General features: G+C 70.9%; 87 protein-coding genes and 13 pseudogenes (1 of these 100 running past the window's edge). 56 read left to right on the top strand and 44 right to left on the bottom strand.

Annotation, left to right across the window (positions count from 1 at the left end):
- The 15 genes and pseudogenes from ACZ7DL_RS30615 to ACZ7DL_RS30545 all read left to right on the top strand — a co-directional run.
- On the top strand, positions 1-129 hold the end of the coding sequence (locus ACZ7DL_RS30615) for a winged helix-turn-helix domain-containing protein (protein ID WP_470779043.1). 441 nt of this gene lie to the left of the window's left edge; 129 of the gene's 570 nt are visible here — the last part of the coding sequence; its start codon lies beyond the left edge, outside the window; the stop codon is at positions 127-129.
- A 13-nt stretch (positions 130-142) separates the two neighbouring features.
- Positions 143-1,372, top strand: a complete 1,230-nt coding sequence (locus tag ACZ7DL_RS30610; protein WP_470779042.1) for an acyl-CoA dehydrogenase family protein — start codon at positions 143-145, stop codon at positions 1,370-1,372.
- 182 nt (positions 1,373-1,554) lie between these two features.
- A complete protein-coding gene (locus ACZ7DL_RS30605; protein WP_470779040.1) occupies positions 1,555-2,337 on the top strand; it encodes a TSUP family transporter in 783 nt (260 codons plus the stop codon).
- Between the two features lie 153 nt (positions 2,338-2,490).
- Positions 2,491-2,583 carry a putative leader peptide gene (locus ACZ7DL_RS30600; RefSeq protein ID WP_165396452.1) on the top strand — a complete coding sequence of 31 codons (93 nt, stop codon included), beginning with the start codon at positions 2,491-2,493 and terminating at the stop codon, positions 2,581-2,583.
- 161 nt (positions 2,584-2,744) lie between these two features.
- The gene (locus tag ACZ7DL_RS30595; protein WP_470779037.1) at positions 2,745-3,788 is read left to right on the top strand and encodes an ABC transporter substrate-binding protein; all 1,044 of its coding nucleotides are present in this window, start codon (positions 2,745-2,747) and stop codon (positions 3,786-3,788) included.
- Between the two features lie 4 nt (positions 3,789-3,792).
- A complete protein-coding gene (locus ACZ7DL_RS30590; RefSeq protein WP_470779036.1) occupies positions 3,793-4,641 on the top strand; it encodes an ABC transporter ATP-binding protein in 849 nt (282 codons plus the stop codon).
- Complete coding sequence (locus ACZ7DL_RS30585; RefSeq protein WP_470779034.1) at positions 4,638-5,654, top strand: ABC transporter permease; 1,017 nt, start codon at positions 4,638-4,640, stop codon at positions 5,652-5,654. The genes ACZ7DL_RS30590 and ACZ7DL_RS30585 overlap by 4 nt, the downstream gene beginning before the upstream one ends.
- An 88-nt stretch (positions 5,655-5,742) precedes the next feature.
- On the top strand, positions 5,743-7,098 hold the full coding sequence (locus ACZ7DL_RS30580; protein ID WP_470779033.1) for an LLM class flavin-dependent oxidoreductase: 1,356 nt from the start codon (positions 5,743-5,745) through the stop codon (positions 7,096-7,098).
- Positions 7,095-8,708, top strand: coding sequence for an FAD-dependent oxidoreductase (locus ACZ7DL_RS30575; RefSeq protein WP_470779031.1), 1,614 nt, complete (start codon positions 7,095-7,097; stop codon positions 8,706-8,708). The genes ACZ7DL_RS30580 and ACZ7DL_RS30575 overlap by 4 nt, the downstream gene beginning before the upstream one ends.
- On the top strand, positions 8,705-9,073 hold the full coding sequence (locus ACZ7DL_RS30570) for a 4Fe-4S dicluster domain-containing protein (RefSeq protein WP_470779029.1): 369 nt from the start codon (positions 8,705-8,707) through the stop codon (positions 9,071-9,073). Before ACZ7DL_RS30575 ends, ACZ7DL_RS30570 begins: the two co-directional genes overlap by 4 nt.
- Before the next feature lie 41 nt (positions 9,074-9,114).
- Positions 9,115-10,023: a TauD/TfdA dioxygenase family protein gene (locus ACZ7DL_RS30565; protein WP_470779027.1), complete on the top strand. Its 909-nt coding sequence runs from the start codon at positions 9,115-9,117 to the stop codon at positions 10,021-10,023.
- Between the two features lie 102 nt (positions 10,024-10,125).
- A complete protein-coding gene (locus ACZ7DL_RS30560; protein ID WP_470779025.1) occupies positions 10,126-10,584 on the top strand; it encodes an RrF2 family transcriptional regulator in 459 nt (152 codons plus the stop codon).
- 139 nt (positions 10,585-10,723) lie between these two features.
- Positions 10,724-10,825, top strand: a complete 102-nt coding sequence (locus tag ACZ7DL_RS30555) for a putative leader peptide (protein ID WP_470779024.1) — start codon at positions 10,724-10,726, stop codon at positions 10,823-10,825.
- A gap of 192 nt (positions 10,826-11,017) precedes the next feature.
- Entirely contained in the window at positions 11,018-12,121 is a 1,104-nt protein-coding gene (locus ACZ7DL_RS30550; protein ID WP_470779022.1) for an aliphatic sulfonate ABC transporter substrate-binding protein, read from the top strand.
- Positions 12,122-12,151: 30 nt separating this feature from the next.
- A pseudogene (locus ACZ7DL_RS30545) lies at positions 12,152-12,460 on the top strand (ATP-binding cassette domain-containing protein); the annotation flags it as partial.
- A gap of 526 nt (positions 12,461-12,986) precedes the next feature.
- Here the strand turns inward: ACZ7DL_RS30545 and ACZ7DL_RS30540 are convergent.
- Positions 12,987-13,448 carry a DUF4262 domain-containing protein gene (locus tag ACZ7DL_RS30540; RefSeq protein WP_470779020.1) on the bottom strand — a complete coding sequence of 154 codons (462 nt, stop codon included), beginning with the start codon at positions 13,446-13,448 and terminating at the stop codon, positions 12,987-12,989.
- Between the two features lie 741 nt (positions 13,449-14,189).
- Here ACZ7DL_RS30540 and ACZ7DL_RS30535 point away from each other — a divergent pair.
- Positions 14,190-15,503 (top strand): penicillin-binding transpeptidase domain-containing protein, encoded by a 1,314-nt coding sequence (locus ACZ7DL_RS30535; protein WP_470779018.1) that lies wholly within the window; start codon positions 14,190-14,192, stop codon positions 15,501-15,503.
- A gap of 80 nt (positions 15,504-15,583) precedes the next feature.
- Positions 15,584-15,707 (top strand): annotated as a pseudogene (locus ACZ7DL_RS30530) (IS5/IS1182 family transposase); the annotation flags it as partial.
- Positions 15,708-15,816: 109 nt separating this feature from the next.
- Here the strand turns inward: ACZ7DL_RS30530 and ACZ7DL_RS30525 are convergent.
- The 8 genes and pseudogenes from ACZ7DL_RS30525 to ACZ7DL_RS30490 form a co-directional block, all read right to left on the bottom strand.
- Positions 15,817-16,601, bottom strand: a protein-coding gene (locus ACZ7DL_RS30525; RefSeq protein ID WP_470779073.1) for an IS5 family transposase whose coding sequence is annotated in 2 segments (ribosomal slippage) — positions 15,817-16,283 and positions 16,283-16,601 — 786 coding nt in all. Because the reading frame shifts where the segments join, the coding sequence is not laid out codon by codon here.
- A 126-nt stretch (positions 16,602-16,727) separates the two neighbouring features.
- Positions 16,728-17,501, bottom strand: a pseudogene (locus ACZ7DL_RS30520) (transposase).
- 97 nt (positions 17,502-17,598) lie between these two features.
- Complete coding sequence (locus tag ACZ7DL_RS30515; protein ID WP_470779016.1) at positions 17,599-18,276, bottom strand: transposase; 678 nt, start codon at positions 18,274-18,276, stop codon at positions 17,599-17,601.
- A 476-nt stretch (positions 18,277-18,752) separates the two neighbouring features.
- On the bottom strand, positions 18,753-18,917 hold the full coding sequence (locus ACZ7DL_RS30510) for a hypothetical protein (protein ID WP_470779015.1): 165 nt from the start codon (positions 18,915-18,917) through the stop codon (positions 18,753-18,755).
- A gap of 575 nt (positions 18,918-19,492) precedes the next feature.
- Positions 19,493-20,212, bottom strand: coding sequence for an SGNH/GDSL hydrolase family protein (locus ACZ7DL_RS30505; protein ID WP_470779013.1), 720 nt, complete (start codon positions 20,210-20,212; stop codon positions 19,493-19,495).
- Entirely contained in the window at positions 20,209-20,679 is a 471-nt protein-coding gene (locus tag ACZ7DL_RS30500) for a cupin domain-containing protein (RefSeq protein WP_351267672.1), read from the bottom strand. Before ACZ7DL_RS30500 ends, ACZ7DL_RS30505 begins: the two co-directional genes overlap by 4 nt.
- An 82-nt stretch (positions 20,680-20,761) precedes the next feature.
- On the bottom strand, positions 20,762-21,589 hold the full coding sequence (locus ACZ7DL_RS30495) for an AraC family transcriptional regulator (RefSeq protein WP_470779010.1): 828 nt from the start codon (positions 21,587-21,589) through the stop codon (positions 20,762-20,764).
- 97 nt (positions 21,590-21,686) lie between these two features.
- Entirely contained in the window at positions 21,687-22,238 is a 552-nt protein-coding gene (locus ACZ7DL_RS30490; protein ID WP_470779072.1) for a transposase, read from the bottom strand.
- Between ACZ7DL_RS30490 and ACZ7DL_RS30485 the strand changes: the two are divergent.
- A pseudogene (locus tag ACZ7DL_RS30485) lies at positions 22,170-22,616 on the top strand (GNAT family N-acetyltransferase); the annotation flags it as partial. The gene ACZ7DL_RS30490 and the pseudogene ACZ7DL_RS30485 overlap by 69 nt on opposite strands.
- Before the next feature lie 57 nt (positions 22,617-22,673).
- On the opposite strand, the pseudogene ACZ7DL_RS30480 reads toward ACZ7DL_RS30485, so the two are convergent.
- The 3 genes and pseudogenes from ACZ7DL_RS30480 to ACZ7DL_RS30470 all read right to left on the bottom strand — a co-directional run.
- Positions 22,674-23,000 (bottom strand): annotated as a pseudogene (locus ACZ7DL_RS30480) (transposase family protein); the annotation flags it as partial.
- 199 nt (positions 23,001-23,199) lie between these two features.
- Complete coding sequence (locus tag ACZ7DL_RS30475; protein ID WP_470779008.1) at positions 23,200-24,477, bottom strand: MFS transporter; 1,278 nt, start codon at positions 24,475-24,477, stop codon at positions 23,200-23,202.
- 299 nt (positions 24,478-24,776) lie between these two features.
- Positions 24,777-25,337, bottom strand: coding sequence for a hypothetical protein (locus ACZ7DL_RS30470; protein ID WP_470779006.1), 561 nt, complete (start codon positions 25,335-25,337; stop codon positions 24,777-24,779).
- Positions 25,338-25,447: 110 nt separating this feature from the next.
- Here ACZ7DL_RS30470 and ACZ7DL_RS30465 point away from each other — a divergent pair, with 110 nt between their 5' ends.
- On the top strand, positions 25,448-26,050 hold the full coding sequence (locus ACZ7DL_RS30465; protein WP_470779004.1) for a hypothetical protein: 603 nt from the start codon (positions 25,448-25,450) through the stop codon (positions 26,048-26,050).
- Positions 26,051-26,169: 119 nt separating this feature from the next.
- Here the strand turns inward: ACZ7DL_RS30465 and ACZ7DL_RS30460 are convergent, their stop codons facing one another.
- The 8 genes from ACZ7DL_RS30460 to ACZ7DL_RS30425 form a co-directional block, all read right to left on the bottom strand.
- A complete protein-coding gene (locus tag ACZ7DL_RS30460) occupies positions 26,170-27,207 on the bottom strand; it encodes a phosphotransferase family protein (protein WP_470779002.1) in 1,038 nt (345 codons plus the stop codon).
- A complete protein-coding gene (locus ACZ7DL_RS30455) occupies positions 27,200-27,982 on the bottom strand; it encodes an SDR family oxidoreductase (protein WP_470779000.1) in 783 nt (260 codons plus the stop codon). The genes ACZ7DL_RS30460 and ACZ7DL_RS30455 overlap by 8 nt, the downstream gene beginning before the upstream one ends.
- A 1-nt stretch (position 27,983) precedes the next feature.
- Positions 27,984-29,213, bottom strand: coding sequence for an acyl-CoA dehydrogenase family protein (locus ACZ7DL_RS30450; protein WP_470778998.1), 1,230 nt, complete (start codon positions 29,211-29,213; stop codon positions 27,984-27,986).
- A gap of 44 nt (positions 29,214-29,257) precedes the next feature.
- Positions 29,258-30,076, bottom strand: a complete 819-nt coding sequence (locus tag ACZ7DL_RS30445; protein ID WP_470778996.1) for an SDR family oxidoreductase — start codon at positions 30,074-30,076, stop codon at positions 29,258-29,260.
- A gap of 142 nt (positions 30,077-30,218) precedes the next feature.
- Positions 30,219-30,911 carry a TetR/AcrR family transcriptional regulator gene (locus ACZ7DL_RS30440; RefSeq protein WP_470778994.1) on the bottom strand — a complete coding sequence of 231 codons (693 nt, stop codon included), beginning with the start codon at positions 30,909-30,911 and terminating at the stop codon, positions 30,219-30,221.
- Positions 30,912-30,996: 85 nt separating this feature from the next.
- Positions 30,997-32,520 carry a class I adenylate-forming enzyme family protein gene (locus tag ACZ7DL_RS30435; RefSeq protein WP_470778992.1) on the bottom strand — a complete coding sequence of 508 codons (1,524 nt, stop codon included), beginning with the start codon at positions 32,518-32,520 and terminating at the stop codon, positions 30,997-30,999.
- Positions 32,521-32,660: 140 nt separating this feature from the next.
- Positions 32,661-33,287: an HAD family hydrolase gene (locus ACZ7DL_RS30430; protein WP_470778990.1), complete on the bottom strand. Its 627-nt coding sequence runs from the start codon at positions 33,285-33,287 to the stop codon at positions 32,661-32,663.
- The gene (locus ACZ7DL_RS30425) at positions 33,287-34,486 is read right to left on the bottom strand and encodes an acetyl-CoA C-acyltransferase (protein ID WP_470778988.1); all 1,200 of its coding nucleotides are present in this window, start codon (positions 34,484-34,486) and stop codon (positions 33,287-33,289) included. Before ACZ7DL_RS30425 ends, ACZ7DL_RS30430 begins: the two co-directional genes overlap by 1 nt.
- Before the next feature lie 318 nt (positions 34,487-34,804).
- On the opposite strand from ACZ7DL_RS30425, the gene ACZ7DL_RS30420 reads away from it, so the two are divergent.
- The 6 genes and pseudogenes from ACZ7DL_RS30420 to ACZ7DL_RS30395 all read left to right on the top strand — a co-directional run bounded on the left by ACZ7DL_RS30420 (position 34,805) and on the right by ACZ7DL_RS30395 (position 42,157).
- Positions 34,805-35,635, top strand: coding sequence for an alpha/beta fold hydrolase (locus ACZ7DL_RS30420; protein ID WP_470779070.1), 831 nt, complete (start codon positions 34,805-34,807; stop codon positions 35,633-35,635).
- Positions 35,636-35,680: 45 nt separating this feature from the next.
- Entirely contained in the window at positions 35,681-36,502 is an 822-nt protein-coding gene (locus ACZ7DL_RS30415) for an SCO6745 family protein (RefSeq protein WP_470778986.1), read from the top strand.
- 151 nt (positions 36,503-36,653) lie between these two features.
- Positions 36,654-36,830: pseudogene (locus ACZ7DL_RS30410) on the top strand (TetR/AcrR family transcriptional regulator); the annotation flags it as partial.
- Positions 36,831-36,879: 49 nt separating this feature from the next.
- Positions 36,880-37,551 (top strand): annotated as a pseudogene (locus ACZ7DL_RS30405) (IS5 family transposase); the annotation flags it as partial.
- A gap of 401 nt (positions 37,552-37,952) precedes the next feature.
- Positions 37,953-41,630 (top strand): nSTAND1 domain-containing NTPase, encoded by a 3,678-nt coding sequence (locus tag ACZ7DL_RS30400; RefSeq protein WP_470778985.1) that lies wholly within the window; start codon positions 37,953-37,955, stop codon positions 41,628-41,630.
- A 143-nt stretch (positions 41,631-41,773) separates the two neighbouring features.
- Positions 41,774-42,157: a hypothetical protein gene (locus ACZ7DL_RS30395; RefSeq protein WP_470778983.1), complete on the top strand. Its 384-nt coding sequence runs from the start codon at positions 41,774-41,776 to the stop codon at positions 42,155-42,157.
- Between the two features lie 255 nt (positions 42,158-42,412).
- On the opposite strand, the gene ACZ7DL_RS30390 is transcribed toward ACZ7DL_RS30395, so the two are convergent.
- A complete protein-coding gene (locus tag ACZ7DL_RS30390) occupies positions 42,413-42,796 on the bottom strand; it encodes a hypothetical protein (protein WP_470778982.1) in 384 nt (127 codons plus the stop codon).
- Between the two features lie 266 nt (positions 42,797-43,062).
- Between ACZ7DL_RS30390 and ACZ7DL_RS30385 the strand changes: the two genes are divergently transcribed.
- The gene (locus ACZ7DL_RS30385; protein WP_470778980.1) at positions 43,063-43,380 is read left to right on the top strand and encodes a hypothetical protein; all 318 of its coding nucleotides are present in this window, start codon (positions 43,063-43,065) and stop codon (positions 43,378-43,380) included.
- A 546-nt stretch (positions 43,381-43,926) separates the two neighbouring features.
- On the opposite strand, the gene ACZ7DL_RS30380 is transcribed toward ACZ7DL_RS30385, so the two are convergent.
- Entirely contained in the window at positions 43,927-44,328 is a 402-nt protein-coding gene (locus tag ACZ7DL_RS30380) for a hypothetical protein (RefSeq protein ID WP_470778978.1), read from the bottom strand.
- A gap of 264 nt (positions 44,329-44,592) precedes the next feature.
- Between ACZ7DL_RS30380 and ACZ7DL_RS30375 the strand changes: the two genes are divergently transcribed.
- Positions 44,593-46,008, top strand: a complete 1,416-nt coding sequence (locus tag ACZ7DL_RS30375; protein WP_470778976.1) for a hypothetical protein — start codon at positions 44,593-44,595, stop codon at positions 46,006-46,008.
- Positions 46,009-46,018: 10 nt separating this feature from the next.
- Here the strand turns inward: ACZ7DL_RS30375 and ACZ7DL_RS30370 are convergent, their stop codons facing one another.
- Positions 46,019-46,450: a hypothetical protein gene (locus ACZ7DL_RS30370; RefSeq protein ID WP_470778975.1), complete on the bottom strand. Its 432-nt coding sequence runs from the start codon at positions 46,448-46,450 to the stop codon at positions 46,019-46,021.
- Positions 46,451-46,524: 74 nt separating this feature from the next.
- Between ACZ7DL_RS30370 and ACZ7DL_RS30365 the strand changes: the two genes are divergently transcribed.
- Both ACZ7DL_RS30365 and ACZ7DL_RS30360 read left to right on the top strand, forming a co-directional pair.
- Entirely contained in the window at positions 46,525-47,163 is a 639-nt protein-coding gene (locus ACZ7DL_RS30365; RefSeq protein WP_470779068.1) for a TetR/AcrR family transcriptional regulator, read from the top strand.
- A 403-nt stretch (positions 47,164-47,566) separates the two neighbouring features.
- Positions 47,567-48,091: pseudogene (locus tag ACZ7DL_RS30360) on the top strand (fibronectin type III domain-containing protein); the annotation flags it as partial.
- A 741-nt stretch (positions 48,092-48,832) separates the two neighbouring features.
- On the opposite strand, the gene ACZ7DL_RS30355 reads toward ACZ7DL_RS30360, so the two are convergent.
- Positions 48,833-49,168 carry a hypothetical protein gene (locus ACZ7DL_RS30355; RefSeq protein WP_470778973.1) on the bottom strand — a complete coding sequence of 112 codons (336 nt, stop codon included), beginning with the start codon at positions 49,166-49,168 and terminating at the stop codon, positions 48,833-48,835.
- A gap of 474 nt (positions 49,169-49,642) precedes the next feature.
- Here ACZ7DL_RS30355 and ACZ7DL_RS30350 point away from each other — a divergent pair, with 474 nt between their 5' ends.
- Entirely contained in the window at positions 49,643-50,131 is a 489-nt protein-coding gene (locus ACZ7DL_RS30350) for an nSTAND1 domain-containing NTPase (protein WP_470778971.1), read from the top strand.
- Positions 50,132-50,208: 77 nt separating this feature from the next.
- On the opposite strand, the gene ACZ7DL_RS30345 is transcribed toward ACZ7DL_RS30350, so the two are convergent.
- The 4 genes from ACZ7DL_RS30345 to ACZ7DL_RS30330 all read right to left on the bottom strand — a co-directional run bounded on the left by ACZ7DL_RS30345 (position 50,209) and on the right by ACZ7DL_RS30330 (position 53,369).
- Positions 50,209-50,598, bottom strand: a complete 390-nt coding sequence (locus tag ACZ7DL_RS30345) for a VOC family protein (RefSeq protein WP_470778969.1) — start codon at positions 50,596-50,598, stop codon at positions 50,209-50,211.
- 209 nt (positions 50,599-50,807) lie between these two features.
- Positions 50,808-50,993 (bottom strand): hypothetical protein, encoded by a 186-nt coding sequence (locus ACZ7DL_RS30340; RefSeq protein WP_470778967.1) that lies wholly within the window; start codon positions 50,991-50,993, stop codon positions 50,808-50,810.
- A gap of 159 nt (positions 50,994-51,152) precedes the next feature.
- Positions 51,153-51,536 carry an FtsK/SpoIIIE domain-containing protein gene (locus ACZ7DL_RS30335; protein ID WP_470778966.1) on the bottom strand — a complete coding sequence of 128 codons (384 nt, stop codon included), beginning with the start codon at positions 51,534-51,536 and terminating at the stop codon, positions 51,153-51,155.
- A 573-nt stretch (positions 51,537-52,109) separates the two neighbouring features.
- Entirely contained in the window at positions 52,110-53,369 is a 1,260-nt protein-coding gene (locus ACZ7DL_RS30330) for a SpoIIE family protein phosphatase (RefSeq protein WP_470778964.1), read from the bottom strand.
- Between the two features lie 240 nt (positions 53,370-53,609).
- On the opposite strand from ACZ7DL_RS30330, the pseudogene ACZ7DL_RS30325 reads away from it, so the two are divergent.
- Positions 53,610-53,873, top strand: a pseudogene (locus ACZ7DL_RS30325) (carbonic anhydrase); the annotation flags it as partial.
- Between the two features lie 377 nt (positions 53,874-54,250).
- Here the strand turns inward: ACZ7DL_RS30325 and ACZ7DL_RS30320 are convergent.
- Positions 54,251-54,550, bottom strand: coding sequence for a hypothetical protein (locus tag ACZ7DL_RS30320; RefSeq protein ID WP_470778962.1), 300 nt, complete (start codon positions 54,548-54,550; stop codon positions 54,251-54,253).
- Between the two features lie 1,036 nt (positions 54,551-55,586).
- On the opposite strand from ACZ7DL_RS30320, the gene ACZ7DL_RS30315 reads away from it, so the two are divergent.
- Positions 55,587-56,225, top strand: a complete 639-nt coding sequence (locus tag ACZ7DL_RS30315; RefSeq protein ID WP_470778961.1) for a hypothetical protein — start codon at positions 55,587-55,589, stop codon at positions 56,223-56,225.
- A 612-nt stretch (positions 56,226-56,837) separates the two neighbouring features.
- Positions 56,838-57,530, top strand: coding sequence for a hypothetical protein (locus ACZ7DL_RS30310; protein ID WP_470778959.1), 693 nt, complete (start codon positions 56,838-56,840; stop codon positions 57,528-57,530).
- An 81-nt stretch (positions 57,531-57,611) separates the two neighbouring features.
- Here ACZ7DL_RS30310 and ACZ7DL_RS30305 read toward each other — a convergent pair whose 3' ends face one another.
- The gene (locus tag ACZ7DL_RS30305) at positions 57,612-58,289 is read right to left on the bottom strand and encodes a hypothetical protein (protein WP_470778958.1); all 678 of its coding nucleotides are present in this window, start codon (positions 58,287-58,289) and stop codon (positions 57,612-57,614) included.
- 67 nt (positions 58,290-58,356) lie between these two features.
- The gene (locus tag ACZ7DL_RS30300; RefSeq protein ID WP_470778956.1) at positions 58,357-58,953 is read right to left on the bottom strand and encodes a WD40 repeat domain-containing protein; all 597 of its coding nucleotides are present in this window, start codon (positions 58,951-58,953) and stop codon (positions 58,357-58,359) included.
- A gap of 142 nt (positions 58,954-59,095) precedes the next feature.
- Between ACZ7DL_RS30300 and ACZ7DL_RS30295 the strand changes: the two are divergent.
- Positions 59,096-59,296, top strand: a pseudogene (locus ACZ7DL_RS30295) (transposase); the annotation flags it as partial.
- A gap of 47 nt (positions 59,297-59,343) precedes the next feature.
- On the opposite strand, the gene ACZ7DL_RS30290 reads toward ACZ7DL_RS30295, so the two are convergent.
- Positions 59,344-60,276, bottom strand: coding sequence for a hypothetical protein (locus ACZ7DL_RS30290; protein WP_470778954.1), 933 nt, complete (start codon positions 60,274-60,276; stop codon positions 59,344-59,346).
- Between the two features lie 1,529 nt (positions 60,277-61,805).
- Between ACZ7DL_RS30290 and ACZ7DL_RS30285 the strand changes: the two genes are divergently transcribed.
- The 9 genes from ACZ7DL_RS30285 (at position 61,806) to ACZ7DL_RS30245 (ending at position 73,202) form a co-directional block, all read left to right on the top strand.
- On the top strand, positions 61,806-62,438 hold the full coding sequence (locus ACZ7DL_RS30285) for a helix-turn-helix transcriptional regulator (RefSeq protein WP_470778952.1): 633 nt from the start codon (positions 61,806-61,808) through the stop codon (positions 62,436-62,438).
- 5 nt (positions 62,439-62,443) lie between these two features.
- On the top strand, positions 62,444-63,109 hold the full coding sequence (locus ACZ7DL_RS30280; protein ID WP_470778950.1) for a helix-turn-helix transcriptional regulator: 666 nt from the start codon (positions 62,444-62,446) through the stop codon (positions 63,107-63,109).
- A gap of 253 nt (positions 63,110-63,362) precedes the next feature.
- A complete protein-coding gene (gene ectB, locus ACZ7DL_RS30275) occupies positions 63,363-64,664 on the top strand; it encodes a diaminobutyrate--2-oxoglutarate transaminase (RefSeq protein WP_470778948.1) in 1,302 nt (433 codons plus the stop codon).
- 89 nt (positions 64,665-64,753) lie between these two features.
- Positions 64,754-65,707 carry an ornithine carbamoyltransferase gene (locus ACZ7DL_RS30270; RefSeq protein ID WP_470778946.1) on the top strand — a complete coding sequence of 318 codons (954 nt, stop codon included), beginning with the start codon at positions 64,754-64,756 and terminating at the stop codon, positions 65,705-65,707.
- On the top strand, positions 65,700-68,021 hold the full coding sequence (locus ACZ7DL_RS30265) for a lantibiotic dehydratase (protein ID WP_470778944.1): 2,322 nt from the start codon (positions 65,700-65,702) through the stop codon (positions 68,019-68,021). The genes ACZ7DL_RS30270 and ACZ7DL_RS30265 overlap by 8 nt, the downstream gene beginning before the upstream one ends.
- A complete protein-coding gene (locus ACZ7DL_RS30260) occupies positions 68,018-69,571 on the top strand; it encodes an amino acid adenylation domain-containing protein (protein ID WP_470778943.1) in 1,554 nt (517 codons plus the stop codon). Before ACZ7DL_RS30265 ends, ACZ7DL_RS30260 begins: the two co-directional genes overlap by 4 nt.
- A complete protein-coding gene (locus tag ACZ7DL_RS30255; RefSeq protein WP_470778941.1) occupies positions 69,568-70,530 on the top strand; it encodes a threonine ammonia-lyase in 963 nt (320 codons plus the stop codon). The genes ACZ7DL_RS30260 and ACZ7DL_RS30255 overlap by 4 nt, the downstream gene beginning before the upstream one ends.
- 102 nt (positions 70,531-70,632) lie before the next feature.
- Positions 70,633-70,896 carry an acyl carrier protein gene (locus ACZ7DL_RS30250; RefSeq protein WP_470778939.1) on the top strand — a complete coding sequence of 88 codons (264 nt, stop codon included), beginning with the start codon at positions 70,633-70,635 and terminating at the stop codon, positions 70,894-70,896.
- Positions 70,897-70,907: 11 nt separating this feature from the next.
- Positions 70,908-73,202 (top strand): lantibiotic dehydratase, encoded by a 2,295-nt coding sequence (locus tag ACZ7DL_RS30245; protein ID WP_470778937.1) that lies wholly within the window; start codon positions 70,908-70,910, stop codon positions 73,200-73,202.
- Between the two features lie 206 nt (positions 73,203-73,408).
- Here the strand turns inward: ACZ7DL_RS30245 and ACZ7DL_RS30240 are convergent, their stop codons facing one another.
- The 3 genes from ACZ7DL_RS30240 to ACZ7DL_RS30230 form a co-directional block, all read right to left on the bottom strand.
- A complete protein-coding gene (locus ACZ7DL_RS30240) occupies positions 73,409-73,543 on the bottom strand; it encodes a hypothetical protein (RefSeq protein WP_470778935.1) in 135 nt (44 codons plus the stop codon).
- Positions 73,544-73,808: 265 nt separating this feature from the next.
- Positions 73,809-74,795, bottom strand: a complete 987-nt coding sequence (locus ACZ7DL_RS30235; protein ID WP_470778933.1) for a TauD/TfdA family dioxygenase — start codon at positions 74,793-74,795, stop codon at positions 73,809-73,811.
- 130 nt (positions 74,796-74,925) lie between these two features.
- On the bottom strand, positions 74,926-82,263 hold the full coding sequence (locus ACZ7DL_RS30230) for an amino acid adenylation domain-containing protein (RefSeq protein ID WP_470778931.1): 7,338 nt from the start codon (positions 82,261-82,263) through the stop codon (positions 74,926-74,928).
- Positions 82,264-82,446: 183 nt separating this feature from the next.
- On the opposite strand from ACZ7DL_RS30230, the gene ACZ7DL_RS30225 reads away from it, so the two are divergent.
- The gene (locus ACZ7DL_RS30225; protein ID WP_470778929.1) at positions 82,447-83,730 is read left to right on the top strand and encodes an MFS transporter; all 1,284 of its coding nucleotides are present in this window, start codon (positions 82,447-82,449) and stop codon (positions 83,728-83,730) included.
- Positions 83,731-83,926: 196 nt separating this feature from the next.
- Here ACZ7DL_RS30225 and ACZ7DL_RS30220 read toward each other — a convergent pair whose 3' ends face one another.
- Positions 83,927-93,478, bottom strand: coding sequence for a non-ribosomal peptide synthetase (locus tag ACZ7DL_RS30220; protein ID WP_470778927.1), 9,552 nt, complete (start codon positions 93,476-93,478; stop codon positions 83,927-83,929).
- A 195-nt stretch (positions 93,479-93,673) separates the two neighbouring features.
- Here ACZ7DL_RS30220 and ACZ7DL_RS30215 point away from each other — a divergent pair, with 195 nt between their 5' ends.
- From ACZ7DL_RS30215 to ACZ7DL_RS30205, 3 genes are all read left to right on the top strand, one after another.
- A complete protein-coding gene (locus ACZ7DL_RS30215; RefSeq protein ID WP_470778926.1) occupies positions 93,674-93,910 on the top strand; it encodes an MbtH family protein in 237 nt (78 codons plus the stop codon).
- 16 nt (positions 93,911-93,926) lie between these two features.
- Positions 93,927-94,922, top strand: coding sequence for a 2,3-diaminopropionate biosynthesis protein SbnA (gene sbnA / locus ACZ7DL_RS30210; protein WP_470778924.1), 996 nt, complete (start codon positions 93,927-93,929; stop codon positions 94,920-94,922).
- Positions 94,923-95,445: 523 nt separating this feature from the next.
- Positions 95,446-95,703 carry a hypothetical protein gene (locus ACZ7DL_RS30205; RefSeq protein WP_470778922.1) on the top strand — a complete coding sequence of 86 codons (258 nt, stop codon included), beginning with the start codon at positions 95,446-95,448 and terminating at the stop codon, positions 95,701-95,703.
- A gap of 55 nt (positions 95,704-95,758) precedes the next feature.
- Here the strand turns inward: ACZ7DL_RS30205 and ACZ7DL_RS30200 are convergent, their stop codons facing one another.
- The 3 genes from ACZ7DL_RS30200 to ACZ7DL_RS30190 form a co-directional block, all read right to left on the bottom strand.
- Entirely contained in the window at positions 95,759-98,665 is a 2,907-nt protein-coding gene (locus ACZ7DL_RS30200) for a helix-turn-helix transcriptional regulator (RefSeq protein WP_470778920.1), read from the bottom strand.
- Between the two features lie 100 nt (positions 98,666-98,765).
- On the bottom strand, positions 98,766-98,975 hold the full coding sequence (locus ACZ7DL_RS30195; RefSeq protein ID WP_470778918.1) for a hypothetical protein: 210 nt from the start codon (positions 98,973-98,975) through the stop codon (positions 98,766-98,768).
- A gap of 38 nt (positions 98,976-99,013) precedes the next feature.
- Positions 99,014-102,007, bottom strand: coding sequence for a type 2 lanthipeptide synthetase LanM family protein (locus ACZ7DL_RS30190; RefSeq protein WP_470778916.1), 2,994 nt, complete (start codon positions 102,005-102,007; stop codon positions 99,014-99,016).
- 376 nt (positions 102,008-102,383) lie between these two features.
- Between ACZ7DL_RS30190 and ACZ7DL_RS30185 the strand changes: the two genes are divergently transcribed.
- The 3 genes and pseudogenes from ACZ7DL_RS30185 to ACZ7DL_RS30175 all read left to right on the top strand — a co-directional run.
- Entirely contained in the window at positions 102,384-102,596 is a 213-nt protein-coding gene (locus tag ACZ7DL_RS30185; RefSeq protein ID WP_470778914.1) for a hypothetical protein, read from the top strand.
- Between the two features lie 488 nt (positions 102,597-103,084).
- On the top strand, positions 103,085-103,435 hold the full coding sequence (locus tag ACZ7DL_RS30180; RefSeq protein WP_470778912.1) for a hypothetical protein: 351 nt from the start codon (positions 103,085-103,087) through the stop codon (positions 103,433-103,435).
- 132 nt (positions 103,436-103,567) lie between these two features.
- Positions 103,568-103,777 (top strand): annotated as a pseudogene (locus tag ACZ7DL_RS30175) (ATP-binding protein); the annotation flags it as partial.
- Between the two features lie 89 nt (positions 103,778-103,866).
- Here ACZ7DL_RS30175 and ACZ7DL_RS30170 read toward each other — a convergent pair.
- On the bottom strand, positions 103,867-104,850 hold the full coding sequence (locus tag ACZ7DL_RS30170; protein ID WP_470778910.1) for an aldo/keto reductase: 984 nt from the start codon (positions 104,848-104,850) through the stop codon (positions 103,867-103,869).
- Between the two features lie 218 nt (positions 104,851-105,068).
- Positions 105,069-105,914 (bottom strand): SDR family oxidoreductase, encoded by an 846-nt coding sequence (locus tag ACZ7DL_RS30165; RefSeq protein ID WP_470778909.1) that lies wholly within the window; start codon positions 105,912-105,914, stop codon positions 105,069-105,071.
- Positions 105,915-106,048: 134 nt separating this feature from the next.
- Here ACZ7DL_RS30165 and ACZ7DL_RS30160 point away from each other — a divergent pair, with 134 nt between their 5' ends.
- The 4 genes from ACZ7DL_RS30160 to ACZ7DL_RS30145 all read left to right on the top strand — a co-directional run bounded on the left by ACZ7DL_RS30160 (position 106,049) and on the right by ACZ7DL_RS30145 (position 111,155).
- Entirely contained in the window at positions 106,049-106,639 is a 591-nt protein-coding gene (locus ACZ7DL_RS30160; RefSeq protein ID WP_470778907.1) for a TetR/AcrR family transcriptional regulator, read from the top strand.
- 241 nt (positions 106,640-106,880) lie between these two features.
- Positions 106,881-107,036 carry a hypothetical protein gene (locus tag ACZ7DL_RS30155; protein ID WP_470778905.1) on the top strand — a complete coding sequence of 52 codons (156 nt, stop codon included), beginning with the start codon at positions 106,881-106,883 and terminating at the stop codon, positions 107,034-107,036.
- 559 nt (positions 107,037-107,595) lie between these two features.
- The gene (locus ACZ7DL_RS30150) at positions 107,596-108,411 is read left to right on the top strand and encodes an intradiol ring-cleavage dioxygenase (RefSeq protein WP_470778904.1); all 816 of its coding nucleotides are present in this window, start codon (positions 107,596-107,598) and stop codon (positions 108,409-108,411) included.
- Positions 108,412-108,671: 260 nt separating this feature from the next.
- Positions 108,672-111,155: an ATP-binding protein gene (locus tag ACZ7DL_RS30145; RefSeq protein WP_470778903.1), complete on the top strand. Its 2,484-nt coding sequence runs from the start codon at positions 108,672-108,674 to the stop codon at positions 111,153-111,155.
- Positions 111,156-111,506: 351 nt separating this feature from the next.
- On the opposite strand, the pseudogene ACZ7DL_RS30140 reads toward ACZ7DL_RS30145, so the two are convergent.
- Positions 111,507-111,635 (bottom strand): annotated as a pseudogene (locus ACZ7DL_RS30140) (IS5/IS1182 family transposase); the annotation flags it as partial.
- Here ACZ7DL_RS30140 and ACZ7DL_RS30135 point away from each other — a divergent pair.
- Positions 111,594-112,340, top strand: a pseudogene (locus ACZ7DL_RS30135) (IS5 family transposase); the annotation flags it as partial. The pseudogenes ACZ7DL_RS30140 and ACZ7DL_RS30135 overlap by 42 nt on opposite strands.
- 6 nt (positions 112,341-112,346) lie before the next feature.
- Here ACZ7DL_RS30135 and ACZ7DL_RS30130 read toward each other — a convergent pair.
- Both ACZ7DL_RS30130 and ACZ7DL_RS30125 read right to left on the bottom strand, forming a co-directional pair.
- Complete coding sequence (locus ACZ7DL_RS30130; RefSeq protein WP_470778902.1) at positions 112,347-112,832, bottom strand: hypothetical protein; 486 nt, start codon at positions 112,830-112,832, stop codon at positions 112,347-112,349.
- Positions 112,833-113,752: 920 nt separating this feature from the next.
- On the bottom strand, positions 113,753-114,028 hold the full coding sequence (locus ACZ7DL_RS30125) for an Atu4866 domain-containing protein (RefSeq protein ID WP_470778900.1): 276 nt from the start codon (positions 114,026-114,028) through the stop codon (positions 113,753-113,755).
- 348 nt (positions 114,029-114,376) lie between these two features.
- Between ACZ7DL_RS30125 and ACZ7DL_RS30120 the strand changes: the two genes are divergently transcribed.
- Positions 114,377-115,138: an Atu4866 domain-containing protein gene (locus ACZ7DL_RS30120; RefSeq protein WP_470778898.1), complete on the top strand. Its 762-nt coding sequence runs from the start codon at positions 114,377-114,379 to the stop codon at positions 115,136-115,138.
- The last annotated feature ends 205 nt before the right edge of the window (positions 115,139-115,343 follow it).

Below are 115,343 nucleotides of genomic sequence, written 5' to 3'. Positions count from 1 at the left end.
ATCGCCCGCCTGCGCCGCAAGCTGGGCGAGGCTCACCGGCACCGGATCGTCACCGTCCGGCGCGTGGGCTACAAGTACGTGCCCGACCAGCTGGATAGCCCCAACGCCGCACGCTGCGGCCGACCTTGAGGAGACGACCTCCATGGGCCTTACCTCCGCGCCGTCCCACCCGGTCTCGCCGTCCGACCAGACCGGGCCCGGTCATGCGCACTGGCTGCGCGTGGCCCGCGAGGCGGCGGACGACCTGGCCACGGACACCGTGGCCAGGGAGCAGGCGGGCAAGGCCCCGATCGACGAGGTGTCCCGGCTGCGCGAGGCGGGACTGCTGACGCTCCTGACGCCGGCCGAGTCCCAGGGAGGCGGCGCGGACTGGCCCACGGCCTACGCCGTCGTCCGGGAGATCGCCGCGGCCGACGGCGCGATCGGTCAGCTGCTCGGCTGTCACTACTTCCTGTCGGCAAGCGCCCGGTTCTTCGCCGGGCCCGCCCTCGCCGCGCGGATAGACGAGCGGTCCGCAGCCGAACAGTGGTGCTGGGGCGGCGGTTTCGCGCGTCAGGAGCCGGCTCTGAAGCTGGCCAGGACCTCCAAGGGACTGGTGCTCGACGGTCGGCAGAGCTACACCACCGGGGTCCTGGTCGCCGATCGTCTCGCCGTGCGCGCCGTGCGGGAGGACACGGGTGAACCACTCGCCGTCGTGGTGGATCCCGCCCGTCGCGGTGTGGCGATCGACGGTGACGCCGACACTTTCGGCCAGCGGCTCGCGGCCGGCGGCAGCGTGGAGTTCGACGGCGTACCGGTTGGTACCGAGGACGTGCTCGGCTCCCTGTCCGCGGACGAGGACTTGCTGTCGCCCCGAGCCGCCCTGGCGTCTCCGGTCGGCCGTCTGTTCTCCGCCCAGCTCCTTCTCGGCATGGCCGAGGGAGTGCTTGCCGAAGCCCGTGAGTACAGCAGGACGGGCCACGCAGCCCGGCACCCCGCCTGGCCGGCCGGTACCCCGGACGACCCGCAGGTGCAGACCGCCTACGGAGAACTCACCGTCCTCACACGCTCCGCGTCGGCACTCACCGATCAGGCACTGGAAGCCGTGCGGGGAGGCCTTGAGCGCGGCGACGACCTCACCTATGACGAGTCCGCGGACATCTCCGCCCTCGTGGCCATGGCCGAAACCGCCGCGGCCATGGCAGCGCAGGAGTCCACCACCCGCGCCCTCGACATCGTCGGCGCTCGCTCCATCTCCGCGCGGCTGGGCTTCGACCGGTTCTGGCGCAATGCCCGAACCCACACCCTGTACGAGCCCGTGACCCACCGGCTCCGCGATGTCGGGGAGTACTTCCTCAACGGCGCCCACCCTCCGTTCGTCCTGCCCGCCTGATGGGGAGGCGGGGACGTTCGGGGAGACCGATTCCGAAAGATCGATTCCGCGGTCCCGCCCGTGCCTGAGCCGACCGATCTGCTGCCAGGATCCGTCGCTACCGGGGTGCTCAGCAGCCCTGTGGGTCGGCAGCGGGGAGCACGGCGGCGATACTGGCCGGACATGCGAATCGGAGTCCTGCCGTGACATGGTCGACGGGGCCGGCCGGACTGGCCGTCGGCCTGCTCATAGCGGTGGTGACCGCGCCGGTGGGCGTTTCGGGTGCGGTGTTCCTGCTGCCCGTGCAGTTGAGCGTACTCGGGGTGCCCAGCCCGGCGGTCACGCCCACCAATCTGCTGTTCAACGTGGTGGCCGGGCCCGGCGCCCTGCTGCGCCACCACCGCGAGGGCCTACTGTACGGTCCGCTGACGCGCCGCATGGTGACCGGCACTCTGCCCGGGGTGGTCGTCGGCGCCGTGATACGGGTCTTCGCCGTACCGGGGGCCACCGTCTTCCGCCTTCTGGTCGCCGCTCTGCTGATGCCACTGGGCCTGTGGCTCATCGGGCGCACCCTCCGGCACGCCCGGCCTGCCCCGACTGCGGAACCCTCGCCCCGGGGCATCACCGGACTGGCCCTGGTCGTCGGGGTCGTCGGTGGGATCTACGGGATCGGCGGAGGATCCGTCCTCGGCCCCATACTCGTCGGCCGAGGCATGCCCGTCGCCCGCGTGGCACCCGCCGCCCTCGCCTCCACGTTCGCCACCTCCATGACCGGGGCCGCGGCCTTCGCGCTGCTGTCCCTGACGGGCTCCGGTGACATCGCCCCTGACTGGTACCTCGGTCTGGCCTGCGGCCTCGGCGGACTGATCGGCAGCTACCTCGGGGCACACCTGCAACCTCGTCTGCCCGAAACGGCGCTGCGTCTCCTGCTCGGCGCCCTGGCCACCGTCCTCGGTGCCCTCTACGCCGCGCAGTCACTGCGCTGACGGCGGTGGCGGCGCACACGGCAGTCACCACGCCACCGCCCTTCCGGAGAATTGTGAACGCCGCACTTCATTCGCATGTCGGACTGTTGAGAATGTAAGACGCATACGCAAGCGACATTGACCTGGCTGGATTTCGCTGCAACTCTCTTGGCTGTGAGCAAGTCCGAGACCCTCGCCGCGCGACTGCACGTCGATCTGCGACGTCAGGCCAGCGCCATCTGTGCCGTCGGTCGCCGCACCCGCTGACAGCCACAGCTCCCCCTTCGCTCCATTTCACAGTCGGCTTCTGCGCGAGCCGCTGTTCTCAACAGACGTCGGCCCTCCTCATAGCCATTTCTGCTGAGGTCTCTTCTCGGCCGTTCGACGTCTGCCTTTTCCTTGCCCCGTTTCCTGAACAGGACCTTTCCATGGCCACGACGGCATCGACCCGACGTCACTTCCTCACCCTGCTCGGTCTTTCGGCGGTGTCGGTGAGCTGCGGCACGTCCGCCTCCGGAGTACCGGCCGCCAAGGACCAGACCAGAACGCTGAGATACCAGGGCTGGGCCGGTCAGGTCACGTTGCCCGAGCTGGCCGAGGATCTCGGCTATCTGGAGGACGTGAAGCTGAAGTGGGTCGGCAACACGATCAGCGGACCGCAGGACATCCAGTCCGCGGCCACGGGTCAGGTCGACTTCGGCGGCGCGTTCAACGGCGCGGTCGTCAAGCTGGCCGCCAACAACGCTCCCATCAAGGCCGTCATCAGTTACTACGGCGCCGACAAGTACGCCTACAACGGCTTCTACGTCCTCCAGGACAGCCCGATCCGCTCGGCCCGGGACCTGATCGGCAAGAAGGTCGGGATGAACACCCTCGGAGCCCACTCCGAGGCCATGCTCGACATCTACCTTCAGCGGGGCGGTCTGTCCCGGGCGGACATCGACAAGGTCGAGCCGCTCGTGGTGCCTCCGGTCAATACCGAGCAGTCCCTGCGCCAGAAGCAGATCGAAGTGGCCGTACTCGGCGGCATCCTGCGCGACAAGGCCCTGGAGACCGGCGGCGTCCGCCCACTGTTCACGGACTACGAGCTGCTCGGCGCGTTCAGCGCCGGCACGTATGTGATGACGGACCGCTTCCTGAAGCAGAACCCCGACACGGCCCGGACCTTCGTCACCGCCGTGGGGCGCGCCATCGAGTGGTCGCGATCCACTCCGCACGAGGAAGTCGTCGACCGGATGACTGAGATCGTGAAGAAGCGCGGCCGCAACGAGGACACCGCACCGCTGAAGTTCTGGCGGTCCTACGGCGTCGCCGAGACGGCGGGCCGGATCACCGGCAAGGAACTGCAGTTGTGGATCGACTGGCTGGCCGAGCGGGGCGACATCAAGAAGGGCCAGGTCACGCTGTCGGACCTCTACACCAATGAGTTCAACGACTACAAGAAGTCCTCCGCCGCGAAGAGCGGGAGCTGATCCCATGCCGGATTCCACCACGCATTCCACGACGCCCAGGATCGTGTTCGAGAACGTACGGAAGGAATTCACCGTCAAGGACCGGACGGGGACCGGGCAGGCCACCGCGTTCACCGCCCTCGACGGTATCGACCTGGAGATAGCGGACGGCGAGTTCGTCGTCCTGGTCGGTCCCAGCGGCTGCGGAAAATCGACGCTGCTGGATCTGCTCGGCGGCCTCACCCACCCCACTGGCGGGCGGATCCTGCTGGACGGCGAACCCGTCACCGGCCCCGGCCTGGACCGGGGCATCGTGTTCCAGCAGTACGCGCTGCTGCCGTGGCGCACGGCGCAGGGCAACGTCGAGTTCGGCCTGGAGGCCACCGGCGTCCCGCGGCGCCAACGAGCCGCACGAGCCCGGGAGTTCCTGGACCTGGTCGGTCTGACCGGGTTCGAGGACCGCCATCCGCACGAGCTGTCGGGCGGAATGCGGCAGCGGGTGGCGATCGCCCGCAGCCTCGCCTACGACCCCGACGTGCTCCTGATGGACGAGCCGTTCGCCGCGCTGGACGCCCAGACCCGCGAGTCGCTCCAGGACGAACTGCTGCGCATCTGGCAGCGCACCGGCAAGACCGTCGCCTTCATCACCCACGGCATCGACGAGGCCGTCTACCTGGGACAGCGCGTCGCCGTCATGACGTCCAGGCCCGGCCGGATCAAGCAGATCGTGCCGGTCGCCCTCGGCTCCCGTACGGCGACGGACGACCTCCGCTCCAGTCCTGAGTTCGCACGGCACCGCCACGAGATCTGGTCGCTGCTGCACGACGAGGTGGCCAGGGCCCAGCAGTTGGAGAAGGAGGAGGCCTCCGTATGAGCTCCACGACCGGCACGACCGCAGAGAAGACCGATGCGACCCACGCGACCACCACGACCGACACGGCGAACACGACAGAAACCGTCCAGGCACCTTCCCTCACCAAGTCCGCCGAGTCCGCCGCGTCCCCTGAGGCCGGCGCATCCACCGCGCCCACGCCCGGCGCCTCATCACCCCCGGACGCGCGCCGGGCTCCCTCCCTCACGGCCCGTGTCCGCCGGACGGCGCTGCGGACGGTCCGCCGGCTGCCGTACCTGCTGCTGAAGGGGGCGACCAAGTCCGTGGCCATCATGGCCCTGCTCCTGCTGTGGGAGATCGCGCCACGAGCCGGTCTGGTGGACCGGATCTTCCTGCCGCCGTTCAGCGAGGTTGCCGACGCCTGGTGGGGGCTCGCCACAGACGGCCAGCTCGCCGACAACGCCCGCGCCAGCTTGGCGCGTTCGTTCAGCGGATTCGGTATCGCCGTAGCCGTCGCCGTACCGCTCGGGCTGCTGATCGGCTGGTACCGGCCGGTCGCCGACCTCCTCGGACCGCTGCTGGAGCTGTTCCGCAACACCGCCGCCCTGGCCCTGCTGCCGGTGTTCGTCCTGCTGCTGGGCATCGGCGAGACCTCGAAGATCTCCATCGTGGTGTACGCGTGCACCTGGCCGATCCTGCTCAACACCATCAGCGCGGTCCGCCACGTCGATCCGACCCTGCTGAAGCTGGCGAAGTCGATGGACCTGTCCGCGCCCCGGCTGTTCCAGAGGGTCATCCTGCCGGCCTCGGTGCCGGTGATGTTCACCGGTATCCGGCTGGCCGGAGCGGTGTCGATCCTGGTGCTGGTCGCCGCCGAGATGATCGGTGCCAAGGCGGGCCTCGGCTATCTGATCAATGCCTCGCAGTACAACTTCGCGATCCCGCAGATGTACGCGGGCATCATCACGATCTCCGCCATCGGCGTGGTCTTCAACCAGTTCCTGGTGACCGTCGAGCGACGGCTCAGCTCCTGGCGCGTACCCGCGGGCGGCTGACCTGCCCGCCGTCGCCCCTCCCCTCTCCGCCCCCTCCCCTCTCCCTCTGTCACCCGCTCCTCTCGCTGCTCCCGATCCGAGGAACCCCATGGCCGCGCCCAGACCCCGTCAACTGCATCTCAACGCCTTCCTGATGAACGCGGGCCACCACGACGCCGCCTGGCGGCACCCGCGCACCCAGCCCGAACGCGTCACCGACCTGCGCTACTTCCAGCACCTCGCGCGCACCGCCGAGCGCGGTCTGCTCGACTCCGTCTTCCTCGCCGACGGACTCGCCCTGTGGGGGAAGGTCCGCCACAACGCCCTCGGCGGCTTCGAACCGCTCACCCTGCTGTCGGCCCTGGCGGCGGTCACCGAGCACGTGGGCCTGATCGCCACCGTCTCGACCACCTTCAACGAGCCCTTCCACACGGCCCGCAAGTTCGCCTCCCTGGACCACATCAGCGGCGGCCGGGCCGGCTGGAACATCGTCACCTCCGGCACCGTGAACGAGGCCCGCAACTTCGGGCAGGACGAGCACCTGGAGCACGCGCTGCGCTACGAGCGGGCGCGGGAGTTCGTCGAGGTCGCCACCAAGCTGTGGGACAGCTGGGAGGACGACGCGATCCTGCTCGACCGTGAGCGCGGCATCTACGCCGACACCGACAAGGTGCGGGAGATCAACCACCGCGGGGAGTACTTCGGGGTGCAGGGCCCGCTGAACGTACCGCGCACCCCGCAGGGCTACCCGCTGCTGGTGCAGGCCGGTTCGTCGGAGGACGGCAAGGAGTTCGCCGCCCAGTACGCCGAGGCCGTCTTCACCGCCCAGCAGACCCTCGCCGACGGCCAGGCCTTCTACAAGGACCTCAAGTCCCGGCTCGCCCGATACGGCCGTACCAGTGACCAGTTGCTGGTGCTTCCCGGCATCGCACCCGTCATCGGCTCGACGGAGGCGGAAGCTCGTTCCCTGGAGCAGGAGTTGACGGAGCTACAGGTCCCGGAGTACGGGCTGGCCCAGCTGTCCGGCATGCTCGGTACCGATCTGACCGGGCTGCCGCTGGACGGGCCGCTGCCCGAGCTGCCGGAGGAGCGGGACATCAACGGCAACAAGAGCCGCTTCACGCTCGTCGCCGAACTCGCCCGCCGTGACGGCCTCACCCTGCGTGAGCTCATCGCCCGCCTCGGCGCCGGACGCGGCCATCGCGTCTTCGCCGGCACTCCCGAGCAGACAGCCGACGAGATCGAGGAGTGGTTCACCGAGGGCGCCGCCGACGGCTTCAACATCATGCCGCCCCATCTGCCGGGCGGCCTGGAGGACTTCGTCGACCACGTGGTGCCGATCCTGCAGCGGCGCGGACTGTTCCGGACCGAGTACACCGGCCGCACCCTGCGAGAGAACTACGGCCTGGCCCGCCCCGCCAACCGGCTGACCACGACAGCCACAGGAGAGGAAGTGGCCGCATGACCGGTCTCGACCTCACCACGGACGTCCTGGTGGTCGGCGGCGGCCCCGCCGCCACCTGGGCCGCGCTCAAGGCGGCCCAGGACGGGGCGGACGTGGTCCTCGCCGACAAGGGCTACTGCGGCACCAGCGGCGCCACCGCCTCCGCCGGCACCGGCGTCTGGTACGTCCCCCCGGAGCCCGCCGCGCGCGAGGCGGCCATGGCGAGCAGGGAGGCCCTGGGCGGCTACCTGGCCGACCCGCGCTGGATGGCCCGGGTGCTGGACCAGACGTACGCCGGGGTCAACGAACTGGCCGCGGCAGGGCGCTATCCCTTCCCGACCGGAGCGGACGGAAAGCAGCTCAGAAACGGCCTCCAGGGGCCGGAGTACATGCGCAGGATGCGGATCCGCGTACAGCGGGCCGGGGCGCGCGTCCTCGACCACAGTCCGGTCACCGAACTGCTCATCGATCCCTCCGGGGCGGTCGCCGGGGCCCGGGGGCACCGGCGGCAGGCCGGTCAGCCGTACCGGGTGCGCGCCGGGGCGGTCGTGCTGGCCACGGGCGGCTGCGCGTTCCTCAGCGGCGCTCTGGGCTGCAACGTCAACACCGGCGACGGTGCGCTGTTCGCGGCGGAGGCGGGCGCGGAGCTGTCCGGGATGGAGTTCTCCAACGCGTACGGCATCGCGCCCGAGGGAACCTCCGTCACCAAGACCGCGTTCTACTCCTTCGCGACCTTCTACCACGAGGACGGCACGGTCCTGGAGGGCGCGGCCAGCCAGGGCGGCCGGTCCGTGATCGCGCGTGCGCTGCTCAGCGAGAAGGTGTATTGCCGCCTGGACCGGGCGGACGAGGCGGCCCGGCAGGCGATGCGGCTGGCCCAGCCGAACTTCTTCCTCACCTTCGACCGGCTCGGCATCGACCCCTTCACCCAGCGCTTCGCCGTCACCCTGCTCGCCGAGGGCACCGTGCGCGGCACCGGCGGCATCCGCATCACCGGCGACGACTGCTCCACCACCGTCCCCGGGCTGTACGCGGCCGGGGACGCGGCGACCCGTGAGCTGATCTGCGGCGGCTTCACCGGCGGCGGCAGCCACAACGCCGCCTGGGCCATCTCCTCCGGCACCTGGGCGGGCCGGGGCGCGGCCCGCCACGCCCGCTCGCTCGGCGTACGCGCCGCCACGAGGCGCCTGGTGGCCGCGGGCGGGGCCGGGCTCCGACCCACCGGGACCCCGGGACCCGCCGACGGCTTCCGCGAGGTCGTCACCGCGGTCCAGGGCGAAGTGCTGCCGTACGAAAAGAACTACCTGCGCCACGGCGACCGGCTCACCGCCTCACTGAAGGTCCTCGACACCGTGTGGGCGGAGTCCCGCGCCTCCCTGCACGCCGAGGGCGGGGAGACGATACGGGCGAGGCAAGCGGCGGCGATGGCGGCACACGCCCGCTGGATGTACGCGGCCGCGCTGGCCCGTACCGAGACCCGCGGCATGGCCAAACGGCTCGACTTCCCCGCGCAGGACCCCGGCCAGCACCACCGCATCACGACGGGCGGTCTGGACCGGGTGTGGACCCGTGTCGAGCCCCTGACGAACGCGCCGGCCACGTCAGCCGCACCCCTGGAGGTGGCTTCGTGATCGAACTGGTCTCGGCGGAGCGCTGCATCACCTGCGACAAGTGCATCAAGGTCTGCCCGACCGACGTCTTCGACCGAGGCGAGGACGGCATCCCCGTGCTCGCCCGCCGCGACGACTGCCAAACCTGCTTCCAGTGCGAGGCGAACTGCCCGGCCGACGCCCTGTTCGTCGCGCCCCTGACCCACCCGCTGCCCGACGACTCCACCGCCCGGGACGAGGACCACCTGGACCGTACGGGGCTGCTCGGCAGCTACCGCCGGCACATCGGCTGGGGACGGGGCCGCACACCCGGCGCGCTGCGGGCCGTCGGCCCTCCCCTCAGCCCGCCGGGGTCCCGGGGAAGCTCCCTGCCCATCACCTCCTGACGGCCTCCCGACTGATCACTCCTCGAAAGGACACCCCGCGCATGACCACCAGCACCGACTTCGACATCCGCAAGATCGGCGGCCGTATCGGCGCCGAAATCCTCGGCGTGGATCTTTCCACCGACCTCGACCCCGCCGTCGTCACTGAGATCAACTCCGCACTCCTGGAACACAAGGCGCTCGTCTTCCGCGACCAGGACCTGGACGACGCGGGCCAGCTCCGCTTCGCCTCCCTCTTCGGCGAGCTCACCACGGCGCACCCGACAGTCCCCTCGCTCGATGGCCAGCCGAACATCCTGCCGGTCGACGGTGACGAGGGAATCCGCGCCAACCAGTGGCACACGGACGTCACCTTCGTCCGGACACCCCCGAAGGCGTCCACGCTGCGCAGCATCGTGGTCCCGCCCTACGGCGGCAACACCCTCATCGCCAACTCGGCTGCCGCCTACCGAGACCTGCCCGAACCGCTGCGCGAGCTGGCGGACAAACTGTGGGCGGTGCACACGAATGCCTTCGACTATGCCGCCTACGCCGCCCCGAAGAGCGAGAAGGCGGCCGAACACCGCAGGCGATTCGCCTCCAGGAAGTACCGCACCGCCCACCCAGTCGTCCGCGTCCATCCCGAGACCGGGGAGCGCGGGCTGTTCATCGGCGGCTTCGCCCAGAGCATCCTGGGCCTCGGCCCGTCCGACTCCCGTGACCTGCTGCGTATCTTCCAGTCGTACATCACGCGTCCCGAGAACATCGTGCGCGTGGCCTGGACGCCCGGCGACCTCGTCCTGTTCGACAACCGCATCACCCAGCACTACGCCCCCGACGACTACGGCGACCTGCCGCGCCTGCTGCACCGGGTGACTGTCGCGGGCGACGTCCCGGCCGGTGTCGACGGCACTCTCAGCCACGTCATCGAGGGCGACGACGCCGCCCACTACACCCCGGCCGCAGCCTGAGCACCGCACCCGCCACGCGCGGCCGCCGGGCAGGGGCTCCACTCCCGCCCGGCGGCCCGCCGGTAGCGGACACCGGCCGAAGCCATACGGAATAATGGAGGCATGCGGATCTCAGCCAGAGCGGACTACGCGGTACGTGCCGCGCTGCAGCTCGCCGCGTCACGGGATGACGGGCCACTGAAAGCCGAGGCCATCGCCGACGCCCAGGACATCCCACACAAGTTCCTCGAAAGCATCCTGAACGACATGCGCCGGGGCGGTCTCGTGCTCAGCCAGCGCGGCGGCAACGGCGGCTACCGGCTGGCCAAACCCGCCGAGTCGATCAGCATCGCCGACGTCATCCGCGTCGTGGAGGGCCCCCTGGTCTCGGTACGCGGGGTCCGCCCGCCCGAGCTGTCCTACACCGGCCCCGCCGAGTCACTGCTCCCCCTGTGGATCGCCCTGCGGTCCAACGTGCGCGAGATCCTTGAGGGCGTCTCGCTCGCCGACGTCGCATCGGCCCAACTGCCCGCCGACGTAGCCGCGCTGACCGACGCCCCGAAAGCCTGGGTAAACCCCTGACACGCTGGGCCATCGACCAAGGCTTCCAAATAGCGAGATAGTTGCGTCCATCATATGAGCACCCCCTTGGGGTGGACGCTGTCTTCTGCCACGATCCCTATCAGCCAGGTAGGAAAACTAGGGATCTGTGGGGGCGGCCATGAGAACGCGCGACCGCGCAGACCTGTCGCTCCCCCTGCTGACCTCGCGCCGCCACATCGACCTCGGCCGCATGTCCAGCGCCATCTGTCGGCCCGCCTGAGGCCGTCGGCAGAACATCCTTCGGTCGGCAGCGCCACGCGCCTTCCCATCCCGCACACCTCCGCTCCCGGACTCGCGACGGCATTCCTGCCGCCGAGGGCCGGCGAATGGAGCGCAGGCGCATGCCCATGAGCTTTGCGCCTCGCGCTATCGACATCTCCCTGATCAACCCATTCCCCGAGAGGACACCTCCGTGTCTGCCGCAAGACCGCTCACCGCCCTGCGCACCATCGCCGTCGTAGCAGCGCTCCCCCTCCTGCTCACCGCCTGCGGCTACGGATCCGACGCCACCGACGACAAGCAGACCGAGGTCGCGGCGGACGCCAAAAAGCTCTCCGCCGACGAGGTGAAGATCGGCTACTTCCCGAACCTGACGCACGCCACCGCTCTGGTGGGCGTCCAGGAGGGCCTGTTCCAGAAGGAGCTGGGCGGTACCACGATCAAGACCTCGACGTTCAACGCCGGTCCCTCCGAGATCGAGGCGCTGAACGCCGGGTCCATCGACATCGGCTGGATCGGCCCCTCCCCCGCCATCAACGGCTACACCAAGTCGGGCGGCAAGAACCTGCGCATCATCAGCGGTTCCGCCTCCGGTGGCGTGAAGCTCGTCGTCAACCCTGACAAGATCAAGTCCCTGGACGACATCAAGGGCAAGAAGATCGCCACGCCGCAGCTCGGCAACACCCAGGACGTCGCGTTCCTCAACTGGATCGCGGAGAAGGGCTGGAAGGTCGACGCGGAGAGCGGCAGGGGCGATGTCTCCGTCGTCCGCACGGACAACAAGATCACCCCGGATGCCTACAAGTCCGGTTCCATCGACGGCGCCTGGGTGCCGGAGCCGACCGCGTCCAAGCTGGTCGCCGAGGGCGCGAAGGTGCTCCTCGACGAGGCCGACCTGTGGCCCGGCAAGAAGTTCGTGATCACGAACATCATCGTCCGGCAGGCGTTCCTGAAGGAGCACCCGGATGTCGTGGAGGCCGTGCTGCGCGGCTCGGTGAAGACCAACGAGTGGATCGACGCCAACCCGGAGAAGGCGAAGGCTTCCGCCAACGAGGCGCTGAAGGCTGAGTCGGGCAAGGCCCTGCCCTCCGAGGTCATCGACCCGGCCTGGAAGTCGATCACCTTCCTCGACGACCCGCTGGCCGCCACCCTCGACACCGAGGCGGAGCACGCGGTGAAGGCCGGTCTGCTGGAGCAGCCCGACCTGAAGGGCATCTACGACCTCGCGCCGCTGAACAAGGTCCTCAAGGCCGAGGGCAAGGACGAGGTCGACGACGCGGGTCTCGGCGCCGAGTAGCCGAACAGCTGACAAGCGACAACCGCCCCGATGAGTACCCAGGAAGTGACGACCAAGGCCACCACGGTCGCCAAGGTTGCCGAGGACGCCACGGCGGTGACGCACGCCGCCCGTATCGAGCACGTCTCGAAGTCCTTCCCCGCGCCGGGCACGCCCGACAGGCAGCAGCTCGTGCTGGACGACATCACGCTCGATGTCGCACCGGGCGAGTTCGTCACTCTCCTGGGTGCCTCCGGCTGCGGCAGGTCCACCCTGCTCAACCTGGTCGCGGGACTGGACCTGCCGTCCCCCGGCTCCATCGGCACGGACGGCCGGCCCGCCCACATGGGCATAGCGCACCGGCGGCGCACCCCCTGTCGCGGCGGTTCCTGCGCACCGCGGAGCAGCGCGTTCTGCTCCACCGCACAGACAGCCGCTTCCTCTTCCCGCGCCACCCCAGCTCCAACTCCATCTGAATACCCCCGCCGGGGAGCTCCTGCCGAGGGGTGACGGGCGGAGACGCTCGGGCCTGTCCGGCAAAGGAGCACGAGGGGGCAGACGGAGCCAGAGAATGAGCGAGGCGAGGTGAAGCCCTGCGAAGTATCGGACGGCCAGTGCGGCGAAGCGGTGACGACGGACCGGAAGTGCTTGAGCCTTTTGGGCGTCGCCCGATCACTGTCGACGGTCACGCGTTTCCGCTCTGCGGGGGATCTGTGGCTGCCCAGCGGGCCGGTGGACGGTGGTGCGGGCCCGCTGGATCCGCGCGGCGGCCGGGCGCAACCGAGGCAGGTCAGCCCAGCAGCTCAGCGCTTCCGGCCGGTTCGCGTACACCTCCTGCCGCACTCGCTGCCCGGGTGTTGAATCGGCGCTTCGCGCTGCTCCAAGATCAGAGTTCAGTCGTCCATATCCCGACAGGGTGGTCACTCGGAGGCAGCCACAGCTGAGGCTGTGACTCGCGATGCCTTACGCCAGCCTGCTCATCCCAGTGGAAACGGCCCTCGGCATCGGGCCACGCGACTTGCAGCACGGGGAGAGGTGGCCGCCGGTAGAACCCGATCGCCTGCCCGAAGTAGGTCCGATACCAGCCGCGATCAACCTGCCTGAGCGCGACCCGATGCCCGACGACAACATCAGGATGGACCTCGAACGACGTTGTCACCCTCCGCAACGACCCCCAAGATCTGTGCCAGAACCGACTTTTGATGTCACTCCAGTGCTGTGTGACGTCTGGCGGGCCGCGGTGTGGGAGTCCTGTGGCACTGCCAGATCGTGGGCGAAGGACTGTTTTCCGCGGTTCCCGCCCGCGCTGACTCGGGTGCGGATACCGGCCTTCGCTCGGAACCGGCATCGTGAAATCATCAGGCGATGACCGAACCGAGCAGCGGCGACGGCCGCGCCTTCCGCATAACCGGGGACGAGTGGGGCCGCAATACCCGCTAGTCCTACGAATCCTGCTCCAACACCGAGGGTTGGGCTGATTGAACGGCATGGCCTACGGGCGGTGACGAACTCCAGCGCCGGTGATCGTCCTCACAGAATGTGTGCCAGAACCCGTAACTCACCAACAAAGCCAAGCAGCTCGAGCACCTGACCACAGTCCCGTTCAAGCAGACGGCTCGTCCAAGCGCCGCCGCATACGAACGACCACGAATCTGAACCTTGCGCAGCGCAGATGACACGACCTGATCACCCAACCAGCTAACTGACAAAGCCGCAGTCCAGACCCCTGCTCCAGCAAGCGCCCACGAGCACTGCAACCACTGGCACTCCCACACCCACCGCCGCACCACAAACTGATCAGTGCAGGCCAGACCACCAACTACTGATCAGAAAAACCGCTCCTGGACACCGCGCTACGAGGGCTCGGCATGCAATGGGCCTGACCCCAGCAGCGGCGGGTCGGAGGTCTGCTGAGCTTGACCGGCGCGCGGTGCTCGGCCTGGCCACCTGCCACCGCAGCACCAACCCTGAGTCACACCGCCCGCCGCTACCCATTCCAGCCACTGCCCGGACCGGGGGGGCGGCGGCTTTCCGCCGTCGTACGGCAGCCACCCGTCGTGCCGACCGCACTCTCCTAGGGGTGTCCGTCATGCACTCGATGATCAAGAAGGCGGTCCTCGTCCCTGCGCTCCTCGCCACTCTCGCGACGACCGCGGCGGCCTGCGACAGCGCGGGGGACACGGCCGGCAAGCCCGGTGCCACGGCCACCTCGCCTCCATCGGCGAGCCGGGGCCTCGGGAACATCGTCGTCGGCGGACGAGCGGTCACCGGATCCCGCCCGTCGGGCAACGCCAAGGTCCCCTACCGCCGCACCTACGCAGACGGCGCCCTCTACGCCCCGGTCACCGGCTACCGGTCCATGGCTTACGGCTCGGCGGGCCTCGAAGCCGTCTACGACGACGTCCTGACCGCCGGGGTGAGATCCGGCGGCGCGTCCGGCGACATCGTGACGACCATCGACCCCGGCGCGCAGAAAGCTGCCTTCGACGCGCTCGGCAAGCGGCGGGGAGCGGCCGTCGCCCTCGACGCGTGGACCGGGAAGCTGCTCGCCCTGGTGAGCACACCGTCGTACGACCCGGGGACGTTCAGCGGCAACACGTTCGAGGACGAGAAGGCGTGGAAGGCCCTGAACGGGGACGCCGGCCGCCCGATGCTCAACCGGGCCCTGCGGCTGTCTCCCGCCGCCGGCACGGCATTCCACCTCGTGGTCGCCGCGGCCGCGCTGGAGCACGGGCTGTACCCGAGCCTGGACGTCGCCACCCGCACACCCCTGGCCTTCGTCCTGCCCGGCACCACCGAAGCCGTGGCCGGCGGCTCAGCGCAGTGCGCGAACGCGTCCCTGCGCACCGCCCTGCGCTTGTCCTGCGCCAACGTCTTCGCCAAGCTCGCCGCCGACCTCGGCCAGTCCGCGCTGCGCTCCACGGCGGAGAAACTCGGCTTCAACGAGGCGGTCACCACCCCCGTCCGTGCCGCCGAGAGCGTCTATCCCGGCGACGCGCTCACGGGCGCGAACCTCGCCCGGCCGGGCAACGGAGGCGGGGACGTCACCGTCACCCCGCTGGAACTGGCGAGGATCGCGGCGGCGACGGCCGACGGTGGCCGGCTGGTCACCCCGCGCCTGGTGGAGGGGGTCCGGTGGCCGGACGGCGGCACCGAGGACCCAGCACCCTCCACCCAGGGGACCCGCCAGGCCCTCTCTGGCCGCACAGCAGACCAGCTGCGCTCCACCCTCACCGACGGCCTGAGCGGAAACAACGGCTCCGGGGCCTGGTTCACCACCTGCACACAGCGAAAAGGCCGGCCCGTCAGCGTGACGGTCTACGTCGAGGACGAGCCCTCCGCCGGGGACAGCGGCCGGGAAGCGGCACGCATCGCCGAGCAGACCCTCGCCGCCCTGTCCTGAACCCGGCAGCCGGGTTCTCCTTGCTCCTCAACGCCGACCAGGCCCGCGCCCTCCGGGAACTACGCCGTGGGTAACCCGCACGCAAGCGAGGGGTCACGCCGAAGCTCGCCCGACGTGGGCAAGACCCGCTGGGTCGTAGCGCGCGCCTTCGCCTGGCTCCACCAGGTCAAGCGCCTGCGCATCGCTCGCGGGACACGCGCCGACCCCGGCGTCCGCGATCCCGTGTCTCATGGTCCGTACGCTCGTGGCTGGCTGTTGCATATGCCCGGATCGGAATCCCGCGCACTCGACTGGTGTCTCTTTACAGCTCATTTCATTTGGGGAGTCTGCGGTAGCAGATCAGAGCGGCTGCGAGCGCGGTGAAGGCGAGGAAGTGGTCGGGTTTGCGCTCGTAGCGACGGTGCAGGCGTCGGCAGCCGGTGAGCCAGGCGATGGTGCGTTCGACGACCCAGCGGTGTCGGCCCAGGTGTGTGGAGTTCTCGATGCCGCGTCGGGCGATGCGAGGGATGATGCCGCGCGTGCGTAACCATCGTCGCAGGTGGGGGTAGTCGTAGCCCTTGTCCGCGTGCAGCTTGGCCGGGCGTCGGCGTCGTGGCCCGCGGCGTGAGCGGATCGGCGGGATGCCCTGCACGAGGGCCTGCAGGGCTTGGCTGTCGTGGGTGTTGGCTGCGGATATTCCAAGCGAGATGGGCAGGCCGCGGCGATCGACGATGAGGTGGATTTTCGATCCGCTCTTGCCACGGTCGGTCGGATTCGGTCCGGTCAGAGGCCCCCTTTGACCGCCCGGACGCTCACGGAGTCGATGGCGCACCGCGACCAGTCCAGCTCACCCCGGCTGCCGAGTTCGTCGAGGATCAAGCGGTGCAGCTTGGCCCACGCACGAGCCTGCGACCACTCGGTGAAGCGGCGGAAAGCGGTGACGCCCGATAGGCCGAAGCCGGGCGGAAGCTGGTTCCACGTGCAGCCTGACGTGGCAACGAACACGATCGCCGCCAGTACCTCTCGGTCCCCGTGCCGTCTGCGACCGCCGCCCTGCGGCCGCACCGGAGCCGGCGGCACCACCCGCTGAAACAGCTCCCACAACCCGTCCGGCACCATCCGCTCGACCAACTCGCTCGCCACGCGAACAGCATGCCGCAAGATCACACCAAACGAAATGAGCTGTTAAAGGGTGTTGCAGAAGGCTCGGTGCCGGCGTCGCAGGGTGATGGCTGCCCTGCGGTTTCACCCTGCCATGGCGAGGTTGTGCATGGTGGCGACGGCCTGGACGGCGTGATGGAGGCCGTCGCCCCTTTGGCGGCAGTCGCGGAGGATCTTCCAGTTCTTCATCCGGGCAAAGGTGCGCTCGACGCGGGGCACGCACGCGCCGGTGTTCAGCGATGTCCTCCTCCTGACCCGGCAGGAGGGGGCGTCCGGCTCTTCTGCGGTGCGGGACGATGAGCCCGGTGCCCAGGTAGGCGCCGTCCGCGATCACCGTCGTGCCTGCCGTGAGGGCGGGCAGGTTGGACTCCCGCCAGACATGCGCATCCGCCTTGTTACCGGGTGCCGGTCGGGCGGATGCCACTACCAGGCGGGTGTCGGCATCGATGATGACCTGCACGTTCGCGGAGAACCGGTAGTTGCGCGAGGAGGCGCCAACCGTTCGGTCACAGACCGGGACCAGGGTGCCGTCCACGATCCATAACCGTTCCACGCCCGCCACCGGCCTGGACGCCGGCTCCAGCGGCAAGCAACGGTCGCAGACGCTGGATGACGCGGCAGACGGTGGCCGGTGAACAGCCGAAGAGCGGTGCGAGCTGCCGCATGGTGAGGTTCGTGCGGTAATACACGGCCACCAGCAGCACCCGCTCGGCCAGCGGAAGGCACCACGGGACGACCACCACCGGGGCCATTGCCGCCCCGCTCCCGCACCACCCGAAGCAGCTTCTCGAACCGCCCCATCCGCAACCCGGTGAACGTCTCCACCCACACCGGCTCAGCCCTCAACACCCCACCCATACAGGCAAAATGCCCGCCGTCAAGCCTTCTGCAACACCCTTTACGAGCTGGTGCACGGTAGGGGTGAGACGTCGAGGACCTCAGCAGGACTTGGTGATCACACCTGCTGTGCCGGGATCAGGTCCGCGGTCTGCTGATGGGACAGCAGACCAGCGACGGCTTGCACGGTGTCGCTGATGTGCTCGCGGCGGCCGAGAAGGCGGGCCAGCGCCCGCCAGTTCTTCAGGTGCGCAATGCCGTGCTCCACGCGGATGCGCCGCGAGGAGTGCGCTTTGCGCTGGCGCTCGTGCACCTCCTCGTACCAGTGCGGAGCGTTCTTCTTGAACTTGCGGTGCGGCGGTGTCACCACGCGCCCGCCGGTCTGGGCTCCCAGGCCCTGGTAGCCGGCATCCGCGAGGATCTCGGCTGCCGGGCCGCCCTCCAAGAGCCTGACCAGCCCTAACTGGCAGGCATGGGTGATGTACTTGTCCCGGTCCTTGCGTCCGGCAGCCGGCCGGCGGACTCGGATCTCGGTGCCGTCGATGATGCCGGTCTTCCCGCTGGCGCCGATATGGTCGATGACCTCGGCTAGGGTCCGCAGCCGCACTCCGGTGCTGATGGTGCAGCCTCGCTCGGCGAGCAGGGGTCGCACCTCGCCGATGGCCCGGGTGATGGTGGAGCGGTCGACGCCGAACCAGCAGGCCAGCACGTCATGCGTGGCGGCGTGACGGAGATGCACGAGCGTGGCCAGGAGACGGTCGACGAACACCAGCTGGTGCTTCGCGCCAGCGCCCACCGCCCGCTTCCGTGGCCGGGACGAGAGCTTGGCCTGGTGCCGCTCGTGCCACAACGGACCTACCTCAGCAACAAGTTCAGCAATCACAGCAGCCGACAAGCCCGTGATCCTCCGGTTGCTGATAATCGATGCACGAGACGCGTTCCCCACCACATGACCATGATCGACGATCAGGAGCTCGACGTCTCACCGCTTACCGTGCACCAGCTCGTAAAGCGTGTTGCAGAACGGTCTGAGAGATCTCGTAGCTCCTCGCACACGAGATCAACTAGCTTCGCCAGTCACCAGGAAACCGGACAAAGGGAATCTTGTGGCAGGCATGATCATGGCGGGAAACCAACGTTGATCCCGTTCTGCAACACGCTTTAGCTAAGCCAGGGCGGCCTCTCTGCCGGACTTGTGGCAACTGAGCAAACGTACGGGCCCGAGCTACGACAACCCGCAGCTCGGGCCCCTCTCAGCTCGGATACGGCACGTTATCCGAGCCGAGACGTGTCAGCGTCCATCTCGTCCGCCCGCGCGGCGGCCAGCTCGGCCAGGACCTCCGGCAGTGCCGGGTCGTCGATCGCGGCGACGGGGAAGACGGGCGGCTTCGCGCCTCGGCGGGCAGGTCCGGTCGGCGCGGGTTCGCCGGTGAGCATCCATCCCCACGTCGTCAGCGAGATCCGGTAGATCCGCGCGGAGGACTACGCGATGCCCGCGCCAGTGAGGTAGCGCTCGACCGCCGCGGTGTACGACGCGGGCGGGGCGGACAGAGGTACGACCCGAGCGCGCGGCAAGCGAAGTGCGCCCCCGCTCCCGAGCTCGGTCACTGGTTCGATCGTCACGCCGCCCCGCCCTTCCGGTACTGCCGCAGTAAATGCGTACACCTCGTCCCGGCGGCCGGATTGGCCCGCCGCAGGTCGCGATGATCAGTAGGTTCCGTCGCAGCAAATCCGGCATTTACTGCGACATCTCTCACCGCAGCCCTGAGCATGACGCAGTGCTATACGCCACCTGGCCGTAGCTATACGAGAACAGGACCAGAACGGAAGGCGCCTGCCGGTACTCGGCAACGGCGGGACGGGGCCGCAACCTGCGCCCGTAGCCAGCGCTATTGTCCCGCGCCTCGGACGAGCAGCACACGGCGTCTTACCTATCGGCACCGAGCCGCTGCCCGAAGCCATGCCACCTCCGCGCGGTAGATGGCATCCGACTGGCCGGGCGCCGGAACCAGCTACGCGCTCTGGGTCAGTAGACCGGCGTCGATGACCTCAGCGATAAGGGTGGCGCCGCGGCTGTTCTGGTGGATGTGGTCGGTCGTGAGCACGAGACCTCGCCGCCGCGAGATCGTGTCGAGGCTGCGGCGCAGCACTGCGTGCTGGACGAGGACGCCGACGACCCCTGCGGGCGTCACCTCCCGGTATGAAATCGGCGGCGGGTCCGCTTGGCGCAGTTCCTCGATCTGGCGTTCGTGGAGCGGAAGGTAGGCCACCTCGTTGGTGGCGGCGACCTCGGCGATCATCCGGCTGTACGCCTGCGATGCCTGTGCCGCTGCTCCGTCGAGTTGTTGGCCGAGTACCGGTAGCGACAGCAGACCGATCGTCGCGTCGGTCTCCGCTCGCAGTCGTGCGACGACGGCTCCCAGGCACTGTTGGAACCAGCCGGCCGACGGGCGATCGGGGAGCTGTTTGCGCTTCATGGCCTGCTCGACGGGGTAGCCGGCAAGGCTCGCTCGGGCGTCGTTGGTCCCGATCAACACGGTGATCACATCGGGTGGGTTCGTGACCACAGCATCGAGGCGCTGCAAGAGGTTGTAGGCGAAGTCGCCGTTGGCGCCGAAACGGGCAAGCTGCATGTCACCGGGAGGGTGGCGTCGTCCGAGAAGATCCAGGTAGTCGACGCTGAACTGCGCGCGGGTGAGGCTGTCGCCGAGGCACGCGATGCGTGTCGTCACGGCGCTTCCTCCGGGCTGGGCGTGCCGACGCGTTCGGTCGGGCGGGTGTCGGTCCGAGGACGGTGGTCGGTGCCGAGGGTCGCAGTGATGGCCAGGATGGACGTCGGCCCCTCCATGTCGACCACGTGCCATACCCCGGCCGGGTTGATGGTGGCCTCGCCCGGCCCGAGCAGAACGCGGTCGGGCACCCCGTCCACGTCGCGGGTGACCGTCACGGACCCGCTGAGGCAAACGACCAGTTCGTCGCCTGCAGGGTGGCTCTCCCAATGGTCGCCGAGCCCGTCGCCGTCGAAGATCATCACCATCCGGCCCTCGGCGCCGTCTGCCGCGACCGCGGCGCTGTAGGCCTGGAGCACCTCCGGGTCCCAGGTGAAGCCCTCGACGGGTTTCGCTCTCGATCCCAGTCCGAGGTGCACGGGGGTGGTCCGCAGGTCCATGGCATTGCGTTCGTGGTTCACGAGTCTCATGCCGACGATCGTCCACGACAGCGATCGGGCGGTCTTGAAGAAAAGGGAAGAGAAGCCGACGCGACGGGCAGACGGTTGGCGGCTACCCGGCTCCGAGGAGGACTTCGCTGCGACGCCAGGCCGTTGGCGATCGGCCCGTGAACTCGCGCCAGTCCCGGACGAGATGGGCCTGGTCGGCGTAGCCAGAGACGGTTGCCACATCGCCCCACGGGAGCGGGTCCTGCGCCGCCGCCAGTTCGTGCGCGTGCTCGAAGCGCAAGACTCGGGCGAAGGTCTTCGGTGACAGGCCCACCTCACCGCGAAACCGCTCGGTGAGGTACCGACGGCTCCAGCCGAGTTCCGCGGCGACCGCACCAACCTGGACGCAACCCCGCGCGGCGACGAGGCGGCGCCACGCCTCGGCTACCTCGGGGCGCACATGGTCGCCGCAGGCGCCACGGCCGACAGCTCGGAGGAGCAATTCGTCCAGCGCGGTGAACCGCGCCGCCCATGTTGTCGCCGATCGGAGCCGGTCGACCAGCTCGACGGCAAGCGCTCCGAGAAGCTCGTCAAGTGGGACCAGGCGGTGGGCGAGCTCGGCGGACGGCATGCCGTAGATGGCCCGGGCCCCGAGCGGTGTCAGCAATACCTTTACACCTTGCTGGCGTCCGTCGTGGTGAATCGCGACGGACCTGCACATCAGACCGCCGGCCACGCTGCCGAATCGGGTGACCGGTGACCCGTCGTCAACGCCCGCCGCCACCTCCAAAGGATCTGACAGGCTGATCACCGCAGTGAGCGCGCGGCTCGGCGGGCCGCAGTGCACCCCCGTCGGGAGCCCGCGGAGGTCGAAGCCGACATACGAGTCGACGTACTCCCGCAAGACGGGCGCCGGACGTGCACCGATCCCGGTGGCCGTGTGGTCCTCCATTTTCGTCAGTGTACGAGCCGCCCAGCCCAGGAAGATCACCATCCAAGGACTGATCACCACCGTTTGCGGCTGGTGACGATCCTGCTGGCTTATTCGGTCACGCGGCGAGGGAGAGGTCGAGGCGGGCAAGATGACTCACGCGAGTGCGGTCTAGCGGGTGGCCGCTCCACCAGGCATCAAACCGAATCAGGTTGAGCGCAACGGCGGAGAAGACGTGCTCCAGTTGGGTCTTCTGGAGGCCGAGGTATCGGGCACGTCTTATCCCGGTGACCGCGACGGCCTGGTGGATGGTTCCCTCGACGCCCGCGCGGGTTCCGTACTTGGCTCGCCACTGCTCGTCGTCCTGCTGGAGGCGGGCATGGTCGAGGACTTCTTGCATCTCGCGGGGTTGCAGGGAGAGGGTCCGGCCGCCGGTTTTCGAGCGAGTGCACTGGTCGCGTACTGGGCAGGGCCGACAGGTCTCCTTGTCGAACTTGATGACGATGGCTTTGGTGCCACGCAGGGTGGCGGGGCTCCACCAGGTGCTGGTGTCCCCGCGTGGGCAGGTAGCCTGCCGCTTGTCCCAGTCAATGGTGAAAGCGGTGGCGCCTTCTCCGAGTCCTGGCAGAAGCACACGGGCGCGGCGCCGGCACCTTTCTGGAAGACACATCTCTACCGTCTCGGCACGCTCACCCCGCCGCAGCCGTGCCCGGAGGGCCAGGGCCGCCCCACGGGCCGTAAGAACCGTGACCAAATCGTGCGCAGGCGCCGTGAGTTCTGCGTCGACGTCGGGGAGCAGCGTTCCATCGACTTGATCGACGCCGGCTCCTGGGAAGACTCGCGTTTCGGCGACAGGCACTTCATGTTCTGGGAGACCCCGGAGGGCGTCCCCGTCTCGATGGCGGCATCGACCTCGGTCGTCGACGGCATGGTCCGGGTGGATCCCGTCTGTACCCCGGCCCACCTCCGCGGCCGCGGCTACGCCGGAGCTGTGACGGTCGAGGCGAGCAGGGCTGCACAGGCCGCAGGGGCGACGGACGTCGTGGTTCGTCAGAACGAGCAGGGCGAGCAGGAGGTGGGTGGCGCGGGCGGGGTCGGCGCGGAGCCCGGTGAGGATCCGCCAGTTCTTGAGGTGGGCGAAGCCGTGTTCGACTGGTGCGCGTCCCACGGCGAGGACGCGGTTGGCTTCCTTCTGGCCGGGTGTGAGCTTGTGGGTGCGGGTGGCATGGAAGCCGGTGACGACCACGGGGTCGAGTACGTCGTTGTCCAGGCCGCGAAAGCCGAGGTCCGCCAAAGCCCCGAGGCCGGCAGCGCGCAGGTGTGCCAGGGCATGGCCGTGGCGCGCGGCGGTGTTGTCGTGGGTGCGGCCGGGCCGGGCGGCGGATAGCCAGATCAGCCGGCCCCGCTCGTCAGTCAGGGCGAGGAAGTGCAGGCCGTGACGGTGGTGCTTGCCGGAGTAGTTGCGCCGGTCGGCCTTCCCGGTGCGGCGCTGGGTCGGGTGTACACCCCAACACAGCTCAGAAATGGGCGAACTATGTCAAAGGCGAATGGAGTGCCTACCTCTCAGCCCGCATGGCCTCCGACGAGTAGCTACCCTCGGAATACTGCCTCTGCACCAGTCGGAACGTCCGCTACGCCTGCTCTACCTCGCGATCGTCATGCGATGCCCTCGACTGATGGCTCGGGGTGAGCCGGTTGACACGGTATACGTCCGGGACGCAGAGGTTGAGGACGGTCGCGACCGTGATCATTGCGGCGCAGGCCAGGAGGACTGCCTGGCTGTTCCACGAGTGGGCGGCGAGGGCGGTGATGAGGTAGCCGAGGGGAATGGCGAGGCGTTCCCCGACGCCGTTGAATGCACTCATGCGGCCCTGTTCGACCTGGGGCACATGCTGTTGGAATGCGGTGTTCCAGGCAACGATCGCGACATCGAGTCCGATACCCGCCAGCAAGGCGGCCACCAGAACGAGTGGCAGAGACAGACCGCAGGCCATGGCCGCCAGTGGGAGCGCGGGGGCGCCGGCCGTGATCACCGCGACGGTGAGCAGCCGGTACGGCTTCCAGCGAAGGCATACGAGGGTTCCCGCCAGCAGGCCGGAGGCGAAGGCGGCCTGGATCAGACCCCAGTCACGTGCTCCGGCGTACTGCCGCGCGGCAACAAGGGGGCCAAGAAGCTGGAAGCCCGCCAGCCAGGCGGCGACGAGCACTGTGCCGGCGGCGGTATAAGTCCACAGCCAGGTACGGGACCAGAAGCCTGTCCAGCCTGCCCGCAGATCGGCCAGGACGCCGGCGGGCGTAGTGGGCGGGGCTTCCAGGCGCAGACCGAGGAGCAGGACAGCCGCGACGGCGAACGTGAACGCGTCCCAGACCAGTGCCCACGCTGCGCCGCTCGCGGCGACGACGAACCCGCCAGCGACCGGCCCCAGCACCCTCACCGCGTTGCTCGGGAGCCTAAGCAACGCGTTGGCCTGCTGCAGGTGCTCTCCGGGGACGATCTGCGCGACGGCGCCTTGCGTGGCTGGAACGATGAACGAGGCCGCCGTTCCCGAGACGAAGCCGCACGCCGCAATCGAGGCAGTCGTCGCATGTCCCGTGGCCACGGTGACGGCCAGGGCACCCTGTGCACCTGCGGCCAGCAAGTTCCCAACGAAGAGAAGCCGGCTTCGGGACAAGCGGTCGGCGAAGAGGCCGCCCATGAGCAGGAACATGATCGTGGGGACGGTGTTCGTGGCAAGGACCAGGCCGAGAGACCCGGCTCCTCCACCCTGCTGAATGACGGAGTAGGCCAGCGCGAGAGGGGCCATCGCAGACCCGGTCGCCGAGATGAGACTGGCCGACGCGAACCGGCGGAAGGCCCCGATCCTCAACGGTGTGCTGACGATCTCCGGTGACGCGGCGGCGGTCTTCATGCTCTCCCTTGGGCTCGGCGCAGCGAGCACCCTGGTGCAGCAGCGCGCCGTGCGAGACGTCAGCGCCAGAGTTGGCCGAACAGCCGTCCACCTCAGGCGCCGGAGCAGTGAAACCTCAGGAGTACGCCGACATGCAGCGCCTTCGGAGATAGCCCAGGCATGGCAGCGGCCGACTCAATAGCAACCACCGAGCCACGAATACAGCAGCTCTCGAATACTGCTGCTTCATCAGTATGACGGCCGGGTGGAGACCGCCTGGTACACGGCGTGGGTGAAGGCCCCGAGAGCTGAGCTGCGGGTCAGCGGTGGGTGACGGTGAAGCCGACGTCGTTGACGGCGGCAGTCCACACGTCGCGGTCGAACCACTTGGCGATGTCCGGCTGCATCTCGGTGATGGTGCGCATCCGGGCTTCCCAGTCGTGTCCGCCCGGGCCGCGGCTGCCGTCGCAGCCGGTGCAGCCGTCCTCGCCGTGGATGTGGCCAGCCATCCAGGCGTTGACGGCCACGTTGACGATGACGCCGTACAGGTCGCCGCCGGTCTGGGCCAGAGAGTCGGGAACGCCGGCGAGGATCAGCGCCAGCTCGGGGTTGCCGACCGGCGGCATCGGCGCGTGGCCGGCGCCTTCCGCTGCGCTGCTCTCCTCGAAGGCGCGCGCGTTGTGGGCGAGACGGTCGGCAAGAGCAGAGGCGTCGAAGTACCTCCAGGCGGAGCGCTCCTGGATACGCAGCTGCTCAGCCACGGCGTTGATGTTCTTCTCGATGGTGTCCTCAACGGTCGACGGCGCCAGTGTCACCCCCCGGCGGGCCAGCTCCGCGAGCGTCTGGGCAACGGCTTCCTTGAACGCCTTCGTGTTCCGCACCACGGCATCGTAAGCGCGCTGGAGTCGCCACCGGACGGCTTCGCCTGCATTGACCTGCAAGGGCGCCCAGCCCACCGGCCGTCGTCAGTCCCTGCTGCCACCATCCGGTCATGCCTCTCGTCACCCGGGAGCGGGCCCGCTCCCTCTTCGCGGACCTGACGCACAACGCCACGGTCCCCTGGACCCCAACGAACTTCTGCCTGTGGCAGCACGGCCACGTCTTCTTCGGCGACATAGCGGTGCGCTGCTACATACACAAGGCGCGCTGGATGTACGGCGAACGGGACATCCGCGCCGCCGGCCGGACTTTCGCGGAGTTCGACGCGGACCTGGGACGACGTCGTCGAAGTGCAGCTGCCCGCGTACCGCGAGATCCCGGAACGGGCTCCGGAGGAGTGCACCATCCCGACTGGCGACGTCGGCTGATGTCATGGATGGTCGAGCGGGCCCGCAACAAGCTGCTCCGGGAGGAGCACCCGTACGAGGAGTGGGGCGCCTGGAGGGACATCGGGCCGAACGGCCTACCCGGCAACCTGACCTGGGAGGAGTTCGTCGCATCGAGCGGCCAGGCCAGGCACCTGAAGAACATCGCCGGCACCCGGCCGCTGCGCAGCAGCTTGCCTGGTCCGGTGAGACCTGGCTCCTGCCTCGCGCCTACACAGAGCTGCTGGACCGCTGGTGGCCCCCCGCACGCCCCACCTGCAACCGGCTGACTCGTTCGGGGCATGTACACCAGCATGAAGAATTCATTGGAGGGGCGACGCCAGCGGGCTCTGCGCGTGCGCGCGGCACGACGCTATGCGGCGACCGCCGGAACGCGCCGCAGGCCCCTTCAGATCCCCGCTTCGTCGGCGACGCGGCATGCCTTGTCCACGAGCGCATCGATGCGTTCCACGGTGGGCGTGCCTGTGGCACTCCTGTTCCTCGGTTCGTCGATCGCTCGCCTCATCACACCCTCGGCGATCACGGCCACCTTCCACAGCCCCAGCACGTGCCAGAACGTCAGTGCCGCCGGGTCGCGGCCTGTTTCGGCCAGATACGCCTGAGCAATCTCGGCACGGACCGGGAAGCCTTCGAGGACGGAGGCGGCAAAATCGCCTCCGGTTTCCTCCTCGCCCGGTTCCGGCCAGTACGCCAGCAGGCTGCCCATGTCCGCCAACGGATCCCCCAGCGTCGACAGCTCCCAGTCGAGCACCGCGGTCACCTCCCCGCTGACGTAGGAGGTGATGACATTACGCAGATGGAAGTCACCGTGTACGAGCGTCAGTTCGCGCTGCTCCGGGACGGCCGCCGCAAGGCGCCGGGTGAGGTCCTCGAGGGCGGGCAACTCGCGGGTCCTTGACTTCTCCCACTGGACCGACCACCGCTTGAGCTGGCGCTGCGCATACGGCTTGTGGCTGGCGAGACCGGTCAGCCCGGTCGCTTCGAGCTCGACCGCGTGGATCTTCGCGAGCGTGCGCGGCAGCGACATCCCGACCGCCCGGCGGCGCTCGGGCGTCAGTGACCGCGCGACCGACATCCTGTCGACGACCTGGCCGTCCACGAACTCCATGAACAGCAGCGGCACATCGGTCACAAGGGGATCATCGGTCAGCCCGAGCACCCGCGGGGTCGGGACGACGGTGCCCTCCAGAGCGGTCAGGATCCGCGCCTCACGGGCCACGTCGTGCGCCGACTCCAGCCGGTGACCCAGCGGGGGGCGCCGCAGCACCCACCTGCGGCCTTCCCGATCCCGCACCAGGTAGGTCAGGTTGGACTGGCCGACCCCGATCCGGTCGTAGGTCAGCGGTCCGGCGAAGTCGACGCCGAGGGTCCTGAACCAGCGGTTCACCGCCCCGGCGTCGATTCCGACGATGTCCGCACTAGACACCGATGCCGACTCCTTGCCTGAACGGGAGCGCGTCACCGAGCAGTTGCCCGCCGTCGATCACCATGGTCTCGCCGGTGATCCAACTCGCGGCGTCCGAGACGAGGAAGGCGACCGCCGAGGCGATGTCGGCCGGCTCCCCTATGCGCCCGAGCGCCATGGAGGCGGAGACAGCCTCCTCGTGCTCCTTCCACAGAGCCTCGGCCAGCTTGGTGCGCACCACACCCGGTGCCACCGCGTTGACGCGGATCTTCGGCGAGAGTTCCAGGGCGAGTTGCTTGGTGAGATGGATCAGTGCGGCCTTCGACGCGTTGTACAACCCGATGTTGGCCTCGCTGGCCAGGCCGCCGACCGACGCGGTATTGACGACCGCACCGCCGTGCTCGCCCATCCAGGCCCGGGTGGCCAGACCCGTCCACAGGACGGGAGCCCACAGGTTGACGTCGAAGGTCTTGGCGAACCGACCGTGGTCCTGGTCGATGACCGGGCCGAAGGCCGGGTTGGTTCCCGCGTTGTTGACGAGGATGTCCAGGCTTCCGAAGCGCTCGAGCGTCAGATCCACACAGCGCCGGGCCGCCTCTTCGTCGACCGCGTGCGCACCCACGCCGACCGCTGTGCCTCCGACCTGGGCCGCGGCTGCGTCCGCCGCCTCCTGGGAGCGGGAGGTGAGGACGACGTTCGCGCCGGCGGCGGCGAGGGCCTGGGCGATCGCCAGCCCGATACCGCGCGAGGCGCCGGTGACGACGGCGGTGCGACCGGTGAGATCGAGTCCCGCCATCTCAGCTCACCGCCGTCGTGGCCGTGTCGCGGTACTGCCGCAGCTCCTGCTTGGCGATGGCTCGCTTGTGGACCTCGTCGGGACCGTCCGCGATCCGCAGCGTCCGCAGGTACGCGTACATCATGGCCAGCGGGAAGTCGTCGGTAACGCCCGCTGCTCCATGCACCTGGATCGCACGGTCGATGATCTTCAGCGCGATGTTCGGGGCCGCCACCTTGATGGCGGCGATCTCGGTGCGCGCTTCCTTGCTCCCGACGGTGTCCATCAGGTACGCGGCCTTGAGCGTGAACAGGCGGATCATCTCGATGTCGATCCGCGCTTCCGCGATCCAGTCCTGGATGTTGGAGCGTTCCGCGATCGGAGTGCCGAAGGTCACCCGTGACTGCGCGCGGCGGCACATCAGCTCCAGCGCCCGCTCGGCCGCGCCGATCGCCCGCATGCAGTGGTGGATACGACCGGGGCCGAGCCGGGCCTGGCTGATCGCGAAGCCCTCGCCCTCGCCCTTGAGGACGTCCTTGGCCGGCACCCGTACGTCGTGGAAGTCGATCTCGGCGTGCCCCTCCCGGTCCTGGTAGCCGAACACCGGCAGGCCGCGCATCACCGTGATCCCGGGGGCGTCGATGGGGACGACCATCATGGACTGCTGCCGGTGCGGTGCGGCGGTGGGGTCCGTCTTCCCCATGACGATGAGCACCTTGCAGTTGCGGTGCAGGGCGTTGGACGCGAACCACTTGCGGCCGTTGAGCACGTACTCGTCACCGTCGCGCTCCATCCGCAGCTCGATGTTGGTGGCGTCGGAGCTGGCGACACGCGGCTCGGTCATCGCGAAGGCCGAGGCCATCGTTCCGTCGAGGAGGGGCTTGAGGTACTTCTCCTTGTGCTCGTCGCTGCCGAAGAGGGTGAGCACCTCCATGTTGCCGGTGTCGGGAGCGTTGCAGTTGCACGCTTCGGAGGCGATGTGGCTGCGCCCCATGATCTCCGCCAGCGGCGCGTACTCGAGGTTGGTCAGCCCCGGCCCCCACTCGGGGTGCGGGTGAAAGAGGTTCCACAGTCCGCGCCGGCGCGCCTCCGCCTTGAGTTCCTCGATGATCGGCGGGTGGAAGTGCGGGTCGCCCGACGCGAGCATCTGCTCGTGGTAGACCGCCTCGGCGGGGTAGATGTGCGCATCCATGAACTCCAGCAGATCCGCCTGGTACTTCTTGGCGCGGTCCGACATCTCGAACAAGGGCATCCGAACTCCTGAGGGGTAGAGGGAATTGGACTTGGCCGGCGGGTTCACGGCTGTGCCAGCAGGGAGCTCTGGTAGCGGCGCATCCCGCGCAGCCACCGGTCGTAGTCCGAGCCCTTCTGCCGGTACATCTGAAGAACGTCTTCGTGCGGCAGGATCAGGAAGCGCTCGTCCTCGATCGCGGCCAGGACGGCGTCGGCGACTTCGGCCGGCTCCAGGACGTCACCCGCGGACGTGACGGCCCGCGTCGCCGCTCTTCCCAGCGCGTCCCCGGAGTCCTCTCCGGAGGACAGCATCCGGGTGTTCACGCCCATCGGGCACAGGCAGCCGACCCGGACCCCGCGGTCGCCGTAGGTGACACTCAGCCATTCGGCGAAGGCGACGGCCGCGTGCTTGGTGACGGCGTACGTGGCGGAGCCGATCTGGGTGAGCAGCCCGGCCGCCGAGGCGGTGCTGACGAAGTAGCCCTCGCCGCGTTCGAGCCACCCCGGCACCAGCAGCCTCGCCGCACGGATGTGGGCGCGAAGGTTGACGTCGATCGAGAGGTCCCAGTCCTGCTCGCTCGCCTCGAGGCCGGGGGCCCCGGCGATGCCCGCGTTCGCGAAGTAGAGGTCGACCGGACCGAAAGTGTTCTCGGCCAGGGCGATCAGCTGCTGGATCTGGGCGGTGTCCGACGCATCGGCGCCGGCGCTGACGGTGCTTCCCGGATGGTCGGCGTCGACTCTCTCCGACACCGCCCGCGCGGTCTCGGCATCGAGGTCCGAGACGACGACTCGGGCACCCGCGCGAGCGAGCCGCGCGACCAGCGCGCCGCCGATGCCGCCACCACCACCGGTGACGATGGCGACTCTTTCTGCAACGTTCACGGCGGACCCTCTCCGTTGACGGCGTGCGAACTCCCCACCTGTATAATTGAATCCGACGTCAAGTTCAACATCTGCCCGCATGGTGCCGCAAGAAAAAAGCCGCCCATCCCCCGCGGGGATGAGCGGCTTTCAGGCAGGCGGATCAGTGGTGGCCGGGGAACCGCAGGGCGTTCGCCCAGAGCCGGGTCACCGTGGACACGAGTTCCTCGAAGTCCACCGGCGTACCTTCTTCCTGCCCCTCGCCGATCACGAAGGCGTGGTAGGCCATGACGCTGACCATCCCCGACAGGGCACGGGACGCCATCATCGGATCGACCTCACGGTCCGCGACACCCCGTGCCTGCAGTTCGGCGATGCCCCGGGCATTGCGGCGGATGAACGCCTCCCCGCGACGCCTTCGGAACTCACGGAACTCCGGCTCCACTTGGGCGACCTGCTCCAGCAGCGCCATCAGCTTCGCGTTCCGCTTGTACGCCGCGAGATACGCCCGGTTGCTCGCCTCGAGCACCGCATAGGGATCGTCGGTACCCTGCACCCGGCCCATGCCGGGGTGCATCATGTCCTCCTGCGCCTCCAGCAGGACGGCGGCAAGCACCTCTTCCTTGTTGGCGAAGTAGGTGTAGAAGGATCCGGCCGCGCAGCGAGCCTCCTTGGTGATGTCGGTCAGGCGCGTGTCGAGGTAGCCGTCCCGTTCGAACACCTTCCGCGCGGCCTTCACCAGAGCGGCCCGCGTCCGCGCCCCGCGCTGTGTCGTGGGCGGCTCGCGCAGCTGTGAGAAGGGCGCCACCGGCGGTGCCTGCTCGCTGTCGATCTCCTCTGGCGCAGTGGTGTCCATCCGCGGGACTTTACTTGAATCCGACGCCATAGTCACAAATCCCCAAGGGGCAGGCGGGCCCGGTCGATGTCCCGGTCTCCGAGGTTCAGCGGCGGGCGGCAGCGTCGCCGAGCGCGCTGTCGCGGTTGAAAGCGCTGCGGTCGATGGACCGCTTGAGGATCTTCCCCGTCGGGCCCTTGGGCAGCGCGTCCACGAACCGGACGATGCGTGGGATCTTGTAGGCGGACAGCCGCTCCCGTGCCCAGCCCGACACCTCGGCGGCACCGAGTTCCGAACCGGGCCGGGTCGCGATGAGCGCGGCGACCTCCTCGCCGTAGTAGTCGTCGGGAACGCCGATCACGGCTGCCTCGACGATGTCGGGGTGCTCGTAGAGAACCTCCTCGACCTCACCGGGGTAGACGTTGTAGCCGCCGCGGATGATCAGGTCCTTGATACGGTCGACGATGCGCAGGTCCCCGTCCGTGTCCTTCTCGCCGAGGTCGCCGGTCCTGAACCAGCCGTCGGGTGAGATCGCCGCGGCGGTGTCCGCGGGGCGGTTCCAGTAGCCGCGCATCACCGTGGGCCCCTTGATGTGGACCTCGCCGACACTACCCGGCGGGCACTCCTTGCCGTCGGCGTCGCGCACCCGGACCTGCAGCCCCGGGACCGCCCTGCCGGTACAGCCGGTCTTGCCGCCGCGGTCGATGTCGTTGAAGGTGCCGAACGAGGTGGTCTCGGTGAGCCCGTACCCTTCGAGAATCGTGCAGCCGAATCGGGCCTCGAAGGCCCGCGCGATCTCCCCGGGCAGCGAGGCGCCGCCGGAGACGGCGACACGGAGCTGGGCGAAGTCCGCCGGGTTCGCGTCGCCCGCCGTGTGCAGCATCGCGTTCCACATGGTCGGCACGCCCGCCATGATGGTGAGCCGGTCGCGGCGCAGCATCTCCAGCATCGACGCGGGGTCGAACCGGGCCAGCAACGAGATCGAGCCGCCCGCGGTCAGGGCCGCCATCAGGACCGACGCCTGGCCGAAGACGTGGAACAGCGGGAGTCCGGTGCCAATACGGTCGGTGCTCGAGGCGCGGCTGCACTGGGCGCCGATCTCCCCGGCGGACAACAGGTTGCCGACCGTGAGCTGGGCCCCCTTCGGCCGTCCGGTGGTGCCGGAGGTGTACAGGATGGCCGCGGTCTCGTCACGGTCCCGGTCGACGACGTCGGCAGGGGTTGCTCCGGTGACCGGCACGCCCGGGGACAGCGTCCGGAAGGGCACCTTGAGTGCCGCGGCCGCCTCGGCGACGGCGGGGCCGAGGGCGTGCCATGCGATCGCCGACGAGCACCCGGCGTCGCCGAGAACGTACTCGACCTCGGCCCGGGTGGCCATCGTGTTGACCGGCACCACGACACAGCCCGCGGCCTGGATCCCGAGGTAGGCCACCACGAACTCGGGCACCGACGGCGCCGCGAGCAGCACCCGGTCCCCGGGGGACAGGCCGGCGGCGGCCAGGGCCCCGGCGTACCGGAGGCTCGCGTCACGCAGCTGAAGGTAGGTCCACTGATCGCTGGCGCCGCGCAGGGCGATGTTGTCGGGAGTGGCGGCCGCGTGGCGGCACACAGGATCGAAAACGCTGGTCATGGGTGGTGCCTTCCGGGGGTGTGAGCAGATGTCGGTGCGGCTCTCGCCCTCGCCGATCGGTTGGGTTGGCCCGGCCTCCCCGGCAGGCCTTCAGCCGGGGGGCCGGATGACGCACCCGGCTGCGCCGATCCGCCGAGCGGTCAGGTGGTGATACCGAAACGTTCGGCGAGTTGGCGGCGGGTGTCGGCCGCACCGGTGTGCAGCACGCCCCCGATTCCGATCCGCGCCGCCCCGTCGAGGTTCTGTTGCAGGTCGTCGATCATGACCGCCTCCCCGGGATCGACGCCGAGGCGTTCGCATGCGATCGCGTAGATCCGCCGGGAGGGCTTGCGGATCCCGACCTCGGAGGAGATGACGACCACATCGGCGACAGCGGCGAGGTCGACCCCGTCGTAGGTGCCGGTGCCGAATGAATTGGACACCAGCGCGACGGGACGACCGGCGGCTCGAAGATCACCGAGCAGCGCCAACATGTCCTGGTCGATCGACATCCCCGCCTGCATCCGGGCGGTGAGGCCCTCGGCCGGCACGTCGGCGCCGTGGACGCGGAGACGCTCGGCGAATCCTCGCTCGAAGGCCTCGGCGTCGATACGGCCGCACTCGTGGTCGGCCAGGAGGGTACGTGACTGCTGGTCGCGGGCGAGGAGGTCCAGCGGCAGGCGGGGATCACCGCCGAGCGAGGCGCCGAAGTCGGTGAAAGCCTGCAACACGCTGGAGGTGATGACCCCGCCGAAGTCCACCAGGACCGCGGTTCGGTCCTTCCCCATCACGCGACCTCGAACAGTCCGGCAGCGCCCATTCCGCCGCCGACACACATCGAGATCACTACATACCGGACGCCTCGGCGCTTGCCCTCGATGAGGGCGTGCCCCACCAGGCGGGCACCGGTCATTCCGTACGGATGGCCGACCGAGATCGCGCCGCCGTTGACGTTGAAGCGCTCAGGGTCGATGTGCAGCTCGTCCCGGCAGTACAGCGCCTGGGAGGCGAACGCCTCGTTGAGTTCCCACAGGCCGATGTCGTCGATGGTGAGGTTGTGCTGCTTCAGCAGTTTCGGAATGGCGAACACCGGACCGATGCCCATCTCCTCCGGCCCGCAGCCGGCCACGGTCACACCCCGGTAGACGCCCAGCGGTTCCAGTCCGCGGCGCTCCGCCTCCCCCGCCTCCATCAGCACCGACGCCGAAGCCCCGTCCGACAGCTGCGAGGAGTTGCCCGCCGTCACGCTGGAGTGCGCGCTCACCTGACCGTCGGGCAGCACCGGCGCCAGCCCGGCCAGGCCTTCGAGCGTCGTCGACGCGCGATTGCCCTCGTCCCGGGTCAGGGTGACCTCCTCGTCCCGCACCTCCCCGGACTGCTTGTCGAGCACCTTCTTGACGCTGCTGAGCGCGACGATCTCCTGGTCGAACCGGCCGGCCTCCTGCGCCGCCGCGGTGCGCTGCTGCGACACCAGCGCGAACTCGTCCTGGCGCTCCCGGCTCACGCCGTAGCGTTCGGCGACGATCTCCGCCGTCTGCAGCATCGGCAGGTAGATGCTCGGCTTGTGCTCGACCAGCCAGGGATCCGTCATGCGGTGGGTGTTCATGTGGTCGTTCTGCACCAGGGAGATCGACTCGACACCGCCGCCGACCGCGACCTGCATGCCGTCCGTGACGATCTGCTTGGCGGCCGTGGCAATGGCCATCAGGCCCGACGAGCACTGGCGGTCGATCGTCATCCCCGACACTGCGTCCGGAAGTTGGGCGCGGAGAGCTGCCTGGCGCGCGATGTTGAAGCCGGAGGAACCCTGCTGCACGGAGCAGCCGAACACGACGTCCTCGACTTCGCCACCCTCCAGCCCCGCACGCTGCACCGCGTGCCGAAGGGCATGAGCGGCGAGTTCCTGCGCCTGGGTGTCGTTGAACGCGCCGCGGTAGGCCTTTCCGATCGGCGTCCGTGCCGTCGAAACGATGACTGCTTCCCTCATGTCGCCTCACTGCTTCCTGTTGGTCCGGTTCGTCCGGGAGCTCCGGGGCCGAAATGCCGAGCTCCGTGAGCCGGGCTCGATGCGAGGAGGCGGCACCGAACGCCAACTGCGGCGCTGCGAACGCGCATTGACCGTCTCCTCCGTTGACCGATGACAGCACCATGGCCGCGGAAGGGACGGAGAACCGGCCTCCGGGTCGGTTATAGTTGAACTCGGCGTCATGTTCAACCATGACCGCGAGCCGCTCGGTCTTGACAGCCCGCCTCCCTGCCTGAAGGGTACCGACCAGTCGGTATGAAGAGGTGGGTCGTGACCGAGCTGAGCATCTCCACCGGTGCGGGCGTGTTCGACGCGATCGTGGCGGGTCCGCGCGAGGGCCGCCCGGTGCTGCTGCTGCACGGGTTCCCGCAGACGGGACTGGTGTGGCAACGGCAGATCGCGGCGCTGGCCGCCCGCGGCTACCGAGTGGTGGCACCCGACCAGCGTGGGTACTCCCCCGGCGCCCGCCCCCAGCGGCCCGAGGACTATCGCATCGGCCTTCTCGTCGACGACGTGGTCGCGATCACGGAGGAACTTGGCTGGGCGGCCTTCGACCTGGTCGGCCACGACTGGGGAGGCGCGGTGGCCTGGTGGACCGCTGACGCCCACCCGGGGCGCGTACGTACCCTGACGGTCGTCTCCACCCCGCACCCCGGCGCCCTGGCCACCACTCTGCGCACCGACGAGGACCAGCGCGGTCGCTCGCACTACATGATCGACTGGCGCGAAACGCCCGCGACCGAGGAACGCATGCTCGCCAACGACGCCGAAGCGCTTCGCGCCGCATACGCCGGAAAGGTCCCGCAGGACAAGGTCGACGCCTATGTGCGACACCTGTCCCAGCCGGGCGCTCTCACCGCCGCGCTGAACTGGTACCGGGCGGGCCGCCCCGACGGCGCGATCGGCGTCATCGACGTGCCCACGCTGTACGTCTGGAGCACGGAGGACCGCGCATTCGGCCCGGTGGCCGCGTGGGAGACCGGTAAGTGGGTCAACGGGCCGTACCGGTTCGAGACCCTCCACGGCGTCAGCCACTGGGTCCCCGAGGAGGCGCCCGAAGCGCTGAGCCGCCTGCTGCTCGACCACCTACGAACACACGGCGCGAACTGAACCGCAGCTGACAACCCGTTCGTCGACTCCCGAAGAGGTGACCCCATGAAAGCAGCGCGCGCGGCCTGGCGCCGTCTCGAGCCCGTACACGCCATGATCTACTTCGCCCCCGAAGCGAGGCGACGGTACGCGGATCTCGGCCTCAGCGGCCGGGCCGGGTACTTCACGTCCCGGAGCGCCGCCTTCGGCCGAGCGCCGGCCGAGCTGATCATCTCGACCTTCTACAACTTCAACCCCGGCTTCGTACGGAAGGCGGTCGACGGGGCCTGGGACGCAGCGACCCCGCAGCAGGTCCTGGACGCGCGGCACACCGCTGCCGACGAGGCCCTGCGCCGGGCGGGAATCCACGAACTGCCCACCTTGGACGAAGTCCTGGCACTGACCCGCAGGGCCGCCGAGGCCGCCTGCGAACTCACACAGGGCCGCCCGCTGTTCGCCGCGCATGCCGCGCTGCCCTGGCCGGACGAACCGGTGCTGCAACTGTGGCACGCCCAGACGCTGCTCCGGGAGTTCCGTGGAGACGGCCATGTCGCGTGCTTGCTGAGCGAGGGCGTCGGAGGCTTGGAGTCCCTGATTCTGCATGCTGCCACCGGTGAGGTTCCCGTCGACTTCCTCAAGGCGAGCCGCGCATGGCCCGAGGAGGAGTGGGCCGACACCGAGGAGCGCCTGCGCGAGCGAGGTCTCCTCGACGGCGACTCCCTCAGCCCGGAAGGCGTACGCCTGCGCCAGCGCATCGAGGACCGCACCGATCACCTCGCCCTCCCCGCTTACGCCGCCCTGGGTGACCCCGACTGTGAGCGGCTCGCCGAACTCGCAAGCGCCTTCGGCCGAGCCGTCGTCGACGCCGGTCTCCTCAGAGTCGGCTGACCGGGTACGGCAGCGGCGGGGTAACGAGCCACGCTGTCCCAACGACGCAACGACGCAACGAGGACTGCATCGTTGATGTCGTCGCGTACCAGCCCCCGTCCCTCGACGGCGGCCAGGCCCTTCGGCCCGTGTTTCCTCGCGAGTCGACCGTATGACGCAGGCATCGGCGCAGGACCGCGACGCGCGGTCCCTTGACGCGATGCTCGACACCGCCGGCGAGCTGATGTCGCGCCACGGCTACGCCGCCACGTCCATCTCGATGATCTCCGCCGCGTGCGGTCTGCCCGTCAGCTCCATCTACTGGCACTTCGGCAGCACGGACGGGATCTACGTCGCGGTGCTGGAGCGAGCCAGGACCACGCTGCTGGCGGCCCTGTGTCAGTGGCTGTGCCTGGCGGACTCTGCCGCCGTGCTTCGGGGCGTCGAAGTCCACGGTGCACCGCCGGTTCCTGATCTGGTCGCGGGCGGGTGTCTGGGTACGGCTACACCGGAAGGTCCTCGAAATGCTCGCCGGCCAGGGCCTGGCCGACCTGTCCCGGGCGGTACTCGACTCCGCCCACGTCCGCGCCAAAAGGGGGGGGGGGGGTGAACTTGCAGGTCCGTCGCCCGTGGACCGGGGCAAGCCGGGTTCCAAGATGCACATCCTGCCGGACGCGAACGGACTGCCCCTACGCGTCGGCCTCTCCGCGGCCAACACTCACGACAGCCTCGGACTGAAGCCGATGGTCGCCCATTTCCACATAGGACACGAATCCCACAGCGACCATTCCAGGCCCCAACGGCTGCACGCCGACAAAGCCTATGACCTGCCTGGCCTGCGGCAATGGCTCCACAGCCAGCACATCGGCGTCCGTATCGCCCGCAAGGGAATCGACTCAAGCGAAAGACTGGGCCGCCGGCGGTGGGTCATCGAGCGCACGATCTCCTGGCTGACTGGCTACCGCCGCCTGTCACCCCGCTACGAGCGCCACCCGCGCAACTACCTGGCCTTCCTCGGACTCGCAGCCGCCATCTGCTGCTACAAGCGCTTCCTCAAACCGACCATGTAGGACACGGCCTTAGCCGCAATGTCCATTTGCAGCGTTTATCAACCATCTCGATGTCGTTTTGGGTGCATGTTCCGTTGGGAAAGCTGCCTTGCGGTAACGAGTCGCCGGCCCACGCCACCCCACTACGACGACCGGGCTCACCCGAAAGTGAGTAACAGGTGTGACACCCGGTTTCGATGCGCGGCCGATCCTTGCGACGTGGCCACGGCCGGTCTCGTGCTGCCGCAAGAAGGTGGCGCTGTGCCCTCTCCTCGGGCCCGCACCCCTCATGTCAGTCGCACCGCGTTGCTCGTCAGCTCTCGTCGGCCGCCGAACGTTGACTTGATGGGGCCTGCCGGCCCGGGGTGACCTTGCGTAGGTTGGCCGATCGTCTGCGTCTTGATATTGAGGGGGATGGGGCGATGGCAGGTCGGCACGAGGTGCCGGTGGATCCGGCCGCGGGGCCGGTGCAGCGGTTTGCGCAGGAGCTTCGCAAGCTGAGGCAGGAGGCCGGCGGCCTCACCTACCGGGTCATGGCTCAGCGTGTGGAGTACTCGGTCACCACGCTGTCCCAGGCCGCGGCGGGCCAGAAGCTGCCCTCTTTGGACGTGCTGCTGGCCTACGTGCGCGCCTGCGGCGGGGATGAGGCCGAGTGGCGGGAGCGCTGGCGCGGGGCGGCCGCACAGGCTGCGGCCGTACCCGGCGAGGGCGGTGCCACGGACCCGCCTCCCTATCGCGGTCTGGCCCGCTTCGAGCCGGTGCACGCCAACCTGTTCTTCGGCCGTGAGGGGCTGACCGGCCGACTACTGGACACGGCCCGGGACCGCCGCTTCACCGCCGTGTTCGGCCCGTCGGGCATCGGCAAGTCCTCGCTGCTGCGCGCCGGGCTGATTCCCCGGCTCCGCGCAGGTGATGACCCTGCCCTGCGTCCGGCGGCAATCCGCGTCCTGACTCCCGGTGAGCACCCGGTGCGCACCCACGCGCCCCGACTGATCCCGGTGCCGGACGCGGACGCGGAGACCTGGCTGATCGTGGATCAGTTCGAGGAGCTGTTCACCCTGTGCCGGGATGCCACCGAACGCGCCGACTTCATCGAGCGCCTGCTGGCCGCCGCCACCCCTGGCAGCCGACTGCGCGTGGTCGCCGCGGTCCGGGCGGACTTCTACGCACACTGTCTGGAACACTCCAACCTCACCGCGGCGCTGCGCGATGCCACCGTTCCGGTCGGCCAGATGGACCGTGAAGAACTACGGCAGGCGATCGTCAGACCGGCCGCCGCGGCCGGGCTCGTCGTGCAGCGCTCGCTGACCGCGCGGCTGCTGGACGAAGTCGAGGGGGAGCCGGGCGCGCTGCCGATGTTGTCGCACGCGCTGCTGGAGACCTGGCGTCACCGCACCGGCCGCACTCTGACCGAGGCCGCCTACGAAGCCGCCGGCACCCTGCACGGTGCCATCGCCAAGACCGCCGAAGAGGTCTACAGCCGCTTCACCGAAAGCGAGGCGGGAACCGCCCGCCGTCTGCTGCTGCGCTTGGTCACCCCTGGCGACGGCACCCCCGACACCCGTCGGCCGGCCAAACGTGCCGAGTTGCAGGCCACCAGCGGCCAAGGGACCGCTCAGGTTCTGCAGGCACTGTCCGCCGCGCGCCTGCTCACCTTCGACAACGATGCCGTTGACCTGGCCCACGAGGCCCTGCTGACCGCCTGGCCCCGGCTGCGCGGCTGGATGGAGACCGACCGCGAACGGCTCCGCGCGCACCGGAAGCTGACCGAAGCCGCCCGGGCATGGGAGGAGATTGGTCGTGACCCGGGGGCCCTGTACCGGGGCACCCTTCTCGACACCGCGCAAGAGCACTTCAAAGGTGAGTCCGCGAAGGACCTGACGGATCTGGAACAGGACTTCCTCACCGCCTGCATCACCGGCCGCGAGCAGGAGCAACACCTCGCGGCCCGCACCGTGCGGCGACTGCGCGCCCTCACGGCGACACTGTCCATCCTGTTGATCCTGGCGGTCACGGCGAGCCTGCTCGCCTGGCAGCAGCGTCACGACAGCGACCGGCAGCGGCAGAAGGCCGACACTGCGCGGCGGACTGCACTGTCCCGGCAGTTGGCCGCCCAGTCCGCCGCCCTCATCAACACAAACTCCGATCTCGCCGCGCTCCTCGCCATCCACGCCTACCGCAGCAGCCCCACAACACAGGCCGTGGAGAGCCTCTACGCCGCGACGACCATCCCTTTGCGCCACCGTCTCACCGGCACCCATGGCGCCGTGGTGTCGGTGACGTTTCGTTCTGACGGCCGCCTTCTGACCGCAGCCGACGACGGCACAGTACGTACGTGGGAACCCCGTACCGGCCGACTTCGCAAGAGCTTCTCAGGCAGCGTTTTCGTCCCCGCGGTGTTCAGCCCGGACGGCCGCACCATCGCCACCACCGACGAATCCGGCGGCCTGACACTGTGGGACACCCGCACCGGCCGCGCCCACAGACGACTGCCGGATATCGACGCCTCCCCGGCGGCGTTCAGCCCGGACGGCCGCACCCTGGCCACCAGCGACAGAAACGACGGTATGAAGCTGTGGGACACCCGCACCGGCCGTCACCGTTACAGCCTTGCCGCCGGCTCGAGCATCTCATGGACCTTCAGCACGGACAGCCGCACTCTCGCCACCGGCGACAACGCCGGCGGAGTGACACTGTGGGACACCAGTTCCGGCCGCAGCCGTCGAACCCTGCCCTCCCATGCCTCCCCGGTCAGCGCGTTGGCGTTCAGCCCGGACGGCCACACCCTGGCCACCAGCAGTTCCGGCGCCGGACTGGAACTGTGGGACACGGACACCGGCCATCGCCGTAAGACCCTGGACGCATACATAGCCCCCGTCGCCTCCATGGCGTTCAGCCCGGACGGACGAATCCTCGCCACCGGCAGCAACGATCACGTCGTCAGACTCTGGGACGCGAACACCGGCCGCCTGCGCAGCAGCCTGACCGGACACACCGGCGCGGTACTCACGATGGCGTTCAGTCCCGACGGCCGTACCCTCGCCACCGGCAGCGCCGACCGCTCCATCAGGCTGTGGGACACACCAGCCGAGCAGTCCAGGATCCTCTTTTCCGAACACATCAGGAAAGCGGCCTCAATGGTGTTCAGTCCAGACGGACGGACAGTGGCCACCAGTAGCGACGGCCGTCAGGCAGTGCAGCTGTGGGACGCCGGCACCGGCCGTCTCCGCACCGCTCTGCCCTGGCCCGGGAAGACCGGCGCCCTTCCCGTGCTGGCCTTGAGCCCTGATGGCCACATCCTTGCCAGCAGCAGCCTCGCCCGCGGGGTCGAGTTGTGGGACGCGGACACCGGCCGTTTCCTCAAGAGCCTCGTCAGCTACATCGGTAAGCCGTTCACCTTGAAGTTCAGCCCTGACGGCCGCGTTCTTGCCACCAGCAGCCTTGCCCGCGGCGTCGATCTCTGGGACGTAGCCACCGGCCGTCTCCGCCACAGCCTGACCGGACCGGCTGCGGTACCCGCGTTGGCGTTCAGCCCGGACGGTGACACACTCGCCACCGGCAACGCGGAAGGAAACGTGCGGCTCTGGGGCACAAGAAGCGGTGAACCGGGGCGCGCGCTCACCGGACACACCGGAGCAGTACTTGCAATGGCGTTCAGCCCTGACGGCCGCACGCTCGCCACCGGCGGCGAGGACCGCACCATACGACTGTGGGACCCCACCGACGGCAGCAACCGCGACAGCATCCCCGGACACACCGCCCCTGTACTCGTGGTGGCGTTCAGCCCTGACGGCCGCACGCTCGCCACCGGCGGCGAGGACCGCACGATACGACTGTGGGATCCCACCACGGGCAGCAAGCGCATCACGCTTGCCCAACTCACCTCTGCTGTCAGCGCCTTCGTCTTCAGTCCGGACGGTCATACTCTGACCTCCACCAGCGACGACAGCACGATACGGGTGAGCAACGTCGCCCTTACCACACCCAGCACAGCGATCGACAAAATCTGCCGAGCCCTGGACCGCAACCTCACCCGGCAGGAAAGCCGGATGTACCTGCCGGACCAACCTCCGCATGCCGCCTGCCCCCACCAAGCGTGACGCTCGACCACAGCACCGCCATCGCCCCCAACGAGTCGTTCGGAGAAGCGCACCTGTTCCGGCGAACCCGTGCCAGGGGTGCATGAACAGCACAGGTTCCGGCAGCAACTCGGATGCTGCATGATCGGAGGATGTTGGTCGAAGTGGAGAAGGTTGCAAAGTTCCCCGGGAGTCCCTGGCTGGCCCAGATCCGGACGTCCTTCGGAAGGACGGCTGTCCGCTGGTGCGGTGAGCCGAAAGCGCAGCCGGGCGAGTACCACGTCGAGTGGACAGTCGATGAGGACATCGTCTGGGGGCGGAATGCGAAACCGGCCGCCGATTCCGGACCGGGAGGCCGGCCCGGCGGACACTGCGTTGTCCTGCGAGGACGGCTGAACCCCGCAGAGGGTGGTTCCGCCGTACTGGACCTGGACGGCACTCTGATCCCGCTGGATCTCACTGATCCGCTGCCCGAGGACGTCGCCCATACCTGGGTCGAACTCTTCATCGAGCGCGAGAGAATCAGTCTCCACCCCTACGAACTCTGACCACAAGAGCCGCCGCACCCATCGCGGCGAGACCTCGGCCCCTCCGGCGAGGATGGCTCCGGTAGCCGGTGTCGAGGCCGCCCGCGCCGAAGCGACCAGCCCGAAGCGATGAGCCTGCGGGAGATGGAGGGAGACGGGGCTCAACCGCTGCTCGGAGGATCCCATCAGCGGTCCCAGCCACCCCTCAAGAACCGACTCGCGGCCATCGAACGAGGCCGGGACGATGCTTCCTGAGCCACCACCGGTACTGATCCGTCATCCGAAGCAAAGATCGACGTTCTTGTCGATGCAGATACGCAGCACGACTGAAAGCTGCTGGGCGTCTTCTACGTGTCTCACCATTCCTGCATCGAGAGGTTCCGAGATCCACTGCCCGAGGATCGCCTCCAGCCTGGGGAGAACAACGCCGCAGTCATGGGGGGACAGGTCCTTGCTGTGATCGTCCGGATGGTTGAGAAACGGCTCCAGCTCGGTTGAGACCTCTGTCCACGACCGGTCTCCTCCGAAGCCGATCATCTCGCCGAGGTCGAAGCCTTCCGCGCGGGCCAGCCGGCGACGGAACTGGGCGAAGCCTCCGTACGAGAAGCAAGCGTCCGGCCCATCGACGTCACCGTCACCGGGAAACAGACACAGCCCCATGGCACCCCCCTTTTTTTCCTGGATGCACATGGTCGATGACCCCGGTGCCGACGGCAACGGCATATCTGCTCCGTACTTGGTGGAGCGCTTGACGCAATAGTCGACGGCCCAAGACCGGCGGAGACGCTGGGGCTGCGACCCGGGTATGGCATGAGGACGGCTGGGTAGGCGTGGCCACCAGATGCTTCCGCGCCGCCCCTGGGAAGCGCGTCACGCACTGTGGCGTGATCACCACAGGGACGGCGGATTGAGCAAGGAGAAGAAGTATGAAGCTCACCCGCCGTATCGCGTTCGTATGCCTCCCCGCTCTCATCGCCGGGGGCGCCGTCGTGGCCGGTAGCGGCTCGGCCACGGCGGTTGGCTCCCAGGGGAGCGAGCACCTCATGGTCCGGAGCACCGCCGTGGGCGCCGGGCAGGGCACCGACGGCCACCGGACTGCGCGCCAGGCCACGGACCCGTGGATCACCGACCAGCTGGAGATGTTCTTCCCCTCTGAGAGCGGGCGTGCGACGGTGTTCGATCCCTGGGTGAAGGACCAGATCGCCCTCTTCCAGTCCACCCTGAACAGCGCGCCGTCCAGGTAGGCGACCGCGGCACGATGACCGCGGGCCGCCGGCACCGCCGGGCGCCTTCCAAGTGACGCTCTCATCATCCCTGCGGATGCCTGGCACGACCCCTCTGACCAGCGCCTACGGCCGCCATCAGGACCGCGTCCGGTTCCCGGGCATTGGATATCGAAGAAGAGCACCAGGTCAGAGCGGGCAGACAGTCCCGTCCCGAGCTCCGACGGGTTGCAGTCGAGCCGGAAAGACCCGCCATGTGCCTGCCCGCAATCCAGCCTCGTCGGACACTCGTGGATGTCCATCACGACCGGGCCGGGCAGATGCGGGTGCGCAGCTTCGGGACCCGTCACCTCCGAGGACGACGGCGTCTGCCGCCCGCAGGCCCGACCGGGTCACGGCGCTCGTCCTGCTGGCGCCCACGTTCCCGCCCCTACCAGCCACGGGCGTGTCGTGCTGGTCCCGGGCGCGCACTCCTTTCCGCACGCATCTCCGGGAATCACCCCGGCTGTGCCGGGGCAGGCCGGCGTACTGGCGGGCTTCCGCCACCTCAGGCAGCGGCACACGTTCTCACTGCCGGGCGAGCTGGACCGTGGGGTGTGTTTCGTCGCCGGCGAGCACGGCATCGACGGTCCGAGAGAACTCGAGGAGTTTGTCGGCGCTCAGCCCTGCGGCCGTGTCCAACGGTCCCTCCGAGGCAACCAGCCACGACTGGTAGTCGCGCAGGAACTCCCGGAACTGTGCGACACGCCCGTCGTCGGTGAGATAGTCGTCGGCGCAGACGTCCGTGAGGCCGTTGGGCTGGCGCCCGATCGACCTCAGCCAGAACGCCTGCCATTCGCGCAGCCACGGCACCGCGCGGTAGGTGGGATTGGCCTCGACGTACATCGCTGCCAGCGCCATGAACGTCTCCTGCTGCACGTCGTGCGCGTGCGCCCAGTGCTCGCGGAACCTGAACATGGACCAGCTCATGGGATGTCCGCCTTTCCGTGTCCAGGCCGGCCCCGCAGACCGGTTCCATGGGGCAGCCGCCGTCGGACGGCCCTCGTCCGGCCGTCGCTCACGAACAGCGCCGGCGACCGTGACATGCACGGTAACCCCCCCCCCCCGGGGCCCACGGCTTCCGCGGTTTTGCGTCACGCCGGTGCCGTCGCGGTGAGAGGCCGCAGAATACCCTCGGGGCGCTCATGCGTTCGAGCAGGGTGGGCGCCTTGGAAGTCGGCAAGGGGGGACTTCATGGCTTCGTCGGCCGACGGCTGGCAGTTGCGGGTGCACGAGCTCTACTGGGAAGGCGTGGGGGCACGCACGCAGGCCTCCCGAGCCGAAGGCGCCGAACGCCGCCGGCTGCATCTGCGGTCGCTGGACCGGCACAGCCAGGCGGCAGGAATCCTGCGCGCGGAGCTGGACGCCCGCCCGGACGAACCGCGGCTGAACGAACAGCTCGCGTCGCTGCTGTACTCCATGGGTTCCTCGCAGACCGCCGTGGACCTGATCGACGAGGCCCTGGCGTCCCTCGAGGAGAGCGAGAGCCGCTACGAGCGATCCCAGCCTGCCTCAACGGAGTTGGCGACACGCATCGGCGACGTCCGTGCACGCCGCGCCATGGCCCACTCGGTCGCCGGGCACGCCGCATCCGCGCTCACCGACGCCGATCTGGCCGTAGAGGCGTACGTGGGAGCTGGGTTGCAGGCCGCGGGTCCTCCCCTCTCGCTGGACTTCGCCCGCCTGCTCAGCCTGGTCGCGGTCGTGCAGGCACAGCACGGTGACCCGGACCAGGCCCTGTTCTGTGCCGGACAGGCCCTGGGCCGATACCAGGATGCGATCGACACCCTGGTAGCCGACCCCGACGCGCACATGGACTACGCCAACGACATGGCCGCGGCGGTTGCTTCACGGATCGAGGCCGCCCGTGCCAACTGGGACTACGCCCTGGCCGTGGACGGCTTCACGCTGAGCACCGCCGAGCAGGGTTGGGGCGACCTGGCGAGTGCGCTGGCCCGCACAGGCGTGCACCTGCGCGCCGCGGGCCGCCCAGCCGAGGCAGCGCCACTGCTCGCCCGGGCGCACTCCCTCGATCCGGCCGCCGTTCCGGCGCAGGAACGCATCCTTGCCGAGGGCGTACCGGTCACTCTCGGCGAGGCGGTCCTGCGCGCGGGAGCGGTCTTGGGCGAGTCCGTCGAGGCCCTGCATCGTGTTCTGACCTCCGGCGAGTCCGCCTCGGTGACGGGCCGGTTGCCCCATCCGGAGGCGGCCCCGCCGTCTGCCCGGCGCCTGGGGCAACTGGCAGCGGGTCTGCGGGAGTCGGAGTGTGACCCGGATGTCGCCTGGCGGCTCGCGCTGGAGAGCCATCTGTTGTACGACAGCGCGTTCCGGCATTTCGCCGGGGATCCGCGAAACTGGCTGCGGGAGCACGGCGAGGGGTGGACGCAAACCGGGATCACCGCCCTGCATCTGGCCCTTGCACAGGGCAACGAAGCGGTTTACGACGACTTGCGCCGCCCGCTGACAGTGCTGTCCGGGCGCCTGGAGGAACTGGCGAAGGCGGGCCATCCTGTTCCTGCGGCTGCGGAGCTGACGCGGATGACAGCAGCACGCAGCAGCCGGGTCACCCCGGAGACGCTGCGTGCTTCCAACCGGACGGTCAGGGAGTAGAAGTCCTGTGTCAGGGTGCGGAGTCCTGCGCACCGGCGTTAGAGGCAGTCGGTGTCGAGGAGGCGGCTAGCAGTGCCGCTGCGAACGCGATGGGGGCGGCCGTCTGGTATCCGATCCACACCTCGCCTCCGGCACTGCTCCCCCGCCATGCCGCCAGCAGGCCGGCAAGCGCCGTCAGCACCCAGCCGCTGTCGTAGGCGATCATGAGCCGCGTGTAGGTGCGCACCGGGCGGCTGCGCACATGCCTGACCTCGATCGCACCGCCCATGAGCAGGGCCGCGCCGGAGGCGATCATCAACCAGGTGGGCACGCCGAGTAGGTCACCGAACCGGGTTGCACCCACGACGAAGGCTGCACCCAGTACCACCTTGACGATGCCGTCGGCGACGATGCCCGCCATCCGGTAGGTCGCTGCGGTCACGGCGGTCTGGCTCTGGGGCACGAGCGTGTCCTTCCTTCTGCCTGTCCTGACACACGTTCACATAACTTGATTACCAGTATAATGAGATTATGAGAATGTCGAGAGCGGAGACGAAGGAACGCAACCGCCGTGCCCTGCTGGAGGCTGCCCTGGAGGTCGTCTCCCGAGACGGGCATCGCGCCCGCCTCGATGAGATCGCCGAACGGGCGGGGCTGACCACCGGTGCCGTCTACTCGCTGTTCGGCAGCAAGAACGGCCTCGTGGTCGCCCTGGTCACCGACCACCTGCGGCCGCACTACGAAGAGATCGAGCAGGCGGTACCCGCCGGAGCGGATCTGCTGGAGACGGTCGACGCCTTCGCCCGGTACTACCGGCGCAGCTGCGACGCCCAAAACGCCGCGGCCGGCCTGTCACTGCAGATCACCCTACTGGACATGGCCCTGCACGACCCCGAGCTCAGGTCACAGCTCGCCACGTCCGTGCAAGCTCAGGAGAGCCATCTGGTCGCGTTGTTCACCGGACGGCCGTACAAAGAAAGCGTCATGACGTCGGGTCAGGCGCGACACCTGGTGGTCGCGCTCAGGGCGCTGTTCGTCGGCCTCGGCCAGGGCGTCATCCTCGGCCTCGCCCCCGGCGCCGACGAGCAGTACTTCGCCGACGCCGCCCGCGCCCTGGCGTCCCACATGGCCCTTGTCGCGGACGAGACGGACACGTCCGAGCCGCGCAGTTCATGAATGAGCGAGGGGCTCGGTGCCCGTCCTGACCCCGAAATACCGAAGTCGGTGAGCGCGTCGAGCTCGGTCACCCTCGACCGGGCTCGCAATATCCTCACCTCGGGCACGGTGGCCACCTGCCAGTACGGCGGGCCTCGATGTTGTCGGCAAGCAGGTTCCTGACGTCTTGTTCCGGCCGCAGCAATGGATCGTCGGCTGCGGCGAACATGGCGACCGCGACAAGGTCACCGTCACGCGGGGAACCGCACACGTCGTCGCCGGTCCGTTCGACCGGCCTAAACGGGCTCGGGTTCTTCGTAGATGGTCAACACTCCGGCGAGGTCGAGGTCGGCGACAGTGCCTTGTGCCCCGACGCGGACGAGCAGCACTGCGCCGAGCGCGGTGCTCCAGAACGTCCTGACCGTACGAGGTGCTCAGCGGCTCGGCCACCGTGGCCACCGCGACCGGCACCTCGGCCACCGTCACCGGTCTGACGCCGGCGACGGGCTACAGATTCACCGTGTGCGCCAAGGACACCCGTGGGAACGTGGGACCGGCGAGCCCTCCGCTGACCGTCACGACCGTCGATCCGGCGACCGACCCGACACCACCGACGGCGCCCGGCGGTCTGCACGCCACCGGCAGGACCTTCTCCAGCGTCGGCCTGGCCTGGGACAGGTCCACGGACAACGTGGGCGTGGCCGCCTACGACGTGTACCGCGGCGGCACCCTGGCGAAGACGGTCGGCGCGGACACCACGACGGCCACCGTGGACGGGCTCTCCCCCGCCACCGCCTACACCTTCACCGTCAAGGTCCGCGACACCGCCGACAACACCTCACCGGCGTCGAACACGGTCTCCGTCACCACCGACGACGTGGCCGGACAGGGCAAGCAGCTCAAGGTCGGCTACTTCGCGCAGTGGGGCATCTACGGCCGCCAGTACTTTTCTGTCAGCCGTTGTAAGTCGCAAGGGATGGCCTTGACGGCGCTCGGCGCTTTCGTGCTCGCGGTGATGTTGCGGACCTTCTTCTCCCCGGGAAGCGGTACGACCAGGTCGTGCCCGGGCTGAAGATCTCGATCTGTGTCCCACCAGTCCTGGCCCGGTAGGAGTCGACCCGCGCCTGCAGCGCTTGGGCCTGCGCGCCGCCCAGCCCCAAGCGCAGCGCCTGTGCGGTGAAACGACCGGAGCCGACCGCGCTGTCGGCCTTGGCGGTGCCCATGGGCACGGTGAGCGCCGCGAGGGCAAGGGCCCACCCGAGGACGACTCGTCCGCCCGTCCATGAGGGCGCAGTTCGGGTTCGTGCCATGGGATCGTCCTTCCCCTGTTCCACTGCCACCCGCACTGACTGTGAGGTGTCCGGACAGTCTGCGCGGGCGAAGCGGCGAGGCACGAACCTTTCAACGTGGACCGAATGATCGGCGCATGGTCTCCGACGCGGAACCAGCGCCCCGGAATCGATGCGGCAGTAGGAGCAGCGCTCGGCGGACAGACGGCAGCAGGTAATCAGGAAGACCTTCCCTGCCCGCCAACCTGCCACTGGGGCAGGTTGGCGGGCAGGTCGTGCGGGAACGCGTCGCCCGCGCGCATCTGCAGACGGTGGGCGCCCTGGGCGCAGCGCTGTGCCGCGCCTCTCGTCTCATCCGCCTCCGGTGGTGATCGGAGAGGCGCGGTACAGCTCGGCCCGGATCAGTACTTGAGGATCTCGATGCCGTTCGATTCGGTGTGCACGCTGCCCAGACTGCAGCCCGCATTGTTGTACTTCGAGCGCCACGACTCGCTCAGTCCGCTGCCGCCCCAGGTGCACCACACGCGCACCTTGAACTTGCCGAAGCTGCTGGGGCAGGTTGCGAAGCCCACCGACTGTCCGAAGCCGGCCTTGGAACAGCCCGCGGCGATCTCCTGTGCCGGGGACAGCGCCGTGCCGGCGGGCAGGGCCCGGATGGCCGCCACCGTCGGTGTGGACGTCTGCGCCGTCGCAGGGCTCGTCCACATCAGCCCGCTGGCCGCCACCACTCCGGCCACCGTCAAGAGTTTTGCTGACCGACTCATGTTCTTCCCTTCGCTGGGATCACTGGACAGGACATCACCGTGAAGCCGGCGATCCCCGACCGCCGTCACGACCGTCGGACGCCGCGCGGGGCACGGTGTGCGCACTGATCTCATCGCCGTGGGGCGGACGACTGTCCGCCCCACGGCGGCGGCCCTTCTGGTTGCCGGCAACCCGCAGGGCCTTTCCTCCGGAGCGGATCCCCCACCGCTCGCACCACCGATCTCAGCGGTCGGCGCATTGTTTGGCAGGGCTGTTCCGGCAGCCGAACAATGACCGACTGCGATCTTTCCGGCAGCGGTGAAGCGCCTAGTGGGCCACCTGGTCCGGTGGGACGGCCTCAGGTGTGCGGGGGGGGCAGGACGTCGCGAAATGCCGGTGGACCCGGGGGCGGGTCCCGTGCAGCGGTTCGCATCCGAGTTGCGGAAACTGCGGGCGAATGCGCGCGGATGACCTACCGGATGCCGGCGCAGCGGGCCGGGTATCCGGTCACGACGCTGTCGCAGGCGGACGCGGGTGAGCAGTTGCCGTCGCTGCCGGTGGTGTTGGCCTATGTGCGGGCCTGCGGGGGCGAGGTGGTGGAGTGGGAGGCCCGGTGGAAGCAGGCAGTCGAGGAAGTAAACGCGTCCGGCGCCGTGGGAGAGGACGCGGAGCCCGAGCCGCCGTACAAGGGATCGGCGCGGTTCGAAACGGGTGACAGCGCTCGGTTCTTCGGCCGTGACCGCCTCACCGCCGATCTGCTGGACCTACTGCGTCACCGACGGTTCGCCGCGGTGTTCGGGCTGTCCGGCAGCGGCAAGTCCTCCGGAAAGTCCGTGATCGTGGACCAGTTCGAGGAGATCTTCACCCTCTGCCCTGATCCGGCAGAGCGCGACCGCTATCTCGACATGCTGCTCCATCCGACGGCTTCGGCGAGAGGGCCACCTCGGTTCGGGTGAGCGTCCGGTGAGAACATCGCCGGCGCTTTCACGAACCCGGCCGTACCGCGCCGCCTGGCCCCATGGCGGCATGCCGGTCAGCCGAGATAGTCCGCGCGCCCCTCGTCGTCGAGTTCGAAGGGGCCCTCGGGGATGATGCAGAACTCATTGCCCTCGGGATCCGCCATCACCAGGAACCCGCCGTCGGCGTACTCCTCCAGCCTGCGCCCGCCAAGCGTCTCGACCCGCTGCTGCTCGGCGGCGGGGTCGGCTGCACTGACGTCGAAGTGCATACGGTTCTTACCCGACTTCGGTCCGGCGGTCTGCTGGAAGCCGAGGCCCAGGTCGTTCTCTCGCCGCAGCCATACGTAGGGGCCCATACGGCCCACGACCGGCCTACCGAGCACTTCGGACCAGAACGCGGCAAGCCGCTCCGGGTCGCTGGCATCGACGATGAGGGCATTGATCCGCATGGATGAGTCCGCCATGCCTCGATCCTCTCAGGTCGCGCAGGCCAGACCGCTCGGCAGCGGACTGCGCCCTGGAGAGAACCCCCTCACCGTTCTCGTCCACACCGACGGGTGCGTATTTCTCCTGCCCGGCATCGAACCGTTCACGGGGCGGATCACCGCGGCGCCCGCGGTGACGATGCACCCTGCGTCACATCTGCCCACCACGTCGGCGCATGCAAGGACGCTCACATGTCGCTTGGCATGGAGATGGGGACTTGCTGTGCCGTCGGAATGTAGTGGTGGGCGAGGTTGGCGTCGCGGTTGTGGCGGCTACGGCGGTGGGCCTCGGGCTCGCCGTACCGCTGGAGAGCCCGACGGCCGGAGACGGTGTCTCGGACAAGCATCATCGCGCGGTTGAGCAAGGTCTTCATGGGCGTTCCCCCGGTATGTGTGGTCGTGCCATGAAGCATGCGCCCACTGTAGGTGCGGATGCTGCTGCTTTGAGCGGAACTTGAGCCTTCACGCGCCGCCTTCAGCAGGGGGCCACTGTGCACTTCCCCGGCCGGAGGAAGCGCGGCGCCTGCGCGGCACTACCCGCGGCATTGGGACAGTTCCATGCCGCCCTTGCAGTCGGTGCCGACCAGGGCGACGGGTTGCGGAGCAAGACCCGCAACCAGTGCGTTGATGAGTGTGGACTTGCCTGACCGGGTGGCCCCCACGATGAGCCAGTGCGGCACGCGCCGCAGGTCGAGCACCCACGGGGCTCCGGTCTCCAGCACGCCCACGGTCACGCCGAGCAGATGACCGGGACCCCGCTGCTTCGGCACGCGAGGAGCGGCCAACGGATCAGCCGCCGAGGCGACAACGCGTACGGCTCCCGGCTTCCAGGAGGTCACGCGTACCGCGTGCACCTGCCACCCCTCCGCCATGGCGGGCACGGCCTTGACGAAGTCCTCCGGTACCTGTCCGGGCAACAGCCGCACGAGGAGGACGAAGCTGCTGGAAGTCGGTCGTATGAGGCCGCGCTTGCTGGAGCTGAAGGCTGATGCCGAGAAGCACACCCGCCAGGCCCAAGAGGGCCTGGCGGAGCTACAGGCGGTGCTGACGGACCGGCCCAGGAACCTGAAGAGCCGGCACCCCTATGTCGAGCAGGCGCTCGCCAAGCAGGGCCCGCAGGGCGTTGCAGACGCTGTGGAGGAAGTGCTGCGTGGCTCTTCCGTGCCCAAAGGGTGCCGTGTCGATGCGGGAGCGGCGTACATACCTGAGGCTCAGCAGCTCCTCATTGAGGTGGATCTACCTCAGCTTGATGTAGTGCCGGCCGTGGTGGCGTACCGGGTTGTGGCCCAGCGGGCTGAGATCGTCACTCAGCCGCGGAAGGAGGCCGAGACGAAGAAGGTTTACCGCACTCTGGTCACCCGCCTTGCCCTGCGGGCACTGGACGAGGCCTTCTCCTCCACCCCGCCTGGTCTCGTCACAACGGTGGTGTTATTCGACCTCGCTCGGCAACCCCCACGGCCGCACGTTCACCGACGACGACGTCGCCCTGATCAGTACGGTCGGGTCGTTCGGTCCAGGCGGACGACGACGATGGCGATGTCGTCGTCGGCGCCGCTGGCGAGGCCGAGGCGGGCGAGGAGGGCGTCGGCGAGGTGTTCCGCGCCGAATTCGGTGCAGGTGGCGAGCGTGGAGGTCAGGCGGGTCAGGCCGGCGTCGATGTCCTCACGGCGGCGCTCGATCAGGCCGTCGGTGTAGAGGACGAGGGTGTCGCCGGGAGTGTAGGTGGCGTTGGCCTGGGGGCGGGGGACGTGTTCGGGGCGGGCCCCCAGCGGTGGGTCGGTGGCCTGGTCGAGCAGGTCGCAGGAGCCGTCCGGGTGCAGCAGGACAGGCGGGGGGTGGCCGGCGCTGCTGTAGATCAGCAGTTGGCTGTGGCAGTCTACGAGGACCTGGACGGCGGTGGCGGCCAGTGCGCCCTCGACCGACCGGGCGTACAGCCCCAGGACCTCCAGTGCTTGGGCGGGGCCGTGGACGGTGCGGGTGGCGGCACTCAGTGCGCTGCGCAGCCTGCCCATGACGGTGGCGGCCATCAGCCCGTGACCGACCACGTCGCCGACCGAGACGGTGAAGCGGTCCGCGGGCAGGTCGACCGCGTCGTACCAGTCGCCGCACACGTTCAGTGATCCGGTCGCTGGCAGGTAGCGCACGGCGATATTCGGGTGCCGGGCCAGGTCCGGGGAGTGGAGCATGGCTTCTTGCAGGGCAACTGCGATGCGCCGTTCACGGGCGTGGGCTTGTCGCAGTTCCTCGTTGAGCTGCTGCAGTTGCCGCGCCCGAGCGTACAGCTCGGCTTCCATGGCCGCTTCCCGGCCGGGGCTGACCGGCGGCAGGTGCGCCGTGCGGCGGGCGCGGATGACGTCCGTCATGTCCTCGGACCGGTGGATGATCCAGACGACCTTTCCGTCCGGGCCGAGGACGGGCACGTTGATCGCGGTCCACCACCGTTCCTTGAACACCTGGGGGTTCTCGGGGACCGGGATGTCGTACTTCTGCAGTGCCATGTGATCCGTCTGGCCGGAGGACAGGACACGGTGCAGTGAATCTTTCAGCGTCTTCAGCCCGTCGGCCTCCGGATCGGCGGGGTTGTCCGGGAATGCGTCGAAGAGGTACTGCCCGAGCAGCTCGGCCCGGTTCCGTCCGGTCACCTCGCAGAAGGCCGGGTTGGCGTCGGCGATCACCAGGTCCGTGCCGAGCACCAGGCACGGGCTCGGGAGGGCGGCGAACACCCCTGGATAGTCGATCTTCGATGTCACGCGCATTTCCTGCCAGTCCTTCGCTCATCAATGTACGAAAGGTCCAGCTCCCGCGCCCGCCGAGTTCACCCGTGGGCAGTGGACCGGACAGCTGTGCAGCGCACCGAGGAGGCGGAGCGAGGTCGACATCGCCCGTGTCCGGGCGTCCCGGCCACGCAGGCACGGAGGCCGCCGAGCGTGGACCCGGCCGCGCGTTCCTCACGGGCCGCGCCGCACCCTGCGGCCATGACAGAGATCCAGGCCGGCTACATCCGGGACGTCGTCGAGCGCGTCACTCCCAGCGTGCTGGCGGCGAAGGCCGCCGGGCGCGTGAGTGCGGATGAGATCCTCGCGGAGCACATAGGGCACACCGTCGACTTGCTGCTGGACCGCTCCCGCCTCCTGGCCGAGCGGGTCGCCGCCGGGCAGGCCGCTGTGGTGGGCCTGTGCTACAGCCTGGCCGACGGGACCGCAAGCCTCGTCGCGGCCCGTGGCCTGGACATGCCCGTCACCTCGGCCCTCTGAGGAGCAAGGGCTGGGTTCTGTGACCCGGCAGGCACGCCGAACGGCATCGGTGCCGGTCACGCGGATGCCCGGGCCCTGCGGCGCGGCGCGGCCGGTTGGCGATCGCCGGTCCCGACCCTCCTTCTTGGCGTTGGTAGGAACACCGGATCAGCCGCTGGCGCTGAGGTTGATCGCGCTCCGGTCGTACCGTGACGGCGTTGACGCGGCTGTCGTACGCGGCGGGCCTTGCGCCGGGCGGGGCGCCCACGGCGCCGGCAAGAGGTCGGCAGCGAGCGAGGAGCCCGCGGTGCGCGGAAGAGACGACGCTGACGCGGAGGGCGCAGCCCTGGCCGCGGCGTACCATCACGCCGTGGTCATGGGCGGTCCACTCGGCGGACTCAGAAGATTGCCCAGGCGTCCCTTGGCAGATGGTGATAGACGTCGTCCATGGCAGCGGCGGGCAGGAAGACAGGACGCGTGACCAACCGATCGCCGGCCCACTGCACGCAGAGCACCAACCCGAGAGTCAGCGATCCGGCCTCCGCTCCGGGCGTATGGAAGAGCTCGGTGAAGGCTTCCCGGCTCTCGGCACGGTCGAACAGCCACTGCTGCAGCTCGGAGGGCACGCGGCCGACCAGTGCCGCCCCGTCGGCGCGAACCTGCGGGCCCCGCAGCGCATCGATCGAGACGCCGCACAAGCACTCATCGGCCGCGAAGTAGAGCTTGAGGCCCGTCTCGGAGTAGGTGTGGCACGCGACCTCCCGATGCGCGTCGTGCCGGCGAACGCTCGCGCGGGCGCCCCGAGCGCAGCTGATGCCTCCTCCGCACTCATTCCGAACCGCAGTGGGCCCACGCTCACGAACGGGTCGAAGGATCAGTGCTGTCGTTCGCTGTCCGGCAAGACGTCCCACAAGCTCATGGGGCGCAGCCTACGACGAGCCGCACTCCGGGATCCGGCGCCCTCGTGGCCCCGCTCAGCGCGCGATCATGAGATCGGAAGGACGCCCCCTAGCGCCTTCGGTGCAGGAGCCCGTCGAGCCTGAAGGACCTGCCCTTGCGCTGCCTGCGTGCGCTGGTGGCCGCGCTCGGCGCGGATGCCGGATCTACGAAATTCGCCCAAGCCGCTCGCTTCACGCAGGCATCGGGGAACGTCCGTGCAGCGTGAAGGAGCAGACCTCCAGCGAAATGCGGTGCAGTCCCAACCCCTCGAAGCCGTACCCGACAGTCAGCCGGGTCGCCTCAGTCCCCCGTGCCCGTAGGAGCCGGGTACGAGACAGATGCGGAAGTCGCAGCCTTCGTTGTGCGCATCCCACCCGCTGAGAACCGTCTCGCCGCCAACTCCCCCCGTTTCCCCCGTCGTCTGCTCGACCACGTCACGGTCCAGCCGGTCGTCCTGTTCCCGAGGGCTGTCGTACCGGGTGCGTATCCGCGCCTCATCCGCCTCATCACGACCGGTGCCTCCAGCGGTGACCTGCCGCGGCCGTCGACCGGGAGGGCGGCACGTCATCGCCACGTCGAAGTGTGTCCCACCGATCATTTACAGGCAGAAGGCAGTACAGGGCCTGGGATTTCGGCAACTGGTGGTGTAGATAGGTCAGTTGTTGCGACTACTAGATCGCAACAGGCGGTGATCGCGGCAACTTCGACCGAGCTTCCTGCGATCGCCGACCCCCCTCATGCACAGCGAAAGGCACACGTATGGCGAACAACCGCAGGATGCGCTACGGCGGGCGAATGCTGGCGCTCTCAGCGGCTGCGGTGGGCATGGTGGCGGCGATAGCCGCCCCGGCCTCGGCCGATGACCAGCCCACCCGGGAACAGCTCATGGCCGACTGCGCCTCGGGTGAAGGGAAGTGCACCTTCAACGAACCGCAGTTGGGCCAGGCGTACCTCGGAGACTTCCACCGGGTTTCCGACTCGCTCTACAACTGCAGCACATCGCCTGCCACCCAGTCGATGACCTGGTCCGACACGGTCGGTTCCACCGACTCGGCCGGTGCATCGGTGACCGCCGGCGGCAAGATAGCGGGCATCATCGACCTCAGCGTGACGGCAACCTACAGCCACACCTGGTCGAGCACCCACTCGGAGACCAGCTCCGTCAACATGACCGTGAAACCCGGTGAAGTCGGCTGGATCTCCCGTGCGCAGGTGATGCAGACCGTCTCCGGCACATGGCAGACCCATTACGACGGCCGGAAGTGGGGGCACTACTTCTGGTTCGTCCCCGACGTCATCACCGGGCCTGCCCCGAACGGGACGGACGGCCGGAACAACGCGGTCGTCGTCAGGTCCCGGAAGATGACCGCCGAGGAGAAGCGGTCCTGCTCCATGGGCTCCGGTAAGGCCAAGACGCTCGTCGTTGGCGGCTGATCCAGCGATCGCGCGCGCCTGGCTGTCTCGCGATTAGTATGTCCGCGAGGCAGCCGGGGGCAGCTCAGCTGATCGGGCGGACAACACGACGAAGCGCCCACAGCGGACTCGCCACCTTCCCGAGAAGTAGACGCAATCGCTGAAGACGTCACCGTCCCAACCCCCCGCAGGGTTCGCGGTCCGTCGGCGGCCCAAGCCCCGGATCTCCCTCGCCCCCGCCCGTCGACGTAGATCCCGAGCGGCTCCCACCCGGTCAGGACGATCACTCGCTGAACCCGTATACGACAACTCGCGGTCACCGGTTCTCGTCCCGATGTCCCTCAAGGCGGCAAGGCAAGGCAAGGAAGCCGGAGCCGGGACCGCGGACCCCGGCTACCGACCCGACCCCGCGAGCCCTACGACCACCCCAGGGACCCGCGACGAACCAGGACGCGGAGCGGGCCGGGATGCAGGACGGGGCGGAGCGGCCAGTGACCGAACAGCAAGCACCGGAACCGAAAGGCCAAGCTCGGGGCGGGCCGGACGCCGGACCGGACCCGTCGGTACGTTGGCCCCAGAACCGGTGATCCCGACCAGTGCATCACCTGATAACTCGCAGGTAGGAGAGGAAATGTGACCAAGCGGATTGTAAGTGTGCTCGCAGCCACGATCGCCCTGGTGGGGGTGTTCGGCGGTTCGGCGGTGGCCGTCGAGACGGGGCAGGGCGCCGGTGGGGCGCAGGCTGCCACATCCTGTGGAGGCGTGAAGCTGTCCGGCTCGCTGCCCGCGCCGCCCGCGGGGATGGCGGTTCAGCAGCAGGTCACCATCGGTGACGACTGCAAGCCGCAGCTGGGTCCGGTCCGATACGCGCCCGCCGGTTCGGCCGCGAAGGCGGTGAAGGGCGCGCGTACGGGCGCCGCCGCTGCCGACGCCCGTCAACTGCGCACGTGGAACGAGATGTACGACTGCTGCAACATCCGCATGACCGGCCTCTACACCACGTCTACCTGGGACACTTCCTCGGGCCGCGTCGTCAATGCCGCCACCCAGACACGCCAGGAGTGGAACCGGGAACCCTGGAACGCGGGTTGGTCGCTGTTGTCGTCGTCCAAGAAGGACGACTGCGCGACCGAGTGCGCGGTCGCGAACTCCGAGGCGCACGCCTCTTTCACCTACGCCGGCATCTTCGACCCCTCCGGCACCGTGTACGCCAACTCGCACCAGTCCTATGTGCGGATCGACGCGGCCTCCGGTGCCTCCTGTCACTTCGACGTAGAACTGAAGCAGACCTTCATCGGATGGAACTGGCGGCGCGGATGCGAGTGATCGGGCGACCCACGGGCGATCGCCTGGTATGAGACCCGAGCGCGGGGCCGTGGGATGGGCCGGACCGGCGGGCCTCCTCGGTCAGCGGTAGCGATGGCCGAGGAGTTCGATCAGCCCCACCGGCAGGAAGACGGGCCGGTGGGGTCGGCCGACCTGGTACGGCACGAAGCCCAGCGAGGAGGCCACCACGACCTCTTCGGCCGTCTCCGCCTGGTAGACGACGCGGCAGTGGCCCGAGTCGGCCTTCGCGCGCTGCCAGAGGACAGGGGCCGGCTTACGCTCGGTCTCGGTGCGCGGAGTGATGATTCGGTCTCCGAAATCCTCCCAGGCGAAGGGGACCGGACCCCGCCACGTCGCGTCGACTTCCTCTTTCAGCTTGGCGGCGCGCTCGGCGTCGGTCGTGCCCCAGGAGGACGGAACATTGGTGATCAGGCCCACTTTGATGTGGCGTTCGCGCAGGACGCGAAGATAAGAGGCCGCGCCACGCTGATAGTCGGTGCTGCCGTCGTCTGCGGTGTGCAGGAGGGTTTCGCCCAGGTCGAAGTACACGACGGGACAGCCGCGTTCGCCGCTCGCACGCGCGGCGACGACCGTTGCCGTGTCTCCCCGCTCGTCCTGGGGAGCAGCCCCGCTCGCCGTGGCGCAGAGCACGGTCGAGACCAGGACCGCACCCAGCACGAGGCTCGCACGGACCAAACTGTTGGAGGCAGACCTGTCCATGGCGTCGTCGCCCTTTCTCAATCCGTCCGCGTCGGACAAGATGTGCGTCTTAGGATCCGGCTCGCCCCGGGTCCCCAGGACTCGTGCCTGCAAGTTTGCCCCCTTTTCAGCGCGGACGTGAGACGAGTCGAGAACCACTCGGGACGGGTCCACCAAGTCCTTCTCTCGACACCGCCCGCTCCCCATGTTCAGCCCGACCGACAAACCAGCCATGCGGGAAGCGGCCTTCAGGACGGATGGCACGGGGGGGCGTACGGCTTGTCGGGGAGGTAGTGCCTCCACTGCTTGGGGGGTGATCGGGTCGCCGACCCGTCACAAAGATCGCCGATACGCGTTCCGGTTTGATGTCCCAGATGTCGACACCCGCAAAGGCCCTGACGGTGGCGAGGGAATCGCCGTCCGGGGTGAACGTGAGTGCGTAGATCCCGGACGGTTCCTCGGGCAGGTAGGAATGCAGCTTGGGGGATTTCGGATCGGTCACGTCCCAGATTTCCGGGCGGCCATATTCGCCTACCTGTTTCTGCGCGAGCAGCGCGAGACGGGCTCCGTCGGGGCTGAAGGCGATCGGGCTGCCGTAGACGCCCATGTTGACGTGCGACACCTTTTCGGCGAGCCGGTGCTTCTCGACGCGCCACAGTCTCAGGGTGCCGTCGCTTCCGTAGGCGGCGAGCAGCTTGCCATCGGGCCGGAAGGCGACGTTCATTGACTCGATCGAGTCAGGAACGTTCCGCCCCCACCGCTTCTGCGGGTGCTTCGGGTCCGTGAGGTCCCAGGCCTGCAACCGGTCCATGGGAGGGGGTCGGGGATCGTTGCGGTCGGCGAAGGGGGAATCGGCGAGAAGGAGCATCGCACGGCGCGGCACCGAGCACGGCTCCGGCCTCGGCGTATACCGGTGGGTGGTCGAGCGCGCCTTTGCCTGCCTCCACGGCTTCCGTCGACTGCGCGTGCGCTGGGAACGACGAGCAGACGTCCACGAAGCGTTCCTCAAACTCGCCTGCTGCCTGATCACCCACCGACAACGGAACTCATTCCGTCAGCCGTTGTAAGCGGCCCAAGGAGTGGCCAGGGACGGGGTGGCCGGCACGATACGTGTCTATGAGGACTGACTGTCACCATTAAGAATCTGCCTTGTACCCGCCGTCCTGGAACGAAGCGCTGCAGCGGCGTCGACGGCCGCCTTGAGCCGCTGGCCCGAAACCAGAACGGTCATCAGGGCACCCCCTTCGTCAAGGAGCTGCTGAAGGTGTTCCAGGCGGAGGCCAGATAGGCGTCCGCTGGCCACAATGCGGTCTCGAGTCTCGGCAGCGCTTTCCCTAAGTGCAGTGGTCTGAGGGGTCTCACGGATCCGTGAGAGGTCTTCGATGAACTCAGATGCCGCTGCTACCAGCTCTGTGAGTGACCGCGATCCCGGAACAATCGGGTCTTCCTCCGGAGCAAACGCCGGATGGCCCCAGGCCTCACTCAGGCTTATGCTCCAGCCGGTTTCCTCAGGGACATCGATGCGGTGCGACTGAAGAGCAGAAACATCAAGAACCTTGGCCTGCACCGGACGGCCGACGCCCAGCCCAACTGCCACCTTGAGCACACGATCCGTAGCCGGCGGGACGTGCACACTCAATGTGGGGAACGCGTACTTTTCGCCAGCTTTAAGAATAAATGGGAACTGCACTCGCGTGGCATCGTCAGCAAAACCTCCGGGGGCCGAAATGGCCACTGAGGGGGAGAACATCACTTGGGTACGCCACGCATGAGACCAACCAAGTTGCCTGACTGCCCGGATTCGCCACCGAAAGCGACGAAGGCGACGCCCTGTCGGGTCAGCCCATACCGAGTAGCTTTGAACAGAAACATCCAAGCGCCCCACGTTCATAATATGCGTTTGCATGACCCACTCTCCATGCGAGCGTTCTCGGAGTGCCAGCACCTGCACGCGACGCCCTGTAAGCCAATGCGTGGAGATCTGCCACCCCAGTCCTACAACGCCGGTGACGAAGCCAAGCACTGCGAGCCAGGTGGTCAAGTCCATGGGGAAACGGTATCCGCAGTCAACAGGCTGCTACCACGAGGAAGTTGGAGCCGACGCAGGTGCGATCTGGCGAACGCACGTTGTCGGCCACCACTGCGGTAGGAGACCGCCTGGAAGACCACCGATCACCAAGGGATACACCGTGACCGCGACGGGAGACACCGGGTCAGTCGGTGCGAACTCCACTCCTTTTCAGGGTCTAGTTCAGAGAACAGGAGCAGTCCGTCCAGCGGGCCGCCGACCAGTTCGACATAGCTGCGGCCCGGGAGCGGTCCCGGGTGGTCGGGGTCAGCTCCATAGACCCGGCCGCGCAGAAGCTGCTCGTCATCGCTGTTCATGCCGTCCAGCAGCTGATTGGCTGGTCGGCATGACTATGCGCCTGCGGTACGGCGCCGGCTGGCCTCCCTCTGCCAGGTGCCGGAGTCGCACCTGTCCTGGGCCTTGCCTTCCTGGGATGGGCGCGAGGATGCGAAGGCGAACGGTGATCAGCCGGACGTGCGCTTCGCCTCCGGCAGCACGATCCCTGCCGTCATGCTGGGATGCAGACCGTGTGCGGCGGCCCGGACGGGCTCGACGTGTTCGGTTCGTCTGTACTCCGCGCTGCGCTCACCGATCTGTATCCGGCACCAGCGCTGGTCACTCGACTCCCAGGTCCTGGACAGAGCCACGTTGATCGAAGGCCGAGTGGACCTCGCCGGGGTGCCGGAGGTGATCCGTGCGCACCAGTGCCTTCTGCGGCTGCTGCGTCGTAGAGACTCGTGCGAGAACGCTTTCGCTATGGCCCAAGCGGTCGTTGCCTCCTGGTGGGATGCGCACTGGCCGGACGAGACGGTCTGGCGGTTGACCGGCCTGAGCTGCCTCTCTGTGTGCGGCCCACTGCATCGGCGCGGTCCACGCACGTCTGCCAGCCAGCCTGCCGGTGGTTCGAGGGTCGGGTTGGCGCGTGTCGGTCACTGGGGCGCACCGACCAGGCCGGCATGCCGGCTGGTCCGATGCAGCACGGTTCCGGCCCCCGGTCCCCTGCGCCGTTGGCGTCCGACCCCGACCTTGCCGTCGTCGGTCCCATGGCGTGCACCGACCGCGCCGGCGGCACCGGGCGGTTGCGCGAGTGAGGCTCCCGCCCGCGCGCCACGTCGCTGCGCCGGAGGCCGCCAAGGCCCGCTCCCATGTCATCGACGCCCCGGAGCACTCCCCAGCCCTACCCCTCCCGGTACCGGCCATTTCGGGTGACGTCCGCGGTGGACATGGGGGTATCGCCCCCATGTTTCCGCCTCGGGCCCGGCGGTGGACCCGCGGTGGCCGCCGTACCCCGGTGACGGCGGACGGTGGGGCGGTGCGGGCGGCGACTGCGGCCGGCGGGGCCGGGCGGGCGGTGAAGGCCGCGCGGACGGCGGTGCGGGCCGGCGGCGGGCGGTGAAGGCCGCGCCGCCGTCGGGTCGGGAAAACTGGGTGCCCGCACCCGATGCCGCCCGGGGTCCCGCGGTCGATGCTCTCCCCTGTCAGGCAGAGGCGATTCCCAGGAGGAGCCGATGGGCGAACCGGTGAGAGTCAGCATCGTCGCGCAGGACCCGATACTGGAGGCTGGTACCCGGGCCAGCCTGCAGTACCACGGTGACATCGCGGTGGCGCTGTCCGGGGAGCGGGCGCAGGTCGTGGTCATGATGGTGGACCGGGTGGCCGCGCAGGTGATGAACGCCGTACGGGCCGGGCGCGAGGCGGAGCAGCGCCAGGAAGTGGTGCTGGTCGCGACCGAACTGGCGGTCGGTGACGCGGTCCAGGGGTTCGCGGCGGGCATCCGGGGGCTGCTGCGCCGTTCCGAGTGCACCGCCGAGCGCCTGGCGTCGACGGTCGTCGCGGCCGCCGCGGGCGACTGCACGCTGCCGCCGGATCTGCTGGACGGGCTGCTGGAGCACGGCCAGGGCGCCGACGCCCGCCGCCCGGGCGCGGGCGGAACTGCGGCGCCCGGCGGCTCAGCGCTGTCGGAGCGGGAACGGGCAGTCCTGCGGCTGGTCGCGGACGGCCGGGAGACCGAGGAGATCGCACGTGAACTGTGCTACTCGCCCCGCACCGTGACCACCGCGGTGCACGACGTCACCCGGCGGTTCCACCTGCGCAACCGGGCCCACGCGGTGGCCTTCGCCCTGCGGGCGGGCCTATTGTGATCACGATGACGACGGCCCCCGCCACGGCTCCGTCCACGGCCGCCCCGGCCGCCACCGCGCCCCGGGCGGGGGTGCGGGTGCGGGTGCGGTCGAACGACCCGGCGGCCCGCGCGGTGGTGGAAGCCAAACTGATCATCGCGGGGCTCCGGCCGACCGAGGCGCCGGATCCGTCCCCACAGGACGTGCTGGTGGCCGTCGGGGACACCGTGGAGGGCGCGATCGAGGTCTGTCGGCCCGGCCTGCCGGGCGGTCACGAGCGGCTGCTGGTGGTGGCCGACGTGCTGTCCCGCAACGGCGCCCTGCAGGCGTTGCGGGCGGGCGCGCGGGCCATGGTGCTGGCCGCCGAGGCGACGCCGGAGCGACTGGCCGCGACCGTCTACTCCGCCCACCGCGGCGAGGGTCGGCTCTCCCACCTGGCACTGGCGCGCATCCTCGACGGATCGCCGGAGCCGGCCGGGCCCCGGCGGCGGCCGGGCGCCCCGTCGCTGACCGGCCGTCAGCTGGAGGTGCTGCGGCTGATGGCGGACGGCCACGGCAACGAGGCGATCGCCGCAACGCTGCGCTGCTCCAAGCACACCGTCAAGAACGTGATCTACGAGTTGATGGGCCAGCTCCAGGTCCGCAACCGGGCCCACGCGGTGGCGCACGCGGTGCGCACCGGGCTGATCTGAGCCCGACCAGCCGCGCCGGGCCGACGCCCGGGCCGGACGGGATGCCGGGCCGGACCGGTTCGCGGGCCGGACCGGGACAAACGCGCAACGACAGGGTCGCGCGGGCTGCCCTTCGTTCCCTGGTGCCGCACCACGGTCCGGCGGCACGCTGCTCCTGCCCATGTCCGTCCGGCGGGCAGGGCGACGCTCCCCTCCACCTGCGGGCACTGCCACGAGCGGCTGCCGCGGACTCGTTCCCTGCCGAGAGGACCCGATGGACATCGCCGAGGACACCGCGACCACCGGCCAGGAGTCGCTGCCGGAGCCAGAGTTCAAGATATTCGAGGAGCTGGAGTCGGAGGTCCGGCTGTACTGCCGCACGTTCCCGGCCGTCTTCGAGCGGGCCAAGGGCGCCGAGCTGTTCGCCGAGGACGGCCGGAAGTTCATCGACTTCTTCTGTGGTGCGGGGACGCTCAACTACGGGCACAACAACGACTTCATCAAGGCCCGGGTGGCCGACTACCTCGCCGCCGACGGCCTCGCGCACGGCCTGGACATGTACACCGTGGCCAAACGGGACTTCCTGACCGCCTTCGCCGAGACCGTGCTGCGACCCCGCGGACTTGACTACAAGGCGCAGTTCACCGGGCCGACCGGCACCGACGCCGTGGAGGCCGCGCTCAAGCTCGCCCGCAAGCGGACCGGCCGCTCCGGCCTGGTCGCGTTCACCGGCGCCTACCACGGCATGTCGCGCGGTTCGCTCGCTGTGACCGGCAGCCGCCGGGCCCGCCGGGCGGGCGGGATCACCGGGCAGGACGTCACGTTCGTGCCCTACGAGGACGGTCCGCAGGGCCGGTTCGACTCGATCGGCTACCTGGAACGGCTGCTCACCGACCCCTCCTCGGGCGTCGAGCTGCCGGCCGCTGTGATCGTGGAGCCGATGCAGATGGAAGGCGGCGTCTACCCCGCGAGCGCCGGCTGGCTGCGCGCCCTGCGTGAACTCACCGAGCGGCACGGGATCCTGCTGATCCTGGACGAGATCCAGGCGGGCTGCGGCCGCTCCGGCCGGTTCTTCTGCTTCGAGCACGCCGGGATCACCCCCGACGTGGTGACCCTCTCCAAGTCGCTGAGCGGCTACGGGCTCCCGCTCTCCATGGTGCTGTTCAAGCGGGAGCTGGATGTCTGGGAGCCGGGCGAGCACACCGGTACGTTCCGCGGCAACCAGCTGGCCTTCGTCGCCGCCACCGCGGCCTGCGAGCTGTGGCGGCAGGACGCCTTCCACGCCCAGCTCGCCGCTTCGATCGACCACTTGGACCGGTTCCGCACCGAACTGGACGCGCTGGGACGGGGGCTGGCGACGCGCGGGAGCGGGATGGCGCTCGGCATCGACCTGGGCGCCGGCACCAGCCCGCTGCGCGCCGAGCGGCTGCAGCAGTACGCCTTCGACCGCGGGCTGATCGTCGAACTGTGCGGCCGCCGTGGCGAGGTGGTCAAGCTGCTGCCGCCGTTGACCATCGATCCCGCCGTGCTGGACCGCGGGCTCGACGTGCTACGGCAGGGCCTGCGATCGGTCTGAAGACCCGCCAGGCGCTGCGCCGGGTCCGTCACCCCCTGTTCCAGACCGTCAAGCACGTCAAGCCCGTCAAGGAAGGAAGGAGACTGCAGATGTCCGGTCCGCTACGCCGACACCTGATCTCGATCGACGACCTCGGCTTCGAGGAGATGCACGGCATCGTGCGGCGGGGTGTCGAGTTCGCCGCCGGCCGCCACGAGGACGCCCGCCCGCTGCACGACGCCGTGGTGGGCGTGCTGTTCCGCAAGACCTCCACCCGCACCCGCACCGCCTTCTCGGCCGGCGCCCTGCGCCTGGGTGGCCGGCTGATCACCTACGGCCCCGGGGACCTGCAGGAGAACACCGGGGAGACGGTCGAGGACACCGCCGCGGTGCTGTCCCGGATGCTCGACGTGCTGGTGGCCAGGACCGCCGGTGGCGAGGCCGAGCTGCGGGCCTTCGCCGACCAGCGGCGGATGGCCGTGATCAACGCGATGAGCGCCGCGGAGCACCCCACCCAGGCGCTCGCCGACCTCACCACGCTGCTGCGCCGGTTCGGGCGGATCGACGGCCTGCGGGTGCTCTACCTCGGCGAGGGCAACAACACCGCCTCGGCGCTGACCCTGGCGCTGTCCCGTTACCCCGGCACCGAGCTGCACCTGCGCACTCCGCAGGGGTACGGGGTCGAGCAGTACTACCTCGACCGGGCCGCCGAGTACGCGACGGCCGGCGGCGCGCTGGTGACGCAACGGCACGACCCGGCCGACCTGCCCGAGGTGGACGTCGTCTACACCACTCGCTGGCAGACCACCGGCACCACCAAGGCCGACCCCGACTGGCGGCGTGCCTTCGAGCCGTTCCGGGTCGACAAGGCCGTCATGGAGACCAGTCCCGGCGCGCTGTTCATGCACGACCTGCCCGCGCACCGCGACGACGAGGTGACCGCCGAGGTGCTGGACGGGCCCGCCTCGATCGCCTTCGAGCAGGCCGAGAACAAGTACCACAGTGCCCGGGCGGTGCTGGAGTGGTGCGTCGGCGGAGCCCCGGCGGGAGACGGCGATGCATGAGCCCGTGCTGCTGCCCGGCGGCGGCTGGCGCCTGTGGCGGCACTTCGCGCTGCGCGGACCCGGCTTCCCGGTGACCGGGGTGCTCCGGCTGGCGCCGCGGGGCCTGGCCGAGGCGGCCGACCGGTTCGGCACCGGGGCGGAGCTGGCCGGAGCCGACTGGCAGTCCTTCGAGGCCGTCTTCGCCGCCGCGGCCGTGGAGACCGCCAGGGAGCTGCAGACGATCGCCGGCCGGCCCGACTTCCGGGCCGCGGTGGCCTGGCAGAACCGGGCCGTGCTGCACACCGGTATCGCGCCGTTCCTGGCCTGGACGCCCAGCGCGGTCGGCCGGACCAGCATGCCCCGCCAGCGCGAGGAGTTGGTGGCGCACTACTGGCAGCGGTTCTGCGTCAAGAACGACACCATCGGCTTCTTCGGCCCGGTCGGCTGGGCCACCCTCGACCCGGAGCTGCGCGGGGTCGAGGTGGACCGCGGTACGGGCCTGACCACCCGGTCCGAGGTCTTCTTCTCCAGCTGGTCGATCGACGAGCTGGCCAGGACGCTGGACCGCGATCCGGGTCTGCGCCCCTGGCTGGCGCCGCGCCGACTGCCGTACCTGCGGATCGGGGAGGCGCAGGTACGGCTCCCGGGGCGACCCGCGCAGCCGGTGTCGGAGCTGGAACGCCAGGTGCTGCTGCGATGCGACGGGGTGCGTCCGGCCCGGGACATCCAGCGGGAGCTGGCCGACCGGGCCGCGCCGCAGCGGGTCGAAGAGCTCCTCGACCAGCTGGTCCGGCGGCGCTGGATCTCCTGGCGGCTGGAGATCCCCGCCACCGCCTACCCCGAGCGCCACCTGCGCGAGACCCTGGAGCGGGTCGGCGACCCGGCGGTCCGCGAGCCGGCCCTGGCCGGACTCGCGGTGCTGCAACGCGGCCGGGACCGGGTGCAGGCCGCCGGGACCGACGCGGAGGAGCTGGTCGCGGCGCTCGCCGCCCTGGAGGCCGACTTCGCTCGCCTGACGGAGGCTCCGGCGCAGCGCGAGAAGGGGGCCAGGACGGCGCCCAACCGCTCACTGGTGTACGCGGACTGCCGCCGCTCCGCGACCGCCCGGGTCGGCAGTGCGGTGCTGGAGGCCCTCACCCCGCTGGAGCTGTGCCTGACCGCCTCCCGCTGGATGACCGACCGGTTCGCCGAGGCCGTCGGCGCGCGGATCACCGAGGCGTACCGGCGGCTGTGCGCGCGGCACGGGACGGTGGACCTCGGCTCGCTCTGGTTCGAGTGCCTGCCCGCCCCGCACAGCCGGTCGATCGCCGACATCGACGCCATCCAGGCGGAGCTGCGCGAGCGCTGGGCGGCCGTCATCGCCGCCCCCGCGGGTGTCCGGCGGGTGGAGCGTTCCTCCGCCGACATCGCCGAGCAGGTCCACAAGGCGTTCGGGGAGCCGGGCACCGGATGGTCGCTGTCCCGCTACGCCAGCCCCGACGTGATGCTCATCGCCAAGGACCTCCGGGCCGTGGAGCGGGGCGAGTTCAGCCTGGTGCTCGGCGAGCTGCACGTGGCGATGAACACGCTGGGTGCCTCGCTCTTCGTCACCCAGCACCCGGACCGCGAGGAGCTGATCGCGGAGACCACGGCGGACTTCCCCGGTCCCCGGCTGGTCCCGATGCTGCCCAAGGAACTGCCGTTGATCCGCTGGTCCGCGCGCAGCCGCCCGGCACTGGACCGACCTCAGGACTACTACGTCGCGCTGGTGGACCACACGGCCGACCCGCGCCGGCCGCGCACCGTCCGCTGTGCGGACGTGGTGGTCGAGGAACGGGCGGGCCGGCTGGTCGCCGAACTGCCCGACGGCGCCGTGTTCGACCTGCTCGACGTCTTCTGCCACGCGATGACCAACCGGGTGATGGACCGGTTCCGGATCCGCCCGGACGCCGACCACTCCCCCCGGGTCACCGTGGACAAGATGGTCATCTCTCGCGAGACCTGGCGCTTCGCGGCCGGTCAACTGCCGTTCGCCACCGAGAAGAGCGAGGCGAAGCGGTTCGTCCGGGCCCGCCACTGGCAGGCCGCGACGGAGCTGCCGCGGCACGTCTTCGTGGTCTCGCCCGCCGAACCCCGGCCGTTCTACGTGGACTTCGACAGCCCGGTGTACATCAACATCCTGGCCAAGGCGATCCGCCGGCTGGCCGCCCGGGACCCGTGGGCCCGGCTGGCCGTCTCCGAGATGCTTCCCACCCCGGAACAGGCCTGGCTCACCGACGACCTGGGCAACAGGTACACCTCCGAGCTGCGCTTCGTCGCGGTCGACCGCTCCAAGCTGCCGGGCGGTGCCGGATGACCGGAGAGCCGACCGTGGAACCGAGCTACGTCGACGCGATCGCGGCGCACGCCGCCGGTCGGCCCGGGGCACCCGCCGTGATCACCTCGGGGGGCGTCCTCACGTACGGTGAACTGGCCGTCCGGATCGACGGACTGGCACGGCTGCTGGCCGCGCGCGGGGTCGGTACCGAGCGGGTCTGCGCGGTGGCGCTGGAGCGCGGCCCGCACGCCGTGGTGGCGATGGCCGCCGTCTCCCGGGCCGGTGGCGCCTTCCTCACCCTGGACGTGGACGCGCCGCCGCCACGGCTGCAGGCAATGGTCGACAGTGCCCGGACCGGCGTCCTGCTCACCACCGCCGCTCTGGCCGAGAAGCTCCAACTGGCCCTCCCCGGGCCGACCGTGCTGATCGACGAGGAGACCATGGCGGGCTGCGAAGGCACGCCGGAACCGGGCGCGCCGACCGGGCTGCCGCAGATCCTGGCGCCCTCGCTGGCGTACGTCTCGCACACGTCCGGCTCGACCGGTACGCCCAACGCGGTACTGATCGAGCACCGCGGGCTCACCCGCTACCTGCGGTTCATAGCCCGCGACTACGGGCTGGGTCCGCACACCACCGCACTGCAGCTGGCCCCCTTCGGCTACGACGCGTCCATCCGGGACACCTTCGCCCCGCTGGTCGCGGGCGCCCGGCTGGTCCTGGCCGACCGCTCGGTGCTGCTCCGGGCGGAGGGTTTCGCCGAGACGGTGCGGCGGTTCGGCGTCGACACGGTGCTCAGCGCCACGCCGTCGCTGCTCACCTTCCTGACCCGGCACGACACGATCGCCGCGGAGCTGCGCGGACTGCGGCTGGTCGTCTCCAGCGGGGAGTCGCTGCGGCCGTTCCTCACCGCCGGCGGCCACCGGGCGCTCGGCGGCGGGCTGGTCAATCAGTACGGTCCGTCCGAGTGCACCATGACCTCGACCCGGCTGCACCTGCCCGAGCGGCCGGAGACCACCGCCGACCTGATCGGCACGCCGATCGACGGGGTCGCCGTCCGGCTGCTGGACGGCGGGTCCGACCCGGTGGCGGACGGTGAGGTCGGGGAGATTCACATCGCCGGCGTCGGCGTGGCGCGCGGCTACTGCGGTCGCCCCGCGCTGACCGCCGAGCGCTTCCTGCCCGATCCGGCGGGCCCGCCCGGCGCGCGCATGTACCGGACCGGCGACCTGGCCCGGCGGCGGCCCGACGGCAACCTGGAGTACCTGGGCCGCGGGGACCGGCAGATCAAGATTCGCGGCTACCGGGTGGACCCGGCCGAGATCGAGGGCGAGCTGCTCGGCCACCCCGCGGTGACCGGCGCCGTGGTCACCGCGGAGACCGACGGTCAGGGCCGCACCTACCTGGTCGCCCACGTCTCCGGGTCACTGGCCGAGGTGACCGACGCGGGGCTCCGCGCCCACCTGGCGCGGACCCTGCCGTTCCACCTGATGCCGCGCCGCTTCGCCCGGATCGACCGGGTACCGACCACCCGCTCCGGCAAGGCCGACCGCCGCGCGCTGAGTTCCCCGCCCCCGGACCGGACACCGTGACGGCCCTGCCGACCCGACTCGGGCTGGCGGACGTCCGGGCGGCGGCCGACCGGATCGCCGCCCGGGTGCGCCGCACCCCGCTGCTGGCCCTCGACGCGCTGCCCGGCATCCTGCTCAAGGCCGAGCACCTGCAGTACAGCGGCTCCTTCAAGGTCCGCGGCGCCGCCAACGCGATGGCCGGTGCCACCGCCGGCGAGATCGTCACCGGCTCCTCCGGCAACCACGGCATCGCGGTGGCCCGCAACGGCCGGGCCCTCGGCGTTCCGGTCACCGTGGTGATGGCGGCCGGGGCCAGCGCGGACAAGGAGCGGGTCATCCGCTCGCTGGGCGCGCGGGTACTCCGGGTGGACAGTGGTGTGGCCGAGCGGGAACGGCAGGCGCTGGCCCACGCGAAGCGGACCGGCGCGCTGCTCGTGCCCTCCTCCGACCACGAATTGGTGGTCGCGGGCCAGGGCACGGTCGGCCTGGAGATCTTCGAGCAGGCACCCGAGGTCGACACCGTCTTCGTCCCGACCGGCGGCGGCGGCCTGCTCGCCGGCATCTGCCTGGCCGCGCGGGCGGCCCGTCACCCGGTGCGGATCGTCGGCGTGGAGCCGGCCGGGGCCGACCGGTACGCCCGCTCGCTGGCCGCCGGACGACCGGTCGCCGTGCCGCCGTCGGCCACCGTCGCCGACGGGCTGCGCGGGCAGCGGCCGGGCACCGTCACCTTCCCGATCGTCCAGGAGCGGGTGGACGCGCTGGTCGAGGTCGCCGACGAGGCGATCCTGCGGGCCATGCGGCTGCTGCACCGGGCGGGCGTCCCCGCCGAGCCCAGCGGCAGCGTCGCGCTGGCCGGGGCGCTCTGTGCGGCGGGCCGCCGGCTGCGCGGCGAGTGCGTCGCCGTCGTGGTGTCGGGGGGCAACACGCCCGCCGCACTGTCCGCCAGGCTGCCGGCCCGCCCCCCGGGCGATGCGGTCTGACCCCCGCGACACCGCCGGCACCGCGCTGGCGGCACCGCACCGTTCCATGACGTTGCGCCGACTCACCCGTACAGCAAGCGGTTACTCACTCGGAGGTACCGGATGACCAGCACGCACAGCCCGCAGGTGGCAGCGGCAGAACTGCCCGATCTGATCGCCTCCTTCTACCGGGAGACACTGGGCGACGACAAGCTGGACACTTTCAGCGACTTCTTCGAGGCGGGCGGCGACTCGCTCAGCGCCTTCCAGATCACCGCCCGGCTGCAGCAGGCCGTTGGTGTGGAGGTGCCGGTCGCCCTGGTCTTCACCTACCCGTCGCCCGAGGACCTCGCCATGGTCGTCATCGCCGACGCCGGCCTGAGCTAGAAGGAGGCACCATGGCCGGGACAACCGTCCCGCTGGGGGACAAGTGGCAGCTGTGGCGGCAGTTCGCCCTGCGCGGGCCGGGCTTCCCGGCCGACGGGGTGCTGCGGCTGGCCGCGCCCGAACTGGCCCGGGCGGCCGACGCCCTGGGACCGCGCGCCGCACTGACCGGGCCCGCTTGGAAGGCCTTCGAGGCGGCCTTCGCCGAGGCCGCGGTGGACGGCGCCAGGGAGCTGCAACGGATCGCCGCCCGACCGGACTTCCAGGCCGCGGTGGCCTGGCAGAACCGGGCGGTGGTCGGCCGAGCCGTGGAGCCGTTCGTGCGCTGGGAGCCGAGCGCGGCCGGGCGGACCAGCAGCCACCGCCAGCGCGAGGAGCTGGTGGCGCACTACTGGCAGCGGTTCTGCGTCAAGAACGACACCATCGGCTTCTTCGGCCCGGTCGGCTGGGGCACCCTCGACCCGGATCGGCGCGGCGTGACGGTCGAGCCGGGCGAGGGCCTGGTGACCAGGACCGAGGTCTACTTCTCCAGCTGGTCGATCGACGAACTGGCCAAGGCCCTGGACGCCGACCCGCGGCTGCGCGAATGGGTCGCCCCGCGCCGCATGCCGTACCTGCGGACCGGCGCTGCGGCGGTTCTGCTGCCCGGCCGGCCCGCGCAGCCGGCCACCGAGCTGGAGCTGGCTGCCCTGCGGCTGTGCGACGGCCTGCGCCCGGCCCGGGAGATCCGGCGTGAGCTGGCCGGCCGGGCCACGCCCGAGCAGGTCGAGAACCTGCTCGATCAGCTGGTCCGGCGGCGCTGGATCGTCCGCAAGCTGGAGGTGCCGGCCGGCACCCACCCCGAGCGCCACCTGCGGGACTGGCTGGAACGGGTCGGCGACGAGCCGGCGCGCCGGCGCGGCCTCGGCATGCTGGAGGTGCTCGAACGCGGCCGGGCCGGGGTCGCCGCGGCGGCCACCGGGCCGGAGCTGACCGCGGCGCTGGCAGCCCTGGAGTCCGACTTCCGGGAGCTGACCGACACACCGGCGGCGCGCGAGAAGGGCAGCACCACCGCGCCCTGCCGCACCCTCGTCTACTCCGACGGCGTCAGGGCCGCGACCGCCACGGTCGGCGCCGAGGTGCTGCGGGCGCTGGAGCCGCTGGACCTGCTGATGACCAGCGCCGGCTGGCTCACCTCCCGGCTGGCCTCCCGGGTGCTGGCACTGGCCGAACAGGTCCACGAGCGGCTGAGTACGGCCGCCGGCGGACCGGTGGACCTGGCGTCGTTCTGGTTCGCCTGCATGCCGATCCTGCACGGTGACGCGGCCGGCGAGGCGGCCGCCCTGCAGCGCGAGTTCTGGCACCGCTGGTCCGCGATCCTGCGCCTCCCGGAACACGAGGGCAATGTCACGGTCGCCGCCGCGGACATCGCCGGGGCGGTGCGGGCCGCCTTCGACGAGCGGTCGGCCGACTGGACCGCGGCCCGCTACCTCAGCCCGGACGTGATGCTCGCCGCCGACGGCCCGCGGGCCGTCGAACGGGGCGAGTTCGAGATGGTGCTCGGCGAGCTGCACGTGGCCATCAACACCCTCGGTGCCTCGCTCTTCGTCCACCAGCACCCGGCGCCGGCCGAGCTGTTCGCGCAGACCGACCTGGACCACCCGCGGCCGCGGCTGATGCCGTTGCTGCCCAAGGAGCACCGGGCCCGGCTCTCCACCCGGGTCCGGCACGCCCTGGTCCGCCCAGAGGACTACCAGGTCGCCCTGCTCGACCACGGTGCCGACCCGCAACGGGAGCGTACCGTGCCGAGCGCCGAGGCGGTGGTGGAGCGGCAGGACGGCCGCCTGGCGGTCCGGCTGCCCGACGGCGCGGTCTTCGGCGTGCTGGACGTGTTCGCACACGTGCTGACCACGCTGGTGATCGACCTGTGCCGGCTGCTGCCGGAGGCCGACCACACGCCCCGGATCACCGTGGACCGGCTGGTACTGGCCCGGGAGACCTGGCGGTACGCGGCCGGCGCGCTGGACTGCGCCCAGGACAGGAACGAGGCGCGCCGCTTCGTCCGGGTCCGCCGCTGGCAGGCCGCGAGCGGGCTGCCCAGGTTCGTCTTCGTCACCACGCCGACCGAACCCCGGCCGTTCTTCGTGGACTTCGAGAGTCCGGCGTACGTCAACCTGTTCGCCAAGGCGGTCCGCCGACTGGCCCGGCAGGACCCGGAGGGACGGCTGACGGTCACCGAGATGCTGCCCAGCCCGGAGCAGACCTGGCTCACCGACGACCAGGGCAACCGCTACACCAGCGAACTGCGCTTCGTCGCCCTCAGCGACTGACGCCGGACGGACGGACCGCCCCCGAGTACCAACCGGGGGCAGCCTGTCGCCATGCCAGGCGGAAGGGAACACTGAGGGTCCGTGAGGGACCGGTCGGCCGAGCCACGGCAGCCGTCCCGACCGCCGTGGCTCGGCCGGTTCACCGGTGCCGAACAGGACGTCTCGAAGGCCTCGCACAACGTGCGCACGGCCGAGCCGAGTTGCGTCTACGGGCAGAACCCGGAGAACCGGCTGGAGTCGAAGGAGGAGGCCGCCAGGCGCACCCCCGCGCGGGCCGGCGCCGCGCAGAAGGCCGCCGCCATCACGGGGACCGGTCGCGGGCAGGTGCCGAGCAGCACCATCTCGGCCCGGGTCAGCCGTCGCTGCCACCGCGGCGGGGGTCGGCCCGTGCGGACGCGGGGCGGTGAACGCCACCGTCTCCGGGCAGCCGGCCCGGGACGCACCGGTGCTGACCGGGACGCCGATTCCAGCCGGCCGCAGAACGCACTCGGCCGCGACGGGCGACTCGCCGCCGGCCGGGACCGTGCATCAGGACATCGGCGAACGAGACGGTGGCACCTCGCCGATCGGCTGCTTCACTGGGTCCTGGCCGCCGCTGACTTCATGTCAGCCGGTCACGACGTGGCCGTCGCCGGCCCGGTGGACGCGTGAGCGGCGCAGGTTCTGGGTCGCGAAGGTGCGGTGCAGCCAGCGGTCGCGTCCGTCATAGCGCGGCGCGAAACCGGTGCGGCCGTGCGTGGTCACCCGGTTGTCGACGATCGCCAGGTCACCGGGCAGCAGGTGGTGGGTGAGCGCGTGCGCCGCGAAGAGCCGCTGGAGTTCGAGCATGGCCTGCGCCGCCCGCTCGGTGAGCGGCTCGGTGGCGGCGAAGTCGACCACCAGGTCCGGGTCTTCGCGCGCTCCGCTGAGCACCGGGTGCGGCCGGGAGTGCGCCGCGGGCAGGGCGAAGGAGGGCGGCGGCGCGGTGCTGAACTCGGGCTGAAAGAGCGCCTCCCGGTGGGTGTCGCCGAGCAGGTGGTGGACCTGGCGGATGGAGGCGGTGCGCAGCCCGGCCACCCGGTCGTGGTCCGCCCGCACGCACAGCAGCAGGACGAAGTCGGGGCGGTGCGGGTGGAAGGCGTTCTCGGTGTGGAAGGTCAGCAGGGCCGACCCCTCGTTTCCCTGGAGCTCCTCGCTGCCCGGCACCGGGACCACGTCGTGGACCATCGCACCGGACTTCTCGGGCCGGAAGGAGATCGGCTCGCCGAGCGCGTGGGTGAGGAGCATCAGGGCGGCCGCGGGGATGGTCGCCTCGCGCTGGACGGAGCCGCTGACCATGGGGGTCGACCCGATCAGCTCCTCGTCGACGGGCAGGCCACGGATCAGCAGCGCGCCAGCCGGTCCTGGGTCGCGGCCGAAGTCGGCCAGGGATCTGCGCAGGGGGGCGGGCAGCTCGTGGCGGTGCCGGCCGGCTTGGCGGATCCAGGCGGGGTCGTCGATCTGTCCGTCCGCGAAGGACAGGAGGTCGGCGGCCAGGCTCTCGACGGCCATGGACGCGCTGGGGTCCAGGGTCACCACGCTGTCGTGCGAGTCCGCTGTGAGAACGGGGGGCATCGGTTCGCTTCCTTCGTCGGTGATAAGTGGTCCCGGCCGGGCTCGGAGGCGGACCCGGCGGGTGGTCGTGCACGCGCCGGCCGGTGCGTCCGTCACCGGGCGGGCCCGGCCACCCGCCCCGGCCGCGTGCTTACTGCTGCTCGCCGGCCAGCAGACCGGTCAACACCGCTGCCACCTCGGCGACATGGGGCGCCTTCAGGACGCCCAGGTGGTTGCCGCCCACCCGGTGGACCGTCAGCCCGCCGGAGGCCAGCTCCCGCCAGCGCGCGGTGAAGTCCTCGAAGCTGACCCCTTCCGCGACCTCGTGCTCGCCCGCCGCGACGTCGTCACCGGCGAGCAGGTGCAGCCGGCCCTCGTACGGCGTGTGGCGGTAGGCCAGCCGGGTCTGCAGCAGCTCCCGCCAGACCCGGATCCGCCCCGGCCAGAAGTCGTCGCCCGGCTCCGGCGGAGCCACTTCTCCGTCGTCCAGGATCCCGTTGAGCAGGTCACCGGCCCGCTGCCGCAGCTCGGCTACCCGATCCGGGCCGGCTCCGCACCGTGCGGCGTCGGCGAGTTCGGCGAACGCCGCCTCGGCCCGCTCGAACCGCCGGACGAACTCGTGCATGTTCTCCCGCTCGTAAGTGTCCAGGGCGGGGTCGAGCAGCAGGAAGGTCACCTCCTCGCCCGCCGCGTGCAGGCGGCGCACCATCTCGGTGGTGATCTGGCTACCGCCGCACCAGCCCAGCAGGTGGTAGGGACCGCTGGGGGCGATCCGCCGCAGCTCGGCCAGGTTCAGCTCGGCGACCTGCTCGACGCTCTCCGGCGCCGGGCACGGACGGCTCAGACCCGGCCACTCGAAGGCGGCCACCGGCTGGTCCGGGTCCAGGTGGTCGGCCAGCTCGGCGAACCAGTGGGCGCTGCCGGGGTGCACGCAGAACAGCGGCGGCCGGCTGCCGGTGCGGCGCAGCCAGACGATCGAGTCCGCCGCCCTGGCCTGGGCGCCGCTCGGGCCGTCCGGGTCGCCCGCGTCCTCCGCGGCCTGGGCGTCGGTCACCACGGCGGCCAGCTCGGCCACCGTCCGGTGCCGGTAGAAGTCCTGGAAGGTGAGCTTGTAGCCGTGCTCGGCCCGGAGCTTGGTGATCACCTGCATCACCGTCAGCGAGTGGCCGCCCAGCTCGGTGAAGCTGTCGTCGATCCCCACCTGCTCGCGCTCGAGCGCCGCGGCCCAGGCCCGGACCAGGATGTTCTCCACGGCCGTGCGCGGTGCGCGGTAAGGGCGGGCGGAGACCGGCTGGGTGTCCTGCGGCAGCCTCGCCAGGTCGATCTTGCCGCTCGCGGTCATCGGCAGCTCGTCGAGCACCAGGTACCTGGACGGCACCAGGTGGGCCGGCAGCACCTGGGCCAGCCGGTCGCGCAGCGCCACCGGATCGAGCGTGCAGCCGCCGGCCGGCACCAGGTAGGCGGCCAGTTCCTTCTCACCGCCCGGCGTGCTGACCATATGCACCGCGACCTCGCGCACCTCGGCCTCGCGGCGCAGCGCGGCCTCCACCTCGCCCGGCTCGATCCGGTAGCCGCGGATCTTCACCTGGTGGTCCACCCGGCCGGCAAACTCCAGCGCCCCGTCCTCCCGGTAGCGGGCCAGGTCGCCGGACCGGTAGAGCCGCTCGCCGGGGCGCGCCGCGTACGGGTCCGGCACGAAGCGTTCGGCGGTGAGCCCCGGCTGCTCGACGTACCCGCGGGCCACCTGCGCCCCGCCGATGTACAGTTCGCCGACCACCCCGACCGGCACCAGCCGCAGGTCGCGGTCCAGCACCCGCATCGTGGTGTTGGCGAACGGACGCCCGATCGGCAGCACGCCGGCCGGCAGCTCGCCCGGAGTGCCTTCGAGGCGGGAGCAGCCGACGGTGGTCTCGGTCGGGCCGTACTCGTTGTCCACGACCGTGTCCGGCGCGTGCTCGGCCCAGCGCGAGACCATCTCCCGGGTGAGCTCCTCGCCGCCGGCGATCAGACGCCCGGCCGCGCGGCGCAGCGCCTGCGGCGACAGCATCTGGTTCAACAGCGCCAGGTGGGAGGGTGTCAGCTTCAGCAGTCCGAACTCCCCGCGCTCCAGTGCCGCGACCAGGGCGTCGATCCCCGGCGTGCCGTCGTCCTCGGTCAGGGTGACCGGCTGGCCGGAGAGCAGCGCTGGGAAGAGCGAGGTGACCGGGAGGTCGAAGGCCATCGAGGAGTACAGCGGAGCGCCGGTGCCGCCGAGGGGCCGGTAGCCGTCCAGGCACCAGCACACGTAGTTGACCAGGTTGCGGTGCTCGATCATCACGCCCTTCGGCGTTCCGGTCGAGCCGGAGGTGTAGATCATGTAGGCCAGCGAATCGGTCGTCACCGGGAGGCCGGGGTTTCCCGGATCCTGGCCGGCGATGCCCGAGTCCCGGTCGACCAGCAGCGGCTCGGCGGTGCTCGCGGCGAGCAGGCCGGCCAGGGCGGTCTCGGTGACCACCACCCGGGCACCGGTCTCGGCGACCAGTCCGGTCAGGCGGGCCGCCGGGTGGCCCGGGTCGAGCGGCAGGTAGCCGGCGCCCGCCTTGAGGACCGCCAGCAGCGCGACCACCAGCTCCGGGCCGCGGCGCAGGAGCACGCCGACCCGGGACTCCTGGCCCACCCCGAGCTCGCCCAGGCGCCTGGCCAACCGGTTGGCGCGGGCGTTGAGTCCGGCGTAGTCGAGGGTGCTGCCGTCGGCGCAGCGCAGCGCCGTGGCCCGCGGGGTGCGCTCGGCCTGCGCCTCGAACAGCTGGTGCAGGCAGGCGTCCGGGTAGGCCGTGGCGGGGCCGGTCGCGAACTGCGCCAGCCGGGCGTGCTCCTCGGCGGCCAGGAGGCTGCCCCGGGCGTCACCCAGCGGGTCGGCGGCCATCGCCTCGAGGATCCGCCGGTACAGCGCGGCCAGCTGGCGCCCGTTGGCGCGGCTGATCCGCTCGGGCCGGCCGGAGATGAAGACGACCCCGGGGAAGGTCCACACGTCCAGCGCGAACTCGTTGGGGCTGACGTCGACCACCTTGCCGGAGTCGATCTGCCGGCTGTCCAGGACGTGGAAGTCCAGGTAGGTGAAGGCGACGTCGACGAGCGGAGTGCCCTCGCCCCAGGCGCGCTGCATCTCCGGCAGCGGGAACCGGCGGTGCGGCCATGCCTCCACCTCGGCGGTGAAGACCTGCCCGGCCAGTTCGCTCCAGGTGGCGCCGGTCAGCTCGACGCCGAGAGGCAGGGTATTGAGGTGCATGCCGCGGACCAGCTCGCCGCCGTCGGTCTCCAGGCGGCCGTTGCAGACCAGGCCGCTGTGGAAGCGGTGGCTGCCGCTGATCGTGGCCAGCGCCTTCAGGTGGGCGGCGAACAGCACGCTCTTCAGCGGCACCCCGGCGGTGGCGGCCAGCCGGCGCAGACCCTGCTCCAGGTCCCGGAACCCCACGGTGACCTGGAACGGCCGCTCGCCGGCCCGCGGATCGGCGGCCCAGGCGGACGGCAGGGCGACCCGCTCGAAGCCGGCGACGCGCGCCCGCCAGAACTCCCGGTCCTCGGCGGAGGCGAGCGAGCGGCGCTCCAGCGCGACGTGGTCGGCGAACCGGACGGTGTGCCCGGCCGGGTCGGCCGGGGCCAGTCCGGCGCGGATCGCCCGGTAGTCGGCCATCAGCTCGTCGATCAGCGAGTGGTGGCTCCAGCCGTCGAGGATCGCGTGGCACTCGATGAAGGAGAATGTCCAGCGGTCCTCGGCGGTCTGGTGGACGTGGAAGCGCAGCATCGGCGCCTCGCCGATGTCGAAGGGGGTACGGCGGGTCTCGGCGGTGAACCGCTCCAGCTCCGCCCGCACCTGCTCCTCGTCGAGCCCGCGCAGGTCGTCGTAGCCGACCCGGGCGACGGCCTCGGCGTGCACGAGCTGCAGCGGCTCGGAGAAGCCGGTGAGGTCGAAGCCGGTGCGCAGGATCTCGTGCCGCCTGGTGAGCTGCGCGGCCGCCTCGCGCAGCGCCGGCAGCGAGAAGGGCGCGTCGTCGATGAACGGGAAGAGCGTGATGTTGTGGTACGGGCTCTCGTCCCGGTCGGCGAGCATCTGGTAGACCATCGCGGCCTGCACCATCGCGAGCGGGTAGGCGTCCACCAGGCCGGGCGGCAGGGCCGCGCGGTCGGCGGGCGACAGCAGCACGAACGGCGCCACCCGCTCCTCCTCGACGCTCGTCTGCTCCCCGGGCGCGACCGTCGCGGCGAACCCGGCCAGAGCCTCGACGCTCTGGTGCACCAGCAGGTTCTGCACCGTCAGGTCGATCCCGCGCCGGCGCAGCGCGCCGACCACCTTGATCGCACGGATCGAGTCGCCGCCCAGCTCGAAGAAGTTGTCGAGCGCACCGACCTTCGGCAGGCCGAGCACCTCGGCCCAGGTCTCGGCGACGATCTGCTCGGTCCGGGTCCGGGGGTTGACGTACTCCCCCGCTCCGCGGGCGCCGTGTGCCTCGGGGTCGGGCAGCGCGCGGCGGTCGATCTTGCCGTTGGCCGTCATCGGGAACGCGTCCAGCGGGACGAAGACGGCGGGCACCATGTAATCGGGCAGCGTCCGGCCGAGCCGGGCCCGCACCTCCGCCACCTCGACCGAGTGGCCGGCCCGCGGTGTGACGTACGCGACCAGCCGGGCCTCCCGCTCGCCCGGACGGCGGTGCGCGATCACCAGGCTGCTCTCCACCTCGGGCTGGCTGCCGAGGACCGCCTCGATCTCGCCGGGCTCGATCCGGTGGCCGCGGATCTTCACCTGCTCGTCGGCCCGGCCGAGGAACTCCAGTTCGCCGTCGGCGCCGTAGCGCGCAAGGTCGCCGGTGCGGTACATCCTGGCCCCCGGCACGGTGGCGAACGGGTCGGGCAGGAACCGCTCGGCGGTCAGGCCCGGACGGCCCACATATCCGCGCGCCAGGCCGGGCCCGGAGACGTGAAGCTGGCCCGGGACGCCGATCGGCACCTGATTGAGGTCGGGGTCCAGCAGGTACAGCCGCAGGTCACCGAGCGGGCGGCCGATCGGGCTGCGCCGGGCACCGGCCGCCTCGCCGGCCCGGACCGGGCGGTGGGTGACGTGCACGGTGGTCTCGGTGATGCCGTACATGTTGACCAGTGACGGACGCTGGTCGCCGAACCGCTCGAACCAGGGGGCCAGTTCGGTGACGTCCAGCGCCTCGCCGCCGAAGACCACGGTCCGCACCGCCAGGGCCCCGGGCCGCAGGTCGGCCAGCGCCACCGCCTCCTGCAGACCGCGGAACGCGGAGGGGGTCTGGTTGAGCACGGTGACCCGCTCGGTGACCAGCAGGTCAAGGAAGTCCTGCGGCGAGCGCGAGACGGCGAACGGCACCACCACGACCCGGCCGCCGTTCAGCAGCGCGCCCCAGAGCTCCCAGACCGAGAAGTCGAAGGCGTAGGAGTGGAAGAGCGTCCACACGTCCTCGGGGCCGAAGCCGAAGTCCTGCTGGCAGGAGCCCAGCAGCCGCAGCACGTTGGCGTGGGTGACCTGGACGCCCTTGGGCACTCCGGTGGAGCCGGAGGTGTAGATGACGTACGCGGTGTTGCCGGAACTGGCGAGCGGGACCGGGTCTGTGTCGGGCCACTGCTGGTCGTCCTCGCCGAACAGCAGGGTGGTGACGGCCTCCTCGCCCGTGCGCCGGTCGGCGACCAGGGCGATCACCCCGGCGTCGGCCAGGATGTAGCGAAGCCGGTCGGCCGGCTGGCCGGGGTCCAGCGGGAGGTAGCCGGCCCCGGACTTGAGCACGCCGAGCAGCGCCACCACCAGGTCGAGCCCCCGCTCGAACCGCACTCCGACCAGTTTCTCCGGGCCGGCGCCGAGCGCGCGCAGCCGATGGGCCAGTCGGTTGGCCCGGGCGTTCAGCTCGCCGTAGCTGAGCGAGGCGTCCTCGCAGCTGACGGCGGGCGCGTCGGGGGTGCGGCCGGCCCAGTGCTCGAAGACCTCGGGCAGGGTGCGCTCGGCGGCGTAGTTGCGGCCGGATCCGCTCCAGGAGGCGAGGAGTGCGCGTTCGGCGTCCGGCAGCAGTTCGAGCCGGTCGACCGGCTTGCCCGGCTCGGCGACGATGTCGGCCAGCAGCCGCAGGTAGTGCGCGATCGTCCGGTGGATCGTGGCCTCGTCGAACAGCGCGGTCGCATACTCCAGTTGGCCGGCGATGGCGCCCTCGTCGGTGCCGGCGAGCGCCAGGCCGAGGTCGAACTTGGCGGTGCGCCAGTCCACCGGCCGCCGCCCGGCGCGCAGCGCGCCGGGCTCGGCCGGGGTGTGGGCGGTCAGCTGGAAGACCACCTGGAAGATCGGGTTGCGGGAGGGGTCGCGTTCGGGCGCCAGCTCGTCCACCAGCCGCTCGAACGGGGCCTCCTGGTGGGTGAACGCGCCGAGCGCGGTCTCCCGGACCCGGTCCAGGAGTTCGAGGAAGGACGGGACGCCGGACAGATCGGTGCGCAGCGCCACCGTGTTGGCGAACAGGCCGACCATGGCCTGGGTCTCGGGCCGGTCCCGGCCGGCCACCGGGGTGCCGACCACCACGTCGCGCTGCCCGCAGCTGCGGCCGAGCAGCAGCTGGAAGGCGGCCAGGAACACCATGAACGGGGTCGCGCCCTGGCGCCGCCCCAACTCGACCAGTGGCTGTACCAGGTCGGCGGGGATGGTGAAGGCCGCGGTGGCGCCTGCGGCGTCCCGGACCGAGCCGCGCGGCCGGTCGGTGGGCAGCGCCAGCGGTGTGAGGTCGGCCAGGGTGGTGCGCCAGTAGGCGAGTTGGGCCGCCAGGCGGTCGCCGGAGAGGTGCTGGCGCTGCCAGGTGGCGAAGTCCGCGTACTGCAGGCCAGCCGGTTCCAGGGGGGCGGGCTGCCCGGCGGCGAACGCCTGGTAGAGCTGGTCGAGCTCGCCGAGCAGCACGCCCTCGGACCATCCGTCGGAGGCGATGTGGTGGAGCGTCAGCAGCAGTGCGTGGGCGTCCTCGCCGAGCCTGGCGAGCAGCGCCCGGACCGGGTGCTCGGCGGCCAAGTCGAAGGGGCGCCGGCCGTCCTCGGCGACCAGCTCGGCGAGCCGCCGCTCGGCCTGCGCGACGGCATCGCCGGGCCCGCCGTCCTGGTTGTCGGCACCGCGCAGGTCCACGGTGGTCAGGGCGATCGGGCCCGGCTCGTCGATCACCAGGACCGGCTCGTCGTCGACCGCCGGGTAGCGGGTGCGCAGCACCTCGTGCCGGGCCACCAGCGCGTCCAGGGCCCGCCGCAGCGCCACCGGGTCGACCGGGCCGGGCAGGCGCAGCAGCAGCGGCATCAGGTACTCGGTACCGCCCGGCTGGAGCTGGTCGAGCACCCACATCCGGTGCTGCGCGAAGGACAGCGGGAGAGCGCCGTCCCGGGGAGCGGGGACGATCCCGTCCTGCCGCTTCTTCGTCAAGCCGCGCAGGCGTCGCTGCAGCAGCTCCGTGCGGGAGCTCGGGCTCGTGCTCATCCTTCGCCTTCCTGTGCGAGCGACGGGGTCCGGTCCGGCGACGGTCCACCGGCCGGGCAGCAGCCTGCCGACGGCGGCCGGGCCGACGGCAGGGTCAGCGCGGCGAACTTCCGGCCGCGGACTGCGCGCGTGACTGCCGGTCCTTCTCTGGGCCGGGGACGGAGCGCCTCCCAGCATCGAGCCATGACCCACACCGTGCGCGAGGAAGTCCCTCGGAACCTCAAGCCGTTGCTGCGCAACCGAGACTTCGTCCTGCTGTGGCAGGCCGCGGCGGTCTCGGGGCTGGGCTCCAACGCCTCGAGCGTGGCCTACCCGCTGCTGATCCTCGCGCTGACCGGCTCCCCGGCCGACGCCGGGCTCACCGGCTTCATCGCCCTGCTGCCGCAACTGCTGTTCCAGTTGCCGGCCGGAGCGCTGGTCGACCGCTGGAACCGGCGGCGGACCATGATCATCTGCGACGTGCTGCGCGGCCTGGCCGTCGGCAGCGTGGCGGCCGCCCTGCTGCTGCACCGGCTCTCGCTGCCGCACGTGCTCGCGGTCGGGTTCGCCGAAGGGACGCTGACGGTGTGCTTCCGGATCGCCGCCTCGGCGGCCGTCCCCAATGTGGTGCACCCCTCCCAGCTCGCCGCCGCGCTCTCCCGCAACGAGGCGCGGGCGCGCGGCGCCGCGATGCTCGGCCAGCCGCTGGGCGGCGTGCTCTTCGGCCTGGGCCGGGCGGTGCCGTTCCTCTTCGATGCCGCCACGTACCTGTGGTCGCTGGGCGGCCTGCTGATGATCCGCCGCGAGTTCCAGGCCGAGCGGCGACCGCGAACCGCCCCGCTGCACCGCGAACTCACCGAGGGCGTGCGCTGGTTGTGGCGCCAGCCGTTCCTGCGTACGACCACCTTCCTGATCGCCGGGAGCAACCTGCTGTTCCAGGCGCTTTTCCTGACGGTCATCGTGATGGCCCGCGGGCGGCACGGCTCGTCCGCCGCGATCGGCGTGATGTTCGGGGTGGCGGCGGTGGGCGGGGTGCTCGGCTCGCTGCTCGCGCCCGCGGTCGAGCGCCGGCTGTCGATGCGGGCCGTGGTGATCGGCGCCAACTGGGCCTGGGCCCTGCTCACCCCGGTGCTCCTGGTGGTGCGCGACCCGTACCTGATCGGCGTGGTGTACGCGTTGATGTGTTTCGTCGGTCCCGTGTGGAACGTGGTCATCTCGGCCTACCAGCTGGCCGTCACGCCCGACGCCATCCAGGGCCGGGTGCTCGGCGCGGTCGGCCTGGTCGCGTTCGGCGCCATCCCGCTCGGCTCTCTGGTCGGCGGCCAGTTGCTGGCCTGGCTGGGTGCGGACGCCACCGTGTGGGTGCTCGCCGCGTGGATGGTCCTGCTGGCCGCGACGGCCGCGCTCAGTCCTTCGGTGCGCTCCGCCCCCACGCTGGCCGGAGCCACGGCGCGTGCCGACGAGCCGGAGCCGACGCCGACCGCCTGACAGCCGACCCACGAGAGCCGCCCCCGAGCGGCGCACGGCTCCCCGCCGTGCGCCGCGCTTCGCCGTTGCCCGCCGGCAGCCTCGTCGTACGGCCCGCCGCCCAGGACGCCGCCCGACCGTGCATGAGGACGGGGACGCGGAAACGTCCGCCCGCCGCCCCCGAGGGGGTGGCGGGCGGACGTGCCGGGCCCGGGGTTCAGCGGTCTTCGCCCTCCTCCGCCAGCAGGGCGGCGACCTCCTCGTCCGTCAGCTCGGCGATCTGCGCCTCCAGTGCCTCCAGCAGCACCTGGCTCAGGGCGGCCACCGTGGTGGCCTCGAAGAGGCAGCGCAGCGGCAGTTCCACGTCGAAGACGGCGACCAGCCGGGCGAGCACCCGGGTGGCGAGCAGCGAGTGGGCGCCGAGGACGAAGACGTCCTCGTGCACACCGATCCGCTCGATGCCGAGGATCTCCGCCCATACCTCGGCCACGATCTCCTCGGTCGGGTTGCGCGGCGCCTGGTAGACGCGTTCCAGCAGCTCGCCGGCGGTGGCGGGCTCCGGGAGGGCCTTGCGGTCCACCTTCTTGCTGGTGGTCAGCGGCAGCTCGGACAGGGTCGTCCAGAGCGAGGGCACCATGTACGAGGGCAGCCGCTCGCCGGCCCACTCGCGCAGCTCGGCGACGTCCGGGCCGCCGTTGCCGCGCGGTACCAGGTAGGCGACCAGCCGACGGTCGCCCGGCCGGACGTCGCGGGCGACGACGGCGACCTGGCGCAGCCCGGGGTGCTGCGCCAGCACCGCCTCGATCTCCCCCAGTTCGATGCGGAAGCCGCGCAGCTTGATCTGCTGGTCGATTCGGCCGAGGAACTCGATGGTGCCGTCGGCGAGGTAGCGCACCAGGTCGCCGGTCCGGTAGAGCCGGCCGCCCGGCACGTCGCCGAAGGGGTCCGGGACGAACTTCTCCGCGGTGAGCCCGGGGCGGCGGTGGTAGCCGCGGGCCAGCCGGACACCGGCGAGGTGGAGTTCGCCGGGCACCCCGACCGGTACGGGGACGCCGGCACCGTCCAGCACGTACGCCCGGGTGCCCGGGACGGGGCGGCCGACCGGCAGCGCGGCCTCGCCACGGCCTGGCGGGGCCGCCGGCACGGGGTGCAGGACGCAGGTGACGGTCGCCTCGGTGGGGCCGTAGTTGCACAGGAACCGGCCGGGCAGGCCGGTGGCGGCCCAGGCCAGGGCGTCGTCCACGGTGACCACGTCACTGCCGACGTTCATCAGCTTCAGGCCGCTCAGCCGTTCGTCGCCGGGCCGGACGTGCTGCATCACCTCGCGGTAGTACGCGGGGGTGATCTCCATGACGGTGATGCCGTGTTCGGCGACCCGTCCGGGAAGTTCGGCGGGGCTCCAGAACAGCGGGTCGGCCACGACGACGGTCGCGCCGGCCAGCAGGGTGGCTGCTATCTGGTCCATCGCCACGTCGAAGGTGAGCGCCGACAGCAGCACCACCCGGTCGCCCGGCTCGATGCCGTAGGCGTCGGCGATCACCCGGCAGTGGTGGGCGTAGGAGCCGTGCTGGATCAGCACGCCCTTGGGCTGCCCGGTGGAGCCCGAGGTGTAGATCATGTACGCCAGCTGGTCCGGCGCGGCCTGCGGCGGCAGGTCGTGGTCCGGGCGTTCAGCGATCCGTCCCGCCTCCGCGTCGACCAGCACCAGCGGGTCGCGGGCGACGGCGGAGAGCCGCTCGGCGAACCGGCCGGTGCTCAGCACGGCCCGGGCGTCCAGCTCGTCCAGCATGAACGCCAGCCGCTCGGCCGGGTGTTCGGGATCGATGGGCACGTAGACCCCGCCTGCCTTGAGCACCGCGAGCAGCGCCACCACGACATCGGCCCCGCGCTCCATGCAGACGGCGACCGGGCGTTCCGCCCCGACACCCAGCTCGCGCAGGTGGTGGGCCAGCTGGTTGGCCCGGGTGTTGAGCTCGGCGTAGCTGAGCGAGGCCGGTCCGAACGAGACGGCGACCGCGTCGGGCATCTCGGCGGCGCGCCGCTCGAACAGGGCCGGCACGCACGCCTCCGGCAGCTCGGCGCCGGCCGGGTTCCAGCCGTGCACCAGCTGCTCCCGCTCGTCCTCGGTGAGGATCGCCAGCCGGCTGAGCGGGGCCTCGGGCCGCGCGGTGGCCGCGCGCAACAGGGTCAGGTAGTGCCCCGCCATCCGCTCGACCGTGGTGCGGTCGAAGAGCGCCGTGGCGTACTCGAACAGCCCTTGCAGACCGCCGTCGGCACGGCGGCCGAGCGAGAGAGTGAGGTCGAATTTCGCGGTCCGCCAGGGCGAGGGGACCCGCTCGACGGTCAGGCCGTCCAGCCGCAGCGGGGTGCTCTGGACGTGCTGCAGCTCGAACATCACCTGGAACAGCGGGTTCCGCGACAGGTCCCGGTCCGGCTGGACCTCGTCGACCAGGCGCTCGAAGGGCAGGTCCTGGTGGCTGTAGGCGGCGACCACGTCTTGGTGGACCCTGCGCACCAGCGCCGCGAAGCTCGGGTCGCCGCCGAGGTCGGCGCGCAGCACCACGGTGTTCACGAACGAGCCGACCACGTCCTCCACTTCGGGCCTGGTCCGGCCGGCGGTCGGGGTGCCGACGCAGACGTCCGCCTGCCGGGTGTAGCGGGCGAGCAGCACGTCGAAGACGGCGAGCAGCACCACGAACGGGGTGACCGCTTGGCTGCGGGCCAGGTCCGCCACGGCCTCGGCGAGCTCGTCGGGAACCGCGAGGGCGAGCAGGTCGCCGCGCGGGTCGCGGACGGCCGGGCGGGGCCGGTCGGTGGGCAGCTCCAGCGGGGTGAGCCCGCCGAGCCGCTCCCGCCAGTGTGCGAGCTGGGCCTCCGGAAGCTCACTTCGCGACCAGCGGTGCTGCCAGGCCGCGAAGTCGGCGTACTGCACCGGTGGGGCGGGCGGCAAGCTGCCGCCGGTGAGCCGGGCCCGGTACAGGAGCCCGAGGTCGCGGGTCAGCAGGCCTTGGGACCAGCCGTCGACGGCTATGTGATGGGCTGTCAGGACGAGTACGTGCTCCTGCTCACCGACCTTGACCAGCAGGGCGCGCAGCGGCGGTTCCCGGTCGAGGCGGAACGGCCGGGCGGTCTCGGCCTGCACCAGCTCCTCGGCCCGAGCGGCGGCCTTCTCCGCCGGCAGGCCCGAGAGGTCCACCGGCGCGGCACCGAGGACGACCACCGGGTCGATCACCTGTACCGGCTCGCCGTCCGGCGCCGGGTAGCGGGTGCGCAGCACCTCGTGTCGGGCCGCCAGGTCGTCCAGTGCGCCGACCAGTGCGGCGGTGTGCAGCGGCCCGCGCAGGCGCAGCACCAGCGGCACCAGGTACTCGGTGCTGCCGGGCTCCAGCTGGTCGAGGAACCACATCCGGCGCTGGGCGGAGGAGAGGGGCAGCGTGCCGCAGCGCGGCACCGGCAGCACCGCTCCGGCCGGTTCGGCGGGCGGGGCGCCCGGGGCGGTGACCAGTTCGGCCAGGGCGGCGACGGTACGGCGGGAGAAGACCTCGGCGACCGGGATCTCGACGCCGAAGGCCGCCCGCAGCCGGAAGACCAGCCGGGTGGCGAGCAGCGAGTGGCCCCCGAGGGCGAAGAAGTCGTCGAGCGCGCCGATCCGCTCGCGGCCCAGCAGCTCGGCGTAGACCTCGGCGATGGTCTGTTCGGCGGAGTCACGCGGCGCGAGGTACTCCCCCGCCGCGGTCAGCCCGGCCAGCCCGGGCAGCGCCTCGAGGTCCACCTTGCCGCTGGCGGTGAGCGGCAGTGCGGCGAGGACCCGCAGCACGGCCGGCACCATGGCGTCCGGCAGCCGGGCCGCCAGGTGTGCCCGCAGCGCGGCCGGGTCGTGTTCGACGCCCTCGACGGGGACGATGTGGCCGACCAGCTGCTGGTCACCGTAGACGCCGACGGCCGCCGCGGCGACCGAGGGGTGCTCGCAGAGCGCGGCCTCGATCTCGCTGGGTTCGATCCGGATGCCGCGCAGCTTGACCTGCCGGTCGAGCCGGCCGAGGTACTCCAGCGTGCCGTCGGCGCGGCGCCGGACCCGGTCCCCGGTGCGGTAGAGCCGCTCGCCCGGGGCGGCCGGATGCGGGTGGGGGACGAAGCGCTCGGCGGTCAGGTCACCGCGACCGAAGTAGCCCCGCGCCAGGCCGGTGCCGGCCACGCACAGCTCGCCGGGGACGCCGAGCGGAACCAGGCCGCCGTCCGGGTCGAGCACCAGGATCCGGGTGTTGTCGATCGGCTGCCCGATGGCGACGATCTCGCCGGCTTCCCGGCCGTCGTAGCGCCAGGAGGTCACGTCGATGGCGCACTCGGTGGGGCCGTAGGTGTTGACCAGGGTGACCGGCAGCAGGGCGAGCAGCCGGTCGCAGAGTTCCACGGGCAGCGGCTCGCCGGCGCAGAACACCAGCCGCAGCGTGTCGCAGTCGCGCAGCCCGGGCTGCTGGACGAGCAGCCGCAGCACGGACGGCACGAGCTGCAGCACGGTGATCCGGTGTTCGGCCACGGCCCGCACCATGGCGGCCGGGTCGCGGGGCACGCCGTCGGCGGCGACCACCACCGTTCCGCCGCAGACCAACGGTGCCAGGAACTCCCAGACGGAGGCGTCGAAGCCAACCGTGGTCTTCTGCAGCACCCGGTCCCCCTGGCGGAGGCCGTGCTCGCGCACCGCCCACAACACGCGGTTGCGGATGGCCTCATGGCTGATCAGCACGCCCTTGGGACGACCGGTCGAGCCCGAGGTGTACACCAGGTAGGCGGCCCCGACGGGGTCCACCGGCGGCAGTTCAACGGCCGGCCGCTCGACCGGTGCAGGCCCGGCCGGCTCCGGGTCCTCGTCGAGGAGCACCAGCCGGGCCGCGCCCTCGGGCAGTTCCCCGCGGATCCAGGACTGGCTGATCAGCACGGCGGCGCCGCTGTCGGCGAGCACGTGGGCGCGGCGCTGCGCCGGGTGTGCGGGGTCGACCGGCACGTAGATGCCACCGGCCCGGAGCACGCCGAGCAGGGCGGTGACCAGGTCGGCCTCCCGGCGCAGGCAGACCGCGACCGGGGTCTCCGCGCGCACCCCGACGGCGCGCAGATGGTGCGCCAACCGGGTTGCCCGGGCGTCGAGTTCGGCATAACTCAGGGTCTGCTCGGCGAAGACGACGGCGGGCGCGTCAGGGGTGCGGGCTGCCTGCTCGGAGAACAGCTCGGGCAGGCAGCGGGCGGGCGGCTCGACGGCGGTGTCGTGCCAGCCGTGCACCAGCGCCTCCCGTTCGGCGGCGTCCAGCGCTTCGATCCGGTCGAGCGGCAGGTCGGGTTCGCCGACCACCGCGGCGAGCAGGCGGCCGTAGTGCTCCGCCATCCCTCGCACGGTGGCGCGGTCGAACAGCGCGGTGGCGTACTCGAAGCCGCAGCGCAGGGTGCCGTCGGCCTGCGGCTGCACCGAGACCGTCAGGTCGAACTTGGCGGCCGGCCAGGAGACGGCGAGCTGCTCGACCCGGAGCCCGGGCAGGGTGAACGCCTCGCCTCCGGGCGGGCGCAGCTCGAACATCACCTGGAAGAGCGGGTTGCGGGACAGGTCGCGCTCGGGCGCCAGCTCCTCCACGACGCGTTCGAACGGCACGTCGGCGTGGGTGTAGGCGTCGAGCGCCGATGCGCGGACCCGGGCGAGGAGCTCCGTGAAGGTGGGACGCCCGCTCAGGTCGCCGCGCAGCACCAGGGTGTTGGCGAAGAAGCCGATCAGCGGGGCCGTCTCGGAGCGGGTACGGCCGGAGACGGCGGTGCCGACCGCGATGTCCTGCTGGCCGCTCCACCGGCCGAGCAGCGCGTAGCAGCCGGCGAGCAGCACCATGAACGGGGTCACGCCCTTGCGGCGGGCCAACTCGTCGACCGCCTCGCCGAGTTCGGCGGGCAGCTCGACGGCGAGCCGGTCGCCGCGCGGATCCCGCAGGCGCGGACGGCGTCGGTCGGTGGGCAACTCCAGCGGGACCAGGCCGGCCAGCCGTTCCCGCCAGTGCCCGAGCCGGGCGGCGAAGTCCTCGGTGGCGGCGTGCTCGCGCTGCCAGCGGGCGAAGTCCGCGTACTGGACGGGCAGCGGCTCGACCGCCGCGCCGGCGTAGTGCCGCGCCAGCTCGTCGGCCAGCACCTCGACCGACCAGCCGTCGCAGACGATGTGGTGCAGCGTCAGCGCCAGCACGTGGTCGTCCGCGCCGATGCGCAGCAGCATCGCGCGAACCGGGGCGCCGGCCGACAGGTCGAACGGGACCTCCAGGTCCGCGCGGATCAGCCGCAACGCCTCCTCCTCGGTCGCCGCCCGCTCGGTCAGGGTTATCCGGGCGCCGGGGTCGACGAGCTGGACCGGCTCGCCGTCGCGTTCCTCGTACCGGGTGCGCAGCACCGCGTGACGCTCGGCCAGGGCGGCCAGCGCGGAGGTCAGCGCCGGCCGGTCCAGGGGGCCGCGCAGCCGCAGTGCGATCGGCACCAGGTAGTCGGTGGCACCGGGCGCGAGGCGATCGAGGAACCAGAGGCGCTGCTGGGCGAAGGAGAGCGGCAACGGCCCGTCCGTGCCTGCCGGGGTGATCGGTGTCTGCCGGCCAGCGGTGGCTACGGCCAGGACCTCGGCGAGCCGGGCGACGGTGCCGGCCGCGAACACCTCCGCCAGCGGCACCTCGGCCGAGAGTACCTGCCGGAGCCGGAAGGCCAGCCGGGTGACCAGCAGGGAGTTGCCGCCGAGGGCGAAGAAGTCGTCGTGCACGCCGACCTCGTCCAGGTCGAGCAGCTCGCACCAGAGGGCGGCGACCGCCTGCTCGAGCGGGGTCCGCGGCGCGACCCGGTCCCCGGCCGGGTCCAGTCGGGCGCCGGCCGGGTCGGGCAGCGCCTTGCGGTCCACCTTGCCGCTGGCCGTGTGGGGCAGCTCGGGCAGCACCACGTAGAGCGCGGGCACCAGGTAGGCGGGGAGCAGCCGCTCCAGGTGGGCGCGGAGTTCGGCCACTCCCGGTCGACGCTCGCCGGCGGGCACCAGGTAGGCGACCAGCCGGGCCGCGTCCCCCGTGCCGTAGGCGCCCACCGCGGCCTTCAGCACCTCGGGGTGCTCGGCCAGCGCGGCCTCGACCTCGGCCGGTTCGACCCGGAATCCGGCGACCTTGATCTGGGTGTCGACGCGGCTGACGAACTCCAGCAGGCCGTCGGAGCGGTGCCGGACCAGGTCGCCGCTGCGGTAGAGCCGGGCGCCGGGGGTCTTGGCGTACGGGTCGGGGACGAAGCGCTCGGCGGTGAGGTCGCCGCGCCCCCGGTAACCGCGGGCCACCTGGACGCCACCGATGTACAGCTCGCCGACAGCGCCCGGCAGCACCGGCTCGAGCTCGGCGTCCAGCACGTACAGGGTGGTGTTGTCGATCGGCACGCCGATGCCCATGGGACCCTGGTCGAGCTCGCGCGCCGGGAGGGCGAGGGTGGCGCAGCCGACCGTGGTCTCGGTCGGGCCGTACTCGTTGAACACCACGGTGTCCGGGGCATGCCGCCGCCACGGCTCCAGCATCGCGCCGGTGAGCTGCTCGCCACCGACCACCAGGTGGGCTGTCGCGGTGCGCAGCGCCGCCACGGGCAGCTCCCGGCCGAGCGGCCCGAGGTGGGTCGGGGTGAGCTTCAGCAGGTCGAAGGAGTCCCGGCTCAGCAGCTGGACCAGGCCGTCGAGACCAGGCGTGCCGTCGTCAGGGGTGAGGGTGACGGTGGCGCCGGTGAGCAGCGCGGGGAAGAGCGAGGTGACCGGCAGGTCGAAGGCGACCGAGGAGTACAGCGCGCTGCCGGCGCCCTCGTCGAGATAGGTCCGGGCGGACCAGCGCACGTAGTTGACCGCGTTGCGGTGGGTCACCATGACGCCCTTGGGCTCCCCCGTGGAGCCCGAGGTGTAGATCAGGTACGCGAGGTTGTCCGGCCCGGCGCCGCTCTCGGGCGCGGTCTCCCGCTCCCCGTCCTCGACGGCCAGCACCGTCCCGGTCCAGCCCTGCGCCGACTCCCCATCGGTGATCAGCAGTTCGGCGCCGGCCCGGTCGAGCAGCCGGGAGCGCCACAGCGGCGGATGGTCGGGCGCCAGCGGCAGGTAGCCTGCACCTGCCTTGAGCACCGCGAGCAGGGCCACCACCAGCTCCGGCCCCCGGCGCAGGCAGACGCCCACCAAGCTCTCCGGCCCCACCCCGTGCGCCCGCAGCCGGTGCGCCAGCAGGTTCGCCCTGCCATCGAGCTGGCGGTACGTCAGTTCGCCGTCCGGCCAGCGCAGCGCGACCGCCCGCGGGGTGCGCTCGGCCTGCTCGGCGAACAGCTCGTGCAGGCAGCGCTCGGGCAGCGGCACGGCGGTCTCGTTGAACTTCTCGACCACGGTCAGCCGGTCCTGATGGGTCAGCAGGCCGACGCGGTGCAGCGGGCGGTCCGGGTCGGCCAGTACGGCGTCGAGCAGCACCCGGAAGGCGTCGGCCAGACGCTGTACGGTCGCCCGGTCGAACAGCGCGGTGGCGTACTGCAGCCGAGCATTGAGCCGCCCGTCGGGCAGTATGTCGGTGTCCAGCACCAGGTCGAACGGCGAGCCGGTCAGCGGTGTGCGGACCAGCTCGCAGTCGAGACCGGGCAGCGCGATCGGCTCCGGCGGCGCGGTGCGCAGCGAGAAGGACACCTGGAAGAGCGGGTTGCGGGCGAGGTCACGCTCCGGCCCCAGCTCGTCCACCACCAGTTCGAACGGCGTACCGGCGTGGCTGAGGGCGGCCAGCGTGTTCGCCGCGACCCGGCCGAGCAGCGTCCGGAAGGACGGCTCGCCGCTCAGATCGCCGCGCACCACCACGGTGTTGACGAACAGGCCGATCAGCCGCTCCGCATCGGGCAGGCCGCGGCCGGCCACCGGCGTGCCGACGGCGATGTCCCGCTGCCCGCTGAACCGGGCGAGCACCGCCTGGAGCGCGGCGAGCAGCACCATGAACCGGGTCGCCCGGCTGCGGCGGGCAAGAAGGTCGACCCGTGCCATCAGCTCGGCCGGCAGTTCGAATCGGACGGCGTCGCCGGCGCCGTCCCACACGGCCGGGCGGGGACGGTCGGTGGGCAGTTCCAGCGGTGTCAGACCCGCCAGCGCGGTGCGCCAGTGGTCCAGCCCTGCGGCCAGCCGCGGGCCGGTGAGCCGCTCTGCCTGCCAGTCGGCGAAGTCGGCGTACTGCAGGGTGAGCGGCGCGAGGGCGGCCGGCGCGCCGCCGGTGCGCTCCCGGTAGCCGGCCGCCAGCTCGGCGCCGAGCAGGTGCCAGGACATGCCGTCGAAGGCGATGTGGTGGACCACCACGATCAGCAGGTGATCGGCGGGGCCCACCCGGGCCAGCACGGCCCGCAGCGGGGGCTGCCGGGCCAGGTCGACCGGGAGCCGCAGCTCCTCCTCGATCAGCCGGTCCAGCCGAGCCTCCCGTTCGGCGGCCGGGAGGTCGGAGAAGTCGCACTGGCGGAACGGAAGTTCGGCATCGGGAGCGATGCGCTGCAGCAGCCGACCGGCTTCCTGCCGGTAGCTGGTGCGCAGCACCTCGTGCCGCTCGACGACGGCGGTGAGCGCACCGAGCAGCGCGCCGGTATCCAGGCCGCCCCGGATCCGCAGTGCCAGCGGGAGCAGGTAGTCGGGCGTGCCCGGCCGCAACTGGTCGAGGAACCAGAGCCGTTGTTGCCCGAACGACGCGCTGCGGGGCGCCCCCGCCGTGCTGTCCGTGCCGCCACGGCTGTCGTCGATCTCCACCGGCCACCTCCACGGGTCCTCACGGACGCGCACCGCGCCCCAGCGAAGCCTGTTGGCGGGCGCAAGCCCGGCACCAGGGACACAACGGCAGGGCCCGATGCCGTTCCTGCTGCCCGTTTGTCTCTTGTCGCCGTTCCCCGGCGCCCGGCAGGCTCGCCCCGTCGCAGTGCCGAAACCCGAGGGCAGGAGGGCCTGATGGCCGAGGAAGCCGCCGACACCCGTAGCTACCTGGTCGTGCTCAACGACGAGGAGCAGTACTCGATCTGGCTCGCCGACCGCGAGCTGCCGCTCGGCTGGCGGGCCGAGGGTACCCGGGGCAGCCGGGCGGAGTGCCTGGCGCACATCGGGGCCGTATGGACCGACATGCGGCCGAAGAGCCTGCGCATCCGGATGGACGGCACCGCCACCGGCGGGACCCGTGCGACCGTCTGACACCACGCCCCTCGGCGTGTTGCAGACCGTGGGCCGCACGCCGCTGGTCGAGCTGACCAGGTTCGACCCGACCGCCCGTTTCCGCCTGTTCGCCAAGCTGGAGGCCCACAACCCCGGCGGTTCGATCAAGGACCGCTCCGCGCTGGAGCTGCTGTGCGGGGCCATCAGCGAGGGCCGGGTGATTCCCGGCCGGTCGGTCGTGGTCGAGTCCAGCTCGGGCAACCTGGGCATCGGACTCGCCCAGGCCTGCGGGTACTTCGGGGTCCGCTTCATCTGCGTGGTGGACCCGCGCGCCAACCGCCAGAACATCGCCATCATGCGGGCACTGGGCGCCGAGGTCGAGGTGGTGACCACGATCGACCCGGTCAGCGGCGAGTACCTGCCGGTGCGGATCCGCCGGGTGCGCGAGATCCTCGCCGGCACCGAGCACGCCTACTGCCCGGACCAGTACGCGAACCCGCTCAACCCGCGCTCGCACCACGCGACCATGCGGGAGATCTGCGAGGCCGTACCCGGCGGCCTGGACTACCTGTTCTGCGCGACCAGTTCGTGCGGGACGCTGCGCGGCTGCGCCGAGTACGCGCGCGAGCGGCGGATCCCGGTGACCATCGTGGCCGTCGACGCCGAGGGCAGCGTCATCTTCGGGCGCGAGCCCGCGCCTCGGCTGATCCCCGGCCACGGCGCGGCCGTTCGCCCGGCGCTCCACCAGGACGGCCTCGCAGACACGGTGGTGCACGTCAGCGACCTCGACTGCGTGGTCAACTGCCGGCGGCTGGCGCACCGCGAGGCGATCCTGGCCGGCGGCTCGGCGGGCGCGGTGCTCGCCGCGGTCCAGCGGCTGGGCGACCGGATCCCGGCCGGCGCGACCTGCGCGGTGATCCTCCCCGACCGGGGCGAGCGCTACCTCGACACGATCTACGACGACGACTGGGTCGCGTCGCACTTCGGCGACGTCGCCCACCTGTGGAAGCAGCACGGTCCAGTGGCCGAGGCGGCGACATGCCGGTCCTGACGGCAAGGTCGGGTCCGCCGGTTCCTGGACGGTGCCGAGCAGCGGGTGGTCGAGGCGGTGGGCCGGGCGTACCGGCTGCACGCGGCCGAGGTCGGCCGGCAGGGCGATGAGCCGATCGCGCGCCGCCGCGGGGAACCGCACGTGGCCGGGGGCGCCGGGGCGCAGGAGCCGGTGGCCGGCAACAAGTGGACCTCCTCCTTGTCCGGCAACCTGGACGCCCGGATGGAGCGCGCCTCGGCGCTATCGTCCTCGGCTCGATGCGCACCGGTCACTCTGAGGTGCTGCGGGAGGGCTCGGTGATCTCCGCGCGGCGCACCGCGGCGAGCGCGGCGCTCGCCTCCGCGACGCACGCCCCCCGAGCGGATCGGGGGCGCCCTCGCCGCCCAGCGGCTGGTCTCGCTCGCCACCGCCGCCCCGCACCTGGACCCGCCCCCCTGCCGGCCCGGGACGCCGCTGCTGCACCCGTCCCTGCGCGACCTCGGCCCGGAGCCCATCCTGTCCAGCGTCCACATCGTCGATGACGGTGACCACGTCCGCCGCGAGTCCACCTCGCTGGCAGCCGGCCGAAGAGCAGGTCGGTCACCACGACTTCATCGCCGACTCGATCGGCTTCATCCTCACCGGCGGCCGGCACGAGCGCGGCCCCGAGGCCCTCACGGTCTTCTCGCCGTTCGCCCTGGGCGTGCTGGACCTCGCCGTCGCCGACCTGGTCCGCCACCGGGCGCAGGAACAGGGTCTCGGCACCGACGTGCCGGACCTGCCCCCACCCCGGGCTCGGTAAGCGACGGCTCCCCCGTGGCACCGGGCGGGACCGACCGGTCCGGTGCCACGGGCGGTCAGTCCCCGCACAGCGCCCGGGCGAGCCGACACAGCTCCGCGCGGTTCGCGCTGCCGGTCTTGTGGAGCAGGCTGGCGATGTGCTTCTCCACCGTGCGGGGCGAGATGGACAGTCGCTGGGCGACGTCCTGGTTCCCGAGGCGCTCCACGAGCAGCGCGAACACGTCGAACTCACGCGGCGTCACCCCGACCGACCGCAGCCCCTCGGGGATCAGCTCCCGCCCGGTGCGCCGCTGCGCGACCGGTACGCCCGCCTGCCGGATCAGCGACCGGCAGGCGCCGGCGACGGAGCGGACGCCGGCCTGGTGGAAGTACTCCTCGGCGGTCCGCAGCCAGGCGACGGGCTCGCCCCAGCCGTCGGCGAGGGCCGCCTCGGCGACCAGCCGCAGCCCGAGGTGACGGCCGGTCGGGAACTGCCGGAACTCCTGCCGCGCCCGGTCCACCAGCGCGGCGGCCTCCCGGCCGCGGCCCTCCCGCCCGAGCAGCACGGCGTCGGTGAGCACCAGGAACTGCCGGTTCCAGGCCAACGCGGCGGCCGGCGCCGCCAGGGCCGCCGCGCACGCCGTACGGTCGGCGGTGCCGCCGACGACGGCGAGCAGCGGACCGAGGCCGTACCGTCCGCTCAGGTAGAACATGTTGGGGTGCTGGTCCTCCCAGGCGGCCGCGGCGGCCAGCTCGGCCAGCGCCTGGGTGCGGTTCTCCTCCAGCAGGGCGCAGAACGCCCGGCACAGGCCGAGCAGGACCGGCATCAGGAAGGAGGTGGACTCGGCGGCTTTGTCGAACTGGAGCAGTTCCCGCTCCATCTGCCGTCGCCGGCCCTGATGGGCGGCGAGGGTGGCCGCCACCAGCAGCAGGTAGCGGTGGCCGCCGAGGTTGCGCATCCGGGCGCTCGGCTCCAGGCAGCGGTCGATGATCTCCTGTGCGGCCGAGAAGTCGGCGCGCTGCACGGCCTCCATCGCCAGCAGGCCTTCCGCGTGCTGGACCAGGGCGAGGGCGCCCAAGTCGCGGGCGGCGTCCCGCGCCTCCCGGATTCGACGCGCGTCACCGCTGCGCAGGAAGGCGTTGGCGCCGAGTCGCAGCAGCGCCTCCACCCGCCAGACCGCCAGGCTGTGCTCCTCCGCGACGGCGAGCATCCGCTCCAGGCAGGCGTCGGCGTCGTCGAAGCCGCGCTCGCGAGCCAGCAGGGCGAGCAGCTGCCAGGCCTGGCAGGCCACGACGGGGAGCTTCTCACGCTCGGCGACCTCGGCCGCCTCGCGGGCGAGTCGCTCGGTCGCGGCCGTCTCCCCGCCGTGCCCGGGGAGCAGCGCCAAGTGGGCCTCGACCACGGCCAGCGCGGCGGTGTGCCGCGGGGCCGACGGGTCGCCGAGGTGCGCGCGGGCGGCGGCCACCTGCGCCAGGGTGTCGGCGGCGCGTTCGGAGATCACCGCGGCCCAGGCGAGCCTGGTATGCAGGGCGACCCGTCCCTCGATGCTCAGCGCGTCGGCTCCCGCGTCCGGCAGCGACTCGGCCAGCGCCAGTGCCCGGTCCAGCTGCCCCGCCTCGGCCGTCGCGTGCACCAGCGACTCAGTGACGGCGGTTCGGTCGGCCGGCGCCGCCAGCCCGCGAGCCCGCTCCAGCAGCCGCACGGCGGTGGCCGAGGCACCCCCGACGAGCGCCCGGCGGCCGGCTTCGGCGTAGAGCAGCGCCGCTCCCGCCTCGTCGCCGCCCAGCAGCCGCAGCCGCGCCACCAGCTGGCAGCGGTCGTCGGAGACCGCCGGGTCCGCGGCCAGGACGGCCTCGGCCGCCCGGCGGGCGATCACCGCCCGCTCGGCCGGCGGCAGCCCGGCGAGCAGCGCCTCCGCAGTGAGCGCGTGCCGGAAGGCGTACTGGTCGACCGCGGTGGGATCGGGGACGACGAAGCCCGAGTCGGCCGCGGCGGCCAGCTGGTCGAGCAGCAGCCGCATGCTGTGTCCGGTGATCAGCTCCAGCGTGCCGATCGAGAACCCGGTGCCCAAGGTGGCGGCGAGCAGCAGCAGGTCACGCACCTGCGGATCGAGCTGCGCCAGCCGTTGCCGCAGGCCGCTGACCACGCTCACTGGAACCGCGGCCGCCAGGTCGCCGGTGACCTGCCATCCGCCGCCGTCCCGGCGCAGCGCTCCGGAACCGACCATCTCGGCGAGCAGCTCCTCGACGAGGTACGGGTTGCCGTTGCTGAGCGTGCTCAGCCGCTCGACCACGGCGGCGGGCACCTGGTCGGCCCGCAGGTCCAGGCAGCCGGCCGCGAGCGCGCCGACCTGGGGTGCACCGAGCGGCTTGAGGGTGGCCAGGGAGGCGACCCGGCGCCGCTCGGCGCCCCGGGCCAGCTCCAGGGCGGCGCCCGGCTCGGGTCGCAGCGTGGCCGCCAGCAGCACCGGCAGCCCGGCCAGGTTGTCGACCAGGTAGTCCACCACGGCGATGGTCTCCGAGTCGGCTTCGTGCAGGTCCTCCAGGACGAGCAGGCAGCCGCGGTCCCGGCCGAGCACGGCCAGCAGCCGCAGCACGGCCTCGGCCAGCTCCACCGCGCTCTCGGGGTAGCCGGGCACGGCGGTGTGCCGCCACTCCGGGAGCATCCGGCCCAGGGCCGGCCGGTAGGGCTCCAGCTCCGGGTCCTCGGGCACGCCCGTGACCCGGAAACGGGAGTTCAGCGCCTCGATGAGCGGACGGTACGGCGTCCCGGCACTGGTCGGGCTGCCGCGCCCGCGCAGCACCGGCAGGCCGAGCGACTCGGCCTGGCCGGCGCACTCCCCGGCCAGCCGGGACTTGCCGATCCCCGCCTCCCCTACCAGCAGGACCGTATGGCCCGACCCCTTCTGAAGGGCCGTCAGTACACTTTTGAACAGCCCGAGTTCGGTCTCGCGGCCGATGGTGGTCGGGGCAGTAGTGTGCACCTCCGCAGGCTACCCGTGCCGCACTCGCACTGAGTAGAGAGTTCCTCGGGAAGGACGATCACGCTTCGCCGCGGCAGCCCGCGGCCGCCGGACGGGCTGTTCAGTGGCGCTCGTCGTGGAACTCCATGCTGACGGAGGTCCACGGGCTGGTGCTGGTGCCGCGGAAAGCCGAGGAGGCGCCGAGCAGCTGGGAGCGGCGGCCGAGCCCGCCGCCGCTGCGCAACCGGATTCTGCCCGCCGGGTGGTCGGTGGTGGCGCCGAGCCGGGAGGCGGGCTGCTTCCAGAGCTGAACGAGGTCGGTGGTGTTCATCGAGGGGTTCCTTCCACTGATGTTCTCGGTGGTCTGTGTCAGGTGGCGCGAAGCCCGGCGTCAGGGGTTCCGGAGCCGTCCGCGGCTCCGACCCGGAGCCGGGGCGGGACGGGTTCGGGGTCCGGCGCCCGCAGCAGCAGCGTCGGAGCGACCATGTCGGCGAAGCCCAGCCGCAGCAGGCCGAGGCCGTGGCCGGCCAGGCCGGTGAGCAGGCCGGGCGCCGGGATGCCGCCGCCGACCGCGAGGTGCGGGCCGCGCCGGACCGCCCCGGCGGCCCGCACCCGGAGCACCGCACCGGCCGCTGTCCGGTGCGGTAGCTCCAGCAGGCCCCACTCGCCGTGGCAGAGGCTGCCGTCCGGCACCGGTCCGGCGTCCGCGAGGTGCCCGAGGGCCGCAGCGACGGCCGCAGCCAGCGCCGGATCCGCCATCGCCCTGGGCCGGTCGGCGACCGCCAGCGCCACCCCCGCCGCGCCGGTGCACCAGGAAAGGTCGGCGCCGGCGGACGGCAACCCGGCCACGGCGGAACGCAGCGCGGCCAGCCCTGCCCGGCGGTACTGCTCGCCGCCCCCGGAGCCCGCGAAGCCGAGCAGCGCCCAGCCGACCCCGGCGGCGCCGGTGGCGAAGCCCGGTGCAGCCGGGACGGGCTCGGCGACGAGCCGGTCGGCGCAGGCGTCCACGCCGCGCCGGAGCTCGGCCGACGGGTGCGCCCGGTGCGCGGCCAGCAGCGCGGCCAAGCCGCCCGCCGTGCCGTCGAGCACGCCGATCGACCGCTCGGCCCCGGCGGCCCGGACGGTCAGCGCGGCCGCCGGCTCGACCAGGTCGCGCAGCCCGGCGTCGTCCAGCACGGCCGAGACCCGGGTGAGCGCGTACAGGATGCCGCCGAGCCCGGTGAAGCCGCCTGAGCCGACCACGCCGAGATCCTCGTCCGGGAGCGCGGCGAGCCGGTCCAGCAGCCGCGGCAGCGGGCGCAGCGCGTCGCGTGCCGTCCCGGCGTAGCGGTCCATACCGGTGAGCGCGGCCAGCTGGGCGAGGAAGAGGGCGACGCCGGAGTACCCGTGCCCCAGGTCGGCGCCGCACGGCCCGAGTCTGCGGTACCGCTCGCCGAGCAGTTCGACGCCCAGCCAGTTCGCTCGGCCCCGGCTCCGGTGGGCCTGCTGGACCAGCAGGTCGCCGAACTCCCGGGCGGCGGCGAGCAACTGGTCGGGGGGCGGCGGCCCGGCCTGCCCGGCGGCTCGCGCACCCGGCCCGGCCGTCCGGGGTCCGGGCACCGCGGCGGGATGCGCCGGCACCACCGTCCGGCAGGCCAGCGCCGTCCGGATGATCCGCTCCTGCCCGGTGAGGTCGGCCTCGTCCATCGCCGCGAGGCGCGCCGCCACCCGGGCCAGTCCGGGCCGGTCGAGGGCGCCGGGGATGTGGGCGCCGGTGCCGCTCCACAGGTCGGTGCGGCCGGGGCGGGCGGTGAACAGCGGCACGTCGCCGTCCCGCAGCTCGGCGATCTCGTGGTCGAGCAATCCCGGCCAGCCCGGGTCGTCCACCGCGTCCGTGCCGAGCAGCCGCAACAGTTCCTCCCGGTCACGCGGCTCGCGTAACACGTCGGGGTGGGTGGCCTCGGCGAGGACCGTCACGTAGACCTGGGTGGCACGGGTCACCACCCTGACCTCGTCGTCGGCGAAGCGGCGCAGCAGGGCGGGCAGCTCCTGCCGGTGCGTCATGAGCATGCGGTAGCCCGCGCGGAAGCCGGCCACCAGCGCCTCGGTGTGGGCGGCGGGCTCGGTTTCGGCGCCGGCCAGCCGGGGGCGGTTGGCCCCGGGGCGGACCGCGCCGGGCCGGCGGACCAGCCGCATGGCGTCGGTGCCCGCGGCCTCCCAGGCGACCGTCTCGATCGGCGAGCGGCGGTCGGCGCCGCCGCCGAGACCGGAGAGGTCGAGCGCGTCCCCGTCCCCGAGCACCAGCTGGGGCAGCAGGCCGATCCGCTGCACGGACGCGTCCAGCGCGCGGCCCGCCGGGTCGTCGGCAGCGGGGTCCTCGGGCAGCGGCGGGTGGAAGAGCGTCTCCAGGTCCACCAGCACCGGGTGGTCGGCGCAGGCGATCAGGTTCTCGTGGTGCAGGTCGGTGAGGTCGAGCATGTGGGCGAGCGCGAGCAGCGCGCCCAGGCGCGTGTAGAACCGGTCGAGTTCGGCCGGCGAGGCGCAGGGGCGGGCCTCGATCAGCTCCGACCAGCCGTGGTCCGGACGGGTCAGCAGGGCGGGTGTGCGCAGTCCGGGTGTCTCCGCGCGGGCGTTGCACCAGTCGACCAGTTCGCCGAAGTGGCGGTCGGCCGCGAGTGGGCGGGGCTTGTACACCACCCGCCTGCCGTCGGCGAAGCGCAGCACGGCGACGCGGCGCCCGCGCCGGTGCACGTCGCCGGCAGTCCGGTCCACGGCGACCAGCGGGCCGGGGTCGTGTCCGGCCAACAGCCGCGCGACCAACTCGGCGCGGTCCTCGGCGTACCGGTTGAGCAGCTCGGCCATGGCCGCGATGGCGTTCGCGCAGCTGCGACCGATCAACTGGGCCAACAGGGGGTACTCGGTGAACAACCGGACCAGGCCGGCCCTGGTCCCTGTGCCGGCGACGAAGTCGCGGAACCTGGCCTGCGGGGTCGCGCCCGCCAGGCGTCCCTCTACCCGGGCCACCTGCAGCTCCAGCACCAGCGTGCGGGCTGCCTGGCCGCCCAGCGCGGCGGCCGTGGTCGCGGTGAAATCCCGGATGATCGCGGCCAGTTCGCTCGACCGGCCGACGCCCGGGTCGAGCCCGGAGAGCAGCCGCCGCCCGGCCAGCTCGGCGAACGGCGCGAGTACGACGGCGAAGCCGGCCGTGCCCGGCAGCGGCCCGGACGTCGGGACCGGGTCGCCGGGCGCGCCGGCGAGGGCGGCCTCGACGAACTCGGCCGCATCGCGGTCCCGCCGCTCCTGGGACTGCGCTGGCGCCAAAGCCGGGAGCGACCCGGAGGGGGCGGTCGGCCCGGCTGCTGCGAACGCATCGTTGGCGGTCACGACGCAGAGCCTGTCAGCCGGCTCGGTGGCCGCGCAAGAGCCGGAAATCTGCCGGAAATACCCTACCGGGACTGGCGCCGCCGGTGGTTGACGAGACGTCGCGGGGCGGGCCGGTCGGGCTGCCCTTGGAACGACCCGCCGTGCTCGGTTCCGGGGCCGCCGGGCGCGGGTACGTGAACCGCCTGGACCAGGACGCGCGCGTCGGCTTGCCGGCCGCCCAGTTCCTGATCCGGCCGAGAGCCGCTCACTGTGCGAAAGGGCCGCGCCGCCCTGTCTGTTCGACGGCCTGGAAGAGATCGTCCGCCGCTTCCCCTCCGCCGACCCGGCCGTCCTCCACCTGGGCGGCACGCAACTGCCCGGCGGCTTCGTGGTGACCATGGACGGCGCGCAGGGAGCGGAACTCGCCCGGCGCCTGGACCCCCGCCGGGTGCTGCCCGTGCACTACGACGACTACACCGTCTTCCGCTCACCGCTCGATGACTTCCTGACCGAGGCGCACCGGCTGGGACTGGACGAGCGGCTGCTGTCCTGCCCCCGGGGCCGGCACGCACGCCTGGTCCCGGGCGGCGGCCGGCCTACCGTCGGCTGAGAGGCGGCGCGCCCCCGCACGCGGCGCCCCGCCACGCGACCATGCCGGGGGCGAGGACCCCGCCCGCCCGCGCGGGGGAGCGAGCCGGTGCCCGGGTCAGGGCCCGGCGGCGACTGCGGGGAGGCCTGGTGGGGTGGGGCTCAGACTGCTGGTGCGCCGACGCCGGCGCAGGCCGAGGAGCCGGCCAGGGCTGGCCCGGTTCGGGTCGGTGTGACTGCGCCCGCGATGGGACTACGGCATCCGAGCAGTTCACAACGTGCGTTGCGCCATGAGTACTGACGTTGGCGAGTCTCGCCAGATACCGCGCTCAGTCACACCGGCCGGCGCAGTTTGCGAACGGCCGCCGTTCTTTGCGAGCGAGCCGCTACGCAACCAGGCCGCCACTGATAGTGATGGTTGCCCACGGATTCTCATGCGGATTACGAAGTGGTGGCCGATGTCAGGGGTCTGTCGACTTCGGCGGTACTGCTACCTGCGACGATTCGCCGGTGAGCTATGACCTTGCTGTGTGGGCCGGTAAACGTCCCCTCGACAACCACCAAGCGGGCTCGACATACGACGAACTCTATGTGCGCTACCTGGAATCCGACGACGTTGTCGCGCCTCCGGCGCCGCCCATTGCGCGCTACGTGGAAGCGCTTGGGGAGCGGTACCCGGACGACGTAGATCGCAGTGTCGTATGGGCATCACCGCCGGTCATCGAGGAGGCATCGGGGCCGATCGTGTACCTGCTCATGTCCTGTGGCAAGGCTGAGGAAGTGTCCGAGTACGCCGCCTCGCTGGCTCACGAGCACGGTCTCGTCTGCTTCGATCCGCTGGGAGAATGCCTCCGGCCTTGAACCGCCTGTTCGCTCTGAGGGCGGACCAGAGGAAGCTGGCTGCGAGGAGGAGGCCGACGCGGGCGGGACAGGGCGGCCGATCTGTCACTCGAACAGGTGACATTCGCTCCGAGGCGGAAGGTACAGCAGCGGCACGAGTCGTTCTCCGGCTGGACCAAGACCTTCACCGACCCCAGGCTTTGCGCTGCGATCGTCGACCGCCTCACCTTCGGCGGCAACATCATCGAGACAGGAACCGATTCCTACCGCCTCGCCACCACCCGAGCCCGCGCCGACCCACTATCACGCACCAACTCGTTGGTCGCCACCGTAACCGGGGAACTCCCCCGGGGGTCCAGATAGACTGGATCACGTGCGGCGGCGTCGGAGCGAGCCGCCGGGACGCCGCACGGCTGGGGGTCGTCCGGGCTGTCTTTCCCGACACCCCGCGGTCAGCCGTTGAGGTTCTGCATCAGCTCGGGGGCGTAGCGGTCGCCGGAGACGATGCCGCTCGGGGCGACGGCTTCGATGGCGGCCACGTCCTCATCGGTGATCGTCACGGTGGTGGCGGCGACGTTCTCCTCCAGGTAGCGGCGCCGCTTGGTGCCGGGGATGGCGACCGCGCCCTGGTGCAGCACCCAGGCGAGAGCCAGCTGGGAGGGCGAGACCTGCTTGGCGGCGGCGATGCGGCGGACCTCGTCGACCACGGCCAGGTTACGGGCGAAGTTCTCGCCCTGGAAGCGAGGGTCGGTGCGGCGGAAGTCGTCGGCGGCGAAGTCGTCCGGGCTGGTGATCGCACCGGACAGGAACCCGCGTCCGAGCGGCGAGTAGGCGACCAGGCCGATCCCGAGCTCGTTCAGGGTGGCCATGACCCCGTCGTCCTCGATGCCGCGCTCGAAGAGCGAGTACTCGGTCTGGACCGCCGAAATCGGGTGGACGCAGTGGGCGCGGCGAATGGTCTGCGGGGCGACCTCGGACAGGCCGACGTAGCGGACCTTGCCTGCGGCCACCAGCTCACCCATGGCGCCGACGGTCTCCTCGATCGGCACCTGCGGGTCGACCCGGTGCAGGTAGTAGAGGTCGACGTGATCGGTGTCCAGGTGACGCAGGGAGCGATCCAGGGAACGACGGATGTACTCGGGGCGCCCGTTGAGGCCGACGAGCGTGCCGTCGTCGGTGAACTCGACGCCGGTCTTGGTGGCGACGACGGCCTGCTCGCGGCGGCCGGCGAGGGCCTTGCCGAGGAGCTGCTCGTTGATGAACGGACCGTAGCCCTCGGCGGTGTCCAGCAGGGTCACGCCCAGGTCCAGGGCGCGGTCGATGGTGGCGAGGGACTCGGCCTCGTCGGTGCTGCCGTAGAAGGCGCTCATGCCCATGCAGCCGAGTCCTTCGGCGGAGACGGTCAGGCCCTGGCTGCCGAGGGTGCGGAGTTCCATGGTGATCTTCCTTGCTGTTGCGGGTCGTCCCGCGGTGTGTGACTGGTTGGTTGTGTGTGCGGTGCGCTGCGGCCCTCGGCCCGAAAGCGGGTGCGGCCGGGCGCCGGTCGCCGGTCTGGTCGGGCGGGGCGCGGCGGCGGTGTGGCGCAGGCGGGCGGGGATGCTGTGCGGCTGGTGCGCCCGGCGTCGGCGGTGCACCCACGTGGGAGGCGGGGCGGTCAGCGCACCCAGGTACCCGTGAGGGTCTGGACGGCGGAGCCGTCGAGGTCGGCGAGGGTGGTGGCGACGAAGTCGCGGGCCCACTGCGAGGTCTGGATGCGGAAGAGCGGGCGGGCGCCGGTCAGGGCGTCCACGACCGGGGCGGCTGCCTCGGCCGGACTCTGGGCGTTGTCGAACGACTGCCGGGTGCGGGAGATGTAGGCCTCAAGCGCCGGGGCGTAGGGCCCGGCGGCGGCGAGCAGCGTCGGGACGTCCAGGCCGAGATTGGCGACGAACTCGCTCGCCACGGCGCCCGGCTCGACCACGGTGACATCGACGCCGACGGTGGCGGCGACCGGTGCGAGGGACTGCATGAAGCCCTCGACGGCGAACTTGGCGGCGCAGTACGCCTCGTTGAAGGGCTGGCCGACGACGCCGCCAACGCTGGTGACGGTGATCACCCGACCCTTCGAGGCACGCAGGTGCGGCAGGGCGGCCCGGGTCACCGCCACCACGCCGAAGAAGTTGACCTCCATGGCCGCGCGGACGTCCTCGAGGCTGCTCTGCTCGATGGTGCCGACCTGGGCGGCCCCGGCGTTGTTGACCAGCCCGTCCAGGCGGCCGTGCTCGGCGACGACCTCGTCCACACAGGCGGTGATGCCGGCGGAGTCGGTCACATCCAGGCGCTTGACCTGGATCCGGTCCGCGACACCGGCCTCGGCGGCGGCCCTGAGCAGGGCCTCGGCCTTGCCGGTGTCGCGCATGGTGGCGATGGTCGCCCAGCCCGCCCGCGCGGTGCCGATGGCGGCGGCCAGGCCAATACCGGAGGACGTACCGGTGATCAGAACTGTCTTCGGGGAGGTCATGAGGGTCTTCCTTGCTGAGGAGCACAACGGGCGGCCGACACCCGTAACCGGGGAGTTCCCCAGTTATCCGTCACGGTAAGCGGAGAACTCCCCGGTTGTCCAGCTAGACTGGTCCCCGGATGAAGGGAGCAACCTTGACCAGCAAGCCGACCGTGTTGCGCGCCGATGCCCGCCGCAACCGGGAACGCATCCTCGAAGCGGCCGTGCGCGCCTTCTCCGAAAAGGGCCCGGACGTCGCGATCGACACGATCGCCAAGGCCGCAGGCGTGGGCTCGGCCACGCTCTACCGCCACTTCCCCACACGCGAGGCACTGGTCGAGGCGGCCTACCGCAACGAACTGGCCCGTGTCTGCGACAGCGCCGCGAAGCTGCTCGCCGACCATGCACCGGACCGGGCGATCCGCCTGTGGATGGACGACTTCATCGACTACCTGGCCGCCAAGCAAGGCATGGCGGACGCACTCCGGGCCGCGGTCGCATCCGGTGCCGACCCCTTCGCCGAAACCCTCGACAAGCTCGGCTCCGCGCTCGGCACCCTGCTGCACGCCGGCGCCGAGGCCGGCCTCCTGCGCCCGGACATCGACCCCTTCGATGTCGGCTTCAGCCTGGCCGGCGTCGCGCTGATCACCAGCGCTCCCGACCAACGCGAACGGGCCGGACGCCTCCTCGACCTGCTCCTCGACGGCCTCAGATACGGAGCAAACGGGCCAGCGTCCAGCCCGTGACCCCGCTCCGGCCGCGTTCGCCCGGCCGCCGCTTGGGGCGGGATCGCGTGGACAGAGAGTCCCGCTGCTCGCGGCGTGGTCCAGCACCGAGAAGGCGGGCTGCCCGCCGGCCAGGCACTGCTTGGAACGGACGCCGTCCAGAACAAGGTGCATCGCGGACAGAGGGACGCCTGCCGTCAGGCAGTCCGGGCGATGGCGGCCTCAAGCGATCAGCAGACTGCCCGATACTCAACTCGACGTCATGGTGCTCCGCTGCCTCTGCGGCGCCACCGCCGGGAAGGCCTCCTGTCTCCTCGGCGTGCCGCCGGCCGCCGTACGGTCCGACGAGCGTCACGCCTACCGCTTCCTGGAGAGCGCCCCCATCCTGCCGCCCGAGACCGAAGGATCCACCACGTGACAGCACGTGAAGAAATCCTGTCCAGGGCATTCCTGATCCGCGACCGCGCCGTACCACGCGATGCCGTCCTGCCCAGCCAGGCCGAGCACTGCCCACACACCGCTGTCCGGCCGGTCAAAGCGGGCGAGGCGGCGTATGCGACCCACCGACCAGGTACCCGAGTCCACGAGCGCGATGATTCTGGCCTGCGTCTGCACCTGACCGACACCGACGTCGGCGCCCGCTTCCGGTGGCCGCAAGCGACGCGGCGCCTCTCGCGCTGTGCCGTGGGTTCCCGAGCGGATGGGTGGACCGCCACACGATGAGCTTTCCTGGACAGCCACGGAGACACACGGCCGACTGAGCACGGCTGCTCAATGCGGTCATTGCGAGCGCAAACCCGAGCGGATTGCCGGCGACCTCCTGGACGTTGGCTCCGGGACCCGGACACGTTCGAGAGCCGCGCTCCGCATCACGTCCGACAGCAGGGCGGACGCCGGCACGGTGAGTTTCGTAACGCGCGCGATTCACCGGTCATCTGATCGATGTCACGGGCAGCCACACGGGCCATTCTCACAGCATGACTGACACCCCCCGCCCCCATTCCGCAGAACGCGAGCGCGGTTCCGAGCCCGCCGACGGACCGGCCGGTGCAACCCGCAGAACCGTCATGGCCGCCCTCGGCGGTGCGACCCTCGGAGCGGCCGCTCTGGGGCTGACGGCCGGACCGGCGACCGCGACCGCAAACGGGAACAATGGTGCCCAGCCCCCGACCCGGCCGGCCGCCGACTGCGTCCTCACGCCCGAGCAGACCGAGGGGCCTTACTACCTGGACCTGGAGACGGTCCGCAAGAACATCACCGAGGGCAGGCCCGGCGTGCCTCTCACCCTCCGCGTCAAAGTGATCGACACCACGACCTGCTCTGCACTGCCCGGCACGGCCGTCGACATCTGGCACTGCGACGCACTCGGCGTCTACTCCGGATATGAGGCAGGCGGCTCCACCCCGGACACGACCTTCCTGCGCGGCGTGCAACTGACCGACTCCACCGGCGTCGCGGAGTTCACCACCGTCTACCCTGGCTGGTACGTCGGCCGGGCCCTCCACATCCACGTCAAAACCCATGTCGGCGGCACTGTCACCGAGGGTAGGTACCACGGAGGCCACGTCTCCCACACCGGCCAGCTCTACTTTCCGGAAACGTACAACAGCAGGGTCGCCACCCTCGCCCCCTACCGGAGCAATACGGCCACCCGCACGCTCAACGCCAGGGACGGCATCTACCGCAACGGCGGGTCCTCCACCCTGCTGACTCTTACGCAGATCGGCAGCGACCTCGCCAAGGGAGTGCTCGGCACCGTTGTGCTCGGCATCGATCCCGACGCCGTCCCCTGAGGCTCCCGGCCGAGCGGTAGCCGGTTTGCTTTGCGGCAGCGACGCCGGCTACCGCCGCTGCGATGCCGGCCGCCCACTCTTGCCGCTGGTCGTCGCGTGTCGGAATGGGTCGTCGCAGGAACCAGGACCGCAGGAAAAACGTACGGCCCCTCAGCGGTGCCCGAGTTGGCTCACGGCCGCACTGCGCGCGAAGGAGGGGATGACGGACTCGAGGACTTCGTCCAGGGAATGGACGGCCGGGTATCGGGGATGACCGAGGCATGACATGCGAGTCGTGCGGCGCACCGCTGACCGGTGGACCGCGCCGCGGTCGACCGGCTCGCTACTGCTCCGACGCATGCAGACAGCGGGCGTTCAGGCAACGGTCGGCGCGCCGGGATTCCCGCCGGGCGCAGACGGCTGCATCACCGCCCCCATCAAGCGATGCCTCCGCGACCGCCCAGGTCCGCTGCCTGCCACGGGCCCTCGACTCCTTCGTGGGCCGACGGGCTGAGCTGTCGCGACTGGCCACCCTGCTGAGGACGTCGCGGCTCCTGACCTTGACCGGTGCCGGCGGAGTCGGCAAGACACGGTTGGCGCTGGAATTCGCCAAGGGTCTGCCCGGCCGCCACGGGCGGGTCGACCTGGTCGAACTCGACGCGCTGCATGACGGCGCTACGCTCGCACAGTCCGTCGCCGCCGCGCTGGCCGTGGGGGAACGGGCAGGACGATCCGGTGCCGACGTCCTGGTTCACGCGATCGGCGACGCCCGTCGGCTGTTGATCCTGGACAACTGCGAGCATCTGGCCGAGCCGTGCGCCCGACTGATCGCGACCTTGCTGAGTCACTGCCCTCGGCTACGGATCCTGGCCACCAGTCGAGAAGCCCTGCGGGTACCCGGGGAGACGGTGCTCCGGGTCGGTGAGCTGTCGCTGCCATCGGCCGATGCCGGAGACGACCCGGACGTCCTTCTGCGGGCAGACGCCGTCCGGCTGTTCGTCGAACGTGCCGCGAGTTGCTCACCGGGATTCACGCTCCAGCGCGGAAACGGTCGGACGGTGGCCGAGATCTGCCGCAAACTGGACGGCCTTACGCTCGCCGTCGAACTGGCGGCCCGCCGGGCTGGAACTCTCCCGCTGGATGACATCCTGGCGGGACTGGGCGACCAGATGTCTTCGCTGTCCCTCCTAGCAGGCGGACACAGGACCGGTCCCGGGCGTCACAGCGAGCTGGCCGCCGCGATCGACTGGAGCCATCGACTGCTCGATCCGGCCGAACAGGCGGTCTTCCGGCGTCTTGCGGTCCTCGGTGGCGGATTCGACATGGCTGTGGCGCGGACGGTCTGCACCGGTGCCGGTATCGCACCGGCGCAGATACTCGGCATCCTGTGTGCCCTGGAGGCCAAGTCCCTGATCACACGTCACTCGCAGGCCAGGACGGCACGCTTCAGACAGCTGGGCCCCATCCGCGCCTACGCCCTGGAGTGTCTGCGCGCATCCGGCGAGCTGCACGCCACCAGGCGCCGGGTCCTCGAGTGGCTGAACGGGCTGGCCGACCGAGCCGGCGACGAGGTGTTCCCCGACCAGGCCGGCAGCCCGCTGGCCGTGGAACGGGACAACCTCGCGGCGGCTCTCGCCGGCGCCACCGTCCGTGACGGCGCCTCGCTCCCACGGCTGAAGCTTGAACTGGCGCGGGTGCACTACGAGCAGGAACAGCCGTCAGCCGCCCATGCGCTGCTGACGGGACTGCTGCGGGAAGGCGGCGGCCGGGCCCTCGGCGGGGCGGTACCAGCGCTTGCCGCGCGCGTGGCCTGCCAGCGAGCCGACCTGGCACAGGCACTGAGCCTCGGCGAGCGGGCGGTGGCCATGGAGCGCACGCGCCATCACCCCGCCGGACTTGCCAACGCCTTGGACGCGCGGGCCGCGGCGCGGCTGTGCCGCGGGGAATTCGGCGCGGCCGTCGCCGATCTGCGCGAATGCCTGGATGTCGTCGCCACGCTGGGCACACCCAAGGACACCGCCTGGTGCACCCATCACCTGGCCTGGGCGCTGCTCCAAGCGGGCGGGGAAATGGAGGCCGACGCACTCATGTCCCGCTGCCTGCCCGTGCTCAGAGCTCACGCCCCTTGGAGCCGGGTCGCCGCCGCCTTGCACACGGCGGGCGCCGTACGGCTGGCTCAGGGGCATCTGGAAAGTGCCGAGGCGCTGTTCGCCGAGGTACTGCGGATCGTCCCCGAAACAAGTGTTCACGCGCTCTATCCGGTGGAGGGCTTGGCCCTCGTGGCCGCCGAGAGCGGCGACATGCGGCGAGCGCTCCTGCTGTACGAGGCAAGCACGCAGGCGCGTCGCCGTCTCGACACTGTGTCCGAGGCTCCGTGGCGACGCCAGGTGGAACGAACGGTGGCTCGTGCCAGGACAGGGCTCCCGGCGGCTGCTCGGGACGCCGCGGTCAGCGGCGGCCGTCGGCTGCGCGGGAACCGGCTTGTCGCGTACGCACTGCGGACAAGGAGCGGCGACCACCGGACGAGGACGGATGCCGGGGAGGTCGTCGACGACCGGTCCACGCTCACCGGAAGGGAGTTCATGGTGGCGCGGCTCGTCGCCGACGGGTTGACCAACCGGCAGATCGCAGAGCGGCTCGGTCTTTCGGCACATACGGTCGCCACACACCTTGACAAGGTGCGCGACAAGCTGGGCATGCGGTCACGCACACAGATCGCCCTGTGGGTGGCCACACGGACCAACGCCGAGGACCCGTACGGGTGACCGATCACCGACAGTCGTCGCTCACGGTTCCTTCCCAGCCGCGGCCGCCGTCACCGCGCCGGCCACCACCCGCACCTTGACGTTGCTGCGCTGGGACACACCTCCACCAAGATCTCCCAGGCGTCTTCGGTGGTTGCCCAGCGATGGCAGACGTGCACGTGCGGGGCGACGCACTCTCCGCAGGCCGCGTTCCGCCGCAGGTGCAGGTCGACCAGGGTGCCAAAGGGTGTTGCAGGAGGTTCGGTGGCCGGCATGTCTCGGTGATGGCTGGCCTGCTGTTTCGATCCGCCATGGCGAGGTCGTGCATGGTGGCTACGGCCTGGACGGCGTGGTGGAGGCCGTCGCCCCTCTGGAGAACCGGTAGTCGCGTGAGGAGGCCGCGACCTGCCGGTCCCGGACCGGGATCAGGGTGCCGTCAACGATCCACAACCGGTCGGCGCCCGGCACCGGGCTGGGCGCCGGCTCCAGCGCCGTCCTCGGGTGCCGGACCGGCAGGCACTCTGCGGGATCTTGTTCGTGCTGCATACCGGGATCCAGTGGGAGTACCTGCCGCAGGAGCCGGGCTTCGGCTCCGGGATGACTTGCCGGCGGCGTCTGGCCGCGTGGAACGATGCCGGTGTGTGGGACCAACTGCATCTGGTGCTGCTGAAGAAGCTGCGGGTCGCGAAGAAGCTGGACTGGTCGCGGGCGGTGATCGACTCCTCCCGCGTCCGGGCCGCTCGACGGGGCCCAAAAGCGGGCCCAGTCCGGTCGACCGCGCACGTCCGGGCAGCAAGCACCACCTCATCGTCGACGGCCAGGGCATCCCACTCGCCGTCTCCCTGACCGGCGGCAACCGCAATGACGTCACCCAGCTGCTGCCTCTGCTGAAGAAGATCCCGTCCGTCGCCGGCCTGGTCGGACGGCCACGCAACCGACCCGACACCCTCCTGGGCGACCGCGGATACGACCACGACAAATACCGCCGTCTCGTCTGGGCACTGGGCATCAAACCCGTGATCGCCCGCCGCGGCGTCCCGCACGGATCCGGCCTCGGAGTTCACCGCTGGGTTGTGGAGCGGACCATCGCCTGGCTCCACGGCTTCCACCGACTACGCATCCGCTGGGAACGACGCGACCCACGAAGCCCTTCTTGGCCTCGCCACCTGCCTCATCACCCACCGACACGTCCAACGCCTTTGTTAGGCCCTCTTACTCATCGTGCATGCCTCCCGAGTCCTGCTGGGTCCCGGGATCCTGCTGCTGAGTTCCGGGATCCTGGTTCTGGGTCCCGGTCTCTGGCTGATGGGTGGGATCCTCCTCCTCGGTTCCAGGATTCTCATGCTGCGTCCCGGGATCCCGCTGCTGGGTTCCAGGACGGTCTTGCGGATCCGATGCTCCTTCCCCGCCACTCGCGCACTGATCCGCCGTCATGCCTTTGTCGATCACTCCATCGCCGTCGGTGTCCACCCCGATCGCGTCGATCACTCCATCGCCGTCGCTGTCGCGGACCATCGTCTCGAATCGACCGTCGCCGTCGCGATCCTGGACCCCCTCGTCCGCCAAGCCGTCCCCGTCGGTGTCCCAGTACTCGCATGTCTGCGCGGGGGCCGCGGAGACCTCCGCGACCGGGCCGACGGCTATCCCCAGAGCCATCGCGGCCGACGCTGCGCCACACGCTACGATCCTGCACTTCATCGGGGCCTCCACTCCTCAAAGAGAAAGAGCAGCTCCGACGTGCCGGGCGAGCGCGTCGGCGCTGCCGCTCTTCCATGCTGCGCCGCGGACGAAGGCTCTGTCGAGTAATCCCGACCCGCAGGGCGGCCCCGCCCACCGAACGGGACTTGTGTAATTTTCAACAGTGTTTCGGCCGAGCCAGCGCCAGGGGGAGGCCACGGCGGCGCTGTACACGACGAAGATCGCCGTGTACGAGCTCGTGGGTCGCGCTGTACGTCATCACCACGAACCGCGTCCCCGGTCGGCCGGCATCGGCCTGGGTAGCCAAGACCTGGCGACGCCCGCTTCGGGAGTCAGCTGCCGACGCTCACCTGGACCGCGAGTGGCTGACCTTGACTTCTATCGGCCTCGAAGGCGTCGTTTTCGAGGGTTTGGACAGCAGCTACGAGTCGTCGGTGCGCGGGTGGCGAAGTGCAAAATCAGGATGAATTGCATCTGCCGCAACACTCCACCGGGGATGAAATAAGCAATTTACGCACGTCAGACGCCACGGGCGCTACCGGAAGAAGAGGGCCGCCTGACCTGCAGGCAACAGTGCACCCATGATGTGGACCCTGCCGCAGCGGGTGCTTGCCGTCGCCGTGGACCGTGCCGACCTGCCGCCTGGATGGGCGGCAGAGCCGAAGTCATGGGCAGGGTTTGGCCTCGTCCGTTGGCCACGATGGAGGTGAGAGCGGGAGCCCTCCGGCATGAATTCCCCGACCCTGTGGCGGCGTCAGTTCTGGCAGTTGCACCCCGACGCGGTCTTCGCCCCGGTCAGGGAGGGTACTGGCCGTGGTCGACGGGTGCCGAGTGTGCACGAAGCAGAGCCGTCGACGCGGGCCCATGCGAGGTGGAGGAGCCTGTTGCCTGCATGCGGATCCTGGTCACAGTCGGGGTTCCTACGGGGTGTGCACGTCGCCCTCGCGGTAGAGGACCAGGTGTTCGTGGAAGAGGACGCCGTCGCGGACGTCGCCGGTGGCGGTGAAGCCGGTGTCATCGGCGTAGTCGATGTGGTTGCCGGTGACAGTGTAGTTGCCGGTGTAGGCGCTGCGGCGGTTGCCGCGGGCTTCGTCGTAGCGGCCGTCGGGCAGCAGTTCCTGGCGGATGAATCCGTCGGCGGTCACCCACATTCCGACGTACGGGTGCGGGTCGCGGGGCGTGTCGTTGCTGGTCATGGCTCTACGATCGGCCCGGCGGCCGGGGGTAACCAGGCCGCCGTCTCCCCAGGTGAGAGCTTCCTGGGTGCCGCACACCCAGCATCGCGAGTGATGGGGCCCTTCATGTCGTGCAGCAGCGGAGCGGGCCGTTCGGAACCTTCCCCGTGGCTGCTTCGTCGTACGCGGCGGGACGGATCGTGGGTGCCGGACACCTGGGATAACGGCGGCCTGGTTCCGTTTCCACCGCGCGACGAACCTGGTGGTCAGGCAGCTGCTGTAGCTGCCGAACACTCGCCTCGGACCCGCACCGGCACTCATTTCGCGCAGTGGGGAAACCGACGAGGCGACTCCACTGAGGAGCATGCAATGAGCAGCACCGACACCGGCACCGGCACCGTGAGCTGGAACCCCGAGGCCCTCGACGAGATCATCTCGAACGACGAGGGGCGGCCCGTCCTGTTCACCAACGCCCGCGTCGTGACGATGGATCCGCTGATCGGGACCATTACCGGCGCAGACCTCCTGTTCGTCGGTTCCCTGGTCGTAGGGGTCGGCCCCGCCATCATCACCGCGGCGGGGGACGACAACGCCATCGTCGTCGACTGCACCGGCCTGACCATCGCCCCCGCCGTCGTCGACACCGTCGCGCTGGCCGGCGGCCGTGGCCAGCGCTCGGAGTACGTCGCGACGCTGACGCCGGGCAACACCCCCGACTTCCTCGTGGTGCCCGACGAGCTCGCCGCGAACGTGCCGAGTGCGGTGGCCACCCTCATGACCCGGCCGGAGCAGGTCCGCGCACTTGTCGCAGCCGGCCGGCCGGTCCTGTGGGCCGGCAGCGACGTCCCCGGCCGGGCCACCGCCCCTGAGACGGGCATCCCGGCCGCCGCGGACCTGACCGGCAGCCCGCGCGTCGGCGTCTGGATCGACAAGAACGACTTCCTGCACCAGGAACTCACCGCCGACGGCCGCTACGACGAGACCCGGGGCGGGCGCCCGCACGCCTACCAGGGCCGGTACTGGATCGACGGCCACCGCATCGACTACCTGGACGACCTCGGCTTCTGGGCCTACGGAGAGTTCCAGGGCGACGAACTGCACCACGCCGGACACGTGATGAAGCTCGGCTGACCCTCCCCCCGGTCGGCGCTCCCACGGTCCCGATCCTGGGTGCGCGACACCTGGGGAAACCGCGGCCTGGTTGCCCTGGCGCGCGAGACCGAGGCTGGGATTCGAACAGTAGCTGGAGGCCGCCGTGAAGCTCGCCGGGGAGATCCGTTCCTCCGGCGTCGCCGTCACCCTCGTCGTCCACGAACACAAACGACTCGGCCGCGGC

This window comes from Streptomyces sp. NPDC036984 (assembly GCF_055607665.1).
Note: the sequence above shows the minus strand (reverse complement) of the source record. Positions and strands in the feature narration are given on the sequence as shown.

Bases quoted from the DNA above. Each gene is read 5' to 3' on its own strand.
- ACZ7DL_RS30610 (WP_470779042.1), top strand. From the start codon at position 143: ATGGGCCTTACCTCCGCGCCGTCCCACCCGGTCTCGCCGTCCGACCAG.
- ACZ7DL_RS30595 (WP_470779037.1), top strand. From the start codon at position 2,745: ATGGCCACGACGGCATCGACCCGACGTCACTTCCTCACCCTGCTCGGT.
- ACZ7DL_RS30590 (WP_470779036.1), top strand. From the start codon at position 3,793: ATGCCGGATTCCACCACGCATTCCACGACGCCCAGGATCGTGTTCGAG.
- ACZ7DL_RS30585 (WP_470779034.1), top strand. From the start codon at position 4,638: ATGAGCTCCACGACCGGCACGACCGCAGAGAAGACCGATGCGACCCAC.
- ACZ7DL_RS30580 (WP_470779033.1), top strand. From the start codon at position 5,743: ATGGCCGCGCCCAGACCCCGTCAACTGCATCTCAACGCCTTCCTGATG.
- ACZ7DL_RS30575 (WP_470779031.1), top strand. From the start codon at position 7,095: ATGACCGGTCTCGACCTCACCACGGACGTCCTGGTGGTCGGCGGCGGC.
- ACZ7DL_RS30565 (WP_470779027.1), top strand. From the start codon at position 9,115: ATGACCACCAGCACCGACTTCGACATCCGCAAGATCGGCGGCCGTATC.
- ACZ7DL_RS30560 (WP_470779025.1), top strand. From the start codon at position 10,126: ATGCGGATCTCAGCCAGAGCGGACTACGCGGTACGTGCCGCGCTGCAG.
- ACZ7DL_RS30555 (WP_470779024.1), top strand. From the start codon at position 10,724: ATGAGAACGCGCGACCGCGCAGACCTGTCGCTCCCCCTGCTGACCTCG.
- ACZ7DL_RS30540 (WP_470779020.1), bottom strand. From the start codon at position 13,448: ATGCCGGTTCCGAGCGAAGGCCGGTATCCGCACCCGAGTCAGCGCGGG.
- ACZ7DL_RS30535 (WP_470779018.1), top strand. From the start codon at position 14,190: ATGCACTCGATGATCAAGAAGGCGGTCCTCGTCCCTGCGCTCCTCGCC.
- ACZ7DL_RS30510 (WP_470779015.1), bottom strand. From the start codon at position 18,917: ATGCTCACCGGCGAACCCGCGCCGACCGGACCTGCCCGCCGAGGCGCG.
- ACZ7DL_RS30500 (WP_351267672.1), bottom strand. From the start codon at position 20,679: ATGAGACTCGTGAACCACGAACGCAATGCCATGGACCTGCGGACCACC.
- ACZ7DL_RS30495 (WP_470779010.1), bottom strand. From the start codon at position 21,589: ATGGAGGACCACACGGCCACCGGGATCGGTGCACGTCCGGCGCCCGTC.
- ACZ7DL_RS30490 (WP_470779072.1), bottom strand. From the start codon at position 22,238: ATGTGTCTTCCAGAAAGGTGCCGGCGCCGCGCCCGTGTGCTTCTGCCA.
- ACZ7DL_RS30475 (WP_470779008.1), bottom strand. From the start codon at position 24,477: ATGAAGACCGCCGCCGCGTCACCGGAGATCGTCAGCACACCGTTGAGG.
- ACZ7DL_RS30465 (WP_470779004.1), top strand. From the start codon at position 25,448: ATGCCTCTCGTCACCCGGGAGCGGGCCCGCTCCCTCTTCGCGGACCTG.
- ACZ7DL_RS30455 (WP_470779000.1), bottom strand. From the start codon at position 27,982: ATGGCGGGACTCGATCTCACCGGTCGCACCGCCGTCGTCACCGGCGCC.
- ACZ7DL_RS30450 (WP_470778998.1), bottom strand. From the start codon at position 29,213: ATGCCCTTGTTCGAGATGTCGGACCGCGCCAAGAAGTACCAGGCGGAT.
- ACZ7DL_RS30440 (WP_470778994.1), bottom strand. From the start codon at position 30,911: ATGGACACCACTGCGCCAGAGGAGATCGACAGCGAGCAGGCACCGCCG.
- ACZ7DL_RS30435 (WP_470778992.1), bottom strand. From the start codon at position 32,520: ATGACCAGCGTTTTCGATCCTGTGTGCCGCCACGCGGCCGCCACTCCC.
- ACZ7DL_RS30430 (WP_470778990.1), bottom strand. From the start codon at position 33,287: ATGGGGAAGGACCGAACCGCGGTCCTGGTGGACTTCGGCGGGGTCATC.
- ACZ7DL_RS30425 (WP_470778988.1), bottom strand. From the start codon at position 34,486: ATGAGGGAAGCAGTCATCGTTTCGACGGCACGGACGCCGATCGGAAAG.
- ACZ7DL_RS30415 (WP_470778986.1), top strand. From the start codon at position 35,681: ATGAAAGCAGCGCGCGCGGCCTGGCGCCGTCTCGAGCCCGTACACGCC.
- ACZ7DL_RS30400 (WP_470778985.1), top strand. From the start codon at position 37,953: ATGGCAGGTCGGCACGAGGTGCCGGTGGATCCGGCCGCGGGGCCGGTG.
- ACZ7DL_RS30390 (WP_470778982.1), bottom strand. From the start codon at position 42,796: ATGGGGCTGTGTCTGTTTCCCGGTGACGGTGACGTCGATGGGCCGGAC.
- ACZ7DL_RS30385 (WP_470778980.1), top strand. From the start codon at position 43,063: ATGAAGCTCACCCGCCGTATCGCGTTCGTATGCCTCCCCGCTCTCATC.
- ACZ7DL_RS30380 (WP_470778978.1), bottom strand. From the start codon at position 44,328: ATGAGCTGGTCCATGTTCAGGTTCCGCGAGCACTGGGCGCACGCGCAC.
- ACZ7DL_RS30375 (WP_470778976.1), top strand. From the start codon at position 44,593: ATGGCTTCGTCGGCCGACGGCTGGCAGTTGCGGGTGCACGAGCTCTAC.
- ACZ7DL_RS30365 (WP_470779068.1), top strand. From the start codon at position 46,525: ATGTCGAGAGCGGAGACGAAGGAACGCAACCGCCGTGCCCTGCTGGAG.
- ACZ7DL_RS30350 (WP_470778971.1), top strand. From the start codon at position 49,643: ATGACCTACCGGATGCCGGCGCAGCGGGCCGGGTATCCGGTCACGACG.
- ACZ7DL_RS30345 (WP_470778969.1), bottom strand. From the start codon at position 50,598: ATGGCGGACTCATCCATGCGGATCAATGCCCTCATCGTCGATGCCAGC.
- ACZ7DL_RS30340 (WP_470778967.1), bottom strand. From the start codon at position 50,993: ATGAAGACCTTGCTCAACCGCGCGATGATGCTTGTCCGAGACACCGTC.
- ACZ7DL_RS30315 (WP_470778961.1), top strand. From the start codon at position 55,587: ATGCTGGCGCTCTCAGCGGCTGCGGTGGGCATGGTGGCGGCGATAGCC.
- ACZ7DL_RS30300 (WP_470778956.1), bottom strand. From the start codon at position 58,953: ATGAACGTCGCCTTCCGGCCCGATGGCAAGCTGCTCGCCGCCTACGGA.
- ACZ7DL_RS30290 (WP_470778954.1), bottom strand. From the start codon at position 60,276: ATGGACTTGACCACCTGGCTCGCAGTGCTTGGCTTCGTCACCGGCGTT.
- ACZ7DL_RS30285 (WP_470778952.1), top strand. From the start codon at position 61,806: ATGGGCGAACCGGTGAGAGTCAGCATCGTCGCGCAGGACCCGATACTG.
- ACZ7DL_RS30280 (WP_470778950.1), top strand. From the start codon at position 62,444: ATGACGACGGCCCCCGCCACGGCTCCGTCCACGGCCGCCCCGGCCGCC.
- ectB (WP_470778948.1), top strand. From the start codon at position 63,363: ATGGACATCGCCGAGGACACCGCGACCACCGGCCAGGAGTCGCTGCCG.
- ACZ7DL_RS30270 (WP_470778946.1), top strand. From the start codon at position 64,754: ATGTCCGGTCCGCTACGCCGACACCTGATCTCGATCGACGACCTCGGC.
- ACZ7DL_RS30265 (WP_470778944.1), top strand. From the start codon at position 65,700: ATGCATGAGCCCGTGCTGCTGCCCGGCGGCGGCTGGCGCCTGTGGCGG.
- ACZ7DL_RS30260 (WP_470778943.1), top strand. From the start codon at position 68,018: ATGACCGGAGAGCCGACCGTGGAACCGAGCTACGTCGACGCGATCGCG.
- ACZ7DL_RS30250 (WP_470778939.1), top strand. From the start codon at position 70,633: ATGACCAGCACGCACAGCCCGCAGGTGGCAGCGGCAGAACTGCCCGAT.
- ACZ7DL_RS30245 (WP_470778937.1), top strand. From the start codon at position 70,908: ATGGCCGGGACAACCGTCCCGCTGGGGGACAAGTGGCAGCTGTGGCGG.
- ACZ7DL_RS30240 (WP_470778935.1), bottom strand. From the start codon at position 73,543: ATGGTGCTGCTCGGCACCTGCCCGCGACCGGTCCCCGTGATGGCGGCG.
- ACZ7DL_RS30235 (WP_470778933.1), bottom strand. From the start codon at position 74,795: ATGCCCCCCGTTCTCACAGCGGACTCGCACGACAGCGTGGTGACCCTG.
- ACZ7DL_RS30230 (WP_470778931.1), bottom strand. From the start codon at position 82,263: ATGAGCACGAGCCCGAGCTCCCGCACGGAGCTGCTGCAGCGACGCCTG.
- ACZ7DL_RS30225 (WP_470778929.1), top strand. From the start codon at position 82,447: ATGACCCACACCGTGCGCGAGGAAGTCCCTCGGAACCTCAAGCCGTTG.
- ACZ7DL_RS30215 (WP_470778926.1), top strand. From the start codon at position 93,674: ATGGCCGAGGAAGCCGCCGACACCCGTAGCTACCTGGTCGTGCTCAAC.
- ACZ7DL_RS30195 (WP_470778918.1), bottom strand. From the start codon at position 98,975: ATGAACACCACCGACCTCGTTCAGCTCTGGAAGCAGCCCGCCTCCCGG.
- ACZ7DL_RS30185 (WP_470778914.1), top strand. From the start codon at position 102,384: ATGGACGGCGCGCAGGGAGCGGAACTCGCCCGGCGCCTGGACCCCCGC.
- ACZ7DL_RS30170 (WP_470778910.1), bottom strand. From the start codon at position 104,850: ATGGAACTCCGCACCCTCGGCAGCCAGGGCCTGACCGTCTCCGCCGAA.
- ACZ7DL_RS30165 (WP_470778909.1), bottom strand. From the start codon at position 105,914: ATGACCTCCCCGAAGACAGTTCTGATCACCGGTACGTCCTCCGGTATT.
- ACZ7DL_RS30155 (WP_470778905.1), top strand. From the start codon at position 106,881: ATGGTGCTCCGCTGCCTCTGCGGCGCCACCGCCGGGAAGGCCTCCTGT.
- ACZ7DL_RS30150 (WP_470778904.1), top strand. From the start codon at position 107,596: ATGACTGACACCCCCCGCCCCCATTCCGCAGAACGCGAGCGCGGTTCC.
- ACZ7DL_RS30145 (WP_470778903.1), top strand. From the start codon at position 108,672: ATGACATGCGAGTCGTGCGGCGCACCGCTGACCGGTGGACCGCGCCGC.
- ACZ7DL_RS30130 (WP_470778902.1), bottom strand. From the start codon at position 112,832: ATGAAGTGCAGGATCGTAGCGTGTGGCGCAGCGTCGGCCGCGATGGCT.
- ACZ7DL_RS30125 (WP_470778900.1), bottom strand. From the start codon at position 114,028: ATGACCAGCAACGACACGCCCCGCGACCCGCACCCGTACGTCGGAATG.
- ACZ7DL_RS30120 (WP_470778898.1), top strand. From the start codon at position 114,377: ATGAGCAGCACCGACACCGGCACCGGCACCGTGAGCTGGAACCCCGAG.